The sequence below is a fragment of the Sulfitobacter sp. M13 genome (assembly GCF_053474885.1).
Genome location: NZ_CM130281.1, coordinates 1,572,948 through 1,686,114 on the forward strand (window position 1 = coordinate 1,572,948; position 113,167 = coordinate 1,686,114).

Here is a 113,167-nt window from a genome sequence, read left to right on the forward strand (position 1 = left end):
GGCAAGCGGGCTGCACACGGGGTTCTTGCATTATGGGTTGCTGGCAGTTTTGTCGCTGACCATCGTGGCGACGCTGACGGCGACGGGGCTGATCCTTGCGGTGGCGCTGTTGGTCACACCGGGGGCGATTGCATTTCTGGTGGTGCGCAGCTTTGGCCCGATGCTGATCGTGTCGGTGGTGGTCTGTATCGCGTCGATGTTTGCAGGTGTCTACGCCAGCTTTTTCCTTGATAGCGCACCGGCACCCACGATCGTGCTGATCCTGACGATGATCTTTGTTTTGGCGTTTATCAACCGCCTGCTGGTGACGCGCCGCACCTCGCGGCAAGCGGCGCGAGGGTAATCTTAAGGGTGGGGCGGGTCACACCCGCCCGACCTTGAACCCGCGCGATAAGTGGTTGCGCATGGCAAAAAGCAGCAACGCCCCCGGCAGCATCGAGGTCAGCGTGAACGCCATGACCATCCCGATATCCGTGTGAAACCCGAACATCGCGCTGAGCGCCATAGAGATTGGTTTGCCATTCGTGGTGGTCAGGATGCGGGCAAAAACGACCTCGACCCAAGAGAACATAAAGCAGAAGAACGCCGTGACCGCGATGCCCGGCGCGATCTGCGGTAGCAGAATTTTCCAGATGTAGCGGGGCCGCGAATAGCCGTCGAGGAACGCCGTCTCGTCCATCTCTCGCGGCACGGCGGCGATAAAGCCCTGCAAGATCCAGATCGACACCGGCAAGTTGAACAGACAATGCGCCAGCGCGATGCCAGTGACCGAATTGACGATACCAAGCACGGAAAACAGCTGGAAAATCGGCAGTGTCAGCACCACCGGCGGCGTGATACGAAAGGCGATGAAGCTGAAGAACAGGTGTTTGTCCCCCAGAAACGACAGCCGCGCAAAGGCATAGGCGGCGGGCAGGGCGACGGGGATGGTGATGGCAATATTGATCAGCACATAGGCGACAGAATTGCCAAAGGCCGCGCGCAGGCTCGGATCGGCCCAGATCGCGCGATAGTTGCGCAGCGTCGTCTCGCCCAATGTCAGCCCGTCCTGCGCCAGCGTCGCGGTAAAGCTAAGCACGGTCATTTGCACCAGCGGCAGGATGGTAAAGAGGATAAACGCCCCCAGCAGCGCAAGCTTGATCACTGGCCATGCCCGACGCGGTATCATCGCGGCACCTCGGGCTTTGGGTCATCAAGCTTGGCCTGAACCTTGGTGAACATCCACGCCACACAAAGCACGATCAGGAAATACAGAACAGATCGCGCGGCCGAGGGGCCGTAGTTGAAGGCCTTGATCTCCTCGCCCAGATCGACGGCCAGAAACAGGCTTGCGCCGGCAGGGCCGCCTGCGTTGATCGGGAAGGCCTCGGTGTAGATCATGAAACTGTCCATAAACCGCAACAGCACCGCCATGAGCAATACGTGCTGCAAACGCGGCAATTGGATATGGCGAAACACCTGCCAGGCGCGCGCGCCGTCGATGGCCGCGGCCTGATACAGCGGGTCGGGGATGGTGGTCAGCGCGGAATAGGCAAGGATGATCACAAGGCTGGTCCAATGCCATGTGTCCATCGCAAGGATCACCACCCACGTCAGCACGGCGCTGTCTTTCCACGCGGCAGGCCAGCCGTATCCCGCCAACCACTGCCCCAAAATCCCTGTATCGCCGTTCATCAGGCTCAGCCATAGGGCAGGGATCATGTTCCACGGTACGAGCAGGGGCAGCGATAGCATTGCCAATGCCGCCCCCGCCCAGAACCGCCCGCGCGGGATGCAAAGCGCCAGCAAGATCCCCAGCGGAATCTGAATGCACAGCACAAAGGTCGAAAACAACGCGCTTCGGCCAAAGCTGGCCCAAAAGCGCGGTGCGGTGATCAGATCGCGGAACCACTCGGTGCCGATCCAGAACCGCGATTGCAGGGTGAAAATCTCGAAGAAGGAATAGTTGATGACCGTGACCAGCGGGATCAGTCCGACAACGCCCAGAAGGATGCAGGCAGGGGCCACAAAGAACCAGCCGGTCTGGTCGAACTGTTTCATGGGCTGGTTCTCATCGCTAGGCCAAGGTCAGACCGTGACAACAGAGGTGCCCCAGCCGACACATTCGGCCGTTAAGGCTTCGGGCAGCCGGTGATCGGTAAAGAGCGTGTTAACATCACGCAACGAGCAGATGGTCAGCGGGGCCTTGCGCTGGAACTTCAGGTGATCGGCCACGACCATCACCGTGCGCGACCGCCCGATGGCAGAACGGCTGACAAGCACCTCTTGCCCATCGAAATCCAGCAAATCCCCGTCCGCATCAATGGCAGAGCAGCCCAGAACCGAGAAATCGAACTTGAACTGTTTGACCATCTCGGCGGTCAGCCCGCCCACCATGCCGCCGTCTGCACGGCGCAACACGCCCCCGGTCAGGATGATCTCGCAGCTTTGGTTGGCGGCGAGGATATTGGCGATGTTGAGGTTGTTGGTCACCACCAGCAGATTTTCGTGGTGCAGCATTTCTTGCGCGACCGCTTCGGTGCTGGTGCCGATGTTCATAAACACCGATGCCCCGTGCGGGATTGCCTGCGCACATTGTTCGGCGATGGCGCGTTTGCCTTCTTCGTTCAGGCGGCGGCGTTCGTCATAAACGATGTTCACCACCCCCGACGGGATCACCGCGCCGCCATGCACCCGTTCCAGCTTGCCGCTTTCGGCGAGCTCCGACAGATCGCGGCGGATGGTCTGGACGGTGACATTATACGCCTCTGCCAGCCCGTCGACGGTGACTTTTCCGTCTTTGCGTGCCAGCTCTAGAATCTCGCGCTGTCTGAAATTTGACATATATCCCCCCGGTCTTGGGCCGTGGATGCTGTTCTTTTCTGCACGCCCGTCCAAATCGTACAATCTACGTTAAGCGAAGCACGTCAAGGCCGCGAATCGTGGTATATCGTTCAAAGTGCGCGGAAATGCGCGTCTATGGGCAGATTAAGACGCCTGAAATCAAGGCTCTAGGCAAAAACGAAAAGAAACGAACGTTCGATCTTGAAAAACGAAGGGGCTTGGTGTCTTTTATCACGACGTCCCGCAAACCTGTCTGCGAGACGCGATAATGATGCGGGGAGGCTTCATTGAGCCAGCTTGATACAGAACACAGCGTCGATCTTTTCGTGATTGGCGGGGGCATCAATGGATGCGGCATTGCGCGCGATGCCGTGGGCCGTGGGTTTAGCGTTGAGCTGGCCGAGATGAACGATCTGGCTTCTGCGACATCCTCTGCTTCGACCAAGCTGTTTCACGGCGGGCTGCGCTATCTGGAATACTGGGAGGTCCGCCTTGTGCGTGAGGCGTTGATCGAACGCGAAACCCTGTTGAAAGCGATGCCGCATATCTCATGGCCGATGCGGTTCGTGCTGCCTTATCATAAAGATATGCGCTTCGAGGGCGACACGCCCACGTCCAAGCTGCTGAATGTCTTTATGCCGTGGATGAAGGGGCGTCGCCCTGCGTGGCTGATCCGCTTGGGTCTGTTCATGTATGACAATCTAGGCGGGCGGCAGATCCTCAAGGGGACGACCGCGGTTGATCTGACAAACACGCCCGAGGGCGCACCGCTGCACGACCAATTCGAAAAGGCCTATGAATATTCCGACTGCTGGATCGAAGACAGCCGTCTGGTGGTGTTGAATGCCCGTGATGCCCAAGCCCGCGGCGCACGGATCAATACCCGCACCAAGGTTGTCTCTGCCGAGCAGGTCGATGGCATGTGGCAGGTCACGCTGGAACCAAAGGACGGCGGCGCGCAACGTGTTGTGCGGGCCAAGATGCTGGTGAATGCTGGCGGTCCGTGGGTCGAAAACGTGATCCGCAACACGGTGCGCATCAATTCGTCGGAAGGGGTGCGTCTGGTGCGGGGCAGTCACATCGTGACACCCAAGCTTTATGACCACGACAAATGCTATTTCTTCCAAGGCGAAGATGGCCGCATTATCTTTACCATTCCCTACGAGACGGATTTCACCCTGATCGGGACCACGGATGCCGACCACGAGGATGTGTCCGAAAAGCCGGTCTGCACGCCTGAAGAGCAGGACTATCTTGTCCGGTTCGCGTCGAAGTATCTGAAAAAGCAGATCACCACGGATGACATCGTTTGGACCTATTCCGGCGTGCGCCCGCTTTATAACGACGGGGCGAGCTCTGCCACGGCGGCGACACGGGATTATGTGCTTAAGGTCGACGACTCTGCTGGTGCGCCGATCCTGAACGTCTTTGGCGGCAAGATCACCACCTACCGTCGCTTGGCTGAAAGCGCGATGGAAAAAATCCAGCCTTATTTCGCCAATGATGCAAAGCCATGGACGGCGGGTGTCGCCTTGCCCGGCGGCGATTTTCCGGTAGACGGCGTGGCGGCGTTGAAACAAGAGTTGCAGGACCGCTATGGCTTTCTAACGCCCCGATGGGCGGACCGTCTGGTCAAGGCATATGGCCGCGAGGCGTTCGATGTTTTAGGCGACGCGCAGAATGCAGCTGATCTGGGCCGCGACTTTGGCGCAACCCTGACCGAGCGTGAAGCCAAGTGGCTGATCGACAAGGAATTTGCCTGCACCGCAGATGACATCATCTGGCGCAGATCCAAGCTGGGGCTGCGGCTTGGCGGGGATGAATTGAACGAATTAGAGGCATGGATGGTGAAAAACACCGCCTTGCCCACAGGAAACACTACCGCCGCCACCGGCGCGTGAAGGGGAGAGGAACATGTCGCTAGTTTTGGAAGGCGTGTCCAAGGTCGTAAATGGCCAGACGCATATCCATCCGACAGATCTTGAGCTGCAGTCAGGCACAATGAACGTGCTGCTGGGGCCGACATCTGCGGGTAAGACATCCCTGATGCGGTTGATGGCGGGGCTGGATGTGCCCAACACCGGCAAAGTGATCTGGAACGGTCAGGATGTGACCGGCATGCGCGTGCAAGACCGCGGGGTTGCCATGGTGTATCAGCAGTTCATCAACTACCCATCGATGACCGTTTACAACAATATCGCTAGCCCGATGCGGTTGTTGGGCAAGTCCAAGAACGAGATCGACAGTGCCGTGCGCAAGGCTGCTGATCTGATGCAACTGACGCCCATGCTGGACCGCAAGCCGCTTGAGCTATCGGGCGGCCAGCAACAACGCTGTGCCTTGGCGCGGGCGTTGGTCAAGGACGCAGGGCTGGTGCTGCTGGACGAACCGCTGGCGAACCTCGACTATAAACTGCGCGAAGAGCTGCGTGCCGAGATCCCCAAGATCTTTGAAGAGGCAGGGTCGATCTTTGTCTATGCGACAACCGAACCCGAAGAGGCACTTTTGCTGGGCGGGAACACGGCAACCCTTTGGGAAGGGCGCATCACACAGTTTGGCTTGACCCCTGTGGTGTACCGCCAGCCCGTTGATGCCACCACGGCGCGTGTCTTCTCTGATCCGCCGATGAACTTTTTGAACATCACCAAAGCAGGCGACATCCTGACCTTTGGCGACGGCAAGAAAGTCGCGGTATTCGGCAGCTTCAAGACTGTGGGCGATGGCAGCTATGTCGCGGGCTTCCGGCCCAACCACCTAGAGCTGTCCAAGCAGTCCGCCGACGCGCTGGAATTTGCGGGCAAGCTGAACGTGACCGAGATCACGGGATCCGAGACGTTTATCCACCTTGATCACCACGGCGAAAACTGGGTCGGTCTGGTGCACGGGGTCAAAGACCTCAAGATCGGGGCACCGCTGAACGTCTATCTTGACCCGAAACATGTTTATATCTTTGCCGAAGACGGCACATCCGTGGCCCCCGCATCCTATGCGGCAGCGGCCTAAGGGAGGACCGGACCAATGGCAAAAATCACCCTTGATAACCTGGCGCATTCCTATTTGCCCAATCCCACCAGCGAAGATGATTTCGCGCTGAAAGAACTGAACCACGACTGGGTCGACGGCGAGGCCTATGCGCTTTTGGGCGCGTCGGGGTGCGGGAAATCCACGTTGCTGAACATCATCTCGGGCCTGCTGCACCCCAGTCAGGGGCGCATTCTGTTCAACGACCGTGATGTGACCAACGATCCCACGACCAAGCGCAACATCGCCCAGGTTTTCCAGTTTCCGGTGGTCTATGACACGATGACTGTGCGCGACAATCTGGCGTTCCCGCTGCGCAACCGTGGTGCGGATGCGGCCTATGTTGCCGAACGCGTGCAGCAGATCGCGGGCATGATCGGCATGGAAGACATGCTCAACCGCAAGGCGCGCGGGCTGACGGCGGATGCCAAACAGAAAATCTCGCTCGGGCGGGGGATGGTGCGCGAAGACGTGAACGCGCTGCTGTTTGACGAACCGCTGACCGTGATCGACCCCCATATGAAGTGGGAACTGCGCACACAGCTGAAATCATTGCACCATGAATTTGGTCACACGATGATTTACGTGACCCACGACCAGACAGAGGCGCTGACCTTTGCTGACAAAGTTGTCGTCATGTATGATGGCCGCGTGGTCCAGATGGGCACCCCGCAAGAGCTGTTCGAGACACCGCAGCATACCTTTGTGGGCTATTTCATCGGCTCGCCCGGTATGAACGTGTTGGACGCGACCGTGACCGGCGACAAGGCCGTTATCGGCGGCCACGAGATCGCCTTGGGTCACGGCTTTGCGCCGCTGGACGGCAAGGTCGAACTGGGCGTGCGTCCTGAATTCACCCGCCTTGCCACGGGCGAGGCGGGTCTACCTGTCACGATCAAACGGATCGAGGACGTAGGCCGCCACAAGATCGTGCGCGCTGACTTTAACGGCACCGAAATCAACGTGATCGCCGAAGAAGGTGCCGAGATTACGCCGGATATGAACCGCATTATTTTCGACCCTGCCGGGGTGAATGTCTATGCCAACAGCTGGCGCGTTGCGCCGCAGGGGGCATGATGACCGTATCCGCCGCTTTCCCGCTGACCCTCGCTGAAAGGACCGCGTCATGAACAAGACCGTCAATCAAAAGGCCTGGTTCCTTGTGCTGCCCGTGTTGCTGCTGGTGGCTTTCTCTGCGGTGATCCCGCTGATGACCGTGGTGAACTATTCCGTGCAGGATGCTTTCGCCGGAGATTTCTACCCGCTTGACGACAAACTCGAGTGGTTCAAACAAATGCTGGCGAGCGAACGGATGTGGAACGCCTTGGGCCGTCAGATTTCATTTTCGGTGATCATTCTGGCCATCGAAATCCCGCTGGGAATCTTCGTGGCGCTGAATATGCCGAAAAAAGGGTTCTGGGCGTCGCTGTGTCTGGTTCTGATGTCGCTGCCGCTGCTGATCCCGTGGAACGTGGTTGGCACGATCTGGCAGATTTTTGGTCGCGTCGATATCGGCCTGCTGGGTTATACTCTGTCTGCCTTGGGGATCGACTATAACTACACCCAAGACTTCTATGCCGCGTGGATCACTGTGATCGTGATGGATGTCTGGCACTGGACGTCGCTGGTGGCGCTGCTGGCCTATGCCGGTCTGCAATCCATCCCCGATGCGTATTACCAAGCTGCCAAGATTGATCAGGCGAGCCGCTGGAAAGTCTTCCGCTACATTGAGCTGCCCAAGATGATGGGCGTATTGATGATCGCAATCCTGCTGCGCTTTATGGACAGCTTTATGATCTATACCGAACCGTTCGTCGTGACGGGCGGGGGGCCTGGTAATTCTACCACCTTCCTGTCGATCGATCTGGTTAAAATGGCCCTCGGGCAGTTTGACCTTGGTCCTGCGGCGGCGTTCTCGATCATGTATTATCTGGTGATCCTGCTGATCTCCTATGTGTTTTACACCGTGATGACGAACCTTGATAAAAGGGATGGCCACTGATGTCTGATCTTGCACAAAAACGCGGGCGTTCCCTGCCCAAGATCAAGGGTAATGCGATTGTCATGGCGTTGTATCTGCTGTTCTTGCTGCTGCCGATCTACTGGCTGCTGAACATGAGCCTCAAGACCAACACCGAGATCCTCAACAGCTTTACCCTGTGGCCAGCCGATCTGACGTTCGACAACTATATGACGATCCTGACGGACGCGTCATGGTACACGGGCTATCTGAATTCGATGGCCTATGTGGTGATGAACATGGTGATCTCGCTCGCGGTGGCGCTGCCGGCGGCCTATGCCTTCAGCCGCTATTCCTTCATGGGCGACAAGCACCTGTTCTTCTGGTTGCTGACTAACCGGATGGCCCCACCTGCGGTTTTCGCGCTGCCGTTCTTCCAGCTTTATAGCTCGGTCGGGCTATTTGACACGCATATCGCGGTGGCACTGGCGCATTGTCTGTTCAACGTGCCGCTGGCGGTGTGGATCCTCGAAGGGTTCATGCGCGGCGTCCCGAAGGAGATCGACGAGACGGCCTATATCGACGGCTACAGCTTCCCGCGCTTTTTCATCCGTATCTTCACGCCGCTGGTGGCGTCGGGGATCGGGGTCACGGCCTTCTTCCTGTTCATGTTCAGCTGGGTTGAGCTGCTGCTGAGCCGGACGTTGACCAGCGTGGATGCCAAGCCGATTGCCGCCACCATGACCCGCACCGTCGGGGCCGCCGGCATCGACTGGGGTGTGCTGGCCGCGGCAGGCGTGCTGACCATCTTGCCAGGCGCATTGGTGATCTATTTCGTGCGCAACTACATCGCCAAAGGCTTTGCCTTGGGCCGCGTTTAATAAAAGAAAGACCGGAGGACACATTATGGACTGGATGGCTTGGACTTGGCCCACCGCCGCTTTCTTTGGGATCATCGCGGTGACGTTGATCACCTTTACGATCCTTGCAATCAAATTCCCCGAAGTGCCGCGCGCCGGTATACTGGGGATGGAAACGACGCGCGGTGACCGTTTGTTCATCACGCTTCTGGGCTCGGCCTTTATCAATCTGGCTTGGCTCGGGCTGCTCAGTGCACCCCAATGGGGGGCATTGGTTGTCTGCCTTTTCTATGCCATCGCGGTTTTCCGCTGGGTATAAAAGAGGAATATAAGGGGGGCCGGTCTGCAAGAATCGGACCTCTCAAATGTTCAATTCTAGGGAGGAACATCATGAACTTGCGCTTAAAGGGAACGACTGCGATCGGACTTGCTGCTTGCATGTTTGCCGCACCTGCGTTCGCCGACATGGAGGCCGCAAAGGCTTTCCTTGATAAGGAAATCGGCGATCTGTCCGCGCTGTCGCGGGAAGACCAAGAAGCCGAACTGCAGTTCTTTGTCGACGCTGCAAAACCGTTTGAAGGCATGGCGATCAACGTTGTGTCCGAAACAATCGGCACGCACACATATGAATCCACAGTTCTGGCCCCCGCATTCGAAGCGATCACCGGCATCAAGGTCACCCATGACCTGATCGGCGAAGGTGACGTTGTCGAAAAGCTGCAAACACAGATGCAGTCGGGCGAGAACATCTATGACGCCTATATCAACGACTCCGACCTGATCGGGACGCACTGGCGTTATCAACAAGCCCGCAATCTGTCCGACTGGATGGAAGGCGAAGGCAAGGCCGTGACCAACCCCGGTCTCGACCTCGAAGACTTCATCGGTCTGTCGTTCACAACCGGCCCCGATGGCAAGATCTACCAGCTGCCCGATCAACAGTTCGCGAACCTGTATTGGTTCCGCTACGATTGGTTCAACGACGAACAGAACAAGGCCGACTTCAAAGAGAAGTTTGGGTATGATCTGGGCGTTCCGGTCAACTGGTCCGCATACGAAGACATCGCCGAATTCTTCACCGGTCGCGACCTGTCACGTCTTGGCGTTGAAGGCGACGTCTTTGGCAACATGGACTACGGCAAAAAAGACCCGTCGCTTGGCTGGCGCTACACTGATGCGTGGCTGTCGATGGCTGGTGCCGGGGACGTAGGCGAACCAAACGGTCTGCCCGTCGATGAATGGGGTATCCGCGTCAACGAAAACTCGCAACCTGTGGGTTCTTGCGTTGCGCGTGGTGGTGCCACAAACGGTCCAGCAGCGGTCTATGCTGTGACCAAAGCGATCGAATGGCTGCAAAAGTATTCGCCTCCGGCAGCTGCAGGCATGACCTTCTCTGAAGCGGGCCCAATTCCGGCGCAGGGCAACGTCGCCCAGCAGATGTTCTGGTACACCGCCTTTACCGCAGCATCGGTAGAGCCTGATCTGCCCGTGATGAACGAAGATGGCACGCCGAAATGGCGCATGGCACCTTCGCCCCACGGTGCATATTGGACCGAAGGCACCAAGATCGGGTATCAGGATGCCGGATCGTGGACGCTGATGAAATCCACTCCGGTGGACCGTGCACAGGCCGCTTGGCTTTATGCGCAGTTCGTCACCTCCAAGACAGTGGACGTAAAGAAAAGCCACGTTGGCCTGACCTTCATTCGTGAATCGTCGATCCAGCACGAAAGCTTTACAGAGCGTGCACCGAAACTGGGTGGTCTGGTTGAATTCTACCGTTCGCCAGCGCGCGTTCAGTGGTCCCCAACTGGTACCAACGTGCCTGACTATCCAAAGCTGGCGCAGCTGTGGTGGCAGAACATCGGCGACGCAATGTCCGGTGCGAAGACACCTCAGGAAGCGCTGGATGCACTGTGCGCCGATCAGGAAAAAGTCCTGATCCGTCTGGAGCGCGCAGGCGTTCAAGGGGAATTTGGCCCCAAGATGAACGAAGAGCGTGACCCGGAGTACTGGCTGTCGCAGCCCGGTTCGCCCAAAGCGAAACTGGAAAGCGAAGACGAAGAGCCACAGACCATCGCTTATGATGAGCTGATTAAATCCTGGCAGTAAGCCAATCTTTCCGGGGCCGGTTCGCTGGCCCCGGAACCTTTAATTTTCTGAAAACACCTACATCCGTCATTGCCCTGACATCTGGTCGGGCCTGCCGACCCTTGCTAGGATGCGGCCATAGTTGACGGTTGCTAAACTTCCAAAGGGACGCGCATGACGTATATCCTTGCCATTGACCAAGGCACCACCTCCACACGGGCCATCGTTTACGATGACACGATGACGTCCATTGCCAGCGCCCAAGAAGAATTCCCCCAGCATTTCCCCCAGTCCGGCTGGGTTGAACATGATCCCGACGATCTGTGGCGCACCACGCAGGCGACCTGCCGCGAGGCCATCGACAAGGCGGGGATCAAGGCAGGCGATATCGCGGCCATCGGCATCACCAACCAGCGCGAAACGGTCGTTGTCTGGGACAAGGAAACCGGACGCCCGATTTATAACGCCATCGTCTGGCAGGACCGCCGCACGGCCAGCCAGTGCCGCACCCTGCGCGATGCGGGCCACGAGGAAATGTTCACCGACCGCACCGGTTTGCTGCTGGACCCGTATTTCTCGGGCACCAAGCTGGCGTGGATATTGGACAACGTCGAAGGTGCACGCGACCGTGCGGCCAAGGGCGAGCTGCTGTTTGGCACCGTCGATTGCTTTTTGATCTGGAAGCTCACCAGTGGGGCCTCTCACGCGACGGACGCCACCAACGCCGCGCGGACTATGCTGTATGACATCCGCAAAGGCCGGTGGAGCCGTTCGATCTGCGAATTGCTCGACATCCCGATGGAGATGTTGCCAGAGGTCAAGAATTGCGCCGACGATTTTGGCAGCACCGATCCCGATATTCTGGGGGCTGCCGTACCGATACACGGGGTCGCGGGCGACCAGCAGGCGGCGACCGTGGGGCAGGCGTGTTTCGAGCCGGGGATGCTGAAATCGACCTATGGCACGGGCTGTTTCGCACTGATGAACACGGGCGACACGCCGGTGCGGTCAGAAAACCGGCTGCTGACGACCATTGCCTATCAGTTCGATGGCAAGCCGACCTACGCGCTCGAAGGGTCAATCTTTGTCGCAGGTGCCGTGGTGCAATGGCTCCGCGACGGGTTGCAGATCATTCAGGATTCGGCCGAGACCCAAGGCCTGGCGGAGCAGGCGGACCCGCATCAGAACGTGGTGCTGGTGCCGGCCTTTGTCGGACTTGGCGCGCCGTATTGGAACCCCGATTGTCGCGGCGCTGTCTTTGGTCTGACCCGCGGTACGGGGCCTGCCGAAATGGCCAAGGCAGCGCTGGAAAGCGTCGGTTACCAGACACGCGACTTGCTCGAAGCGATGGCCGCCGACTGGAAAGCCGATGGCGTGCAGCCTACTTTGCGCGTGGATGGCGGCATGTCTGCCAGCGACTGGACCATGCAATTCCTGTCCGACATCATCAACGCCCCCGTCGACCGGCCCACGGTGCATGAAACCACGGCACTTGGGGTGGCGTGGCTTGCGGGGATGCACGCGGGTGTTTATCCTGATCAGGAACAGTTCGCGAAATCGTGGACGCAGGAAACCCAATTCACGCCGAAAATGGACGATGACCAGCGCGACGCGAAATATGCGCTCTGGAAAAAGGCCGTTGACGCGACCCTGAATTTTTAAGGAACTCTTCATGACAGCCCCCACGCTTCGCCGGTATCTGACGCAAAACAACTTTGACCCCGATCTGGTCTTTCTGCTTGAAGACATCGCATCTGCGTCGCGTTTGATCGCAGGTCTGGTACGCCGTGGCGCGTTCGAGGGCAACCTTGGTGCCGCCGGAGAGATCAACGTGCAGGGCGAGGCGCAAAAGACGCTCGATATTATGGCCAACGATGTGTTCGAGCGTGAGTGTGCCAACAGCCCGCGTCTGGCCGCGCTTGTGTCCGAAGAGGTCGAAGAGGTCACCTGGCTGAAAGAGCCGCAAAAGGGCGACTACCTGCTGTATTTCGATCCGCTGGACGGGTCGTCCAACCTTGATGTGAACCTGTCTGTGGGGTCGATCTTTTCGGTGATGCAGGTGCAGGCCGATGGCGACCGCAATGTGCTGCACAACGGGCGCAACCAGATTTGCGCGGGCTATGCGATCTATGGCCCCTCGACCATGTTTGTCCTCACCAAGGGCGACGAAGTGGCGGGCTTTAGCAGCGATCCTGATACGGGCGAATTCAGCCTGACGCATCCCCAGATGACCGTGCCGGCAGAGACCTCGGAATACGCGATCAACACGTCTCGCGCACGTTATTGGTACGCGCCTGTCAGCCGCTATGTGGATGAGGCCGTCGCCGGGAAGGAAGGCCCTCGTGGCCGGTCGTTCAACATGCGCTGGACCGCGTCGATGGTTGCAGACGTGCACCGCATCCTGACGCGTGGGGGCGTGTTCCTGTATCCCGCGGACAGCAACAATCAAAAGACCGGCGGCAAGCTGCGTCTGATGTACGAGGCGAACCCGATGGCGATGGTGATCGAGGCCGCGGGCGGTGCTGCCTCTACAGGCCAAGGCGCGATCATGGATGTCGCCCCCACGGCACCGCACCAGCGCGTGCCGGTGATCCTTGGTTCGCGCGACGAGGTTGCCGTGCTCGACGCCTATCACGCAGATGCCACAGACAGCTAAAGCGATGTTTTCGTTCTACTCTCCGCAAGCGCTGCATTTCGGGCGTGGACAAGCTGCGCAGACCGCAGCGCTGGCGGCTGGCTTTGGCGCGCGGGTGCTGATCGTGCACGGGTCGAATACTGCCCGCGCTGCGTGGCTGATCGAAGACTGCCACGCGGCTGGGTTGTCTGTTGTCAGAGAAAGCTGTGGGGCAGAGCCAAGTTTACCTGCGCTGGAGGCCGCACTTGGCCGTATAGGCGCAGATCAGCCCGATGTGGTCATCGCCCTTGGCGGTGGCTCCGTTATCGACTTTGCCAAGGCGCTTGCGGCGCTAATCCCCTGCGCGGGCAAGCCGCTGGACTACCTTGAAGGGGTAGGGGGCGGCAAACCGCTGGAGACGGCACCTTTGCCGATGATTGCCCTGCCGACCACGGCAGGCACGGGGGCTGAGGTCACCAAGAATGCGGTGATCGCTGTGCCGGAACATGGGGTCAAGGTCAGCCTGCGCGACGCGCGGATGATCCCTGACATCGCGATCGTGGATGCGGCCCTGATGCAGGGCGCACCACGCCGTGTGACCCTCGCGGCTGGGTTGGATGCGGTGACGCAGGTGATTGAACCTTACCTGTCAGTCAAAGCGACGCCGATGACGGATGCGCTGTGTCAGGCGGCCATCCCCAAAGGGCTGGCTGCGCTGCGCGCGATCGTAGAGCAGGACGCAGCAGATGCGTGGGACGACATGGCGTGGGTTAGCACCTGCGGTGGTTTGGCCCTCGCGAATGCAGGTCTGGGGGCCGTGCACGGTTTTGCCGGTGTCATCGGTGGCCAGACCGGTGCCCCGCACGGAGAGATTTGCGGTGCCTTACTGCCTGCTGTCCTTGCGTCTCACGTTGAAAAGGCAAAGGCGGGCACGCAGGTGCACACACGGTTGATGTGGGTCTTGGACCTGATCGATACCGCATTCGAGGTGGAGACAGCGGCAGGGCTGTCTGCCTTGCGCAACTGGTCCCGCGACATGGGGTTGCGCGATCTGGCTCAGATGGGACTGGACCCCGAGGATCACGCGCAGGTGGCCAAGCTTTCGGCCGGGGCGTCATCAATGAAAGGCACGCCTTTCGCCCTGACCGAAACCGAGCTTATCGCGATCCTGCGCGCCTGACGTGGCGTGCGGGGGGCATCAAACCCCTATGAATTCAAGCAGCTTGGCGACCGCAGCGATAACACCGTTCGTCATACCAATCTGATGAAAGGGGACGGCACCTTGAGAAACGGCGGCCCTTGTGTCGTAGGGGATCGCTGTTGCTATAGCGCCTCTTGGGCTTCGGCCAATGTTTGCATGGCGTCCAGCGCTTCGAGCAAGACCTGACGGTCGGCACCGGGTCGAGAGGCTTGCTCGGACAGTGTCCGTCGCCAGACCCGCGCGCCGGTGCGCCCCGCGAAAAGGCCCATCATATGCCGCGTGATCTGGTTCAGCCTGCCGCCCTGATCAAGATGCGCGTCGATATAGGGCAGCATTTGCGCCACAACATCTTCGGGGGTGGTGTCTTGCGCCGTGCCGTAAATCCGGCGATCTGCCTGGGCCAAGATATCGGTCGGATTGTGATAGGCGCTGCGCCCGATCATCACACCGTCCAGCCCTGCATCCAGAAACGCCTCTGCCTGATCAAGCGACGTGATGCCGCCGTTAACCGAGATATGCAGATTCGGGAACAGCCCCTTCATCCGGTGGACAATCTCGTAGTCCAACGGCGGGATGTCGCGGTTTTCCTTGGGGCTCAACCCTTGCAGCCACGCCTTGCGCGCGTGGATCGTCACCCGTTCGCAGCCCGCACCGACGATCTGAGCCAAAAATTCGGGCAGCACCTCTGCGGGGTTCTGGTCATCGACACCGATCCGACATTTGACCGTGACGTCCACATCAACCGCGCGGCGCATGGCCGCGACGGACTTGGCCACAAGGGCCGGCTGCTCCATCAACACCGCGCCAAAGAAGCCCGACTGCACCCGATCCGACGGGCAACCCACGTTCAGGTTGATCTCGTCATACCCCGCCTGCGCCCCGATCCGCGCCGCCTCTGCCAGCTCGTCCGGATCGGACCCGCCAAGCTGCAAGGCCACGGGATGCTCTGACACATCATGATCCAGCAAATGCACAGCACCGCCGCGCACCAAAGCTGGCGAGGTCACCATTTCCGTATAAAGCAACGTCTCTTGCGAAAACAGCCGGTGCATGTAGCGGCAATGACGGTCGGTCCAGTCCATCATGGGTGCAACGGAAAGCCGTGAAGCGCGGGTGATATTGGATTTATATCCCATGAGGGTCTGAGCCTTGTCGTTTATCGAACTGGAAATATGGGGGTTCGGAAGGGTCAATGCTATAGCCGCGCGCCGGAGGCAAGGGCCAGCGGTTCACATACCGCGCGCCAGCGGTCTGCCTAAATCAGAGGCATCAGTTTGTGCCCTTGGGCGGTCAGCGCATTTATTACCCTGATTTTGCCTAAATCCTGCCATATCTTCACACTTATATCACACTGTCGGAGCCAAACTACCGACAGGCGACCGAGAATCGAATCTATCGGCGCACAAATTGAACGACACGAGAGATGGCAGAGATGAAAATGACAAATACAGTGCAAGATCAGCAGACCAATATCCTCACGTTCGTGCCCGCTGTTGCGACATGGAAATGTATCACCGTGGCCCAGCATTTCGGGTCGACACCGGTGGTACCGGCAGCGAATGAAAACTACGCGCCGCAAGATCACGAAGGCGCGCAAACCCGCAGTGAAATGCTTGATTTCCTGTACCGCGTCGCCCGCTGATCCAGTCGAGTGACAGTTTAATCGTTGGCACCGCGTTTTAGCCGTGCGGCCCGACCGCCACGCCGTTTTGCCAATGTTCCCGCCCGCGATGGAAGGTCGGCCATGACGCTACGGCGTTCGTGGGGCGACATTCGCGACCAGGCACCGATTTCGTCGATGGAACGAAAGCAACCTGTGCACAAACGGGTCTCGGGATGCACCACGCAGAGCTTCACGCAGGGGCTTTCTACTTCGTCCCGTTTCCAGATATCGTCGCTCATGCCTGTTTCCTTACGCTTTCTCGCGATTGACGTCGTGGCCTTATGCCGATGTCCCTTGCGCCTTGATGACACGTAAGCGATCCAGCGCCCCTTGCAAGATATAGCCCGCAGCCACGTGGTCGATCACCTCGGCGCGGCGTCGTCGCGACGTGTCAGCCTCGAGCAGGGCGCGTTCTGCCGCGACCGTGCTGAGCCGTTCATCCCAGAACCCGATGGGGATATCCCCCAACCGATCAAAGTTGCGCGCAAAGGCCCGCGTGGACTGACAGCGCGCGCCTTCTGATCCGTCCATATTGCGGGGCAGTCCCAGCACCAGCCCGCCAATCCTGCGCGCGGCGATGATCTCTGACAGGCGGGCAGCGTCGACGCCAAACTTTTTCCGGCGCACGGTTTCCAGCGGCGTGGCGATCGACAGGAAGCTGTCTGTGACAGCAACGCCGATGGTTTTCTCGCCAAGGTCCAGGCCGATCAGCGCCTGCATCGGGGGCAGGGCGGCGGCGAATTCGGTGATGTCGTCATAGATCATTCGGTCACTCCGGCGCGTTCGCCCGCGCGTTGAATATCATCCATTGCGGCAGGGTCATCGGCAAACACCTCTACTGCGTTTTCATAGATCGACCGGGCGCGTGCCGTTTCGCCAAGCACCCCTAACGACGAAATCAGTCGCGCCCAATCTTCGACGGGTCCGCCTTGGGTCGCCAGCCGCGACGACAGGGTTTCAACCATGCCGCCAATCATTTCCATACGCTCGGCGGGGGTCATGTCCTGCGCTGCGTCCACATCTTCTGCCGAAGGGCCCCGCAGGGCACCGCTGCCAATCTCGGGGACGGTATAGTCCACGCCGGCCATTGTGGCGATAGGACCGATCTGTGCGAGAATAGGCGCGATCCAGGGGGCGTCTTCGGGGCCGCGACGCAGCAACCCGTCCCACATGCGGAACGCCAGATCGGGGCGCCCCGTCTGCACCAACATCAGGCCCCAATAATAGCGTGCGGTGCCGTTCTCGACCTCACGCGAAAGCACAGCACGCAGCACGGCTTCGGCCTCGGGCGAGACATAGCCGCCTGCGGCCATCACCATCAGTTCGGCATAGCCCGACACTTCCTCAACCGAGGCCTCAGTGCCTTTCAGACGCACGACCGTGCCCTGTGCAGCCGCCGCGGCGGCGTAGTTGCCCACGCGCGCCTCGTTCTGGGCCAGCAGCACATTGCCTTGGATATCATCGGGTCGCGCGGCAACTGTGTCGCGCAGACGCGTCAGCAAGGCTTGATACTCTGGGCTTAGTTCAAGTGGCAGGTCGGCGGCAGGCAGTTCTGCTTCGGCGGTGGCTTGATCAGGACGGTTCAGGCGCATGTCTTCGGCACGTGTGATGCGGTCCTGCAACGCGAGATCGCCATACCCTGGTGCACCCAACTGCCAGTAAAGGGCCAAGCTGCCGCCCAGCAAAACAATCGAGATGATCGAGGTAACGACAGGCGAGGGTTTGCCCCCCGCGGCAACAACGATTTGGCCTGCGGCATCAGCGGCCAGAATGCGGCGCGAGATTTCGGTGCGCACACGGGCGGCGTCGGCTTCGGGCAAAACACCGCGGGCCACATCGCGTTCGACCTCAGCCAATTGGTCACGGTAGACCTGAACGTCATGCGCAGCACCCGTTTGGGCAGGCATGCCCGCCCCGCGGGTCAGGGCGCGTGCCAGCAATACGGTCACAAGGGCGGCCCCGGCGGCGGCAATGATCCAGAAACTCATAAAAATGCGGTCCAGTAATTATAGCTGCTGCACACCTAACCGCTGCGGGGCTGTGACAAAAGGGGCCATATTGATGCACCTCGTCGCGGCCGGGGCATGGTTTTTGCCAGATTGCGGCGGATGTCGTAAAACTGTTATGGAGTGCCGCGACGGGTATCCTCTTTTTCGCCCGAGGACCCAGAAAGAAGCCAAGCCGAGTGCGGCTGCCCACGAATCCCTGCCGGAGACCGCTTTCATGAAGAAATACTCAGCTTTTGCCGTCGCCCGCGAAGCTCTGCGCCATCACACCGGTTGGCAGCGGGCTTGGCGCGATGCGCAGCCCAAGAAACGCTATGACGTGATCATTGTCGGGGCCGGCGGGCATGGTCTGGCGACAGCCTACTACTTGGGTAAAAACTTTGGCATCACCAATGTCGCGATCCTTGAAAAAGGCTGGTTGGGGGGTGGTAACACGGGCCGCAACACGACGATCATCCGCTCCAACTACCTGCAAGACCCCTCTGCTGCGATCTACGAAAAGTCGCGGTCGCTGTATGAAACCATGAGCCAGGACCTGAACTATAACGTCATGTTCAGCCCGCGCGGCGTGATCATGTTGGCGCAGACCCACCACGAGGTGCGCGGCTATCAACGTACCGCCCATGCCAACGCGCTTCAGGGGGTGCAAACCGATTTTATCGGGCCTGAAAAGGTCAAAGAACTGGTGCCGATCATCAACATCGACGGGCCGCGCTATCCGGTTCTGGGCGGGCTCTGGCAAAAGCGCGGCGGCACGGCGCGCCATGACGCTGTGGCGTGGGGCTATGCGCGCGCGTGCTCTGATATGGGCATGGACGTGATCCAGAAATGCGAAGTCACCGGCATCCGGCAGGAAAATGGCAAAGTCGCCGGCGTCTCTACCAACCGGGGCGACATTGATTGCGACAAGCTTGGTATGGTCGTCGCGGGGCACTCGGGGCATTTGGCGGATATGGCGGGCTTCCGTCTGCCAATCGAATCCGTCGCGCTTCAGGCGCTGGTGTCCGAACCGATCAAACCCTGCATGGATGTGGTGATCATGGCCAATACCGTGCACGGCTACATGAGCCAGTCTGACAAGGGCGAGATGGTGATTGGCGGCGGCACCGACGGGTACAACAACTACACCCAACGTGGGTCATTCCATCACATCGAAGAAACTGTGCGCGCCTTGGTGGAAACCTTCCCGATGGTATCGCGGCTCAAGATGCTGCGCCAATGGGGCGGGATCGTGGATGTCACGGGGGACCGGTCTCCGATCCTGTCGAAAACGCCGGTGGAGGGCGTATTTGTGAACTGCGGCTGGGGCACCGGCGGGTTCAAGGCGATCCCAGGATCAGGCTGGGCCATGGCAGAACTGATGGCCAAGGGGCGGTCACCATTGACCGACGCATTTGGTCTCAACCGGTTCCAGGAAGGGCGCTTTATCGACGAATCCGTGGCGGCAGGGGTGGCCCATTGATCGGCCTGCGTATCTCGGTTCATTTCGGCAAAGTATGGAACTTTTTAGGGCGCAGCGGCGTTTACACTTCATATCAAGTTTATGAAGGACCATTCACATGGCAGACCCTGACCACAACCAAGCGCCACACAACACTCAAGCGCCCCACACCACCGTCAACAAGACCAGCGGCGCAGGTTCCGGTATCATCATCGGTGTTCTCGTCGTTCTGGTCCTTGGCTTCGGCTTTTTCTTCTTTTCTGGCGGCACCACTGCGACCGACTCCAGTGATATCAACGTCAATGTCGAAGGGGCCACAGATGGCGCTGCCGATGCCGTTGAAGGCGCTGCAGAGGAAGCAACAGGCAACTAAGCCGCTTTCCACTCTATCTATGATGACCAAGGCTGGCCCCCGCGATGGGGCCGGCCTTTTTGCGTTTCACGCCAATCTCAAAGGGAGCGCCCCATGCTAATCCTGACTTGTCCCAACTGTGGCATTACCGCCGAGGAAACCGAATTTCACGCCGGCGGCGAGGCGCATCTGAAACGGTTCGGCCCGGGTTCCTCTGATACCGAATTCGAGCAATACCTGTTTATGCGTGACAACCCCAAGGGCGTGCATTTCGAACGCTGGCGCCATGTCTATGGGTGCGGCAAGTGGTTTCACGCCGCGCGCGATACCATGACGCTCGAGGTGTTCGGGACCTATACCGCCCAGACCAGCACCGTTCCGCAAGATACCATCAACAAGATTAAGGACCGTCGCCCCGACTGGCAGGCATCGACCGCCCCATGATCGCTGCGCTCCTTCATTTTGCCAAGAAAACTCCCGCCGGAGGCACCCGCGCTTTCGCAATACACCAAGGTTTGACTTCATGAGCACCAGAACTGCCACAGGCGGCCGCCTGCTGAACAAATCAAATGCAGTCAGTTTTTCGTTCAACGGAAAGCAGCTGCGCGGTTTCGAGGGCGATACGCTGGCCTCGGCTTTGCTGGCGAATGACCAGATGCTGGTGGGGCGTTCGTTCAAGTACCACCGTCCGCGCGGCATTGTCGCGGCAGGACCGGAAGAGCCCAACGCGCTGGTCAATCTGGGGCAGGGCGACCGGTTCGAGCCCAACCAACGCGCCACCACCACCGAGCTTTTCGACGGCCTGCAGTCCGAGAGCCAGAATCACTGGCCCAGCCTCGAATTCGATGTCGGCGCGATCAACAAACACCTCAGCCGGTTTTTGCCTGCGGGCTTTTACTACAAGATGTTCATCCACCCGCGTCCCTTCTGGAAACACGTCTACGAGCCCATCATTCGCCACTCTGCCGGTTTGGGCAAAGCGCCCAAGGATATGGACGGCGACACCTATGAACATTTTCACGCCTTTTGCGATGTGCTGGTCATCGGTGGCGGCGTTGCGGGTCTAGAGGCCGCGCGTACTGCGGCGTTGTCTGGTGCGAAAGTCATCGTGCTGGAACAAACCTCCCATTGGGGAGGACGTGCACCGGTGGATGGTGGCACCGTGGATGGCACGCCCGTTGGGGCCTTTGTTGATACTCTGGTAGAAGATCTCTCCGCGATGGAGAATGTCACCCTGCGCACCCGCGTCATGGGGGCAGGTGTGTATGACCACGGCTATGTGCTGGGGTATGAACGACTGACCGATCACGCGCCCAAGATGACAGGGCCGCGTCACCGGCTGTGGCGCATCCGTGCCGGTCATATCGTGACGGCAACAGGCGCGATCGAACGGCCTTTGTCCTTTGCGGGCAATGACATACCCGGCGTGATGCTGGCCGCGTCAGTGCGGGATTATCTGGTGAACTATGGTGTCTCGGCCGGGGATCGCACAGTTGTCGTCACCAATAACGATGATGCCTACCGCACGGCCATCGCCTTGGCAGAGGCAGGCCTGACCGTGCCCGCCATTCTGGATGCCCGCGTATTGCCACAGGACTCCGCGTTGATGGCACGGGCCAAAGATCTGGGCATTCGCGTGATGATGGGCCACGACGTGGCGCGGGTCACAGGTGGCAAGCGTGTGACCGGCGTAGAAGTGTGCAGTCAGGCAGGCGAGGGGGCCGTTCTGGAAACCTTCCCCTGCGACGCAGTGGCCATGTCGGGCGGATGGTCGCCCGTGGTGCATCTGTGGTCCCATTGCGGCGGCAAACTGACGTGGGACACGGCCGGTGCGATGTTCCGCCCTGATGTGAACAATCCGCCGTTGGGGGCCGACGGGCACGGGTTTGTGACCGCTGCCGGTGCCGCGGGTGGCTTCTTTGCGCTGGATGACATCCTGCACGACGCCCACGCCGCAGCCGATGGCGTGGTCACCACGCTGGGGTTCAAATTGCCGGCAGATGCCGTATCCCCGAACGCCGATCGTCAAGAGGAAGCGCCGCTTGCCCCTGTCTGGATGATGCCTCAGGGTGCCAACGTCAAACTACGCGAAAAGACGTTTCTGGATTATCAGAACGACGTCAAGGTGTCAGACGTGCGGCTTGCCGCGCAAGAGGGCTTTGTCAGTGTCGAACACGCCAAACGCTATACCACGCTGGGTATGGCCACGGATCAGGGCAAACTGAGCAATATCAACGGGCTGGCAACGCTTGCCGGCGCGATGGATGCCGATATTCCGGCTGTGGGTACCACCACCTTCCGCCCGCCGTACCACCCGATCTCTATGGGGTCGATCGCGGGCGAGGCGCGCGGCGACGTGTTCCAGCCGATCCGCCGCACGCCCCTGCATGACTGGCACGAGGCGAACGGTGCCGACTGGGAACCTGTCGGCCACTGGCGACGCCCCTACGCCTATTCCCGCAATGGCGAAAGCACCCATGATGCGGTCATGCGCGAGGTCACCAACACGCGCAGCAAACTGGGGATGCTGGATGCCTCGACCCTTGGCAAGATCATCGTCAAAGGGCCGGACGCGGGCAAGTTCCTCGATATGCTTTACACCAATATGATGTCATCGCTGAAACCGGGCAAATGCCGCTATGGTCTCATGTGTTCGGAAAACGGCTTTCTGATCGACGATGGTGTTGTCGCGCGGATCGATGACGAAACCTTCCTCTGCCACACGACCACGGGCGGCGCGGAAAGCATTCACCAGCATATGGAAGAATGGCTGCAAACCGAATGGTGGGATTTCAACGTCTACACGGCCAATGTCACCGAACAATATGCGCAGATCGCCGTGGTCGGTCCCAATGCCCGCACATGTCTTGAAAAGCTCGGCGGCATGGATCTAAGCAAAGAAGCGCTGGCATTCATGGAATGGGCGGACGGCACGCTTGGCGGGTTCAAATGCCGCGTCTACCGGATCTCTTTCTCGGGCGAACTGAGCTACGAGATCGCAGTTGACGCAGGGCAGGGACAGGCGTTTTGGGATGCGCTGATGGTCGCAGGTAATGATCTGGGCGTGATGCCCTATGGCACCGAATGTCTGCACATCCTGCGCGCCGAGAAGGGCTTTATCATGATCGGGGACGAAACCGACGGCACTGTGATCCCGCAGGATCTGGGGCTGAACTGGGCGATCTCTAAAAAGAAAGAAGATTACCTTGGCAAACGTGCGCAGCAGCGGTCGCATATGGTCGATCCAACGCGGTGGAAGCTGGTCGGTCTGGAAACCACTGACGGCAGCACCTTGCCTGACGGCGCCTATGCCGTGGGCGAGGGCGACAACGAGAACGGCCAGCGCAATATGATCGGGCGCGTCACCTCGACCTATCATTCGCCGACCTTGGGCAAGGGGATCGCCATGGGGCTGGTGCTGAACGGGCCGGACCGGATGGGCGAGGTGCTCGACTTCCCCGGTACTGACGGCAAGACCTATCAGGCGAAAATCGTCGATCCGGTATTCTACGACAAAGAAGGGGCCAAGCAAAATGTCTGAGGCGGTAAGCGCATTGAAAGCGGCAGCATTCACCGGTGGCATCGCCGAAGTGTCCTTGATGGATCCCATTGGCATGATCTCTGTGCGCGGGGATTTGACGGCGGGCTATATGAAGAAGACGCTGAAAAAGGCCGTCGGACTGGGCGTGCCCGACACTCGTAGCGTCCAGATGAATGGTGACAGCGGTATCGCGTGGATGTCACCGGACGAGCTGCTGTTGATCTGCCCCTATGATCAGGTCAGCGATATGATCGACACGCTGACCAAGGGCTTTGGCAGCAATCACACGCTGGCGGTCAATGTATCCGATGCGCGCGCGGTCTTTCGCATCAGCGGGGCGCACAGCCGCGACGTGCTGGCCAAGCTCGCCCCCGTGGACCTGTCGCCGGCCGCCTTTACCCCCGGCATGATCCGCCGCACGCGGCTTGCGCAAGTACCTGCGGCGTTCTGGATCGAAGAGGGCGACAGCTTCCGTCTTGTCTGCTTCCGGTCGGTCGCGCAGTACGTGTATGATCTGCTTAAAATCGCGGCGCAGCCCGGTTCGGCCCCTGCATTTTATAGCGCCAAGCCATAAGTCGCCGATCAAGGGTAGGGCGGTGCGCTGGCGGGAACATTCCTGCTGGCCAGCCGTTTTACCATTAAGCGGGTGACGATAGAAGCGCCCTGTCAGCCATGCCGGTTTCCCTTTCGCGGGGCGATCAGCACTTGACCTTATGATGCGACGCGCTTCATGTGACCCAGACGCAATTCAATAACGGAGGCTTCTTTCATGGCTTTTACTCTTCCTGATCTTCCCTATGCCCACGATGCGCTTGCATCCAAAGGTATGTCCAAGGAAACGCTGGAATATCACCACGATAAGCACCACAACGCCTATGTGACCAACGGCAACAAAGCCATCGAAGGCACCGAGTGGGAAGGCAAAACCCTCGAGGAAATCATCAAGGGCACCTACAACCCTGATGCGGTCGCGCAAAGCGGTATCTTCAACAACATCAGCCAGCTGTGGAACCACAACCAGTTCTGGGAAATGATGTCCCCCGAAGACAGCAACATGCCGTCCGAGCTGGAAAAAGCGATCACCGAGAGCTTTGGGTCGGTCGACAAGTTCAAGGACGAATTCAAGGCAGCAGGTGGCGGTCAGTTCGGTTCCGGTTGGGCGTGGCTGGTTAAGGACACCGACGGTGGCCTCAAGGTGACCAAGACCGAAAACGGCGTGAACCCCGTTTGCTTTGGTCAGACCGCACTGCTGGGTTGCGATGTTTGGGAACACTCCTACTACATCGATTTCCGCAATGCGCGCCCTGACTACCTGTCGAACTTCCTCGACAATCTGGTGAACTGGGACAACGTTGCATCGCGCATGTAATCGCAGTTTGATAGGTTAAGGCGCTACGCCAACTTATTGATATACCTATGTGAAAGGCCTCGCAGCATTCCGCTGCGGGGCCTTTTCTTATGGAACCAAGGGCCCGATCGCAGCGTTTTATCTTTGAACCCATAGGATGACGAGGGCGGCCACGGTGCCGAAATTATCACGGCAGACATTACCAAGGTCACCATCACCCGCGTCACCCCCCACACCAACCGCAACCATGGAGATAACGCATGACCAAGATTGAAAATGGCACCTGGGTATTGATCGCAGACGGTGAGAAAGCCCTGTTCATGGTGAATGAGACCGACGGAGAAGACCCTTACTTCCAAGTGTTTCGCGAAGAAGAGCAAGAGAATCCACCGAACCGCGATCAGGCCGCAAACCGACGGGGACGCTTTAACGATGGTCCATCGGTGCACCGTTCGGCTGTGGATGACACCGATTGGCACCAGCTGTCCAAGGACCGTTTCGCAGCAGAGCTGGCCGAAATCCTGTATAAACAGGCGCATAAGGGCAAGTTCGACAAGATCGTCCTTGTAGCCCCGCCGAACACGTTAGGCGAGCTGCGCCGCGAGATGCACCAAGAGGTCGCAAACAAGGTTGTAGGCGAAATCCCCAAGACATTGACCAATCACCCCATCGAAGAGATCGAGAATATCGTGAAATCGACACTGGAAGCAGCGTGATACTGTGGCGGCATAGACACACCATAGGTGTAGTTTTGCCGCCGGATTTGCAGCTGATTATCTGTGATATTTAGCGGAAAAGAAAAGGGCACCTGTTCGTGGGTGCCCTTTCACATTTAAAGTTGAGAAGGACCGAAGCGCGCAGTCAGAAGCTCCGTTGACTGCGCCGCTCCGTGAGATGTCTCCTCGGCGCTTTCCTTACGCGCACCTGATGCAGCGCGGCTACTTGCAGTCTTTTTTCTGCCGTACCTAACAACTACTTAAGCTGTCAGCCCGCGGCGCAAAACCTCGAGCGCGGCATCGACATCATCCACGGTGTCGATATAGCTCAGCAGGCTTTCTTCGGCAAAGCCACGCGCGACGACGTGATCCAATAGCGCGGTCAACGGGTCCCAGTAACCTTTTGTATTTAATAGAATTACCGGCTTCTGGTGCAGGCCGAGCTGGCGCCAGGTCAGGACCTCGAAAAGCTCGTCCAGTGATCCGGCACCACCCGGCAGAACCACCACTGCATCGCAGTTCATGAACATCACTTTTTTGCGTTCATGCATCGTCTCGGTCACGACATAGGTGGTTAGATCGGTCTTGCCGACTTCCCATTTCACAAGGTGGTCGGGGATCACACCAAAGGTCGTGCCCCCCGCTGCCTGTGCCGCCCGCGCGACGGTACCCATCAGCCCCACATCACCTGCGCCATAGACCAAACGCCAGTCGTTCTGCGCCAAAGCCCGTCCCAAAGCGTCGGCTTGTGTGGTATATTCAGGGTCATCACCGGGGCGCGAGCCGCAGTAAACACACACGGATTTCTGGATCATAAGCGGGGGTCCTTTTTGCGAATATGCACTTGGCATGCAGCTGTATTTTGACCGGTGATAGCCTGCTTGGTACAAGTCCTCAATGTGGGGAAGTTCAAAGGGATGAACGGAATGTCGGTGTTTCAAACGCGGGGTGCTCAGTTTGCAGGCGCGGCTTTGGTCGTGGCGGTTGCAGTGGCCGGATATTTCTGGTCGCAACACGCTGATCCTGTGCCGCCCGCGGCAACGCAAAACACCGCGCCTGATGCAGTCATGACGACGCAGACTGGCACCACGCAGACTGGCACCACGCATGCTACAACCACGCAGACCAGCGTCGTCCCCCAAGACACCGTCGCTACGCCCGATGTTGCACCCACACCGCAAACACCCGAACCGGCTGCATCGCCCGCCACACCCAGTTTCGACGAAGTCCGCCGCGAAAGTGACGGGATGACCGTGATCGCTGGCCGTGCTGCCCCCGGTGCCCGCGTCAGCGTCATCAGCAACGGGGCAGAGGTCGCCAGCGCGCAAGCCGACCGTTCTGGTAAATTCGCAACCCTTGCCATTTTGCCTGCCGATGGCGGCGGCAAAATCCTGAGCCTAACCGCGGATGCTGATGGCGGCCCCGTCGCCTCGATTGAGGAGGTCATTCTGGCCCCGATCACCGCACCTGCGGTGGCGCAAGTGGCGGTGGCTCAAGCGACTTCAGGCGGTGATCCAGTGCCGTCGGTTGGCGCCGCGATTGATCCCGACGCGCCTGCGCCTGGCGGTATGCCAAACGACACAGCGCCAGAATTGACAGAGATGGCCGCGGTTGAGCCGCAGCCCGAACCTGTTGCCCGCACAGCCCCATCGCCGCCTGCGACCGACACGACGGTTGCGCTGCTCAAATCTGACGCCGACGGGGTAGAGCTGCTGTCAGCTTCAGCACCCGAGGTCACCGACCGCATTGCGCTGGATACGATCACCTATTCCGAAGCGGGGCAGGTCCGGTTGGCGGGGCGGGCTCAGGCCACGGCATCCTCGGTGCGGGTCTATCTCGACAATCGCAATGTAGGCGCGCTTGAGGTCGATCCCGAAGGGCGCTGGCGCGGCGATATCGCCGATATCAAAACCGGCATCTATACCCTGCGCGTGGATGAACTGGATCAAGGCGGGGACGTGATCAGCCGCGTCGAAACCCCGTTCAAACGTGAATCCCCCGAAGTGCTGGCGCGCGCCACGGCAGGCATCGACGGCCCGATCAAGGCGGTCACTGTGCAGGAAGGGGCGACGCTTTGGGCGATTGCGCGGGAACGCTATGGGGATCCGACGCTCTATGTGCGTGTCTTTGCGGCGAACCGCGATTCCATCCGCGATCCCGATTTGATTTACCCAGGTCAGGTCTTTGACCTGCCGGATTGACTAACGGCTATGCATGCGGATTGGGCAGCCGCACTGGCATGATTTGAAAGAGGGCCCTATGTAAGGGGCAACTACACAGGATCGTTCATGTCAGCCGATAGCCCGCGCACCGCAAGCCAGCCCAAACCCGCCACCCAATATCCCATGACCGAAGAGGAAATTGCCCAAGCTGCAGAGCGGCAATCGAACCTGCTTGTCTTGCGCAAAGTGGCCCCTTATCTCTGGCCCGACGATATGCCGTGGGTCAAAAAGCGGGTCGTGTGGGCGCTGATCTTCCTTGTGGTGTCCAAGCTGATTTCGGTCGTCATTCCGGTGATTTACAAAGACGCTGTTGACGCACTTGCGAACGAGGGCGTGCCGTTTCTGGCGCTTGGCGCGGTAGGGCTGACGATTGCCTATGGTATGGCCCGCGCGATGAACGTGGGCTTTCAACAGCTGCGCGACGCGGTGTTTGCCCGTGTGGGGCAGCGTGCCCTGCGGATGCTTGCGCTTGAAACATTTGAACATATTCACAAGCTGTCGATGCGCTATCATATCACGCGCAAGACCGGCGGGCTGAGCCGGATCATCGAACGCGGTGTCAAAGGCGTGGAATTCCTGCTGCGCTTCTTGCTGTTCTCGATCGGGCCGTTGATCCTTGAGCTACTGCTGGTGGGCATCATCCTGACGGTGTTGTTCGATGCGTGGTATCTGCTGATTGTGACTGTCACTATCGGGCTTTATGTCTGGTTTACCTTTGCTGTGACCGAATGGCGCGTGAAGCTACGTCGCCAAATGAACGACCGCGACACAGACGCGAACCAAAAGGCCATCGACAGTCTGCTGAACTATGAAACCGTCAAGTATTTCGTCGCTGAACAACGCGAAGCACAGCGGTATGACGCGGCGATGGCGGGCTACGAAGAGGCGGCGATCAAGACGAATTACTCGCTCGCATTTCTGAACTTTGGCCAGTCGTTGTTGATCACCTGCGGGTTGGTCGGCGTGATGATCCTTGCCGCGATTGGTGTGCAGAACGGTGATCTGACTGTTGGTGATTTTGTCATGGTTAACGCCTATATGGTGCAGCTCACTGTGCCGCTGAACTTCCTCGGCACTGTCTACCGCGAAATCCGGCAGGCGCTGGTGGATATGGGGCAGATGTTTACATTGCTCGACCAACCGGCTGAAATCTCTGATAAACCCGACGCCCCTGCGCTGCAGGTTACGGGCGGGCGGGTCACGCTTGATAATGTGCGCTTTGGCTATGATGACGACCGGGAAATCCTCAAGGGCGTGTCGATCGAGGCAGCCCCGGGCGAAATGGTGGCGATTGTCGGCTCTACCGGATCGGGTAAATCTACCATCGGGCGGTTGTTGTTCCGGTTCTATGATGTGCAAGGCGGCGCTTTGCGCGTCGATGGGCAGGACGTGCGCGATGTGACCCAAGACAGCCTGCACCGCGCGATTGGCGTCGTGCCGCAGGATACCGTGCTGTTTAACGACACGATCGGATATAACATCGCCTATGGCCGCGATAATGCCACACAAGAAGACATCGAGGCCGCGGCGCGATCCGCGCAGATCCACGACTTTATCCAGCGCTTACCGCTTGGATATGACACCGCCGTGGGCGAACGCGGGCTGAAACTGTCGGGCGGGGAAAAGCAGCGCGTGGGCATCGCGCGGACCTTGCTGAAAGACCCGCCGATCCTGCTGCTGGACGAGGCGACAAGTGCGCTGGACAGCGAAACAGAGCACGAAATACAGGATGCGCTGCGTCAGGCGGGCAAGGGCCGCACGGTGCTGACCATCGCACACCGTTTGTCCACTGTGGCCGAAGCCGACCGGATTGTCGTGCTCGAACAGGGCGAGGTGGTTGAACAGGGCACCCATGACGATCTTTTGGCACGAAACGGGCGCTATGCGCAGCTGTGGCAACGCCAGCAATCCGAAAGCGAATAGCTGGCGTCACGCGCATCGTTTAGGGCAGGGGTTATTCCTCTGCGATCGCTTTGTCGGTCAGTTTGTCCAACGCGCCGGTCATTTTGGTCAGATATTCCGCGTCCGCGGGCAAGCCGTGGTCTGCCGCCAGCGTGGCGGGATCGTGATAGCTGACATGCACCATGCCGCTGTCATCCGCATAAGCCAGCACCCGCAGGGGCAGGTCCAGCCCAGCGGTTTGACCGTCCAACATCGCAGGCGTACCCAGTTGCGGGTTGCCAAAGATCAGCAGCATGGTGGGGCGAAGCTCCATCTCTACGTTGGCGGCACCTTCTGCGTGGTCGACGCGGGCAAAGACCGTGGCCCCTGCTTCGGTCACCGCGCTTTCAAGGCGATCGATCGTTTCTGGCACAGAGTGGGGGCTTGTCTTGGTCACGATTTCGGCAGCAGCGGGTAGGGCTGTGAGCGTCGTCAAAGCAAGCGTTGTCGCGGCAAGTGTCTTGCGGATCATCGGGGTGTCTCCTTTGATTTAATTGACCTATTGGTCATGGGTACCCCCATACCTAGTGCGGTCCGGCGTCCGAGCGACCGAAATTTAATCAGCCCGCAGTATTCTGCCGCTATATGTGCACAAACGACGGGGTGTATTCTTGCTCATGGAGGCGTATGTGCTAGCTCAGCGCTGGCCGAGCGCAAGCGAACGGCACTCTTTCAACTTCAAAGGACCGCCCATGCCCGCCGGAATGTTCCGTACCGCCCTTATTCTTGGCTCTATCTGTGTGACAGGACCCTTTGCCATCGACATGTATCTGCCCGCGCTGCCCGCGATCGAAGAGGCGCTGGATGTCTCTGTTTCGGCGGCGCAGATCACGCTGGTGGCCTATTTTCTGGCCTATGGGGTGTCGCAGCTGGTGTACGGGCCGCTGTCGGACCAGATCGGTCGCAAAAAGACCCTTGCCATCGGGATGAGCATCTTTTGCGTCGGTGCCGTGATCTGTGCGGTGGCCCCGAACATCGAAACTCTCGTGCTGGGGCGTCTGGTGCAGGGCATTGGCGGGGCGACGGTGATGGTGATCCCCCGCGCTATCGTGCGCGATATGTACACGGGCGCGCAGGCGACGCGGTTGATGTCGTCGATCATGCTGGTGATTTCTGTCTCGCCGATGCTGGCCCCCTTGGCGGGCAGCGCAGTTGTCGCCTTTGGCAGCTGGCGCGAGATTTTTCTAGCGCTGGCGATCCTTGCAGCGGCGACGCTGTTAATGGCGCAGATCGCACTGCCTGAAACGCTGACCGCTGAGAAACGTCGCAAGGTCAATCTGGGAGAGCTGTCGCGCAGTTGCGGTATTCTGTTCCGCGATCCCGTGTTCGTCGGTCTGACCTTTATTGCGGGCTTTGGCATGGCCAGTTTCTTTTTGTTCATCTCGAGCGCGTCATTTGTCTATACCGGCCAATACGGGCTGACCCCGACCGAGTTCTCGCTGGCCTTTGCGTTTAACGCGGTGGGGTTCTTTATCGCAACGCAAGCCGCCGGTCGTCTGGCCGAAATGTGGGGGCTTGCCACGCTGATCGGGCGCGGGGTTACCGGATTTGCGGTGTGTTCGGCGGTGCTGACGGGCGTCGTGCTGGCAGGGTTCGGATCGCTGCCCGTGCTGCTTGTCGGTCTGTTTCTGGCCTATTCGTTTCTGGGGGTCGTGGTGCCATCTGCGATGGTCGCGGCACTGGATGCACACGGGCGACGCGCGGGCATGGCGTCCTCGCTGAGCGGGAGCCTGACCATGCTGACCGGTGCCTTCTGTATCGCGGCCACGGCACCGTTCTTTGACGGGACTGCCGTGCCAATGGTGGTGAGCATTGCGCTGTGCGGCGTGGCGGGGTTGGGGCTGGTGATCTTTACCATGCCCAAGCTGCGCCAGCAGCAAGACGCCGTAGCGGCTCAGCAGATGCGCGCCGCTGCCTGAGGCTTATGTGGCCGGTGGGGTATGTGCCGACTGCCCCATCTCTTCCCACTGGATCACGGTCGTCTGAAGCCGACGCGCATCGCGTGCCAGTGCCCAGTCCTGCGCCGATTGGCTCGCCCGCCCCAGCGACATCTTGGCCAGCAGCCGCGCAATCCAGCGGGCATAGGTCGTGGCCCACACGCGGATCGCCAGCATCGACGGCGTGACCAGCAGGGTCAGCACCGTCGCGATGCCCAAGCCGAACACCACCGCCGTCGCCAGCTGTTTCCACCACAGCGCTGTGGGGCTGTCGATGGTGTAGCCGCCATTGGCAAAATCGAGGCTCAGCCCAAACATCATCGGCGCAAGCCCTGCCATTGTGGTGATGGTGGTCAGCAAAACAGGGCGGATGCGGGCTTGGGCCGTGCGGATGATCGCTTCGATGCGGGGCATGTACTGGCTGAATTCCTGATAGGTGTCGATCAGGATGATATTGTTGTTCACCACGATCCCCGCCAACGCCACAATGCCCGTACCCGTCATGATGATCGAGAACGTCTGATCCATCACCAGCATGCCAATGAGCACGCCGGTGGTCGACAGCACCACCGCCAGCAGCACCAGTACCGAGTTGTAGATGCTGTTGAACTGCGCCAGCAGAATGATGAACATCAACCCCAGTGCCGCCGTAAAGGCCGAGGACAGAAATGCCTGACTTTCGGCCTGATCCTCTTGGTCGCCGGTCCATTCATAGCTGACGCCATCGGGCAGAGGCTGCGTCTCGAGCCATTTTGTCAGCTCCGCAATCCGCTCGTTGGCGTTGATCGGGATCATGCGCAGGGTGCCCTTGTCGAGCTGCTGCTGTAGATCGACGCCTTGGGCGGCATTGGTCCGGTGGGTGATCTTGAAGGCTGCGCCGTCCGGCCCCGTGATATCGCCCGCCCCCCCCGCAGGGCGCATCGTGGCGAGGGTGAGCGTCGTTGCCCCATTTTCCGCGGCACTAGCGTCAGCCTCTGGCCCGCCGACTGTGCGCACCAGCTTGACCAGACCGGGGAAGACATCTGCCTTGAGGTCGAGATAGCGTTTCTGGTCGATGCGATTGATCTCTGCCAGTTTGGGCACCGGAGTGCGGGTGATGAAGTTTGACAGCGGCACCAGCCCGTCCGCCGTGCGCACCTTGAGGGTGTCCAGCGTGCTTAGCACACGGTCTTTTTGCGGTAGACGCACGCGGATCTCGATCTCTTCGTCCGAACTGTCGACCCGCATCGTGTCCAGCAGCAGCCCGCGTGTGACCAGCTGCACCATCGCCCCCACGGTGATCACATCAGCCCCGTATTGCCCTGCCTTGGCGACATCCACGTCGATCTGCCAATCGATGCCGGGCAGGGGGCGGGTATCTTCGATGAGGGTCAGCCCGGGCATTTTATCGAAGGTGTCGCGTGCCACGGCGGTGGCGCTGATCAGATCGGTGAAACTGTCGGATTTCAGGCGCAGATGTACCGGCTTGCCCGAGGCGGGGCCAAGGGCCTGTGCGAGGATCTCGATCTTGATGCCGGGGATCGCGCTCAGCGCCTCTGTCAGCTCTGCTATGACGATGTCACCATCCAGTTCGGGGCGCAGGGCGCGGTCCTCCCACGGGATGGTTTCCAGCTGCACCTGACCGATGCTGTCCTTGGGCGCTTGGACCCCGCCGGTGTTGCTGTCCAACCCGCCTTCACCCGCAAAAGCGAACGCGGTGGACACACCGGGATGCGCCAGCACGATGGCCTCGGCCTGCTGCATGATCGCGTCTTTTTCAGCCAGCGACAGGTTGCCCCGTGCCAGCACATAAACAATCGCCTGCTCGGGTTCGGATTCGACAAAGAATTCAACGCCTTTGCTGTTGTTGCCAAAGAAAATCATTGTGGTGCCAACGAAAACAAAAACGACCCCCGCAACCACCAATGGCATCACCGGATTGCCTGCGATAAAGGCGATGACCCGCCCGAAGCCCGAGCGGCGGTAGCCTGCCTTGATCACATCAGGCCGCTTGCGAAACAGCCGCGACGTGACCCACCTCCCGCCGCGCCCCAAGCGGGTGAACAGCGCGAAAAAGCTGGTCAGTCCCAAAAGCACCCCAGCAACCGCAACCGCCACAAGCGCGCAAAGCACGGCGATGCAAACGAAGACCACGGCAAAGACCGGAATGACCGATCCCGGAATATCCAGCCCGTCCATCCCCGCAAACTGCCCAGAGATCACGGCAAACAGCGGCGGCATCAGCGCAACCGGCAAGGCGATCATGGCAAACACGACGGGGAACAGCAGCAGATGCAGATAAAAGGGCAGCTTGGAAATAGCGGTCATATTCTGCGCCATCCAACGTTCCAGCCGTCCGGTGACGCCGCCCATGACAGGCAGATAGATCAGCGCCACCACCAGCGAGGCGGATAGCACAAAGATCAGCGTGACGGGCAGCATTCCCATGAATTCACCCGGTACGCCGGGCCAGAACAGCATGGGCAAAAAGGCACATAGCGTCGTCGCCGTAGAAGAGATGATCGGCCAGAACATGCGCTTGGCAGCCTCTACATAGGCGGCCATCGGGCCTTCGCCCTGTTGCTGGCGGGCGTCTGCGTATTCCACAACAACAATCGCGCCATCCACCAACATGCCCACGGCGAGGATCAGCCCGAACATGACGATGTTCGAGATGGAAATCCCCATGAGCGCCAGAAAGGCAAAGCACAGCAGGAACGACGTGGGGATCGCAAAGCCCACCAGCAGTGCCGCGCGGATGCCAAGGGCGGCCAGCACCACGATCATCACCAGCGCAATCGCGGTAAAGACCGACCCCAAAAGCTGCTGCACCATACTGTTGACGATCCGGCTTTGGTCGTTGGAGGTGCCAAGCGTGACGGCGGCTTTCAGCCCCTCGGGCCAGGCGGCACTTTGGGCGGCGACGATCTCTTTTACCTGCGTGGAGGTGTCGATCAGATTATAGCCTTTGCGTTTGACCACCTGCAGCGCCAGCGTCTTTTCCCCGTTAAACCGTGCCGTGCCTTGGCGGTCTTCGAACGTCAGGTTGATTGTCGCAAGATCGCCCAGTGTCACCACACGGTCGCCGTTGGTTTTAACCGGCAGGGCATAGACATCGCGCGGGTCGTTGAACGACGACGGGATCTTGACGGAAAAGCTGCCCTGATCCGATCGCACTTCGCCCGCAGCAATCAGCTGGTTATTATTCTGCACCACATTGATCAGCTCGCCCGCGGTGACGTCATAGGCCTCCAGCCGCAGGGGGTCGATCAGCACCTCGAGCATCTCGTCACGGTCGCCCGCCAACCCCGCCTCAAGCACGGCATCCACGCCTTCCAGCGCATCTTGAAGATCGCGCGCGACGCGGGCCATGGTGCGTTCGGGCACGGGGCCGGTCAGGTTGACAATGATGATGGGGAATTCGGAGAAGTTGATCTCTGTGATCGAATATTTCTCGTAGCCTTCGGGAAATTTTGCTTCTGCCGTGCTCATCGCGTCGCGCACGTCGGCCATGATCTTGGACTTGTCCCAGCCGAATTCAAACTCCAGCGCGACACCGGCATAGTTCTCTGCCGCTGTGCCGGTCATGGTCATCAGGCCGTCCAGATCGGACAGTTCTGTTTCCATCGGTTTGACCAGCAGGGTTTCGCTATCCGCCGCAGAGATGCCCGGAAACTGGACCGATACGAAAAGGGCAGGGATCTCGATGTCGGGCTCGCCCTCTTTGGGCAGGGTCGAATAGGCATAGCCGCCCACCACAAGGCTCAGCAGGATAAAGGCCATGACCATACGGGCACGGCCTGCGGCCCAATCGACGATACTGCTCATTGCGGGGCCTCGTCGCGGAAGCTGGGAGTGACCATGACGCCGCTGGTCACATATTCCTGCCCCATCACGATGACATTGGCCTGTGCGGGCAGACCCGTCACCCAGATGCCCTGCGGCGTGTCGCGCAAAAGGTCGACGGCGGCAAATTCAACGATGTTTTCGGTATTGATCATCCGCACGCCAAGGGTGCCGTCATCGTTCAGTGTCAACGCCGATTGCGGCAGCAGGTGCGCCTCTACCCCCGCCGCGGCGATGGCGATTTCTGCAGTCTGGCCGTCGCGGATGCTCAGGTCGGGGTTGGGTACGTCGATTTCCACCTGAAAGGTGCGGGTCGTGGGATCGGACGCGCGCGAAACAAAGGAGACCGTGCCAGCGATTCTCTGGTTGCCTGCGGCCAGTCGTGCCTGTGCCTGCGCGCCAAAAATGACGCGGTCGATTTCGGTTTCGGGGACAAAGCCCACCAGTTTGATCGGATCGAGCTGGATCACCTGTGCACAAAGCGATCCGGTTTGCAGCAGGCTCCCGAGTTCGGCAGTGTCGCTTTCCAATAGCCCTTCGAAGGGGGCTGTGAGGGTCAGGCGGTCAATCTCGGCTTGGGTGCTGGCAACGGCGGCATCTGCAGCATCGATGCCCGCACGGGCGGCGTTCAGCCCCGCCTTGGCCGAGCTGACAGAGGCGCGGGCGGCAGCAGCGGTCGCTTCGGCTGTGGCAAGTGTGGTCTGCGATGAAAACCCGCCTTGGCCCAGCTTTTGCGCGGCGTTGAGCTTGATCAGGGTTTCCTCCAGCCGTGCCTGCGCCTCGGCCACGCGGGCCTGCGCTTCGGGAACGCGCGACCGGGCCTCTTCGCGACGGGCCTGCGCCTCTTTGAGCTGGGCACCGCGGGGGCCGGGGTCCAGTTCGCACAGCACATCGCCTGCACGTACCGTGGCCCCTTTGCGCAGCGGCGTCGAGATCACAACCGCAGAGGTTTCCGCTTTGACCGCCACCTGCCGCGCGGCGGTGGTCTGGCCGCGCACAATGACCGCAGACGCCAGCGGGGCCGCGGCACTGCGTAGCACCATGACTTTGACGCGGTCAGGATCCGCTACATCCGACGGGCCGGCGGTATCAGGCGCGCCGGTTTCAGCTGCGGGCGTCAGCGTGGTCCCTTGCGTCAGCCCCATCAGGGCGTCGCGTTCGAAAATCGCCATATACATCACGGCGGAAACAGCGAGTGCCGCAAGAAGGGGGAAGATACGCATTCGGGCCTCGGTTCAGTAGAACGCGGGCTTTGCGGCACCGCAGTATGTCGTATGCTATAGGGCCAAGGGATTAAGTGAAAATAACTGTTCTGCATAGCTCACGGTCCAAAAAACTTCGGCAAAGCGGCCTTGTCGACAGAGGTGTGTATCAATGCTGTGCAGCCAAGCCCTTGGCAGCCCTGCACCCGCAGGTTAAGAGGGGCGTTAAATCAGGCGGGACGGGTACCACATGAGCGATACAGACAGTTTCATCGACGAAGTTAACGACGAGGTCCGCCGCGACCGGTTCTACTTTATGCTCAAGCGATATGGCTGGATCGCGATCCTTGCCGTGGTCCTGCTGGTCGGCGGGGCGGCGTGGAACGAATACAACAAGGCACAGACCCGCGCCGAGGCAGAAACCCTTGGCGATGCGATATTTGCCGCGCTGTCTGCCGAAAATACCGCGGCCCGCGCCGCCGCGTTCGAAAACATCGAAGCGACGCACCCGCGTGCCGGTGTCCTACTGGGGATGCTGCAAGCGGCAGAGCAGGCCGAAGCGGGCGAGACCGACGCAGCGGTTGCCACATTGAACGGCATCGGACTGGATGCGGATGTGCCCGCGATCTACCGCGAAATCGCCCAGTTCAAGGCGATTACCCTGCAAGGATCGGATATACCCGCCAATGAACGCCGTCTGGCGTTGGAAAATCTGGCGCAGCCGGGCAGCAGCCTGCGGTTGCTCGCGCAAGAGCAGCTCGCGATGATCGACATCGAAGAAAACGCGCCCGAGGCGGCCATTGAACGCTATCAGGGTATCCTGAACGACGCCGATGTGACCTCGGACTTGCAACAACGCGCCCTTCAGGTGATTGTCGCCTTGGGGGGGGAACCACAAATGGGTGCCGCAGCCCCCGCGCCGCAAACGGATACCGTGCCGGCGCTGGATGCAGACAGTAACTAATCCTGCCTGATCCCTTCAGGTGACACGGACTTTAAGAGCAAAGCGAGCAGGGCCATGACCATTCTCCACAGCATCTTCACGAAACCCACGTCGACGCGCCGTGCCTCTCTTGGGATGGGGGCGGTGGTGGCATCGCTGCTGTTGTCGGCCTGCGCCGAACCAGAGGTGATCTTGCCCGGCGTGCGTCAGGATGTGCGGTCTGTGCTTCAAGGCAACGACGGGTTCACCGCACCCGCGGATCTGCCGGTGCCTGCCAACACAACGCGTGCGATCTCTTTGCCTGCCGCAACGGCCAACGCGAGCTGGTCGCAAAGCTCTGGCACCCCCAGCACGCGCGCCAGCCACCCCGCACTTGGTGCGGCACCGCGGTTGGCGTGGTCGGCCGCCATCGGCAATGGTGACAGCCGCAAGCAACGCATCACCGCGACGCCTGTGGTGTCCGGCGGGCGCGTTTTTACCCTTGATTCCGGTGCGACAGTTACCGCGACTTCGGCGTCCGGCGCGACGCTCTGGACCCGCGATCTGACGCCGCAAAACGACGGCCAGGGCGATGCAACGGGCGGTGGCTTGGCTGTGGATGGTAATACGGTTTATGTATCGCTCGGCTTTGGATCGGTCACCGCGCTGGACGTGGACAGCGGCGGCACGCGCTGGACGCAAGACATCGATGGCACCGGATCGGGTGCACCCACGGTCTTTGGCGATATGGTTTACTTTACCTCCGGTGATGACACTGGCTGGGCGCTGAACAAATCCGATGGCCGCGTGCAATGGCAAACCGGGTCGACCGCCAGCATCAGCAACGTGCTTGGTGCACCGGCCCCGGCCATCGGATCGCAGATTGCGGTTCTGGCCTTCGGCTCGGGCGAGGTGCAAGGGCTGTTCCGTCAAGGCGGCCTTGACCGCTGGAGCACATCTGTCGTGGGCAAGCGCCCCGGTCGCGCGTTGGCCAATGTCTCTGACGTGACCAGCGCGCCGGTGATTTCCGGTGATACCGTTTACGTCGGCAACCAGTCGGGCCGTTTGGCCGCGCTGAGCCTTGGTGGTGGCGACCGTCAGTGGACCGCACGCGAAGGGGCGATCGGCCCTGTGTGGCCCGCAGGCGATAGCGTTTTCGTGGTGACGGACCTGAATGAACTGGTGCGTCTGGATGCCAGCACGGGCACGCGCATCTGGGGCACGCCGCTGCCGAATTTCGTCAAGGACAAGCCCAAGCGCCAGTCCGAGGTTTTCGGCAATTACGGTCCCATCATCGCCGGTGGCCGCGTGATCGTGGCGTCAAGCGATGGCAAGCTGCGTAGCTTTGATCCGACCAACGGGGCACTGGTCGCACAGGCCGATATACCCGGTGGCGCGACCACTGCACCGGTCGTTGCTGGGGGCGTTCTGTACGTCGTATCCGCGAAAGGGCAATTGCACGCTTTCCGTTAGGCTGCAAATAGGCTAAGCGGCAGGCTTGATCTAGTCTTCGGAGCCGTTCCATGTCCTTCACCCTCGCCATTGTGGGCCGTCCCAACGTTGGGAAATCCACGCTGTTCAACCGTCTTGTCGGTAAAAAACTGGCGTTGGTCGATGATCAGCCCGGTGTGACGCGCGATCTGCGCGAAGGTGCTGCGCGGCTTGCCGACCTGCGATTCACAATTGTAGACACCGCCGGACTTGAAGAAGTCACCGACGACAGCTTGCAGGGGCGCATGCGCCGTCTGACCGAACGCGCTGTCGATATGGCAGATGTCTGCCTGTTCATGATCGACGCCCGCGTTGGGGTCACGCCGTCCGATCTGGTCTTCGCCGACATCCTGCGTAAGAAATCTGCGCATGTCATTCTTGCTGCCAATAAGGCCGAGGGCAGAGCCGCCGACGCCGGTGTGATCGAGGCGTATAGCCTTGGGCTGGGCGAACCCATTCGAATGTCTGCCGAACACGGCGAAGGGTTGAACGATCTCTACACCCATCTGATGCCGATCGCTGACAGTTTTGCAGAGCGCGCACAGACCGATGCGCCCGAAACTGACGTGGATCTGACCGAAGAAGAAGCCGAGCTGGGTGACGAAGACGCGCCAATGCCCGTACCGACTGACACAAAACCCCTTCAGGTTGCCGTCGTCGGGCGCCCGAACGCCGGCAAATCGACTTTGATTAACCAGATCATGGGCGAAGATCGCTTGCTGACTGGCCCCGAAGCGGGGATTACCCGCGATGCGATATCTCTACGCACCGTCTGGGACGGCGTCCCGATGCGGATTTTTGATACTGCCGGTATGCGTAAAAAAGCGAAAATTCAGGAAAAGCTGGAAAAGCTGAGCGTGAGCGATGGTCTGCGTGCCGTCAAATTTGCCGAAGTGGTGGTTGTTCTGCTCGATGCCGATATTCCGTTTGAACAGCAAGATTTGCGTATTGCAGACCTTGCCGAACGCGAGGGCCGCGCTGTGGTGATAGCGGTCAACAAATGGGATCTCGAGACGGACAAGCAAGGCAAGTTGAAAGACCTGCGCGAAAGCTTTGAACGTCTTTTGCCGCAATTAAAAGGTGCACCGTTGGTGACTGTCTCGGCCAAAACCGGTCGGGGGTTGGACCGCTTGCAGCAAGCGATCATGCGCGCCTATGACGTCTGGAACCGCCGTATCACCACCGCGCAGCTGAACCGCTGGCTGGCGGGCATGATGGAGGCGCACCCGCCCCCCGCGCCCCAAGGCAAACGCATCAAGCTGCGCTATATGACCCAAGCCAAGACCCGTCCACCGGGGTTTGTGGTCATGTGTAGCCACCCCGATAAAGTGCCAGAAAGCTATAATCGCTATCTTGTCAACGGGTTACGGATCGACTTTGACATGCCGGGCACGCCCATCCGTCTGTGGATGCGCGGCCAGTCGGATGCCAATCCCTATAAAGGGCGCAAGAAGGCCAAGCCGTCGAAGCTGCGCAAACATACCGACGGACATCGCAAGGACCGGTAGGGTTTTCGAGAGATTAAAACAAAAGAACCGGCGCTTATCCCAAGCGCCGGTTCTTTGCGTTCTAGACGCTGCTTAACCGCGTCGCCATGACCGATAGGTCGGCAGAATCAGCGCAATCGCGCCCCCCGCTGCCAGTGCAGCGACTGATGGTGCTGTCGCCATATTCGCCACGACCACTGCGACCAGCGCCCAAATCACGGCGATGCCATAAGTCGGCGCACGCATCAGCGAGGATTGCACCCCCGCCGCGATCACAATTGCTAACCCGACAAACACCAGCCCCGCGGTCGGGCCGCTCATCCAGCCATAGCCTGCCGCAAGAAGTCCCAGCGACACGCAGGATGCCGCACTCAGCCAGCCGGCATATAGACCCACAGGCAGGGCTGCAAAACCGCGATCCTCGCGTGGGGATCGAAACAGCGCGTAAAGCGCGGAAACCAGCATCACCCAGATCAGCACCGACGCCCAGACGGGGCTTGCCACCGCGACCGCCAACCAGAAGCACCCCACAAACAGCGACAGAGCCAGCGGCAGGCGCATGTCGTGCCAGAGATAGTCATCGCGCCGCTTCCACAGGCCCCAGCCCATGCCGACGATCAGCCAGACATAGATTAGCCCCCAGATCGAAAACGCATAGCCCGCGGGCTGCACCGGCGGGTTGTCTTGGGGGATCGGGAATTGATCCGGCGAAAAACCGTTAAAGCCGGACACGAAAAAAGGCGATACGGCAAAGCCGATCGCCAGCAGAAAGGTGATCAGGGCAATGAAGGGACGGGACATCGGGCTACCTTGCGTGAAGTTACTTTCGCGTGAGATAGCCCGAGTATGCACGCATTCAATCAGCTAAGTGTGCCGTCGACGCCCAAAGTCGTTTTGCCGCCCAGATACGGGGCCAGCACGTCGGGCAGCTTGACCGAACCATCTGCTTGCTGGCCGTTTTCCAGCACGGCGATCAGGCAGCGCCCGACGGCCAGACCAGACCCGTTCAGCGTGTGCACGAACTGCGGTTTGCCACCATCTGCGGGCTTGAACCGTGCATTCATCCGGCGGGCCTGAAAATCCCCCGTGGTCGAGACAGAGCTGATCTCGCGGTAGGCGTTCTGACCGGGCAGCCATGCCTCGATGTCAAAGGTGCGCCGCGCGCCAAAGCCCATGTCACCGGTGCACAGGATAACGGTACGGTAGGGCACGCCCAGACGTTCCAGCATGTCTTCGGCACAGCGTAGCATACGCTTTTGTTCGTCGTCCGACTGATCGGGGTGGGTGACCGACACCATCTCGACCTTCTCGAACTGGTGCTGGCGCAGCATACCCGAGGTGTCGCGGCCCGCACTGCCGGCCTCAGAGCGGAAGCACAGGGTGTGGGCGGTCATCCGGCGGGGCAGGGCGGCTTGGTCGAGCACATCCCCCGCCACCGAATAGGTCAGCGTCACTTCGGAGGTGGGGATCAACCACCAGCCGTTCGTGGTCTGATAGCTATCGTCGCCGAATTTGGGCAGTTTGTCGGTGCCGTACATCGCCTCGTCACGTACCAGAACCGGCGTCATATATTCTGTCAGCCCGTTGTGATCGACATGGGTGTCGATCATGAACTGTGCCAGCGCGCGGTGTACACGTGCCAAGGCTCCTTTCAGCATGACGAACCGCGCGCCGGAAGTTTTGGCGGCAGTTTCGAAATCCATTGACGCCGCGACGCTGGCAATCTCGAAATGCTCTTTCGCGGTAAAATCGAACTGCGGCACGTCGCCCCAGCGGTTCACTTCGACATTGTCGGCCTCGTCCGCGCCGTCGGGTGCATCATCGGCGGGCAGGTTGGGGATGCGCGCCAGCATGTCGGTCAACTGCGCGTCGAGATCCTTGGCCTCTGCCTGCATGGCGGTGACTTCGGCTTTCTTGTCGCTTACCAATGTGCGCAGACGCTCAAATTCGGCCTCGTCGCCCTTGGCCTTGGCAGCGCCCACGAGCTTGGAGGCTTTGTTCTGGTCCGCTTGTGCGGTTTCAGCTGCTGAAATCTTGGCCCGCCGCGCCTCGTCCAGTGCCAATACCTGTGGACTCACAGGTGCGTCGCCGCGCCGTGCGAGGGCCGCGTCGAAGGCATCGGGGTTTTCGCGGATGGCTTTGATGTCGTGCATGGGCTGTTCCTTTGTCGTCCGAGTCGCATGATCTGCGTTGCGCGCGTTATGCCCGATTGTGGATCGCGGTGCCAGATGTGGTTGCGCCAAGAGGGGGCAAACGGGCCTTGGATGCTTGCGCAAACAGGTAATTGCGCAGTGCGACACCGGACTGCGTTATTTCCCCCGGAACCCGCCTTGCAATGCCCTGCGTCTGAACATAGGTTCCGCCAAACTTAGACGGCAGGCCGTTTGCGGCATGCGCCCAACACAAAGGACGACCTTCCATGGAAGCCATTCAACAATTCGTACCCCTGATCCTGATCTTCGCGATCATGTATTTTCTGCTCATCCGCCCGCAGCAGAAGAAGGTCAAAGAACATAAAGCCATGGTAGAAGGCCTGCGTCGCGGCGATCAAGTGGTCACCGCTGGCGGTCTGATCGGCAAAGTTGTCAAAGTCAAAGATGACGGCGAGCTTGAAGTCGAATTGGCGGAAAACGTCAAAGTACGTGTCGTGCAGTCGACCGTCGCCACCGTTGTCTCCAAGACCGAACCAGCCAAGTAAGCGCCCCTGAGGGCGTGTCCAGAAAAGGGCAGTACCATGCTTCAGATTGATCTGTGGAAACGGGTGTTGATCATCCTCACCTGTGCCGCTGGCCTGTGGCTGGCGCTGCCCAATGCGTTCTACGGTCCCGTTGAACAGCACAATGATGCGGTGAAGGCGATTAACGTCGCTGGATCCACCCCTGAGCTAGAAGCGCAAAAAGCGCTCTGGCCCGAATGGATGCCGGAACGACTGGTAAATCTGGGCCTCGATCTGCGCGGCGGTGCCCATCTGTTGGCCGAAGTGAACGTCGAAGACGTTTACGCCAACCGGATGGAGGCCGCCTGGCCCGAGGTCCGCGATGCGTTGCGGTCGATCACGCCGGTCCGCCGTGTAGAAGCCCCCACGGGCGAGTTGCGCGTGCGCATCAATGACGGCTCTGTCATGGCACAAGCGCTTGAAGCGACCCGCGCACTGGCGCGGCCGGTGCAGTCGCTGACCGGCACCGGACAGAATGACATCGTGGTAAACGGTACCAACGACATCATCACCATCACCCTGACCGACGCCGAAAAGCAGGCGACGGATGAACGTACCATGCAGCAATCGCTGGAAATCATTCGCCGCCGTATCGACGAAGTCGGCACCCGCGAACCAACGATCCAGCGTCAGGGGTCGGACCGTATTTTGATTCAGGTGCCGGGTATCGGTTCAGCCGCCGAGCTGAAGGCGATCATCGGCACCACCGCGCAGCTGACCTTTAACCCTGTGGTCAACCGCGGCGCGAATGAAAACGCTGCACCCGGTCTGGGCAATTCCCTGTTGCCTGATGCCGAAGCGCCCGGCACTTTCTATATTGTCGAAACCGCCCCCGTGGTGACCGGCGAACAGCTGGTCGATGCGCAGCCCAGCTTTGACCAGAACGGCCGCCCCGCTGTCAGCTTCCGCTTTGACACGACGGGTGCGCGCAAGTTTGGCACCTACACGGCCGAAAACATCGGCGCGCCTTTTGCCATCGTGCTGGATGACGAAGTCATCAGCGCGCCCACCATCCAGAGCGCGATCCCCGGCGGGTCGGGGATCATCACCGGCAACTTCTCGGTCGAGGAATCGACCAATCTGGCCGTCTTGCTGCGGGCAGGGGCCTTGCCTGCCGGTTTGACCTTCGTCGAAGAACGCACCATTGGGCCGGAACTGGGCCAAGACAGCATTGACGCGGGCAAGATCGCGACCAGCGTCGCCTTTGCCGCGGTGCTGTTCTTTATGTGGGCCAGCTACGGGCTGTTCGGTCTGTTCGCCAATATCGCGTTGATCGTCAACGTGGGTATGATCTTTGGCCTGCTGAGCCTGATCGGAGCGACGTTGACCTTGCCCGGTATTGCGGGGATCGTTTTGACCGTGGGTATGGCGGTGGATGCCAACGTGCTGATCTTTGAACGCATCCGCGAAGAGCTGAAGACCGCCAAAGGACCGGCCCGCGCAATTAGCCTTGGCTATGAACGCGCGCTCAGCGCCATTCTGGACGCCAACATTACGACCTTCATCATTGCGACAATCCTCTTTGTGCTTGGCTCTGGCCCTGTGCGCGGGTTCGCGGTGACGCTGGGGCTTGGCATCATCACGTCGGTCTTTACGGCATATTTCGTCACACGTCTGATCGTGGTGTTCTGGTTTGAACGTCGCCGTCCCAAGACAATCACGGTATAGGAACCTCACGTCATGCGTCTGAGACTGATCCCCGACGATACGAATATCGACTTTTTCAAACATGCCAAACTGACCTTTGGTGCGTCCTGTGTGGCGGTGCTGCTGGCCTTGGCCGTGTGGTTCACCATGGGCCTGAACTATGGCATCGACTTCCGTGGCGGTACGACCCTTCGCACGCAAAGTGACGCCGCCGTAGACATCGCTGCCTACCGCGAGGCGATTGCACCGCTCGAGCTTGGCGATGTGTCCATCTCGGAGGTATTCGACCCCGCGAGCGACAGCACCAAACACGTCGCCATGGTACGCATCCAGTCGCAAGAAGGCGAAGAGGCCGCATCCCCCGAGATGATCCAGAACGTCGAGCAAGCGCTGCAGACTGTTGCCCCCAATATCATCTTTACCTCGGTTGAATCCGTTGGCCCCAAAGTATCGGGCGAGCTGATCCAGACGGCGTTTCTGGCGGTTGCCGCGTCGCTTGGCGCGATCCTGATCTACATCTGGCTGAGGTTTGAATGGCAGTTTTCGGTCGGCGCTGTGGCGGCACTGTTCCACGATGTTGTGTTGACCATCGGCGTGTTCTCGATCTTGCAAATCCGCTTTGACCTGCCGGTGATTGCGGCGATCCTGACCATCATCGGGTATTCGATCAACGATACAGTCGTGATCTTTGACCGGCTGCGTGAAAACCTGCGCAAGTACAAGAAACGCGACCTGCGCGAGATCATGAACCTTAGCGTCAACGAAACCCTGAGCCGGACCTTGATGACATCGGGCACGACCTTGCTGGCGTTGATCGCGCTGCTTGTTCTGGGCGGTGATGTGATCCGTGGCTTTGTATTCGCGATCACATGGGGCGTTGTCGTGGGGACGTATTCTTCGGTCTACGTCGCCAAGAACGTCGTGTTGTTCTTGGGCGTCAAACGCGACTGGTCCAAGAAAGACGGCAACAACACTGGCCAATACGCCAACATCGACGCGTAAAGCGTTTTTCTGCCAGCGGGGGTGTTCCTCGCGCTGGCAGCGCAGCCCGCGCCACTATCCGGCGCGACGTCACGCCCTTGCGCGACCGCCCCGTTCCACCGCCAGTTAACCTGTATTCTGCGCGCTGGATCGGCTATGATGGCGCAGCCCCTGTCCAAAGGAGAACATCATGCGTTTGAACGAGGTCGTGTATTCTGATGCCAAACCCGTCGAAGGCTATGGCCCCGGCTTCTTTCGTATCGGTGGCGAGGTGTTTAACGGGCCGGTGATCGCAGGGGCCTCCGGCGTGTCGCCTTGGGCCGGCTTTGACGACCATGCACCGCTGTTGGCGTTGGCGGGCAAGATCGACATTCTCTTCATCGGTACGGGCCCCGAGATCACCCATATCCCCGCCGATCTGCGCAGCGTATTGGAAGACGCAGGTATCGGCGTTGACGTCATGTCGTCCCCCGCAGCGGCGCGCACCTATAACGTCTTGCTGAGCGAAGGCCGACGCATTGCCTTGGCCCTGATCCCTGTCTGACATGACCTTGCGTGTCTCCGAGCTTGCGGTTGCGCGCGGTGGCGTGCCTGTGCTGGACGGGGTCACTTTTACGGTTGCGCCGGGAACGGCCCTGATCCTGCGCGGGCCAAACGGCGCAGGCAAGACGACGCTTCTGCGCTGCATCGCGGGGCTGCAGCCACCCTTGTCCGGCCGCATCGACGGTGCCGAAGAAACCATCGCCTATGCGGGCCATGCCGACGGGCTGAAAGCCATGCTCAGCGTGCGCGAAAACCTTGAATTCTGGGCGCAGGTTTTTGGTCAACATGATATCGCGCCAGCCCTGATCGCCTATGACCTTGAAGCGCTGCAAAATCGTCTGGCGGGCACCCTTTCGGCGGGGCAAAAACGTCGTCTGGGTCTGGCACGTCTGATGGTAACGGGGCGGCCCGTCTGGGTGCTGGACGAACCGACCGTGTCGCTAGATGTCGCCGCCGTGGGGCTATTCGCCTCTGCCGTGACGGCGCATCTGGCAGGCGGGGGTATGGCGCTGATCGCGACCCATATTAATCTTGGTCTAGACGCGCAAACCTTTGACATCACGCCCTTTCGCGCCAAGCTGTCACAGCGCAGCGGTGCCAGCGACGAGGCTTTCCTATGATCGCCCTGCTGCGCCGTGACCTGATGCTCGCCTTTCGGGCGGGCGGGGGCTTTGGCCTGGGCTTGGCGTTTTTTCTGATCGTGACGGTTCTGGTGCCATTCTCGGTTGGGCCGCAATCTAACCTGCTGGCAACCATTGCGCCCGGTGTCCTGTGGTTGGGGGCGTTGCTGGCCTGTTTACTGTCGCTCGACCGCCTGCTTGCGTTGGATTTCGAGGACGGCACGCTGGATCTTCTGGCCACAGCCCCGCTCCCGCTTGAGGCCGCGCTGAGTATCAAGGCGCTGTCCCACTGGCTGACCACTGGGTTGCCGCTGGTGCTGGCCGCCCCGCTGCTGGGGGTGATGCTGAACCTCGCGCCGTCGGGATATCTGTGGCTGGTGGCATCTTTGGGTCTGGGCACGCCCGCGCTTTCCGTAATCGGGGCCTTCGGTGCGGCGCTGACCGTCGGGATCAAACGCGGGGGCCTGTTGATGTCGCTGTTGGTGCTGCCGCTTTATGTGCCGACGCTTATTTTCGGCGCAGAGGCCGCGCGCCGTGGCGCAATGGGGCTGGACGCCACAACCCCGCTGATGCTGCTGGCAGGTATTACCTTTGGCACCATCGCGCTGATGCCGTTTGCCTCTGCCGCGGTTTTGCGGATGACCTTAAGGTGAGTGCGCGCTTTTGACCATTGAGTGCCAATTAACGGAGCGATAGAACCCCGCCATGTCTTTATGGGAATACGCCAATCCGGTGAAATTTTTGGGCCTCTCGGCCCGTGTGCAACCCTTTGTCTGGGGGGGCGCTGCCTTATGTCTGGCGGTTGGCCTGCTTTGGGGGTTCTTCGCCACGCCCGATGACTACCGGCAGGGATCAACGGTCAAGATTATCTATCTGCATGTGCCCGCTGCGCTGATGGCGATCAATGCGTGGTTCATGATGCTGATCGCGTCGCTGATCTGGCTGATCCGCCGGCACCACGTCAGCGCGCTTGCGGCCAAAGCCGCAGCACCCGTAGGCATTATTATGACCGTGATCGCGCTGATCACCGGCGCGATCTGGGGCCAGCCGATGTGGGGCACGTGGTGGGCGTGGGATCCGCGGCTGACATCGTTTTTAATCCTGTTCCTGTTCTATCTTGGCTATATCGCCCTGTGGGAGGCCGTCGAAGACCCCGACACCGCGGCGGACCTGACGGCAGTGCTTTGTCTGGTGGGGTCGGTCTTTGCGGTGCTGTCGCGCTATGCGGTCAAGTTCTGGAATCAGGGTCTGCATCAAGGCACCTCTGTCCCGCTGGCGACCGGCGGGCGCACCGTGTCGGATGTTTTTTTCTACCCGTTGCTGATCAGCATGATCGGCTTTGGTCTGCTGTTTCTGGCACTGGTGCTGTACCGGACAGGAACCGAAATCCGCCTGCGCCGCGCCCGTGCGTTGCTGGCCCGCAGTGAAAGAGGGGCATGATGCCAGACCTTGGAAAATACGCCGCCGAAGTCCTTGCGGCCTATGGCGTGTCGCTGCTGCTGCTGGCAGGGCTCGTGGTGCTTAGCCTGCGCAAGGGACGCAAGGCCCGCGCCACACTGGCCGAAGTAGAGGCACGTAAACATGGGTAAAATCTCTCCGCTGATGATCGCGCCACCGCTGGTGTTTGCAGGCTTCGTGGCACTTGCCGCCTTTGGTATGTTCCGCGCCGATCCCGAGGGGTTGCCCTCTACGCTGGTCGGGCAAATGGCCCCCGCGCTGCCGGAAAAACCGCTCGAAGGGTTTCCTGCCGCCGCGCCGGACGTGCTGACCAATGGCGAGGTGACGTTGGTGAATTTTTGGGCCAGCTGGTGCCCGCCGTGCCGCGCAGAGCACCCGCAGTTGCTGGATATGCAAGCCCAGGGGCTGTCGATCATCGGGGTCAATTTCAAAGACCTCGTTGGTGCCGCGTCCAGTTACCTGACCGACGATGGCAACCCGTTCGAGGGCGTTGCGTTTGACCCGCAGGGCCGCACCGCGATCAACTGGGGCGTCACTGCCCCGCCAGAGACCTTTATCATCGCAGGTGATGGCACGGTCCTGTTCCGCTATGCGGGCCCTCTGGTGGGGAGCGATTATGAACAACGCTTCCTGCCCGCGCTGCAAGACGCGCTCGGGAACTGACGCCCGCTTCCAAATGGGGGTAAATCCTCGCCGAAGGCACGGTGAATGTCCGCGCAGCGGGTCTGGGCGCACCGCGCTTTGATCCTGCCCCGTGTCGCCCACTGACCAAACCTGATCCACCTATCTGACAGGGAGAGCCCATGCCCGTGATACTGCAAACCAGACTGCCGGAATCGCAAACCGGCACGCCGGGGCTGCCAGGCACGGGGCCCTGCGGGGCAGAGGATTGGCTGCTGATGGACGAAGCCTATGCCCCGCAGATGGCGTATCGCGAGGCGCTGCTGGCAGAGCGGCCCGAAGCGGTCTTCTACCAAAGCGAGGCGGCAAAGCCCGCCGCGTCCGAACTGCTGGAAAACGCGCTCGCGTTGCTGCCGCGCTTTGGCTTTGGGATCGACACAAAGGCCGTGGTTTGCCCCGATGGGCGCAAGGTCACGCTGGACCGTTCACAACCGCTCTGGACGCTGGCACATCTGGTGCAGGAAGACGTTTGCATTCTGCAAAAGCGTGGCGATGAACATGTGCTCACCGCAGCGGCGCTGTGCTTTCCGGCGAACTGGCGGTTGGCGGACAAGATAGAACAGCCGTTGACCGCTATTCACACCCCGGTCGCGGAATACGACGCCGATATTGCGCGGCGCGTACAACGTCTGTTTGACGGGGTGCGGGCAGGGCGACCTTTGTGGCGCTTTAACAAGCTGCGCTATGCCGATGCGGATCTTCACCAGCCCCGCCGCCGCGAGACAGGTAGTGACATGCCCTTTACCCGATCAGAGCGGCAGTGCATCCTGCGCCTCCCCGAAAGCGACGCGGTCGTCTTTACCATCCACACGTATGTGGTGCGTGACGGGGACACAGCTGCCTGAGAAGGGGCAAAGCAGGGATGCGGCCAGTGAGGGGACGTGGACGACATTTGCCGTGGGATGGAGCCGAAAGGGCGGGATGCCTTCGGCGAGGATTTTTGCCATTTGGAATTAAAACGCGCGCCTTAAGTAAAAGGCGCGCGCGTTGGTGTGTCGGTATAGGATCGGGCGGGATTAGCCGTCGATGCGGGCTGCCATGATGGCGATGGCCTTTTGATAGACGCCAGCCGCGTTCCATTGTTTGATTACGTTAAAGTTGGTCTGGCCTTCTTGGTAGCCCGCACCGGGTTGCCAGCCTTTTTGGCGCAGGAAGTTCGCCGTGGAGGCCAGCGCATCGGTCTGGTTGTAGAAGTCGACACGGCCATCACCGTTGCCATCCACGCCGTAGCGCAGGGCATTGCCGGGCAGGAATTGTGTGTGCCCGAGCTCTCCGTGTTTGGCCCCTTTAGTACTGCCACTGATCGCGCCCGTATCGACCAGTTTGAGGGCGCCGATGGCGTGGGGGGCGAAAAAATCTGAGCGACGGCAGTCGTATGTCAGCGTCGTAATCGCCGAGACAACCGAGGTATCGCCCATGAATCCGCCAAAGGCCGTTTCCATGCCGTGGATCGCGATGATCACCCCGGCAGGCACCCCATAGCGTGCTTCGAGAGACTGGTAGAAGCCTGCGTCACGGGATTTGCGTTTGCGACCTTGGGCGACGATTGTATCGGCACCGCGCACCTGCATGAATTTATCCAGCGAGTAGTTAAAGGATTTCTGGTTGCGGTCGGCGGCGATGGTGCTGCTGGCATAGCGCGCATTGGCCAGCGCATCGAGGCCACGTTGACCAACCCCTGCGGCCGCGGCCTCTTTGGCGAAGGCGGGCTTCCAGGCCTCAAAGCCCCCTGCATTGTTGCCACATTGGGCCGCAGCAACGGGGGCAGCGAAGCCCATGGACAGCATAAGAGCAGTGGCAAGTCGTTGGGTGGGGCGCATAAAAGTACCTCTGGCTAAATTTGACTTCGGCTGACTCTAGCTCAGGTGCGGCGAACTTCAAATAAGAAGCAGCTTTGAAAGCGAAAGGGCACCCCATTGGGACGCCCTTGGCTGGTATTTAGGTCCACCCTTGAGGGTGAGCGAGGGCTTTAGCAGCTGTAGTACATGCCAAATTCAACCGGATGAGGTGTTTGGTCGTACTTGAGAACTTCTTCCATCTTCAGGTCGATATAGCCCTGGATCTGGTCTTTGGTGAAGACGTCACCGGCCAGCAGGTAATCCATATCCGATTGCAGTTCGTCCAGCGCTTCGCGCAGGGAGCCGGATACGGTTGGGATATCGGCCAGTTCTTCGGCGGGCAGATCATAGAGGTTCTTGTCCATGGCTTCGCCCGGATCGATCTTGTTCTTGATTCCGTCAAGGCCGGCCATCAGCAGGGCTGCAAAGCACAGGTAGGGGTTGGCTGCCGGATCGGGGAAGCGGGCCTCTACGCGTTTTGCTTTGGGGGATTCTGTCCATGGGATACGAACACAGCCCGAACGGTTGCGTGCGGAATAGGCGCGCAGAACGGGGGCTTCGAAACCGGGGATCAAACGCTTGTAGCTGTTCGTCGTCGGGTTGGTGAAGGCGTTCAGCGATTTGGCGTGGGACAGTATTCCGCCGATGAAATACAGCGCTTCTTGGCTAAGGTCAGCGTATTTGTCGCCTGCGAACAGAGGCTTGCCATCTTTCCAGATCGACATGTTCACGTGCATCCCAGAGCCGTTGTCGCCATAGATCGGCTTGGGCATGAAGGTTGCGGATTTACCATAGGCGTGGGCGACGTTGTGCACCACGTATTTGTATTTCTGCATCTCGTCAGCTTGCGTGGTCAGCGTGCCAAAGATCAGGCCCAGTTCGTGCTGGCAGGACGCCACTTCGTGGTGGTGCTTGTCGACCTTCATGCCCAGACGTTTCATCGTCGACAGCATTTCGGCGCGCAGGTCCTGTGCTTCGTCAACGGGGTTGACGGGGAAGTAGCCGCCCTTGAGCCCAGGCCGGTGGCCCATGTTGCCCATCTCGTAGTCGGTGTCGGAGTTCCAGGACGCGTCGGATGCGTCAACTTCGTAGGATACCTTGTTGATCGTGTTCGAGAATTTGACATTGTCGAACAGGAAGAATTCAGCTTCCGGACCCATATATGCTACATCACCGATGCCGGAGGACTTCAGATAAGCCTCGGCTTTTTGCGCGGTACCACGGGGGTCGCGCTCGTATGGTTCATTGGTGTCAGGCTCGACAATCGAGCAGTGCACGCAGATGGTTTTTTCAGCATAGAACGGATCAACATAGGCCGTGTCTGTATCCAGCATCAGCTTCATGTCGGATGCTTCGATGCTTTTCCAGCCCGCGATCGAAGAGCCGTCAAACATAAAGCCTTCTTCGATAAAGTCTTCGTCGACCAAATCGGAAACGATTGTCACGTGCTGCAACGTACCGCGTGTGTCGGTAAAGCGGACATCAACATATTCGATGTCTTCGTCTTTGATCTTCTTCAGGAAGTCCTTGGTGCTCATTGGATGATATCCTTTTCTTGAATCTCAGAAATTCGATTAAAGCGCGTCTGATCCGGTTTCACCGGTACGGATGCGGATTGTTTGTTCGATGGGGCTGACGAAAATCTTGCCGTCGCCGATCTTTTCGGTTTTCGCCGCGTTGACGATGGCTTCGATAGCACCGTCGACCTGATCGTCGTCCAAAACGATTTCGATTTTCACTTTGGGCAGAAAATCGACGACATATTCAGCGCCACGATACAGTTCAGTATGGCCTTTCTGACGACCGAAGCCTTTGACTTCGATAACGCTAAGGCCCTGAACGCCAACCTCTTGGAGCGCCTCCTTGACTTCATCAAGCTTGAACGGCTTGATTACAGCTTCGATCTTTTTCATCTGAGGCCTCCCTGCCAGACGGGTGATTTTCGTTCTACATCGGTGTCATCTCACCGTGCGAGCCGACGGTCTACCAGACGCGCGGCGAAGTCCACCGAAAGAGGCGAAAATTTGTGCGTATCGCCTGATTTATGTGCGGTACGATTAAAAATAAGTCAGTTTGAAAATCGACCTGCGGTTGGGCTTGGATGCCGCGCGCGCAGATGGTCTATCTTGACGTTAACGACCGACCGGAAGGGGGCCCAATGCAGCCGATTGCCATCACCTCTGAGACGCTGAATTTTGACCTGCTGGCCAAGGGGCAGAGGCACAAGTTCGATCACGGGCATGCGGTTGTCATGACAGGCGGTGCCGGGCGCACCGGGGCCGCACGTCTTTCTGGTCGCGCGGCTTTGCGGATCGGGGCGGGGCTGGTCACCTTGGCTGTCCCTCCGGCTGCGCAGATGGAAGTGGCGATGCAAATCACCGCATTGATGCTGTCCCGTGTCGCCGGCCCCGAGGAGCTGGCAGAGCTGGCGTCGGATAAGCGCATCGGCGCGATCTGTATCGGGCCGGGGCTGGGATTGAAGCCGGCGCAGGCGGCACTGGTCAAAGCGGTGCTGGATAGCGGCAAGCCCTGCGTGCTGGACGCCGACGCGCTGACCCTGATCGCGCAGGACCCCGAGCTGTGGAAACGTTTGGGCCCGCACTGTGTGCTGACACCCCATGGCGGCGAATTTAAACGTCTGTTCAAAGGGCTAACGGATGACGATGCCACCAAGGTCCAAAAGTGTTTGACAGCTGCGCAAAAGGCGGGGGCCGTGGTGCTATACAAAGGGGCCATGACCGTCATCGCACATCCGGACGGACGTGTTGCCACCCATGACAGCACCGCAGATCGCGCTGCCCCGTGGTTGGCCACAGCCGGCGCGGGCGACGTGCTGTCAGGGATGATCACCGGGCTGCTCGCGCGCGGGTTTGCCCCGTTCGAGGCCGCGCAATATGCAACGTGGCTGCATGTAGAAGCCGCGCGCCGCTTTGGTCCGGGGCTGATCGCCGAAGATCTGATTGAAGAGATTCCGCATGTCTTTGCGGCGCTAAACCTCTAGCGTCTCACAGTCATCACTGTGCAGGACAAAAACCTTGCGCCGCGGGTGTTTTTCCCTCTCGCCACTGGCAGATATCTTTGATACTGAACGCGCAATGCGGGTGTGGCGGAATTGGTAGACGCACCAGATTTAGGTTCTGGCGCCTATGGCGTGGGGGTTCGAGTCCCTTCACCCGCACCACTCTTGAGATTATCCTTTAATATCAGGAAGTTATGGTGCGGCTCAACATCGTTCACTGGTGTTGCGAAGGCCGTCAAAAGGTAAGGAAATCAAGGTGTTGCTTCGATTTGCCTTAAAAAGCGCCTATCTAACAACGTCGTGGCATTACGAATAGATTACGAAAACTTCGCTCGGATTACGAAAACGATCTGCGCAGAAAGTTTTAAGAAAGTTAGTTCTAGCCAGAAGACCATATGCCACTCACAACATGTTAAAGTTCATGGGGCAGAACGAACGCATTCTCGGATTTACAATAATGATTTCGGCTAAGTTAAACCATGCTCACGCCGCTGGACCCGGCCACGATGATGCGGATTTTGGCTAGGCGGTCTACGAAGGTCATCCTGTGTGATGCGAAGATTGTGCCGCTGGCCACGCTGTAATGGTGGTGACACGCCTTGCATCTGAACTCGCGGCGCGTGTGATCTTGTACGTCTCACCAACGCCAGAGCTTCAGGCCCGCGCATTTTGCAAAACACATTGTGCGCTAAATCTTCGCCGGCCTTATAGATACCGCGAAGGCTATGGGTAGGCTGTGCTGCTGAAAAAGTGCGCGACAAAAGCTATCAAGGGTAAAGTTACGTGCGGCTTTTCTCCAATCATTAGATACTAATGAGGTTGAGAATCTTCAACTGCCTTGACTGGGTATCCATCACGCCGCAACTCGGAATGCCCACGATGCGCAGCTTCTTCCAAAATGTTTGAGAGTTCTTCGACACAAAAGTAGTTGGTAATGTGGTCAAATACGCGCGGAACGTCCTTAGCGTAACCGAAGGAAACGAATTCTTTCATCAAAAATCTTGCCCTTCCAGATCGATTAGCAATAAATTCCTGCAATCTCATCGCTTTTTTGCTGTCTTGTTCGGCACGTAGCTTTTCCCGTGCCTTCCAAGCCTCTTCTGGGTTCAAACCCACGTATGAAGGATCTTCATATACCCAGCGCCCGTGGTACGAGATGGACCTAGCCTCTTTACTTATCTCAAGGGCTTCGTAGGAAATAGAAGCGATGTAATCCCTTCGGCTCATACGTCGATTTCTAAGCTCAATAGTCCGTGCGAGGCTTGCGGATAAATCGAAGATAACAGACGTAACTGGCGGAACGAAAAGAATGAATACAGCCATCAGGGCCATTCCGGTCGCTATATCTGTTGATAGAAACTCACTCATCTGGCGCAACGCCAGCGGAGTTTGCTTTTCGAGCACTTTTTCCCAAAGCAAAGTGAAGCCTCGATCAGCTAACCAGCCGACTAGATATAAAGCAAGCGCGCCAGCCGCAAAGCGCCTAGACCCATTAAGTTTTTGATTCTGAGATTTAATCCATTCCCACATATTATAAGATATGAACAACAGCGTCTCGATTGTGGAGTCTTAATTATCGCTCACACCCCGCGCTTGCTTGATGCCCATTATACAGGTGGTAGGACAGATGGTCGGATCTGGGGGGCCTTGCCGAGCGACTGCTTGGGGATTAGTGCTGCAAAGTGGCTAGGTTCAATCAACTTTATTCCAATTTAGCTACGAATTCCCCTAAATTTCCGTTACTACTTATCTATTTAGGTGTTCCTTCAGTCGGGCCAATTTAAAATCATATGGTTGCGATGCATGTGCGAGACAGAGCTGCAAAGCAAATCGCGTGACAATTTATTTCTCTAACGATAATCATGGCTCATGAAGATTGACGTGTTTAAGGCTCAAATGGCCGAATTGAAATCAGCCAGTCACTAGTGGCGCAATCTAGCGAAGCTGCTTTGGTAGCACTTAGGGTGTCGAGACCGGAGCACACAACACGCTTGAAGTCTCGAAAGAGATGAAATCGCTTCGCATGAGCCTTGAACGGGGCAGCTCGCATTTTCTGGAAAATGCAGCGCAGCGACAGCCAGTAGGTTCGACGGACGGATCATAAAGGAATAACATGGATAGCTTCACTAGCGCGGTCGATGCAGCATTAGCGTCAAAAAATTGGTATGCAGCCTTAGCTCTGACGCTTGTTCTTCCTGACATTTGTGGCAGACTTGAAAACCCAGATCTGGGGTCGGGCGAAAGGTACGCTGGTTGGTTCCAAATTTGGGTTGAACCCGCGTACACTGCGCACGTTGGCGCGGCAAATAAGAAACATGTTTTTTTATCAGGTGCCGATTGCTATGCGCTCCGATGCTCGCTGCTTCATCAAGGTGAAGTGGATATCTCTCAACAACGCGCTCGAGAAGCCTTGGATAATTTCCATTTCTTAGCACCACGTGACGGGTCTTTTATTCATTGTAATCAAAGAGGAGGGCAGCTGATCCTACAAGTGGATCAATTCTGCCGTGATGTCTGCACGGGGGTCGAAAAATGGTCAGAAAGTGTGGCCCAAGTCGACGAAGTTCAAAATCGTTTGAAGCAATTGCTCACAATCGAAGTTCTTCCCCAAGACGGCCCACTTAACTTTCGAATATAGAACGCAGCGTCTGTCTCGAGGCAAGGTCACACGAGACTAGCCGCAATTGAGCTATTGATCATGCGGATTAGCTTAGATGGATAGTTAAGATCCTCGCAAATTCCTGCTGAAAATAAACGCCTTTGCCAAAATTTGTTTACGAATATATTACGAATGATGCTATATATTCTATACTTATCAAATAGTTAAGTGTCTCTTCACCCGCACCACTTTTCCCATATTTATACTGATGAAATATGTCGTCTTGGTGCCGCGTGGCGGCTTTGGCCTGATCTGTGTGTCGAAACCAATGCGTCGCGCCCAAAGATGTCGGGCGCGACGGGATTTGCGTGGGCTATGCCGCTGCTTTTAGCGGTTTGACGGCTTTATCGGCGACGGGCTCAGCGATAGATTTCGCCGATGCTGCCTCGGTTGGGGCGTTCGATTTCAGCAGTGCCGACAGGTAGGATTTATTAGCCTGTTGGGGCGAGCTGCTGACCGGTGCGATCTGGTCGATCAGGCTGCGTGCCTGTGCGGCTTCGATGCGGGCTTCGGCAGCGGCGCGGGCTTGCGCCTCGCTCATGCCGGTGTCTTTCGCATCTGGCGTGGCAGTGGCGGATGCCGGTGCCTCGGTAGTTTGCGCTTTCTGCGCAGGGGCCGCGGCCTGTGACGACTGCGCCGGAGCAGCTTCGGCAGAAGGCTGCGTTTCTTGCGCGGCCTCCTGATTGCTTTGTGTTTCGGCTTCGTTGGTTTCGGCCGTGTCTTTTTGCGTCTCGGCCGCTTTGGGCTGGGACTGCTGGCTAGAGCCAGAGAAAAGTGAACTTACTAACATAGATGTGCCTTTTCAGTTGGTTACCTACATGACTGAAGCAACTGCCTGATCGGTGTGGCGAAAAAATGGTGCAATTGAGGTATATACAATGCCTCAATACCCGTCGGGGTGGAATGGGGCGCGGGCAACGCTGCCGATTACGCCTCTGGCGGGCGTAGGGCGATGACCTGGATGCCGGCCCCACCTTTGAATTCCTCGTTCTTGCGCATGAACTTGATCTCGCCGCTGGTGGTGATCTGCGCCAGCAGACGGGCGTCAGGGCTTTCGGTGCGCCAATCTTCCAGCGTGAATTCCTCTGACAGGCGCGTGCTGCGGAACTGCCATCCTTCAGCCACCAATTGGCGAAGTTCGGCGTGGGTCGCATCAAGCCCAAGGGGCCGTCCACCAAGGGTGCGGGGCAGTTGGTGGCGGCTGCTTTCGGATTTTTCGCGCATCACCTGAAACACGTTCTCGCGGCCGAATTCCGGGGCAAGGTCGGTGGTGACCAAGGTGTTATAGGCGTCGTTTTCCGTTGCTGCAATCAGGGTCGCATAGCTCACAAGCTCGACCCGCTGCTCTGCCGCCTCTGACAGGATATCGCCTGAAAACGTATCGATCCCTGCTGCGCGGGCCTTGCGCAGGCGGATGAAGTTGGGGTCGGTCATCAGGACGGGAATTTCCACTTTCTTCAACACTTCGGCCAGTTGTGTGGTCCAGTCGGACCCGCCGATGATGACCACACCGGGCGTATCAGCTCCCGTAAGACCCAGCAGCCGCGCAAAGGGGGCGAGGGTGAAACCGTTCACGACCACCGTCACTGCGACAAGTGCAAAGGCCAACGGTGCGATCAGGGCGGCGTCCTCGAACCCGAGGCTCAGAAGGCGTTCGCCAAACAGACCCGCCACAGCCACCAGCACCACGCCGCGTGGACCGGTCAGGGCGACCAGCAGCTTTTCACGAAACGGAATGCCCGACCCGATAAGCGAGATGAAGACTGTCGCGGGCCGTGCCACCAGCACCACCACGGCCACAAAGACCGCGGCGCGCCAATCAAGGTTGCTTAGCGCTTCGACGTCCAGACCCGCAGCCAGCAGGATGAACACGCCCGATACCAGCAACACAGTCGCGTGCTCTTTAAAGCGGCGCATTTCTTCGTAGCTGGGCAGTTTGGAGTTCGCGATCACGATGCCCATAATGGTCACCGCCAGCAGCCCGCTTTCGTGCAGCACCGAATCAGATGCCGCAAAGACCCCCAAGAGCAGGGCAAACAGCACCGGCACTTTCATGTATTCCGGAACCCAGCCGCGTTTGAAGGCCCGCGACAGACCAATGCCAGCAGCGACACCGGCAGCAGTGGCCACGGCGGCACCGATCAGCAGCTCAAGCATCGCCTCAGAGGCGGTGGTGGCCGTGTTCAGCGCGATCACCACCTCGAACGCCAGCACAGCGGCAAGGGCACCGATGGGATCGTTCAGGATCGCTTCCCACTGCAGCAGGGTGGCAGGGCGGCGTGACAGCCGTGCGGTGCGCAACAGCGGTGCGATCACCGTCGGACCGGTCACGATCATGATCCCGCCAAACACGGCAGAGCTCGACCAGCTGAGGCCCGCCACATAGTGCAGCGACAGCGCCGACATCAGCCAGCCAAGCGGCGCGCCGATATAGACCAGCCGCCGGACACCGCCGACCGCATCTTGAAGCGTGTGGAAGTTCAGCGACAGCCCGCCCTCGAACAGGATAATCGCGACGGCGATAGAGATCATCGGCCCCATCAACGGTCCGATATCACGTGCGGGATCAAAGATGCCCAGAACCGGCCCGATCAGGATCCCCGCCACCAGCATCAGCACAATCGCAGGCATGCGCAGCCGCCATGCGATCCATTGTGACCCCACCCCGATCGCGCCCACCAATGCGATAGCTGTTACAGGATTAAGCGCGCCGAGTGTTTCTGTTGCCACAATGTGAACCCTTTATAATCAATGCGATGACTTAACGCGCGCCATTACGGTGACAATGGCCGGTATGAAATTCTAGGGGTATTTTCTACGCCAAGCCAGTAATCTGTCGTCCCACACGACAAAAGGCCCCCACATTGGGGGCCTTTTGCGCGGGTTTAGGGGTAGGGCACGCGTGCCCCAAGGGGGTCAGTCGTCGATGCGGCTTTCGGCCAAGGTGCTATAGGCGAGGTTCTTGAAGATCAGGCGCAGCGGCCCGCGATTGGCCGGCGACTGGATCATCAACAGGGCAATCATATCTTCGGCGGGGTCTGCGTGGTAGCCGGTGCCTGCGGCACCTCCCCAGTTGTATTCCCCAGCCGAGCCTGACGACGGCGCATTGCCGGTTTCAAGCCGCACACCGTATCCCAGACCAAAGCCGTACCCGGGGCCGGGCAGGTAATATTTTCCGGGTTTGATGCCTTCAAGGTGGTTCGAGGTCATCAGCTGCACGGTCTTGGGCGACAGCAAACGTGTGCCGTTCAACTCGCCGCCGTTCAGCATCATCTGCGCGAATTTGGCATAGTCATGCACGGTCGACATCAGCCCGCCGCCACCCGACTGGTTTGGTTTGCGCACGCGCGGATCAAATACATCGCGGCTGCCCAGTTTGGCTTGATCGGGGAAGGGTTCGGCGATGCGGGGGAAATCTGCCGCGTCGTCGATATAGAACGCGGTGTCGTCCATCCCCAACGGATCAAAAATACGCGCCTTCATGAACGCTTCGAGCGTTTGGCCCGACGCGACCTCTACCACGGCACCCAAAACATCCGTGGCGCGGGAATATTCCCATGTGGTGCCGGGGTCATGCTCTAGCGGCAGTGACGCCAGCAGATTGGCCTGTTCGATCGCAGTGTTTTCCTGCGATCCGACCTCTGCCGCGTTATACGCCTCGCGTGCGGGACCGGCCCCGAAGAAGCCATAGGTAAGCCCCGAAGTATGGCGCATCAGGTCTTGCACGGTCATCACGCCTTTGGCAGGGCGGGTCACAGGCTTGCCTTCGGCGTCTTTCTCGCCAGTGGCGACCGTCAGTGTTTTATAGGCGGGCAGGTAGGTGGAAACGGGGGCGTTCAGCAGCAGTTTGCCTTCTTCCACCAGCATCATTGCAGCGACGCTGGTGATGGGTTTGGTCATGGAATAGATGCGGAACAGCGTGTCTTCGGTCATCGGCTCCCCGTCGGGGGTGCGTTTGCCCATCGTCGATACATGCGCAATCTGACCGTCGCGGATCAACATCAGCACAGCCCCCGGCGTCATCCCCTTGTCGACAAGCGCGCCAAAAGTCGCGTCCATCCGCGCCAGCCGGTCAGGGTCGAAGCCCAAGGCGGTCGCGTCGCCGCGTGGCAGCTCTTGGGCCCATGCAGGTGTTAGGGTGGCAAAGGCGGTGCCAAGGGCCAGCGCCCCGGCGACCAAGCCTGATCTGAAATGGTTCATTATATCTCCTCCCGATTGTCGTGGCCCGGTGGGCTCACGACCCGAGGTTAGGAGGGGGCGGGACGCTGTGGCAACCTGACTGACAGGTGTCAGGACGTAGAGCGGCGTTCGTGACGTAGGGTAACATGTGCTGCAATGCAGCGTAAATGGGGGCAGGGCGTAGCGGTTGCCGCTTTAGGCGGCAAAAACCGTGGGCGCGTCGCCCTCTGCCCATTGCGGGTATTTGTCCATCACGGCGGCAAAACTGTCGGACGTCAGAAACCGCTCTAGCCAAGCCTGAAGCCGTGGCCAGGGCTGCGCGTCGAACCATTGTTTGTCGATGAAAGCGAACTGGCGCACGAAGGGGGCAATCGCCAAGTCGGCAATGCTGGGGGCGTCAAAAATATGGGTTCCGATTTGCCCGTCCAGTGCCGCCAAGTGGGTCGCCGCCTTAGCGCGCTCTGCCACAGGGTCGGCGTCAGGATAGCGGGTGGCGTATTTGGTGCGGTCTAGCGCCTGTTTAAACGGCCCATCGCAAAGGCTGATCCAGTCCCATCCCGCGTCAGGCATATCCAGCAGCCCTTCGGGATCGTTCTTGCGCAGCGCCCAGATCATGATGTCGAGGCTTTCATCGATCACATCGCCCGATCCAAGCGCAAGGCAGGGCACCGTTCCACTGGGCGAGGTTGCCAGAAAGGTAGCCGGTTTGTCGCGCAGAACAACTTCGCGCAGCTGCACCTGCTGGCTCCCCGACGCCCGCAGCGCTAACCGCGCGCGCATGGCATAAGGGCAGCGGCGGAAGGAATAGAGCACCGGCATCATGGCAGCACGCTCAGCCACAGCCATGCCGTCAGCACCGATCCCATTGTCGCCACCAACACCGAGCTTGCGGCCACACGGCGCGCACGGCCATACATATTGGCGAAGATATAGGCGTTGAACCCCGGTGCCATCGCCGCCGTCAACACGCCCGAGCGGAACAGGTCTTGGGGCAGGCCAAAGCTGCTGCCCATCATCCAGACAATCGCGGGGTGCACCATTAGGGACAGGATACAGACCATCGCGATGGTCTTGGTGTCGCCTTCGGGACGGTATTGGATCAGCACGCCGCCGAGTGCAAAAAGCGCCGCTGGCAGGGCGGCCCGAACGATCAACGACAGCGCGTCATCAATCACGCCGGGGATCGCCAGCCCGCTCAGGTTCACGGCAAAGCCCGCGATGATGCCCAAGACCAGCGGATTGTGGAACATCGCCCGCGCCACATTGCGTGCCAAAGCGGTGCCAGACTGGCCGCGGTTCCGCACAAACTCCATCACCGTGATGCCCAACCCGTAGCAAAACGGCGAATGGATTGCGATGATCGCGAAGTTCCCGATCAGGGCGTCGGGGCCATAGGCGCGTTCGGTGATCGGCAGGCCAAGCAGGACCGAGTTGGAAAAGAGGCTGCAAAAACCGATGGCGACGCAGTCTTCCCAGTCACGTTTAAACAAGAACCGCGCGCCAAGCAGCCCCAGCGTAAAGCAGACCGCTGCACCGGTGTAAAAGCTGAACAGCAGTCGTGGGTCGAAAGAGGCCGACAGATCGAGATGCGCGATGGATTGGAACAGCAGGCAGGGGATCGCAAAGCTTTGCGCGAACCGCATGACACCGTCGATGCCCGAGACTGGAAAATACCCCCGCCAGACAGAGACATAGCCAAAGCCGATGACAAGAAAGACGGGGAGGATGACTTCGAGAAGGGTTTGCACGTGAAATATGGCCTTGGGTGCGGGAGGCGCTGTCGCAGTGGGGGTTTCACACCCCCACGCCCCCCGTGGAGTTTAGTGGGCAAAATGAAGTCTAGGCAGGCAGGGCGCTGTTTAGACGGGAAAATTCAGGGTCATGCCATCAAAGGCAGGTTCAATATGGTCGGGGGTTTCCGCGGCCAGCGTGTCATAGTCGAGATCGTTGTGCATATTGGTCAGCACAGCTGTCTGCGGGGCCATCTGTGCGATCCAGTCGAGGGTCTGGGCAAGGTGGCTGTGGGTCGGATGCGGATCGCGGCGCAGCGCGTCGACGATCCAGCAGCGTAGATCCCGCAGGTGGGGCCAGATGTCGTCGGGGATCTGCGCCACATCGGGCAGGTAAGCCACATCGTTGACGCGGAAGCCAAGCGCATCCATTCCGCCATGGTTCACGAGGAAGGGCGTAAAGGTCAGCGGCCCGCCGGGGCCGTCAATCGTCACGTCGCCGTCGATGTGGTTCATTTCGAGAATAGGCGGGTAGGACGATCCGGGGGGCTGGATAAAGACATAGCCGAAGCGGTCCAACAGTGCGTCGCGCGTGGGTGTGTCGGCCCAGACCGGCAGGCGCTGGCGCATGTTGATCACGATCATCCGCAGATCGTCCAGCCCGTGTACGTGGTCGGCATGGGAATGGGTGTACAGCACCGCATCCAGCCGGCCGACGCCTGCATCCAGCAATTGGCTGCGCATATCGGGCGAGGTGTCGATCAGCACCGATGTCGTCCCTGCGTCCGTGATGCGTTCTACCAGAATGGAACAGCGCCGCCGTGCGTTTTTGGGATTGGCTGGATCGCAGGCCCCCCAATGTCCGCCAAGGCGCGGCACCCCGCCCGAAGAGCCGCAGCCCAGAATGGTGATCTTCATCTGCGCCATCAGGCGGCGTCCTGATACTGTGCCACCTTGGTGAACAGCCGGTCGAAATTCGCCTGTGTTTGCGCAGCAAAGCTGGCGTAGTCGATGCCAAAGGTTTCGGCCCCGCGCCGTGCCGTGTGCGCGGTAAAGGCTGGTTCATTCCGTCTACCGCGATGCGGGGGCGGGGCCAGATAAGGGCTGTCGGTTTCCACCAATATCCGGTCCAGCGGTGCCTCGGCAAAGATGTCGCGCAGGTCTTGGGATTTGGGGAATGCGGTAATGCCCGACATCGACAGGTAGAACCCCAGATCCAGCGCGGCCCGACCAAGCGCTTGCGTCGAAGAGAAGCAGTGCATCACGCAGGGGTAGACACCGTTGGCGTGCTCCTCTCTGAGGATGCGGGCCATATCGTCATCGGCGTCGCGGGCGTGGATGATCAGGGGCAGGCCGCTGTCACGGGACGCGGCGATATGGGTGCGCAGGCTGGTTTGCTGCGCTTCGGCGCTGTCTGCGGTGTAGTGGTAATCCAGCCCCGTTTCGCCAATGCCCACCATCTTGGGGTGTTTGGTCAGGGCCATCAGATCGTCATAGCTGGCCATGGGCTCGGTTGCGACGCTCATCGGGTGGGTGCCAGCGGCATAGAAGACCTGAGCGTGTGCCTCGGCGATGGCGCGCACGGCGGGTTCGTTCTTGAGCTTGGTGCAGATGGTGACCATGCGCGTGACGCCTGCGGCTTGGGCGCGGGCGATCACATCGGGCAGTTCGCCGTCGAAATCGGGAAAATCCAGGTGGCAATGACTGTCGGTGATCGGGTGAATGTCGAGAGTACTGTCTGTCATGCCTGGGGTCCTGCCTGTTCGTCTTGTGTGGGCTACCGGGGTGCGGCGTCGCCCATCTTGAACAGGGTATCTAGGACCAGTGCGGCAGGGTCAAGGTTGACCGCCATCCCGTGACGCGCACGGGTGCCGATGTCGTGGGCGGTCTCTGCCCAGACCCGTCCTTGTGCCGGTGTGGGCGACAGTCGGGTCAGGACAGCGGCCTCGTTCGGGGCGGCGGCGGTTTCAGGCGGGTGGCCAAGGGCACCGGTGCGCGCCAGTCGCAGCATCAGCAGATCAACAAGCGTGAACAGCAGCGACAGTTTTTCTTCGGCCCCGCGGGCGGCGGCGGCCTCGGCCAGCTTGAGCGCGCGGGCGCGATCCAGACGGGGCATCGTATCGAGCAGGGCGACCAGTTCGCCATACATCGCCAGCCCGCCCATCAGCGACAGCGACAGTGCGCCGCCGACCGACCCACCAGAGAGCGCCGCGAGCGCTGCGGGATCGCCCTGAATGTCCACCTCTGATTGGCCAAGGGCCAGTGCCATGTCGTCCGGCGTCAGCGTACCAAGCCGCAGCGTCCGGCAGCGCGAGCGGATGGTGGGCAGCAACCCTGAAGGGCGGTGGCTGATCAACAGGATGATCGCGCGGGCGGGGGGCTCTTCGAGCATCTTGAGCAGGGCGTTGGCGGCGTTGGGGTTCATCAGGTCGGCGTCATCAACAATGACCACACGGCGCCCCCCATCGGCGGCTGACATCTGGAAGAACCCGTTCAGCTTGCGAATGTCATCTACCACGATCTGCTTGCGCAGACGTTTGGTTTTCTCGTCCACCGACCGCGTTATCACCTTGAGAGCCCCTTCGCCCCCTGCGGCCACACGACGCGCTACGGGGTGATCGGGGTCTATTTCCAGGCTGGTGGGGGCGGGCGTGTCGAACATGCCGTCGTCCTCTGCGTCCGGCGTCGCCAGCAGAAATCGCGCAATGCGCCACGCCAGTGTGGCCTTGCCGACGCCGCGCGGGCCGGTCAGAAGCCAGCCGTGGTGCAATTTGCCCGAATTAAACGCATCAAGAAACGCCGCCTCTGCCGCCGTTTGGCCGAACAGCTGGGGCGTGTCGCGCGGGTGGCGCGCACCGTCGATACGGTCAGGCTGGGGGGCGTCATCACTCATGGTTTGTGGTCTAGCAGATTGCAGCGGCAGGAAAAGGGGTTAGCGCGGATCAAGACGCGGGCGCACCTGCGCAAAGATATCCGCAGCCACCTGATCAATCGATTGCGCGCCATTGATGGTCACGAAACGGTCGGGGAATTCAGTGGCCAATGACAGGAACCCTGCGCGCATGGCGACCTGCAGGCTTTCGCCAAAATCCTCGAACCGTTCCTCGACCGTATTGCGCGACAGGGCACGGCTGAGCCCTTCGCCCGGGTCCATGTCAATCAGCACAGTCACATCCGGTTCGACGCCGATCATCAGGCTGTGCAGCTGGTCCACCGCACCGCGCAGATCACCGCGGCTGAGGCCCTGATACATGCGGGTGGAATCGGCAAAGCGGTCGCAGATCACGATTTTGCCTGCTTTAAGCGCGGGTTGGATCGTGCGTTCAAGGTGATCACGGCGGGCTGCGGTGAACAGTAAAATCTCGGTCCGTGCAGACCAGCGGTCGGGGTCGCCTTGCAGCACCAGCGCACGGATTTCTTCGGCCCCCGGGGATCCACCGGGTTCCCGCGTGAGGATCACCTCGTGGCCCTCTGCCTCAAGCCGGTCTTTCAGCAGTTTGGTCTGGGTGGATTTGCCCGAGCCGTCGATGCCTTCGAAGCTGATAAACAGGCCCTTTGGGGTATCGCTCACGAGGCCGCCTCTGGCCCTTCGTTCAATCGGGTCAGCAGGTGGCGCGCGGCTGCTTCAAGCTTGACCATAAAGCCCCCCGCCGCGACGCTGTCTTTGGCCACCAGCGGGGCGCGCACTTCGGGCAGGTCGCCACGGGTCAGGACAAGCTCGCCGACGGTCTGGCCTTTGGTGATGGGCGCACGGAGGGGGCCGGTATAAACCACCTCGGCCGAGACATCACTGCCGCCCGAAACAGGCACCAGCACCGACAGATCGCTTTCCAGTTCAAGACCCACGGCACCTTGTGCGCCAAGGGCAACGGGGGCTTCGGCGATCATCGTGCCGGCCTTGCCCATCGAGCGCTGCGAAAACTGGCGAAAGGCCCAGTTTACAATCGATTCAGATTCCTGCGCGCGTGCTTCGGCGCTGTCGAGACCGGAGAGCACAAACACAATGCGGCGGTCCCCCTGTTTGGCAGAGCCGACAAGCCCATAGCCTGCTTCTGACGTGTGGCCGGTTTTCAGCCCGTCCGCGCCGATGCCAAGCCCCAGCAAGGGGTTGCGGTTGGTCTTGTTCTGGGGTGCGCGCCCGTCAAACAGGAATTCACGCTGCGAGAACATGGGGTAATACTGCGGGTAATCCTCGATCAGGCGGGTGGCCAACAGCCCCAGATCGCGCAGCGACATGCGGTGACCGGCGGCTGGCCAGCCGTTGGAATTCGCGAAGGTTGAATTCGTCATGCCCATCTGCTGCGCCCGCTGCGTCATCAGGCGGGCAAAACCGGCCTCTGACCCATCGGGGCTGAGCGCTTCGGCGATGACCGCACAGGCGTCGTTGCCCGACAGCACGATGATCCCGCGCAGCAGGTCTTCGACTTTGACGCGGTCGGTGGTGTCTAGAAACATGGTCGACCCGCCATAGGACATGGCGTGCTGCGACACGGGCAGCTCTTCGGTCAGATCCAGCCCGCCGTTGCTTTTACCGCGTTCAATCGCTTCGAACGCCATATAGAGCGTCATAAGCTTGGACATAGAGGCCGGCGGCAGCGGTTCATCCGCGTTTTTGGTCAGCAGCACAGTGCCGGTGGTCTGGTCGATCACATAGGCCGCGCGGGCCTGTGTTTCGAACGCCTGTACGGGCAGGGCCAACAGAAGGGTCGCAATCGTGGCTGCAAAAATACGGATCATGGCAGTTTCCTTTGGCGGTGGGTCAGCTCGACACGGCGTAGGCGTCAGAGAACCCTTCGGTCTTGATGGATTTCAGCAAAGTGTTCATCTCGGATTTCGAACCGGCCGGGCCGACGACGACACGCCAGAACGCCTTACCGTTGATCTCGCTGCGCTTGACGGTGGGCAACATGCCCGCGCTGCGCATCTGGTTGGCGGCGCGTTCGGCATTTGCCTCGACGCTAAAGATACCGATCTGGACAAAGGGTTTCGCCAGCGATGACGCAGGCTTGGCCGCAGCGGGTTTGGGGGCCACAGGAACGGCGGGCTTGGCCGCTGCCGGGGCGGCTTCGATCGCGGTGCCTGCGGTAACGGCGACGGGGGCCAGTGCGGTCTCGGTCACCTCGGAGGGGGTTTCAATCGTCCCCTCGGGGGCCGCGTCGGGGGCAGGGCTGTCGGCCTCTTGTCGGCGTAGGGCGGTCACGTTGAGCGGCGCCGGCGCACCAGCAAGGATACCAAGGGCGGCGGCAGCATCTGATGACATTTGCAGCTTGGGGCCGGGCAGGTCGCGTTCACGGCGGAACAGCGCCCCAATCACAAACTTTCCGTTGGTTTCGTTGCGGATGATCACACGTTCGGGGTCGGTCACGTCGGGATGCGCCACCCAGACGCCGCCTAGACTGGGGCGACCGTCCCAAAGTCCCTGATCGCTGACCGAAAAAACCTCGGGCGCTTCGACATCACGTTCCACCAGTTTGGTAGAGTTAGAGGATGCCGCAGCCGCGCCTTTCTGACCGCCGGACAGATTGCCGACCGCGTCACAGCCCGCCAAGGTTGTCATCATCAGCAAGACCCCCACCGTGCAGCGAAGCGGCCGGTTGCCTGAAAAGGGGTGAAGCCTGGGGCTGTTCATGTCCGTCGTCCTTGCCTGCTGGCGCGGGGTTATCCGCCGCCGCCTTATCGCGCCGTCAATACGGCATGTTTGATGCCCCATTGCCGGGGTCTTTGGGCTACACTAGCGCGGGTGCAGGGGCTTTGGAAAGGCTGACAGCCCCGCGTCGGCAAATTTCCCCACCCACACCGAAACCAGCCCCACATGCGCCTTCCTGCACAGTCTGCTGGCGCTAGCGGTTTAACGACATGTCCGTCAATTTCGAGGTTTGCAGAATCAATGGCATGCCTCTATGCGGTGCGTGCTGCGGAGGAGTGGCAGAGTGGTCGAATGCACTGGTCTTGAAAACCAGCGTGCGTGAGAGCGTACCGTGGGTTCGAATCCCACCTCCTCCGCCAATTTCCCCACAAATTCGGCGTCACCCATAACTTCCTCCGTTCGTATGACCGGTGCGTTGGCCCGTGTTGCGGCGTGGTGCCGCGGGGCGGGGGCATCGCCTGATATATCCATGGTATAAGATCAAGGTTGGTAGAATGGGCCGGCTGCGCTAGCTCAGTTTCAATAACGACTTGTCACGCGGGTTCGTGATGCCGGAATGGAGAGTGTTTTGAGCAATCTAAGATATATTGCGGGGCTATTGGGCGCGCTGTTGATTTTTACCACGCCGCTTTGGGCGCAAGACAAGGAAAACGCTTGCGATAGCGCACATTGGTATTGCGTAGAGACCCTGAATGTCGGCTTGGCCGCTGTGCCGTCCGAGATTGATCGCGAAACCCCGCGCGCCACCATGGAGAGCCTGGTGCGGGCGGTGCGGCGTGATGATTGGGTCGGGGCGGCGCATCTTCTTGACCTGTCGGATATACGTCAGGATCGCCAACAGCAGGTGGGCACCTCGCTGATCCGTCAGCTTGAAACCGTGATCAGCCGCAAAACCGTGATTGATTGGGACAAACTGCTGGACCGGCCCGATGCGCTGGACGCGACGGCGACGTCTGATCGGGCGATGGCGGGGACGCCGCGCAAGTCCTTGCTGTTGTGGACGCTGGATATGGAGGACTACCCTGCGTCGATCCGTCTGAACCGGATCAAGGCGGAGAACGGTGAACCGGTCTGGGTGTTCTCGCGTCATACCGTTCAAAATATCCCGCGTCTTTACGAGCGCTACGGGCCTGGCCGGCTCGAGACGATGCTGCCCGACGTGCTGACGCAAAACACGGTTGTCGACCTTGCCCTGTGGGAACTGATCGGTCTGCCGGTTCTGATCGTGCTGGCGATCTATGTTGCGCGTCTGGTCTGGCTGCTGACCAGCTGGGTCGCGCAACGCATACCGTCCCGACTGGCGCAGCAAATCCTAAAGTCGGTGCGCGGGCCTGCCTGTGTTGTCGTCTCGACGCTGTTTGTGATGGTGCTCGAGGCCAAGATCTTCTCGTTTTCGGCAGAGCTGACGACGATTTTGGTCCCGACGGCGTGGCTGGGTCTGATCGGTGCCGGGTTGTGGTTTGTGGTCAACTGCGTCGAAGTGATCCTGGATCATCTGACGAAGGTCGAAGAAACCGACCTGACGCTCAAGGAAGAAGTCCATAAACGCACCACCGCGACCCGTATTTCAGCCGCGCGTCGGGTGTTTGTCGTGGCGGTGGTACTGGTGGGCGGCGGTATATTCTTGTCGCAAACCAATGTGTTTCAGAACCTTGGATTGACATTGTTAGGCACCGCTGGGGCGGTCACCCTTGTCTTGGGCTTTGCCGCGCGCAGTATTCTGAGCAACATCATGTCATCGCTTCAAATCGCGTTGAACGGGTCCGCCAAGATCGGGGACCGGATCGTGTTCAACGACGCGCTGTGTCATGTTGAGCGTATCCATTTCACCTATGTCCAGCTGCGAGACTGGGACGGAACGCGGCTGGTCGTGCCTGTGACGGAGTTCGTTTCCACCCCATTCAAAAACTGGACCATGCAGGAGCCTGAGATGCTGCGGAGCGTCAAAATTAAGCTCTCTCACGCGGCAGATATCGCCGCGCTGCGCGACGCTTTTGACAAAGTGATCGACGAGATGGAAGAGAAATATATCGGTAAACGCGATGACGCCTGCGTGCGGGTCGGCGGGCAGGATGTCTTTGGCATGGAGGTCTGGTTCCTTGTCCCCTGCGCCGATCCCAATACCTCGTGGGAGGCAGCCTGCGATGCACGCGAAGGCATCATGGTCGAAATCCACAAACTCGCCGAAAAGCAGGGGGTGGAGTATTTTCCGCAAGTGTCGGCGGCAGAGGCAAGCTAGGCCCTGCTGCATCACAGGTTGTTCGGCACCTACAGACATAGAAAAAGCCCCGCTGATCCAGCGGGGCTTTTGCGTGTGAACGACGAGGGGTAGGGCCCGCCAACGTCAGCTTAGGCAGCGGCTTTGTTCACGCCGCCAGTTGCAATCTCGGTCATGCGACGGTCGCCGTCATAGGTGTGATCCAGACATTCTTGCAAGACCGCACCGTCTTCGTCTTTGCCCAGACGGTTGGCGAAGGCCACGAGGCAGCCATAGCCGGCCAGCGCATAGTGCACCATACGTTGGTACTGCGTGATGATCATCGCGTCGCGAACGTCGTCATCGCCGAACTCTTCGTCAAGCACATGGGCCTTGGCCTCAGCGACCAGACCTTCCATGCCTTTGCAGTGTTCGCCGCTTGGTTTGATATCATGGGCGTTGCAAATTTCGGCGAGCTTTTCCATACCTTCGCTGATGCCGTTGGACCCTGCGATCAGGGCTTCGGACAGGTCTTTGTCCTTGGCGGCGCGGCCAAGGGCGACGACCACATCAAGCGACTGTTTGTTGGCGCTGTACATGTCTTGCAATTGGTCATGGTACACGTCTTTTAGACTGTTCATCGGCATATCGATCTCCTTTGGGATGTGATTGCATTCGGTGTCAAACGCCGCGACGCGCGAATGTGTTCCATGGTGTGTTCAGCGATGATCCGCCTCGCGCGTGCCTTTATATGCAGGCTGAATTTATGCGGCCCGCAGCAGATTTTTATTGCTTTCGACGCTGTGGGTGCGGAACGAAATTCAGCTCTGGCCGTTTGTCCTTCGATGACAGGAACGTGACCAACTAAGGAGAATTTGAATGCATGGAGTTTTTTACCTCATCGGCCTGATCGTGGTCGTTCTCGCCGTTCTCAACCTAGTCGCCTAACCAAAAGGAGCGCACCATGACTGATCACACAAAAAGCAATCCTGCCGGCGCGCAGGACTTGAATGAAAAAGTAAAAGCAACCGCTGCATCCGCCACGCAAGAGGCGAAAACGCGGGCTAAAGATGTGGCCGATACCGTTGCTTCCGACGCCGCACGCTATGCAGACGACGCCAAGGGTGCCGCTGCAGATGAAGTCAAAGGCGTGGCCAGCGCATTGCGCACCGCAGCCGACGAATTGCGCAGCGGTTCGCCCCAAGAACGTACCTTTAGCCAGCTTGCAGACGGGCTTGCCGATGCGTCAGATTCGATGCGTGACAAGGATCTGGGAGAGATGGTTGGCGCGGTCACCGATTTTGCCAAGCGTAACCCGTTTGTTTTTTTGGGCGGTGCTGCACTGGTAGGCTTTGCCGCAACTCGTTTTGCCAAGGCCTCTGAGACGGGTGCCCGTGGTGAGCGCTATGCCTATGAGGGCCGCGAAATGGAGCGCCCGGTGCCAACCGAAAGTGCGCAAGGTCTGAACACCAATAATGTGGCCGCGCCGGCTGTGAACACCACACCGAAGGGGGGCACACAATGACCACCGATCCTAACAAATCCACAGGAAGCCTGCTGAGCGATGCATTGACCCACGTCAGCTCGCTTGTGCGCAGCGAGGTCGATCTGGCCCGCGCTGAAGTGAACGAAAACCTGAAATCGGCTGGTGCTGCCATCGGTCTGATCGTGGGGGCCGTTGTTGTTGCCCTGACGGCATTGAACGTACTTTCCGCGGCGCTGGTCGCGGCCCTGACCGAGGCGGGAATTTCTGCCGGCTGGTCTGCACTGATCGTTGGCGTTGCCTTTGCACTGATCGCCTATGTGATGGCGAACAAAGGGACCGGCGCGCTCAAGCTCAGCAGCTTGGCACCGAGCCGTGCCACTAAAAACGTAAAGCGCGACGCGCAAGCCGTGAAGGAGGTTTACAATGACAAATGATAACCGCACGCCCGAAGAAATCGAACGCGAGATCGAACGTGAACGCGCCGGATTGACCAGCACCTTGGATGATCTGCAAAATAAATTCTCGGTAGAGACCATTGCCCGCCAGTTCTCGGATCAGTTCCGCGAGCATGGTGGCGACATTGGCCGATCGGTTACTGACGCGGTCAAACGCAATCCGATCGCGCTGGCGCTGACAGGGGCAGGGCTGGCATGGCTGATGGCAGGCGACAGAGCCCCAAGCCGTGACCGCATGGGTACACGTGACAGCTATGACCACCGTGATCCGCGCAACCGCGCAAACTACTATGGCGATCGCGACGACCACAGTGGTCTGCCCGTCGCTGCACAGCAGCATGGCGTGATCCCCGCAGGACAGCGCCGTGATCTTGGGCCACAGCCTGGTGATCCGTCCAAGCCCTACTATTCGGGCGAGGTTGCACGGTCTGGTGATGTGCCATCTTGGGCACGTCATGACGACGACGACCATACCCCCGGTCTGGCACAACGCGCAGGCGACGCCGCATCGCGCGCAGGTGACCGCGTATCCGGTGCCGCGTCCAACCCAGGGTCGACCGTCGCGGGCAAGGCAAAAGGTGCCGCGGGCGCGGTGTCTGATGCCGGTCATTCGGTAGCCTCAGGCGCGCGTGATTTCGCATCTTCCACAGCGGATCGTGCCGCGCAGCTGCGCCGCCGTCTGTCCGAGGGTACCGAAGAGCTGTCCGACCACGCACGCGAACGTGTGATTGCGGCCCGTGAAAGCGCCGTGCGTGCACGTGCGTCGGCGGCGTCTTATGGTCGCGAAGGGCGTGATCGTGCAGTCGATATCTTTGAAGAACAGCCCTTGGTTGTTGGTGCGCTTGCACTGGCCGTCGGGGCCGCCATTGGCGCAGCATTGCCGCGTAGCCGGACCGAAGACCGTTATATGGGTCAGCACCGCGACCAGCTGATGGCCGATGCAGAGCGTATCTTTGCCGAAGAGAAGTCGAAGCTGGGTAAAGTAGCGCAGGCGGCATCTGATGAGGCCAAGAAAGTCTTGCGCGAAACCAAAGAGGATGCGGACGCCGCTGCACCTGGCGCCTCAGCTGCTGATGCGTTTGTTGAAAAGGCCAAGGCTTCCGGTCAGCGGGTCGTTGATGCGGCAGAGGCCGAAGCAGACAAACAGAAGGTCGGCGAGATCAAAAAGTCCTGAGTTCTCGGTTGAACAGATCGAAAAGCCCGCGCTATTAAGCGCGGGCTTTTCGCATGTCGGGCTAAAATTAACGGTCGCCCGCCCGTGCCTCGCTTACGGCAGGATCACCCGAACCCCGGGAATTTCCTGGATACGCGCGAGGTCTTCGTCATAGACCTCGGTCATATCCTCGACCAGTTCTTCGGTCCAGCCGGGCATATCCAGCTCTTCCTCAAGCGCGTCATCTATCGCGTATTTATCCAGAAATGCGGCAATCACCCGCTGGTGTTGGGCCGCGGTAATTTCGGGGTGGGCGGCCAGATAGGACGTAAAGCGTTTCATCCCCTCGGGGCGCATAATCGTTTCGAGCAGGTCAAACTCCCCCTTGAGCGGGGTCGTTGCAGGCAGGCCTGCCATGTCGCGCATGATATGTCCCCAGATCAGCGGCGCATCTTCGTTGCACCAGACCGTAATATTGATCTCGGGGGCGGAATCGCGCAGCAATCCCAGTGTGTCTGACCAGCGCACATCCAACGGATCCTTGTCGCCCCAGAACTGTGTCGGAGATTTGTCAGCCGCCACATCATACAGCACAGGCAACAGCGTTGCCGGATTGCGGATCCCCATGAAAATCTGCAGTTCGTCATCAGGAAACAACTGTGCCATGCGCATCATACGCACAGGGGCGGCGGGATAGAGCATCCCTTCGACAACAGCCGTGGCGGGGGTGCGAAAGAAATTCGCGTCGGAAAAAATCACCCGATCCGCGTCTGAATCCCCCATGACCGCGTCTAGCAGCACATCCCGCGCCCCTTCAGCGGCAGAGGATTTATACATCGCATTCAACGTATCCCGAAACAAACCGCGGTAGGTGCTGGGGCTTGGCGTATGGGTTCCTGCCTGGGTCAGTAAATCATGGTTAGATTGCAGGCTTTTCAGCAATCTGTCTTCTTCGGTGTAATGGCCACCTGTGTGCAAAATCAACTGCATGAACGCTTTCCCACCCCTACTGGTACCCGCATTCCAATAGCCTTTTCCGCGACTTGTGTAAAACTGCAAAAATTTGACATTTCCCCTCTTGCACGGCCCGCAGCAATCTCTTAAACGCACCCTCAGTGCCCCTATAGCTCAGCTGGTAGAGCAACTGATTTGTAATCAGTAGGTCCGCGGTTCGAGTCCGTGTGGGGGCACCATCAATTCTTCAAATTTCGCTACAAAACCAATGCGTTAGAAGTCTTTATGCTGCCTTCAAGGTGACACAAAGGGTAGCACATATGTCCGTTGTAGTCTTAGAATTCGGAGCCTTGATCATTATGGCCAAGTACATTTCCCAAAGGAGCGCTAGTGGTCCTTGGTATTTCCGACGACGAATTCCTGATGATTTGCGCAAGCATTACCCAGCTAAAAAAACTGGCCAACTCTACTTCTCTCTTCAGACCGAGGACGCCAGCAAGGCGGCGCAGATAGCTAACCGGCATTCACTGGAGCAAGACGCACTTTGGGCAAGTCTACGGGATGGCTCGGTGTCTGAGGGTCCAGATTTGGTAAAGGCAGCGAACGCACTCTTGGAGTCTTTCGGAATCAAGGCAAACCAATATGCTGAATATAAAAAAGCGGGGCTTGAGCCTGAAAGGTTCATGGAAGAGTTGCGGTATCAGGCTGATGCCAGAGAGCCGGAGAACAACACTGCAAACTGGGCTGACGATCTGCCTCCGTTGCACCGACTAGTTGCAGACCTCTACTACGGGAAGAGAGTACCCTTCTCCCTGTCACAAGCAATTACTGAGTTTCAGGAATTACAAGGCGAAGATCCTAATTCGAAAGGCGGAAAGCTTAGGCAAGGGGTCGTTCCTGCATTTATTGGCCAATTCGGCGATCTACCTATCGACTTATATACAAGAGAAAGTGCAAATGGTTTTGTTAAATTTCTGAGCAATAAGGGTAATAAGACGTCGACCATTAAAAGGCGTCTGAATTCTATAAGGCCTGTGTTTAGGCAGATGTCTCTTGAAAAAGAATTGGACGATAAGCAGATCTTTGAAGCCGTCAATATTCCAAATGAAGGCAAAGATAAAGTTAAACGACTACCATTCACGGAAACTGAAGTCAGCTTGATTCAGAAAGCTTGCTTAGAAAAAGATGACGATCTTAGGTGGATTGTTGGGTTGCTTTCCGATTCTGGACTACGATTGGCTGAGGCCGTTGGCTTAATGGAGCAGGACGTATTTCTTGACGTACCAAATCCTTACATTTCAATCCGACCCAATGACGCTCGACGTTTGAAAACCGACGGGTCTGAGCGCAACGTGCCGCTGGTAGGGGTTTCTCTCTGGGCAATCAAGAGAGCGAAGACCAAAGCATCCAAAGGGTTTATGTTCCCCAGATACATCGACTTTACTGGGGAACTTCTGGCCAATAAGAGTACCCACGCTTCGAACACATTAGCCAAGTGGCTCAGAACGTTTCCCATTGCTGACCCCAAGCAAAAGAGCTGCCATTCATTCCGACACAGTGTTCAAGATCGGCTTCGCGAGGTAGAGACCCCCCAAGAGTTGCGAAACGTCATCTGTGGGTGGACCAACAAGGGTATAGGGGAGGGCTACGGCAAGGGCTTCACAGTAGCCGTTCTAGCAGAGCATATGAAACAGATCGTAACTCCTGAAATAACTGAGGGTGATCTTAACTTCTCTCACCAGACCATTTGAGCCATTGGAATCCAGAGGGAACAAATATGAGAAACCCTGCACAATCTTCCCCAAGACGAGGTTAGGTTTAACCCCTTCAATGAAGATTTCGAATTGGGCAGTCGATTACGTGTAGCAGTAATATCCTAACTAGATAAGTAATGGGGTTATTTGTAATGTTTGGGTAGATAGAGTTCACTAACAATATCCTATGGGTCTCTGTTCTCTATCTGATAGCATCAACGCATACCCAAGTCCGATAAGCCTCCTTAGAGCTACCATAGGCATTGCTATGAAGCGTAAGGAATTCAAGCTTTTCAGCTGTATTGAAAGCCTGTCTTGCAATGCTCAGGGATCCCAATGCTACGCTCTACCTCGGACTAGTCCAAGAGAAAGATTATCTGGGTAGTTCGCTGCATGGCATGCCGATAAATTTGATTTGCAAAACAGTAGACGACGATTCACACAGAGGCTTTTCAGCGCCTAAGCTAATGACCCCGATGAAATTACAAGACGGGCTTCTATGGCCCCCTACAGACTCCATCAGAGGGCACGGCTAGCAACCCAACCCTTCGTTTGGTTGGAATTCTGAGCTGGAGATTTTGCCCAGCCCTTTGATGTCTGTAATATCAGCGAGCAGAAGTACTGAACGGTGGCCGTGTTAAGGTTGCGTTAACGTTGAGAGCGGAAAGGCTATTACCGTGAGTGGCGTTTTCGGTTGCACCCGAAGGTCAGAATGCCTCAGAGAGTGACACCTTCACTTCTCGACCAAACCCGACCGAAAACTTGCACTTTATGCATTGAATTTTCCAACTAGTGCTTTTTCCCGATATAGATGGGGCACTTTCTCTATAGGGCACGAATGTACCAAAGGTACTCCTATACCTGTAATGACGGCGGCTTGTGAAAATTTGGGCCAATGCCATAGGCTGTCCGAATAAACCCTATAATGTTCCTCCAGTCATTTGGTCTGCAAACTCTGGGTCTGCAATCAAGAAGAACCAACAAAGGACCAACAATTGCCTCTATATAGGTACTGACGACGGTTTGACGAACTTCAAGCTTTTTGGTTCGTATGATTTGTGAGGGATCATAGCCCTCAGTATGCACCATACTAGCTGCGTCAACTTTGCAGTAGACAGCTTGCTTTACGTTCGTCCCCCATGATTTCCAGCAGTAATTGTTGGCGACCTGAGCGATGTTTGGGAAAGAACTTGATCTACGCCAATAATATCTTTGGTCCGTAGGTGTGGCTTTCAAAAGGATTTGGTTCGAAAGCATCTGCCGAAGCCTTACGTCACCTTCCCTCGCTTTTTCAATAAGGGTCTTCATCAACCTCAGCCTTTGGTCTGGGGGAATTGAATAGAGTTCTTCAGAGTAGCACATCGCTCTATCAAAAAACTCAGCATTGGCACGTTTGACGGATTTGCTGTATTGTGAATTCGCAGGGTTCTTGGCTCGGTCTTTTGCTTGATAGTGCGCTTTCCGACAATTGTCAGAACAGTACTTTTGGTTTGATCTCCTAGCTGCAAATTGAACCTTGCATGCAGGGCATATCGCTGGGGCTTCGGTCATGAGGTCTCCTATGTTTGATTGGGGAATGGCTGTGGCTTCAATCGGCGGTGAGAAAGCTAATCAGCCCGTTGGAAATAGGTGACGCTTTGGCCACGGATCACGCACACTGAACAGCCATGAATGGGTTCTTGTACTATTGTGTGTCCGGTTGTTGTCCAACGGCCAAGGATAACTGGGACATAAGTGCAATCTGAATAATTATAAGCCGCTTGTGGGGCACAGCCACAGCCATGCAACCCAAGAGCACTCCTCCATTGGACCAGTCCAAGGCAACGGCAATTTATCCTGAGCAGTTGGGTCACTTATGACCAAGCCAATACAGTAAAACACCAAATCACGATTCATACAGGCCCCGTGGAGGGCATTGCCTGCCATACCCCTATGAAATCGCCTCAAGCCCATTTAAGGCCACCCACAGAGTCCCTCAGGGCATACAGCAGCCAACCCCAACCCTTCAAAGATAGCCATCAAGATAACGACAACAAGAAAAACACCAATTACCCCTGTTTTTGAAGTCGGTTTTGATGAACCCCCAGCGTTTTGCCTGTGGCTGTTTTGGTTTGAGGTTGCGCCCAGCGCTTTAAGGTCTGGACTTTCATCAAGGGGAAGGTCTGAATGTCGGCTGTGCAGGATTTTGCCGCCGTTCGTTTTGAGCGAACCAATGGCTGCTTTTGGAGATCAGGTATCCAACCAACAATAATTGATAAGGCGATTTTACTCGTTTCGCCCCATGTTATCGGGTGCGACGTTTACTCCTCCATCCGACCACGCATGTTGATGTAAACACCATCTGAAAGGTAAGTAGGCTCACCATCTTCGCCAACCGAGAATTCGCCATATATATCTCGCATCTCTTCGTCAGCCCATGGTGCTTTGACAGCGGGAAGACCAAGAATGCGGGCGATCTTATTGGCTGTATTGCGGATCTCAGTCGGGTGATCAATTTCTTTGCAGAGAAAATACGGGCGGCCCCAACTGTCGACGCAACGCTCGCCGCGACCCAGCACGCTCTCCGCCGCAGCAACCAATTTGTTTAGGTCAGGATAAGCAAGGTAAGAGCCGTCGTCCTCCTTCGCCGTTGCCGTCATTAAAGTGTAGCTGTTCGTTTCATGGATAATGCGAACCAAAACATATTGCTCGGAAACCATCTTGGTCTGGTCAAGTTCGCCAGTCGTTACGAGTTTTTCTGATTTGGTGATGATTGCCATGGATGGGCTCCCTCGTGTTGATCAAGTGAACTAGTTACTGTACGCGACAAATGCTATCTTCCCCAGTCATGTGTGCTACCCCCCGATGTTAGCCACACTCCGTCCGACAAATAAACTGGCTCTCCTGAACCACCGAGGGCGGAATAGAGATCGTCCTCTCCTGACCGCATTCGTGGAGGCGGTGATGGTAGGACTTTGTTGGTCTGCAAGGGAGCTATCATTTCTTCAAGGCGCTTAGCGTTGCGTAAGAATGCTTCCGCAAACGAAACGGTCCGTTCCAAGATGTTGTGAAGGCTGCCATGAAACGGCTGTCCAATAAATGGACCGTCCGTTCGACTGATCGATAATACAGAATTTGGCTTCATCCCCTCGGCAGGTAGACCTTCGATTAGTTGAACATCAATGCCATTTTTCCGCATTAAGATTAGAGCGGTTTGAGTTTGGTTCGCAGCGGAATAGGCCATTCGATACATCTTGCTGGCGGCTCTACGGGGCACCCAGCCCATCTTGAATAGGCTTACGGCCAGTTCGTATGGCCGTGCCAAACCCTTAATGCTTAGAGATTCCCCAGGTGGAAGGACGATACCATCAGCAGTAAACTGGGCTTCGCTAGCAAGGCATTCGATAGTATGCTGACAACCCCAGTTGAGGTAGTTGATATCATCAACATGCGCCCATTTTGGCGGTCGATTGTTCATATTTACGACGACATTATCGCCAACTGCGATATCGGTGCGGAGGCAATTAACTGGATAGGTCTTTCCTGACTTATCGAATGCCACGTGTGCAATTATGTAAGAGATATAAAGATTCCAAAGTTGTTCAGTTTATACGAATTCAAAACAAACGTTATTTGAAGATAGCTGTCTCTCAAAGCATAGCGGCCATTCGCGTCATTGCAATAGTTCGCTCACTCTGGGCTCACTGCCGACCTTGGCTATCCCAGCACTAAATTTCTCCCTTGGGCCAGTCCAAAGCAAATCCTTCAGCGTAACGAAGTCAACGGTTGCGGTTCAGATCTGCCCAGTAAATCGACAAATCACGATTCACCCAGAGCCGTTTGAGACACTAGCCTGCCAAGTCCCCACGAAAGCGGTAGAAGCCGCTGTAGGGGCTTCTGCCGGCCCCTTCTAAAAGCACACGGCATTCGACCCTAAGCGTTTCAATGTCAATCGAAGAAAATGGCAACAAGAACAACACCAATAACCCCTGTTTTTGAAAACGGTTTTGATGAACCCCCAGCCCTTCGTTTGGGTGGCTCTAAACTTTATGGATTTGCCAAGATATTTAAGGCCCAAGTTTGCAGCTCAAGAGGGCAATTAGCGACTATGGAGACGAAGTTATCATTCGGCTTGGCTGCAGACGCCGTCATTCGAATTCAAAAGGTTTTAGATTGAGTTGCTGCATGTTTGCTATCGCTTAGGTGGAGGCGAACCCATTGACTGCCGCGGGTTTGGTGATGGGAATGGTATGGGGAGCAACTTCGCTTCTTTGCAGAACTCGCTAGGCCTCATCACTAAAGTCCTAACATTAGCCTTTCGAAGCTTGGCTTCAACCTGCCTGAAGGGATTAATGAACTTAGCGTCAAGTGAAATGAAAACGTCTACATCGGCCATGTCTGCTTCAATATTGGCCTGAACGTCTTTTAGTTGCCCTTCACCCTTCAAATGTTGAACCATTGGGGCGTAATTCGCCACGTCGAGCAAACAGCCTTCAGGCGTTTCTGAACTAGTGAGGATGCGCGAAGAAACCCGCCTCATTTTGCTGCAAAGTATTGGATAGTGGGTAAACAAAACATCAAAATCAAGCCGCTCAAGCCCATGGTAATGCCCATGTATAGGGTGTTGTCGTTCCCGTGAGACAGTCGGAAGCTTGAGAATTTCCGCATCACCACGTCGGCCAAGTTCACAGAGAGCGTAGATATAGCCCTGCTCGTCAGCATCATCATCTCGCCCGCTGGGTTGCCTTCCCGAGATTGTCTTTCGAACCCCCTGACGAAGGCCTTTCCAAGGACCATCTGCCACCATTACTTCCTGCACATCGACTCGTTCGTTTGCACAATACTGAAAAACCATAGTGTCAAAAGAAATCCTAAGTTTGTGACGAAAACGCCCGCCTTGCAGCATCAAAGATTGGCTATTTTTATCCCCCCTAACACGGCGGATTTCAGGGTAATCTATTTCTTCTGAGTTTTCGTTCTGCACTGAACTCTCCTAAATAGTCGCACCACGGTGTTTTCTATCGTGAAAGGCAACGAATTTACCACTTAGAAAACATCTTCTGAGCCTACCTGCACAACCGAAGGCTTAGATCCGTATCTCCGCCAAATCACCCCTGCCAATAGACCATGCCCATGTGTCAGCCTGTTAGGGTGTCGCTTTGAACTGACAATGGAGTGGTATTTAGCTTTTGGCAGGTGGTCTGCCACCACTCCTTAAACCCTATTGTCAGGTAAGGAGAACATCACAATGATGATCGGATACGCACGTACATCAACCCTAGAACAGAACACATCCCTAAAGGCCCAAAGGGACTCACTGAAGGCAATCTCATGTGATCGGGTATATGAGGAGCAAATCAGTTCCGTGGCCCTCAGGGGGCAGCTAAGGGCTGCTATCGACTACACCCGTGAAGGGGATACGCTGGTCGTTACAAAGCTGGATCGATTGGCCAGATCAATCAAGCATCTGGGAGAGATTCTTGAGGAACTTGAGGGCAAAGGTGTGGGCCTTAGGATACTTGCGCTGGGCCTAGACACGTCCAATGCGACAGGGAAGCTGATGCTGAACGTCTTGGGGTCTGTGGCCCAGTTTGAACGGGAAATGATGCTGGAAAGGCAGCTTGAAGGCATCGCCAAGGCCAAGGCGCTAGGCAAGTACAAGGGAAGGAGGCCGACTGCGATGATGCAGAGGGAAGGTGTTCTGGAATTGTTGGGTCAGGGTCTAGGAAAACGGGAGGCTGCTGAGAAGCTTGGGATGTCAGAAAGGTCGGTGTATAGGGTAATCAAGAGTACCTTAGTAATTTAGGTGGAAACAGTGTAGCTAGGAAGCTGGCGCTCCGAGAGACGAAGAGCGTTTTAGCGTGACACCAAGTGATGGTTTCGCTTGGTGTCACCAACAGATCTATCGGTCCTCGGCCATTAGCTGCACTCAAGGGCGGTTTGCCGACATTCGCTGCACCTGCAAACTAAACGGGCGCGTCCTAAGAAAGCAGACGCTCAGGGTCACGACACATTTTTGTCTGGGTGCATCTGCAGCAAAGGTCGGCAGTGAGCCCTTCTTATCAATATTCTGCCACGCAGAGAATGGCTGCTATTTCAGTATAAGACAAAAAAACGGCGGATTGAGGGGATCCGTTGTTCGTTGCCAACTCAATCAATGAAGAAATAGGGGCGCATTCAACTGTTTCCGTTGCTGGATCGAGACATGTCGCGGTTCATTGCACAACCAAGCACTGGTGTTAGCGATAGGATGCGCTACCGATCTGCAAACATCGTCCTTTTCGTTTCCATGCGGGGCTGGCCTATCAAGCCAGCAACCCTGAATGTGCTAATTTATTACGACACTTGCACGCATTCCTGCTTCAAGATGGCCCGGAATTTCACATGTGATCTCAACTGGACCATCTGTCGTTTGCACTGGAACAATAAACCATTCAACGGTCATTCCCGGGCCAACTTCGACTTCGTTTATTGACCCTTTGACTTCTGTTATCAAATTGCCGTCGGGGTCGGATGCCTCGATCTTGCGGGTGAATATGCGTTCACCCATCTCGTTAAGAGCTAACTCATGCTTGATTTCGTCGACGTTTGTTAAGATCAGCCGATAGGCTTGACCGGTCACGAACTCGTAATTGTCAGGGCTAAAGAACATCCCCTCATCGTTGCTACCCATTTCGATGGTTACATCAATGACGTTTGCACGGCTCAGGTCGCCCTCGGCTGCGGCGGACGTAGCGAAGACCAAAGCGGAAATCCCAAAAATAGTGGCGATCATATTCATAACGTTTCCTTTCAAGGAAGTGCAGCATTTAGTTGAACTCTCCATCACCATAGGCCGCTTGTCTAATCAGAGCGTTGATCTGCATCAAGCATTCCGCTGGATGACGAGTGTGCGGACTTGCTGATGATTGCGCGCATGATCGCCTCAGGCTTTGCGACCGGATTCGACCATGTTGCATGGTATCTGAGTCATCAGGCTATGAAATTCTGCCGAGAGCGGCCATTGGTGGATCCGCAGCACACAGTAGCTTTGTCCGCAGTGCCGCCGCTCGCCTCCGGTTTGACGCTGATTTCGTTTGAAAGTGCAGCGAAGGTCGGCAGTATGCCAGTGCCGTCGACAATGCGGCCATGCCCAGTAGAGCGCCCCACACACTGGCAGATAGCTCGATATTGGGTGGTCCGTCGATGGGTACACGCGCCTCGATGACGGCCTTGGTGGATGGTGGCTATCTCCGAGCCTCCGACGAACCCATCGGTCTGATCAACGCTGCAATGATCGCCACATTACCGGTTTTTTGTTTGAGAGCGGCATCATGCCGGGGGGAAGGCGGCAGGCCGCTCGACGTCATGCCTGATGTTTCAAACTGGTTTACAAACGAATTCCTGTCGCAGTCAGACTGAAGGCGGATAGATGGCTTTGGCGTGCCATGTATCATGCCTTTTGACATCCCAGCTTTCTTTCCTCGGTCCTGTTCTTGGCTGCGCATGATACCAACTACTAATCTGTGGAATGCACATAGACTTTGTAGATTCCCTTTCCTGCGCATTCTCTACCGCCAGCGCTACCCAATCACATGTGCAAGTGCATCATAGGCGGGAACTTTGAGCTATCACATTGGTTAAGAAACACTGAGGCAGAATATCTGCTGAAGTCCTCACCCAACATCGGAGTCCGATTATGAAGACTACATCGTTGTTCCTGGCTGCTGCGCTTGCATCTGCGGGAAGTGTTTCATTTGCTGAAAATCATGCCATGCCAGCGATGGCTGAGATGGCTGAAGGCGACGTAAAGTCGTTTATGGTACCTATGGATAAGCTGATGGCGACAATGCCAATGACATCCACAGGAATGCCGGACGCTGACTTCTTGCTGATGATGATCCCTCACCATCAGTCAGCGGTTGAGATGGCTAAGGTTGAACTGGAAATCGGCAACGACGAAAAGACGAAGGAAATGGCGCAGTCGATGATCGATGCCCAAGAGGCAGAGATCGAGGAAATGCGCGCGATGCTTAAAGACATGGGCATCGACACTACATCCGAGTGAGAGATTAGAAGGATTGCAGCTTCATCCGGAAAGTCGCATGTCACTATAAAACGATATTCCTTCGGATAAGTTTCTTAGGAACGCACCGATGGGTGCGTTCCGGATCCTTGTTAACTTACCAAAAAAAGGAAATCGGAATACCGTTCTTGAATTAACCCAACAAAGCGCGGAAACATTTTGGTATCGTTTCGACGAGCCCATTTTTTAAGTTTGTGTTAGATCGCGGCATGCAGCCGGCTCGCGCCGGCAACCGCAATAGATGACCTTTAGTTCACGACATTCCGCCACCGAATTCGCGTTGCCCATCTAAGTCCCGAACAACGTGCGGGGAAAGGTTGTGGTTTGGCGGGCTGAGCGTTTTACCGCGATCATGCTCAATATAGCACAGCGCAAAAAGGCGGCTGATGAGAACTATAAAAACATCTAAGCCAAAGTACGAACGAATCTTAAAGTTAAATGAGACATGCCGGCCAACGGGTCGCACCGTCCCGCAGTAATGTCAGCGGGACGGTGCCTTACTCATCAAGCGTTAGAAAAACAGACGCGTACCGACCACGAGGGACAGGTTGTCACTTTGCCCCCCGCCAGCCTCGATCAGGTCAGCCGTGCCGCCAAAAGACTTCTCGTAATTCACCCCGACGTAAGGCGAAATGGCGCGACCTACGAGGTCATAACTTAGCCGTGCGCCGATTTCGATCGTCGCACCACCAGCCGCTTGGCCCGCTTCGATGTCGTCCTTAAACGGCATGTTGACTTCGAGGCTTGGCGTCAGGATCAACCGATTGGTTAGCAGAGCCTCGTATTCAGCCTCAAACCGGCCGAACGGGTACTCGGAGAGATAGAGATCCGCGTCGATTTCGAACCACTGCGGCGCGAGCCCTTTGACACCGACCACCAGATTGTACCGGTTCGGGCCCTCGGTCGGGGTGCTGGCATGCGCACCGACCACAGCATCAAAGAATGTTGAAATCGGCATTTGCAGACGCAGCTGGTTTTCGAGCGTTTCGAAGTCGTTTGACGATGTCTCCATCTCCGCTTCGCTTCTGAATACCAGCCGCAGTTCGTCGTTGCCGACCATGGCGTCGAAATCCCAAACCAGAACATCTTCGTCATTTTCGCCTAAACGATATTCAAGCTGCTCGACTTGGACGCCATAGATCAGCGGTGGCACACCAGGCTCTGCAAAGACAGCGCCGGCAGTAAAGGTTGCCAGAGCCACTGCTCCGGACGTGATAAGGTTTTTCATCTGAGTACCTTTTAGATTTGTATGGGAGCTCATGTCGGACCACCGACAACGACGACTTTGCGGAACATGCCCGCTTCGGCGTGGTAGGACAGGTGGCAGTGGAAGGCCCACTGACCCGAGGCATCAACTTCGGTTTCGGTATAGACCGTGGTGCCGGGATTGATGTTGACGGTATGCTTGATGGGGTTCCATTTTCCCTTGCCGGTATCAAGCAAAGACCACATGCCGTGCAGGTGCATCGGGTGGGCCATCATCGTCTCGTTCACGAACTTAAAGCGTACACGCTCGCCATAGTTCAGTACGATCGGGTCGGCATCCTGCATTTTAACGCCGTTGATCGACCAGATATAACGCTCCATATTGCCGGTCAGACGCAGTTCGATTGTACGCGTCGCCTTGCGATCCCGGAACAGTGGTTGGCTTGCTTTCAGGTCGTCATAAGACAGAAACTTGCCGCCGTTCGCTGCATGAGGCGTCAGCCCGCTCCCTTTCGCATAGAACTCGGTTTTGCCGTTCATGTCGTTCATGCCTGCCATGGATTTCTTGGACATTTTCTTACCGCCCATGTCCATGTTCTTCATGTTGTGCCCCGCGTGAGCATCAGCCTTCTTCTCGGGCATCTTCATACCGCCCATGTCCATGTTTGCCATGTCATGGCCTGCGTGTGGATCAGCGCCAGCTTTCGGCATCTCCATTCCGGCCATGTCGTTCATGCCGGTATCGGTAAGGTTCATTTTCATACCGCCCATGTCCATGCCGCCCATGCTCATGCCGTTCATATCCATGCCCATGCCGCCCATCATGCCGGACATATCAGCCATGGTAAGAAGCGGTTGCGGGCGCAAATGAGGGACACCGCCGACAAGTCCGGCCTGCGGTGACAGGGTACCGCGCACCAGTCCCGTACGGCCCATCGATTCAGCAATCACCGAGTAGGGCATGTTTTTGCGCGGCTCGACGATCACGTCGTAGGTCTCGGCGACAGCGATGCGCAACTCGTCAACCACAACTGGTTTGACGTTATTGCCGTCCGCTTGGACGACCGTCATCTTCAGGCCAGGGACACGCACATCGAAATAGGTCATTGCTGACGAGTTGATGAGCCGCAGGCGGACTTTTTCACCTGCTTTGAACAGGCCGGTCCAGTTTTGTTTGGTGCTCTGCCCGTTGATCAGGGCGGTGAAGCCTTGGATGTCCTCGACGTCGGTCGGGGTCATCCGCATCTTGCCCCACATCTTGCGATCTTTAAGGGTCGCTTTCAGCCCGTCTGCCTGAGCGTCGTTCAGCAGGTCATCAAGCGTGCGTTGCGAACGGTTATAGTAATCCGCCGAGCGTTTCACATTGCGGAAAATCTTGTTGCCACTGTGGGGGTGTTTATCGGTCAACTGCACGACATAATCGCGATCGGCATGGATGGGATCGTGGCCCTTAGGTTCGATCACAATCGCGCCGTAAGCTCCGTCAGGTTCTTGGAAGCCGGAGTGGCTGTGGAACCAATAGGTGCCCGCCTGTTTGATCGGGAAGTTATAGGTGAAAGTAGTGCCAGGCTTGATGCCGTTAAAGCTGATACCGGGCACGCCGTCCTGGCGGAACGGCAGGATCAGACCGTGCCAGTGGATCGACGTCGACTCGCGCAGGTTGTTTTTGACATTGAGGATGACGTTTTCACCCTCTTTGAAGCGCAGAACAGTAGGGATTTGGCTGTTGTTATAGCCGACGCCCTTTTTCTTGAAGTCACCGGTGTCGATACGGATGTTGTCGACGCTGATGTCATAGGTTTCAGCAGAGGCGCTTAGCCCGCCCAAAGTGGTTACCGCCAACCCCAAAAGGGCCGCGCGGAACATGGCAATGGAATTCATTTCCATTCCTTTCAAAATATACAGTTGAAAACGTCGCGTGGGAACGCGGCGCATTGTTTAACTATTTGGGAATTCGCGAGAGACTACGGCTACATGCAGACCGCGCGCACAGATCTAAAGACACTCCACCTCGGCGGGGAACGTGACTTAAGGCTCTGGCGTTATTGCAACGTACGTGGCGGCGGGATCTCGATCGTGGCGAAAATTCTGTAGGATTTTATGTGCAGCGCTGGGTGGCTGACATCAAAACGGATCGCCGAAGGTTGTGACAAAGTATAGGGATCGCAGGACGTAATCAGGCAGTGGCCTGCCATTGCGGCACATCCATCGCCACTCATCCCACTGGGAAGGCCACACATCGAAGCCGTGTGAACAGAAGCCATTTCACCGGATGTCAAACCAGCGGGTGCAGCACCAGCAGCATGCGTCATGAGCGATGACAATGTCATTGTCAGCGCCAGCAGAAAAACCAAAATTGTGTTTCTCGCCTGTGTCATGTCATCCCGTTTGGAAAAATCTACAATATCTTGAGCAGCTAACACAGTCAGTCAAATCTTGAAAGAGCGTTCAGTCTCGCAGCTTTACATGCGCAAAGCGTTATGGATCGCCGTCGCGGCCACCGCACCTTGCCCCATTGCATAAGCGATCTGGTCAAGCCCCTCGACGATATCGCCGATGGCATAAAGACCCGCAACCGAGGTTTCCTGCTGTGCATCAACGACGACACATCCAGTTGCATTGCACTTTGCGCCAATCGATACGGGAAGATCAGAACGCGGGCTGGTGCCGAGGGCCACATAGAGCGTATCGAACAGATGCTGCTGGCCCGTCTCCACCTCGACCATAACTTGAGTGTCTGTCAAAGACAGGCGGCGCATCGGCGACGCTAAAACTCCGATATCATCGGTGGCATGTGGCACGTACCCCTCGGGTGGGATGAGCGTCACATCGTCGGAATAACTGCGAATAAAGCGGGCCTCTGCCAGCCCGTGTTCGCCATGCCCCAACACACCGATCGTTTTGCCGCGAACTTCATAAGCGTCACATATCGGGCAATAGCGGATAAGGCCGCGCGACAGACCGAGGTCATGATCCTGCTTTGAAAGTGGCGGGCCATGGTTGACCACGCCGGAGGCCACAATAACGGTCCGTGCAGTGGTGGTGCCATTTCCGGTCGTCACACGGAATGCGCCATCTGTTTTGGAAACCTCCAGCACCTCATCATTGACGATCACTGCGCCATAAGTTTCGGCATGGGATTGCATCCGTCCAAGCAGGTCCTCGCCCGAAATGCCGTCACGAAAGGGAGCGAGATTGTGCGTCTTGGGGATTTTCAGCGCCCGTCCTTCGCGCGCATCGAAGACCACGACCTCGCGCAGAAAACGGGCAAGGTATAGTGCGGCGGTAAGACCCGCTGGCCCGCCACCGATGATGATGCAGTCTTTCATCTCGTTTATCCTATAAAATCTTGTTAAATTTGCCACATGATGCAGTTATCACGGCAATAGTTGGCTGAGTTGAAAGGCTGTGAACGCGCTTCCAGCCAACACGGCTCCGCCGATCACGAAAATGCCGCCGATCACCATTGCCAGACCACTTGAGCCATCAAGCACCGCGATATCTTCTGGCGGTTTGTTGAAATAGACACGGCCCATGACCCGCGCATAATAGAACAACGAAGCAACGGTGTTCGCGGCAGCCACTACGGCGAGCCAAGTATAGCCGCCGTCTATCGTGGTGATGAATAAGGCCAGTTTGCCCAGAAAACCGACCGTTGGCGGAATCCCGACCAGTGACAGGAAAGAGATCACCAAAACCGTCGCCACAATCGGGCGTCGCTTGGCCAGACCGTCGTAATCTGCAACTGCCGTCCGGCCCCGCAGGTGGGCAACGACCGCAAAGGCCGCAAGATTGCTTATAGCGTAGCTTGCGATGAAGGCCAGCAATGCGGTGAGGGCATCTGGACTGAGCTCCAGAACGGTCACTGCCATCAGCAAATAGCCTGCCTGCGCAACCGAGGACCATCCGATCAGCCGCCGAATATCGTCCTGCCAGAACGCTGCCAAATTGCCGAGCGTCATTGTCGCCGCTGCCAAGATCGCGATCAGGGGCCGCAAACCGAGAAATTCGGGAGGCACAAGCTGCACAAGGCGCGCCAATGCAATGGCCGCGCCGATCTTGGGAACCACTGTCAGGAATGCGGCTGACGGGACCGGTGCGCCTTCGGCAACATCAGGCAGCCAAGCGTGGGCAGGGACCGCGCCCAGCTTAAATGCGATGCCGGTAATGGTCAGCGCGAACCCGACGAACAGCAACGGCGAAAGTCCTGTGCCCAGCCTCAAGGATGCGGCAATGTCTGCGTATCCGGTGCTTCCCAACAGCCCCAGCATCAGCGTGACTCCGGTAATCAGCAAGGCATTCGCCAAGGCGCCCATCAGGAAATACTTCATGCCTGCTTCGACCGATAGCGCCCAGTCGCGGTGCCATGCGGCAAGTGTGTAGCCTGTGACCGAGGACAGCAGCACCGCAATGGTAAGCTGCAGCAAGTCTCCAGCCCCTGCCATCGCCATCGCACCCAGAGCGCCAAGCAGCATGATCGCATAGTATTCCCCATGCCGCGGATCAGTGCGAAACCAACCCGGTGACATCAAAATACAGAAAGCGGTGCCAAGCAGGATCATCAACCGCGCCCAGAGGCTCGCCCCGTCCAGCGCCCAAGTCCCCGAAAACGTGAAACGGGTTTCGCCCAGCTGCTCAAGAACAAGGAGTACCGCGACCGCGATACCTGCGAGGGCGATAAGCGCCGACCCTGCCTGCATCCGACGCGGTGCGAATGCTGCGAACAGCAGGGCGAGTACTGCTGCGATGATGATGGTTATTTCTGGAGATACGTCGCCAATCGGCACTGGGTTAGCCCCCTATGATGGCAGAAGACGCACTGCCAATCAGTTCAAGAAGCCAGCGCGGATAGATGCCGATCAGAATGACCAGCGCCAGTAGCGCGGCAAGTATACCGCCCTCGCGCAAGCTGACGTCGGCAAATCCCTCACGCGCTTTTGGCAGGTCACCGAAGAAAACCTGTTGCAACAGCCTCAGAAACAGGGCGGCGGTGATCAGGATGCCTATCAGGCCAATCGCAGCGATCACCGGAAAGACAGCGAAGGCACCGACGAAGATTTGCACCTCGGCGACAAAGCCCGCCAATCCGGGCAATCCGAGACTGGCAAAGCCCGCGATCACGGCTGCCACGGTCAGACGGGGGGCAACCTTGGCCAGCCCGCCATAGGCGTCGATGTCGTAGGTCCCGCTGCGCGCCCAGAAGCCGCCAGCGATCAGGAACAATGCGCCGGTGATCAAGCCGTGCGCTACCATCTCAACCACCGCGCCGGTCAGTGCCATTTCGCGAGCGCCTTCTGCGCCGTTCAGCAATGCCCCCGCTGCCGCGATCCCCAAAACGGTATAGCCCATGTGGTTCACCGAGGTGTAAGCGATGCGCCGTTTCAGGTTGGTCTGCCCCAAGGCGACGATGGCCCCCCACAGGATGGAAATCAGCGCCAAAATGGCCAGCGGCAGGGCATATTCAGCAAAGGTCTCTCTCATCATCTGAAACGGTATGCGCACCAGCCCGTAAGTCCCCATTTTCAGCAGTACCCCCGCGAGGATGGCCGAGACCGGGCCCGGTGCCATCACGTGCGCGGGCGGCAACCAAGTATGCACAGGAAACAGCGGCGCTTTGACGGCGAACCCCAGAACGAACCCCAACAAGATCAGACCGCCGCGTAGGTCCATTCCCGCCAATGGCTGGGCGGCGATCAGGGCACGCATGTCGAAGGTGATCGGGTCAACCGTCAGCACCAACCCGATGATTGCCAGCAAAATCGCGAGGGAGCCCGCGAGCGTGTATATAAAGAACTTCAGCGCGGCCCCTTGGGCATCGCCGTGGCCCCATCGCCCGATCAGAAAAAACATCCCGACGAGGCTAAGATCAAAGAAGACATAGAAGATCAGCAGATCAAGCACCATGAACAGACCGAGCGACGCCGCTTCCAAAAACAGGAACCACGCATAATAGGCGCGGGGCCTTTCGGGGTTTTCCATCGGCCATGCGATACAAGCGATAAAGAGGACGCCGCTCATCAACGACAGCGACAGTGACATGCCATCGACGCCGACGCGCCAGAACACTCCGAGTGACGGGATCCAAGGGGCCTCGGCATAGGACTGAAAGGCAGGCGCCCCTGCGCCGGTGTCAAACCGGTACCAAACGATGAGCAGCAGCAAGAACGATAAGGTTGAGGTGGCCACAGCAATGATGCGCGCCGTGGCATGGCCTACGCCGGGAAGAAGGGTCAGCGCCAAAGCGCCCAGCATCGGGATCAGGATGGCGAGTGTCAGCATGTTATGCTCCTGCGGCGAGAAGTGCGATTATGGCGATAACACCGCCGATGATGTATGCGTAATAATGGTGGGACAGGCCGGTTTGTAGTCGGCGCAGATCGCGGCCTAACATACCGGTCAGACGTGCGCTGCCTTCGGGGATCCCATCGGACATTGCCTCTCCGAAACGATCACTGACATAGGCAAGCCAGTCGCCAAACGCCGCAGTACTGCGGATACCCTGATCGACCACGCGATTGTCCAGCTCTGCGATTAGGGCTGCGCCTTTGCGGCCCAAGGTCGCGACCCCGCGAGGACCTGCGTCAATCAAGGTATCATCTGCCCATGCCGCCGCACGGGCGAGCGCATCGACCGGCCGCGCGACCCCGCGCGGACCTGCGTCAATGAGGGCATCATCCGCCCATGCCGCCGCGTGCGCCAACGTATCGACTGGCCGCACCACCGCGTAGGTGATCAGTGTCGGAAGCCCAAGCCAATCTGATGCCGCAGCAGTGGGTCCACTGGCGCCCAAGGCCGGATAGCGACGCACCAGAAATACGCCCCCTAATAGGCCTGCAGCGACAAAGGTCAGCGAAAGGCCCAGCATCAGCACACTGCCCTTCGGGAGCGTACTGACTAAAGCGGCGGCAACGGCCTCGGACAAAGGCGGATACCACAGCAGGCTTGTCGCCAAGGTAAGTGCCACAAGGGCAGCAAGACCAATGGTTTCTGCCCAGTCGGGTTTCTCCACAGATCGCTCATCATCGCAGCGCCATCCAAAGGCCAATAGCACAAAGCGAGTGGCATAGGCCGCACTGAGCGCGCCGCCAATCATCACCGCCAATGCAAGCCAGACCCCCGCGTGCTCACCGGCCTTGATAATCTCTTCTTTGCTCCAGCCCCCGCCGGCCGCTGGCAAACCGGCAAGCCCGATCGCTGCAATACCCGTTAGCACCGCGACCAAGGGCATCGACCGGCCCAACTTCATCCTATCCAACCGGTAGCCGCCCGCCGCTTCGCCAGCGAGGCCCGCTGACAAAAATAGCGGGGCCTTGAAGGTGGCGTGAACGATCAAGTGCAATACCGCGACAACCGGATACCCTGCGCCGACCGCCACAAACATGAAGCCAAGCTGCGCCGAAGTGGAGGCGGCAAGTAACCGTTTGGCGTGATTTTGCAATACGCCGGTAATGCCACCCGCGAGCGCCGTGATCAGCCCGATTGTGATCGCCGTGACGCTGAAGCCGGGGGTCAGCGCCAAGGCTGGCTCCAGCCGCGCAATGATATAGGCGCCCGCCGCCACCAGCGTTGCCGCGTGGAGCAAGGCTGAAACCGAACTGGGACCCGCCATCGCGCGGAAAAGCCATGGTGCAAAAGGCACCTGTCCGGCCTTGGACGCGGCAGACAACAGAATGCCATAGGCCACGATCCACTGGAGCGGCCCGTTGAGCGTCGCGATCCCGGCATAGTCAAACGATCCGGTCGCGGCGAACAGCGCCATGACAGCCGCAAACAATCCGAGATCTCCGAACCGCGTCATGACAAAGGCATAAAGGCCCGAACACGGGTTCTCGATGTCGCGCCACTTGTGTGAGATCAAGGCCCAAGAACATGCTCCGATCAGCTCCCACCCGATGAGCAACGTCAAAAGGTCGTTGGCGACCACAACCAACTCCATGCCGCCAGTGAACAGGATCATAATACCGGTCAACCGTCCTAACCCCTGTGCCTTTTCATGCTGTGTGGCGTGAAGAACGACAGCAAGTGCTACCGCCGGTACCATCAATGCGACCGCCGCCGAGATGGGCGTGAAGGCGGCCGAAAGCCGGATTCCATCAGTCCAGATCAGCGACGCGGTCCAGTCTTGGACAACGGCAAGCAGTGCTACTCCAAAGGTCGCGCCCAACACCGCAACGGCCCAAAATCCCAGCCAGCCGCGCGATCGGTCCCCCATCGCGGCGATGATCGCGCCTGCCACAATTGGCAGGAAGGGGAGCAGCCAAAGTGTCATTCTTTTAGCGTCCCGAGAGCTTCGACCACGTCGGCCTGACGTTTGCGATAGACGGCGACAACCAAGGCAAAGCCAATGGCAAGTTCGACTGCCATCACCGCCATTACAAGGATGGCGAGCAATTGTCCTTGAGGGGCGCCTTCGAGCGTGAAAGCCCAGAAGCCAACAGCCGCAAGCAGGGTGCCATTCAACATCAGCTCCAAACCCATCATCAGCATGACGAAAGATTTCTGTGACAGCGCGCCGAAGAGCCCGATGCCAAAAAGTGCCGAGGCGACGATCAATATGGCGGTTAATGTCATATCAATGCTCCTTCTTCGGCATGGTGCCGTGACCCTTGTGAGGGTCCGGAGCGTGGCTGTGCTTATGCTTCATGGGCGCGGCACCATCGTGACCCGCAGCGTGATCTCCGTGGGCCATGGGTACTGCTTCCGACATATCGTGCTGCATATCGCCCGTGTCCTCGTGAACGGGCATCTCGGTCATCTTCATACTGTGGCCAGAGTGCCCGCCATGCCCACCGTGACCGCCGCCTGTTTCAACCTTTCGCCCAGCTGGCTCCCCTCCCGGATGCAATCCCGGTGGGAGGGCTCCGTCATCCGAGTTTCCGAACCGGCCGCGGCGGCTTGATAAGATGACCGCGCCGAGCATGGTAGCCAAAAGGGTGACCCCTGCCGTCTCGAAGATCAGCATCGAACCGCCCAGCAATTCTATGCCGAGATCACGCATGGTATCGCGGCCAGCGGGCAGCGGGTTATGCGGCAGATCAGTCGCCAAAACTGCAACTGTGAGACCTACGAAAGCCACGATGCCGGCACTAATCGACAGGCGGTATTGATGCACCATTTGCATCGGGTTTAGCCCTGCGGGGTTCATCATGAACATCACCATGAACAGGCCCATGACCATCATTTCGACCGCCATCATAAAGACGGTTGCAATGCCGATATAGTCGGCAGACATCAAAAGCGCGATGCCTCCGACACAGATAAACGAGACCATTAACGCAAATGTCGCGCGGATCATCGAGTCGACCCGAAACACCCGCCAACCGCTCCAGATGGCCATGGCCGAAAGGATATAGAAAGCAATATCAGTCATGCGAGCGCGACCAGTCCGGCCAGCAGCAGATCAAGGAAAGCGACCGGTAGCAGAACCTTCCAGATCAGCCCGAGCATCCGCGCAACGGGCATGCGTGCCAGCAAATGCCCCAGCGCAATGATGACCGCCATTATGATCAAAGCTTTCAATGCCAACCAAACAATGCCCGGAAGAACAGGCCCAAGATAGCCACCCAGAAACGCCGAAGCCGCAACGGCTGAGAAACCGACCAGCATGGACAATCGCGCTACCTGCCAACCCGCCCGGTTCGCGCCTGAATCCTCTATCGACGTGCCGCCCGCAAGATCAGCACTATCCGCATAGTCCAGGGGACCGCGCAGCGTGAGTGAGAGACCCAACAAAAGGAAGAGCGGCAATCCGAGAGGCTGGCGGATGATGTTCCACAGGCCTTCCTGTGAGGCCACGATCGCGCGCAGATCAAGCGACTCTGCGGGCAGGGCGGCAGCGATCAGGACAAACATACTCAGCAGCATGATCGGAAGGCCGATAGCGACGTAGCGATAGGCTCCGATCAGCGCGAGCGGAGAATTCGGCGACCAGCCGTGCAAGAAGACGAGGACGACCACAAGGGACTCACACGCACCCCAAAGCACCACGCTGGTTTCAATGCCGATCACCGCAGACTGTGGCCCGAGCGGTACGACAGCGAGGCCAATGGCCCCAAGCGCCAGAAATCCAGAGATAGACAGGAACCAATTCAGCCGATCCGGTGCCTCGGTGGTCACGCGCTGCCGCGACAGATACGCGGCAGCGGCGTAGAGAGGCATCAGCATTGAGTGTCCGGCACGACCTGCGATCCAACGGTACAGAAATGCATCGAGTATCGCGGCAAGGACCACTCCGAAGATCATGAAGGTGAGCATTGCGACAAAGGTGAGTGCAAAGCTCATGACATGTGGCCTGCATGGGCGCCGTGATCCATGTCGCTCGCCATTCCCTTGGACTTTTCGGGATCAAAGGTATTGGCGCAAATGGCACGCAAGGTCGCGTTGTCAAAGCTGTTCAACACCAACATCGCTTCGTGCCATTCAAGGCCAATCAATAGATCATCAAGGCCGGTTCGATGTGCATGTACGTCTATGAAATGCTCCGAGGTGCCGGTAAGTACGTCAAACCGTGTGCGCACATCCGACCCGTCGTGAGTGCGACCCAGACCTTTTGGGATTGCGACCCGCGCGCCTGAAAAACGAATGAGCCGTTTTAAGGTCGCATCGCTTACGTTGCTTCCCTGCAGAAGCCTTTCAGCCAGCGCGGGCAAGCCCAGAAGATTTAGCAGGACGCAACCGCGCTTTTCTTGCGTTTCAAAGGGCGGATGCACGACCGTAAGGCTTTGTATCACATCACCTTGTAGCGTGAAGGTTAAGACAAGTCCGGGTGGAAACATGGGCAGAAACGGACCGAAATCGGCGGTATAAGCGTCCAACTCCAACCCGTCGCGCAGGTCGGGTGCAGTCATCGCCATCGGCCTTCCGTAAGGCGTGCCGCCCATCATCCCTTTGCCACCCTGACCATGCGGTCCGATTCCGCGCCATTCGTTTGGCGGGGCGTCGGGGAGGATATCTGGCTCTGTATCGAACTTTCCAGCAAGCAGACCTTTGTGGATGGTTCGCAAAGCGTCACCGATATCTTCGGCTTCCCCGACGGATGTGGCACCTGTCAGCTGATTGCGAGAATGCCAAAGCACAGTGGCACGCGGATGGGGCAATTGGTCATGCAAACGGTGCAGTTGCGCAAGACGATCGTCCGGGACCGTGCCCACTACCAGTAAAATCGCTGCGGCACGCGGAGTCTCCACACTGCGCACTGCGGGGTTTTTGCCGAGCACGCTCGCCGTATCGGCAGGGGCACCCTCACCAATTGCCACGAACACTGGCACTTCGGCCAGCCCGGCTATCTTTGCAAGCCAGTTCATTCCCACCGGAATATACCCTCCCGCCAACCGTAGACGATGCCGACCGATAGAATGACCAGGAACATGCCCATCTCAGCCAGCGCCTTGGGGCCTTCTTCTACGAAAACCACGGCCCAAGGATACATGAACATCATCTCCATCTCAAAGGCGACGAATAGGAGGGTCATTGTGTAATACCGTACATGAAAGCGCTGCCATGCGTGCGTTTCAGGATCACTCCCGCCCATTACCGGGCGCTGTTGCGGGGAGGTAATCGCGGCTGTAGTCAGCGCGCCTGTACCCGCACGCAATGCTGCGGTGAACAGGATTGAAAATGCAAAAATTAAAATGATGGCGATCAATGTCGTCATGGATGTTGCGACCCCTCATGCATGAGCATGGTTACGTATCAGCGCGGATGATGAAACCCTTCTTGCCACTGGAGCCTTGAGGGTTTTTTGCTTGGCATCTGCGTGCATCCACTTTGACAGCAGGTGGGGGGCGGATAAGAGGCCACGTCACAAATCCCCATGGAACAACCGTTTTTGCGCCCATGAAACCCAGTTTGGTGGAACGAGGAAATCCCGCATATCCGTTCCGGCGCTCTCCAATAGATGTACTGCAGCTTTTCGCAATTCGGGTGGCAGACCCTGACGGACCTGCCACCTCGAACACCGTTTCAAACTACGCTGAATTGACCCATCATTCCGCCGTCTTCGTGTTCAAGAATATGACAGTGGAACATGAACGGGCTGGAACTGGCTGCAGGTTGATCGAACTGCATTGCGATTTCCGCGCGTCCGTCCACAAGAACGGTGTCCTTCCAGCCGCGGTTTCGGTTTGAAACCGTGCCTCCATTCTCGCTCAGGACCTGAAACCTTACGCCATGAACATGGAAAGGATGGGCCATGGTTTGGCCGTCGATCGCCCAGATTTCGGTTGCGCCGCGTTGAACACTGAAGTTTAGCCTGTCCATATCAAACGATTGGCCATTGATTGAGTGCTGGTTGCGGCTGCGCCGGAACATACCGCCCATGCCGGACTCAAGCGTGAACTCGCGCCGCTTGGCGCTGCGCGTATCCAGATTGGGCATCAAGCCACCGATGGTATCGGGCAGACGATCAATCCGTGCTCGGCGCGAAGGATCCACCGAGATTGGAAGGATGTCAAAACTGTCGCGGCCCGCGCCGCCCATCATCCCGCCGCCCATCATGCCTCCGCTGGCAACCGAGTTGCCGACCAGCATGTCACTCGCGCCGTCCGAGAAATCTAACAATACTTCTGCACGTTCGCCCGGTGCTAACAGCAGGCTATCAAGAGCAATGGGCCGATCCAGATATCCTGCGTCGGTCGCCACGAGATGCATCGGCCGTCCATCTCGAGAGGTCAGGTCGTAAATGCGTGCATTTGACCCGTTCAACAGGCGCAGCCGTATGATGCCCTGTGGAACAACGGCTTGCTTTCCGTATTGACCGTTGACCAGTATGACGTCACCGGTAAAGCCCATCATCCCGTCGTGCATGCCGGGGTCATAGACTGCTCGTCCGCGGCGATCAAAGCGCCGGTCCTGTATCACGAGCGTCAGGTCATCCGTGCCGTAATCCGAGGGCAAACCGCGTTCATCGTCACGCCCGTCAGAGAGCTGCATAACACCTGCCAGGCCCTTCTGAACGTGATCGGCTGTGCGCAGATGGGTGTGGGAATGATACCAGACCGTCGCAGGCGGCTGATCAATGTTGAGATCCACAGACCATGTGTCGTCCGGTGCGATGGGCTGATGCGGTCCTCCGTCGGTCTGACCCGAAACCAGAAGACCGTGCCAATGTAATGAAAAGGGTTCGCTCAAAGCGTTGCGAACAGACGCCTTTGTCGGACTATCCGTGGCAAGGCGCAGAGTCGGGCCAAGGAACGCTTGACTATTGAACCCCCAGGTCTTCGAAGCACTTTGGCCGAGAAAGTTTGTCTCACCAGCCTGCGCGAGCAGATCGAAAGCTCCTGACGTGGTCGCATCAACCATCGGCGGCATTTGCAATATGCCACCGCCAGCTTGTGCTCCCACGAACCTAGGAAAGCCAGCAACAAGGCCAGCCGCGCCAGCGCACTTCATGAGATCACGTCGTGTCAGTGGCATTTATCAGCCCTTCTCTTTTTTGTTTGTGGAGTTTCTTTCAGGCTGCATCGACGGCGGCCCGCATCATATCGCGGACTTCGCCGGCCACATCGTGCAGTTGCTTATTATCTATCGCCTGCATAGATGCGACGGGGTCGATTGCACTGATTTCGGTGCCGCCGTCTACGGTGCGAAGGATGACGTTACAAGGCAACATTGCACCCACGCGCGGCTCGATCCCAATCGCTTTATAAGCCATCTTCGGATTGCAGGCACCAAGGATGCGGTACGGTTCCATATCAACATCTAACTTTTTCCTCATGGTTATCTTGACGTCGATCTCGGTCAGGATGCCAAAGCCGCTTTCCGTCAAAGCTGTGCGGATGCGGGCATCTGCCGCGTCGATATCAACGTCGGTCAGGGTGCGATTGTAGGTATAGGTCATATCGGTTTCCTCGCGTCTATTTTGAAAGGTATTTGATAAGTGCGAAGATCGCCAAGGCGACCAAAACGATGATCAGCAACATCCAGATGCCGCCCATTCCATAGCCCATCATGTTATTCTCCTCATTCTATCTGTTGTGGTTTCCGCGTCTCATGGCTCAACCCGCCGTCTTGCCATGTGTTCCCCAAAGAGGGGCGAGGCGGTGATCAGCCTCTTCGGCAATTCCTAACAGGCGTGCTCACAGCTATCGCCAATCGCCATAACCAGAAGGATATCGACCAGCTTCTGCCCTGGAACTTCAAAGGATGAGGCAACCCATACAATTCCCCTTCATCGGGCGCCGGTACGTTGAAGGTGAGCAGGATCCGTCCTTGACCGTAGATTACACAATCGGCTGTTTCGCGCTGTTAGCCGACTTTATAAAGTTTTTACCGGTCCTGGGGATTGGTGCCGGCGCCGACATCACGCCGACGCCGAAACGCTTAGTTGTCGGTTTTCATGGTGCCGTCACCCTCTTGCTGACCCTGCATCATTCCCATCTTTGCGCGCATTTTCTCCATGCGGTCCATCATTTCCGCTGGTGCGGTCATTTCTTCAGCCGTAACAGCACCGTCACCGTCCGCATCAAGGTGCTGGAACTTATCCACCATCATTTCGCGGATCATCGCGCTGTGGAGAGTTTCGAATTCCGCTATTGAGAGCGCGCTGTCACCGTCACTGTCAAATTCCGTCAACTTGGCCTGCAGTTGACTCCGCATTTCATCGGGCGTCACGGTGCCGTCGCCATCCGTGTCAAACTTTTGCATCATGTCGCCGCCCATAGGACCCATTCCGCCCATCATGCCACCGCCCATCATTTCGCCATGCATGCGTTTCATCATTCCCATCATGTCCATCATTCCAGGGCCGCCATTGTGCATCATCCCGGCCTGATCATTCGATCCGGTTTTACCTTTGTGCCCGTAATGGGATTCTGCGAAAGCGGCGCCGCCGATAACTGTGGCGGCAAGGGCAGTCGCTGCGAGAAGAGTTTTATGGTTCATATTAAGGTAATCCTCATGAAATGGTTGCGTTGGGTTACATATGACACTGCCCGGTGGGCAACGCATTGATGTGGATCAGTCATCGAGCATCAAATCACCTCCAAGTCACTTGGAGGCCGCAATCTCACATCGCCGAAGTATGCGTTACCGTGCCCCGTACGCATCGCTTACGGCACATCGTCCCATCAGAGTGCAGAATGGGGGCGTCTGGCCGTCCAATGCACCAGAATTAGATTCTGGCGCACTGGACGGCCGATTTGCTTGTGCGTAACTTTCGGTTTGGTACTGCCGGATACAGCGATCCACTGCCTCATGTGATAGTCTGGTGTCAGCGCAAACTCGCTGCACTCAACTTTCCATCGAGCGAACACGCCGTCAGTTGCTAATTTCTCAAAAGAAGACATTTAATTGGAAACTGGGAACGGCAGTAGAGTCAGCTGACCTACGTTTTGGCAGACACAATGCTGCGTGATGCATGGATGTCTCCTTCGACGGGCCGCACCGCAGCATCCGCCCTTGCTGTTGGACGTCGGCTTTGGGCCGTTCATTGCCTGCTGCTATTTAAGAGTGCATCCTTGACCGCACGAACACCTTACAACCAAGTATTGGAAATATAGATTTGGACCGCAATCAGCTCGATGAATTAGTGAGCACATGCTTGCAAGAACTCTACGATCAAGATGTTCAGATCTTAGCTCAAGACATCGGTGAGCGAACAATATGTGGGCGACTGGCTATGCTGATGGGCCCAAAATTTCCGCAATACAACGTGGATATTGAGTACAACCGCAAGGGGCCCGGCATAGAACCGAAGGACATCGACATGCCGGATGAGAACGGTGTTTTGACGACCAGTCGAGTGTTTCCGGACATCATAGTGCATGAGCGTGGGCACAATCTTCGCAACCTCTTGGTTGTTGAAGTGAAGAAGTCCACCAATGCCGTCGGTGATGATCATGATTTCGCTAAATTGCAGGCGCTATGTTGGCAGTTGCGATACCAAAACGGATTGTTCTTGCGTTTGTCGACAGGATCTGAAGCCGACCTACGACTGGTTCGACACCAATGGTTTGAAGGGCCTGTGATTGATGAGCTCTGAACGGCAGCTCTTCAGAATCTGCAGCGCAGTGAAAACGACTGCAACGAATGTCGGCTAAAGGGATATTGCGACACGGCATGCGCTAGGGCCTTGTATGTCGGCTTCGGGCCGAAGTAGCCTTCGCTCAGAGATTATCTCCAGAGCAACGTTACAATAGTTTTACGATCAGGAAGTTTGAAGGATGATACCGACAAGATGACCGAGTTGACCTTTGATCGAAATCAAGCCGAAGAGGCCATCGACCGTGTGAAAGCCGAAGGCCAAGCTTGGCTGTATGAAAATTATCCCAAGCCAAATGGGCAGATGAGAAAGTCCAGTACCGGTTTCTTAATGCATGAAGGTGTAGCTTATCCTGTGAAGCCGTTAGGTCGTCTTGCTAACGAGCTCGCCGGAAACCCTATGACTGATAACCCTATCACAAACGTGTTTCGAAGGCACTTCGAGAAACTTGGGTTTCAACTGATCGAGAATGCGAACAACGAGGCTGAGATCGCAGCAGAGCGGCAACGCAGATTAGCCGACGTCTGGCAGCGACCAGGGCAAGCCAAGTTTCGACATAAGGTATTCGAGATGTTTGGTGCGCGTTGTCTGATTTCTGGATGCGAGGCCTTGGCAGTATTGGAGGCTGCGCACATCATACCTGTATCTTGCGGTGGTGGGGATGAGGCTTGGAATGGCATCCCTCTCCGAGCAGACCTACATCGACTATTTGACGCTGGTAGTATTATTCTTGATGCTGAAAACTGGAGTATCAGCGTCGGAGAAACTGCGCGCAAGGATTACGGCATTTACAACGGAAATAGTTTGTCTGAGCATATCTCAAAGATTGCAGTGAAGTCAGAGGTTACAACGGCCCTAAAGAAGCGGATGAGCTTGATATCTGCTTAAAGTGAACGGCTGCTTTGCGTAAGCTGCATCGCAGCATTTTTGGCTATGGGCAAGGGCGGCTCTGGGCCGTAAGTCACCATATTCAAAAAGGGAAACCTTGGAGGCCCTCGAAGTTGTAAGGTAACACATGGGGTGACGCGCAAAAACGTGGCATCTTGATTTATCGAATTTTGTCAGTATGTTAGATGCTATCAAATCTTCACGCCTCGCCGTGTGGGGGCACCACTTAATCCTTAAAATTCAGTGATTTAGTCGCCGTGGCGCGCAAGCGTGGCGTCTTTGCGGCGCATCTTGTGACGGCCCTGGTTGGCCTTGTTCTTTTGGGGCTAATGTTTGCGTTGCACCATGGGCAAGACGTTGTTTTGGCGCCTCATTCGGGCAAACTCCTGATCTGCATCTTTTATGCAGGAGGGGCAGATCGAATAGCTTTTGGCAAAATTACCTGGGTCCGGCGGGGTGCGCAGATCGATCCATTTTTCGCCGATCTGAAAGGCGCAGCAGACGGAACATCGGGTGGTGTCATAATAGCCCTCGAACGCGCTGGTGGTGGCGGCGGGGCGGCTGGCAACGGAATGGACCAACATGCTGCCCAAGGTCAGGCTGTGATCTGGCGAGGGCCAGACCGTCAGTCGAAAAAGCCGGCGCATATCGGGCCCGTCGCAGCGATAGAGGATGCTGAACAGCTGCTGTTCCATCCGACAGGTCTGGAACACGCCGAACAGATAGGCGCGGGTGTTATCGCCTTCGATAAAATCCCATACCTCGCGTCCGATCACCCGGGAAGATGTCGCCCCCGGTGCATCATTTTCAAGCGCGAACTGATCCCATTCAGACCCAACTGAAATGATGCGGTTCTGGCCATCCACGACATAACTGTTCGCTTGGAGATCCAAAAAGAAATCCTTTGAGACAAATTTAATGTGGAAAAAAATAAATCGTTAATCTGGCTGTTATACCCGAAATCTGCCGTCGGACCAAATTTTTATCGTTAGAGTTTGATTTATCTGGGCCAGCTGATCATCAAGTGCGCTTTTGGACGGTGCTGGCGGTGTCCCGCGGCAGGGTCAGGCTAAAGGTACTGCCGACGCCAAGTTCGCTATCCATTGACAGCGATCCGCCGTGCAGCGTGGCCAATTGTTCAGAGATCGCCAATCCCAGACCTAATCCTCCGTTGTGCCGCGTCATCGACCCGTCGACCTGCTGGAACCGCTGAAAGACGCGACGCGCATCGGCCTTGGAAATGCCGTTTCCGGTGTCACTGACACTGAACACAATCTCGTCGGCTGAATGGAGCATCGACAAGTTGACCTTGCCCTCATTGGTGAATTTGATGGCGTTGGTGATCAGGTTATACAAAATCTGCTTAACCCGCACTTTATCCGCGATCGCCGTAACGGGGCCGTCGCCGACGTAGGTTAACGTCAGCCCTTTGGCCTCGGCGGCGGGTTGCAGTTCTTGGGTCACGGTGCGGGCGATTTCATCAAGCTGGATCGGGGCCATATCCAGTTCAAGCTGCCCCCGAGAGACTTTAGTCCAATCCAGCAGATCTTCGACCAGACGTATCATATGCTGCGCGGATTCGGCAATGCCAGCGCCTTGGTCGGTCATAAAACGCTGGTAGTCGCGTGCGGCGGCGGCGGCCACCGGGCAGCCCGTACCATCCGCCTCAAGTGCATCCATCAAACGCTGAGACTGGGGCATTTTATCGCTGTGGCGCATAAAGGAGGCGCGGCCAAAAATCACCGTTAGCGGGGTGCGCAACTCGTGAGACACATTGTTAAGGAATTCGGTTTTTTCGCGGTCGGCTGCTTCGGCGGCTTCCTGAGCGCGTTTTTCGACCGTTACATCCGTCCAGATGCCAACGGTATAGCCATGCGGCGTCTTGGCCTCTGTCACTTTGAGCCAGCCGTCATCACCGCTATCCTGCAAAAAAGCAGTGCCGGGATTGCGGAAACTCTGCAGACGCTCGCGGATCCAAGTATGTTTGCTGGCCGCGTCTTCAAAGTGATCGGACCGGTCGACCCAATGCACGACCAGGTCTTTCATCTTGGCACCGGGAACGATCAAATCAGCAATCTGAGGGTGGTAGTCGCGGTATTTCTGGTTCACCACCATTACCCGTTCCTTGGCATCAAAGGCGATGAACCCTTCATTGATTGCGCCCACGGCTTCGGACAACAGCGCATGGGCGTTGGATTGGTCCAGCGCCATGCGGCGGAAGGCGAGCAGGACACCCAGCAGAAATATGGCGGCAATGAGGGCAAAACCCACCAGATTTCGGCTTTGGGGTGAATAGGCGGGCCAGCCTCCGGCTGGGCGCACGGCGGCCTCCCAAGTGACACCTAGAACATTAAACGTGGTGACGACCGGCTTGTCTTTCTGCTTGGTCAGGCGGTGATTGGGCAGGGCCTCTACCAAGCCAGAGGCTTTCAGCGGATAGAGTTCAAAACTGTATTGGGCGGGGTCAGAGAAATCACGCTGCTGGGTTTGCAGCAGGCCTTTTTGATCCATCACAACAGAGATGACGCCCCAGAACTGTTCGGTCGACAGCTCGGCATTGGGCAGGAAAACCGGATAATGCATGATATAGCCCTTGCCCCCTTGGACAAGGTCGACGCGGTCATCAATTACTGGCGCGCGCGTGCGGTATGCTTGTGCCACGCTGGGCATCTGTGCGTGCAGTTGCGAGTAATTCATGCCGATTGTCACGCCGTTGTCCGTTTGGGGAAAACTGTGTGTAATCGATAGGTTAGGGGCCAAAGCTACGGCAATCACATCGGGGTTGTGGCGCTGTAGATCGCGCACGGTGCGGGCGATCTGACGTTCGTCGATTTCCCCGTCAATCGCAAGCGTATTCTCGATATTTTTGGCGACGAGAACCGCCTCGAAGAAGCGCAGCTGGATTTGATCGGTGACGGAGTTCAGCTCCTGCTCGACATCAAGACGCAGGGCCGCCAGATGATTGTCGCGGTCGAGCTTAACAATAGAATAGGCGATGCTGCCGACGCTGACGAGCAGGATAATCGTCAGGACGATAAAGACCTTAGAGGCAAGATACCCCGTAAATTTGTTAAGCAAATCACCACCCTCATTCGTCCAAGCTGCGCGGTGCCCGACTTTTTGTCGATGTCTTCGCGGCTTGGCTTGATCCTCGTTAACGTCCCGCATCATCGGTTCTGCTGCGGACAAAATGCAGGCACAATCGCGGCATTTTTTAGACTTTTGCGTACTGCGCTTTCTCAGCCTTGGTTCGGAAGGATGATAGGCGTGCGATGACAGTCCAAAGCGGCGTCAAGCGCTCCGGTCGGGGCGATATCGGTGATCAGGCAGCCCATCTCGTCAAGGGCAATGACCTGCGTCAGATGACGTTTGCCAAACTTACTGCCATCAATCAGGAAATGCCTGGTCCGGCTTTGCGCGAGCATGGTGCGTTTCACCTCGGCAAAGCCCGCAATCGCTTCGGTGACGCCGGTTTCATCCAAGGCCGACGCGCCCAGAAAGCAGGCATCGACATTATACCCGCGTAAAAAGTCGCATGTTGCGGTCCCTGTCAACGCGGCCTCGGCGTTAAGATAGTCGCCCGGCGTCATGATGACGCGCACCGCATCCGATGACCCAAGGATCATAGCGACCTGCAGGCTGTTTGTTAGCACGGTCACTGCTTTGCCCGACATGGCCAAGGCGCGGGCAAATTCCATCATCGTTGCACCGGCGTCGATCATCATGGTTTGCCCGTCGGTCACCCGCGTTAGGGCAAGCTGCGCCATCTGCCGACGTTCATCGACATGCTCGCGCTGACGTTGGTCCAGCACGCTTTGCGCCCCCGGTGCGCGAGGGGAGGCCCCGCCGTAGGATTTCTGCAAAAGCCCCTGTGCGCTCAGCTCTGCGATATCGCGGCGCACGGTTTCGGTTGTGACCTCAAAGCTTGCTGCAAGGTCCGACACCCGCACGTGGGGCGCAAGGCGCAGCTCCAGCAAAATCTGCGCGTGGCGTTCTGGCTTGCGCAGATTGCGGCGTTCGGTTCCGGTATCCATTCTGCGGTTCCCCTCCATCCGAATATGCCGTTTGAATTTGGCACTTCCCAAATATCTAGTCGGAAAATGTTGCGAATCGAAAGCTTCAATGCTCGTATCGATTAATTAATCGCGCAGTACCCTCTGCGCGGGTATTCTCGGGGAGGAGAAACACATGAAACGTAGCTTTATAACGGCTGGCCTTTTGGCGGCCTTTGCCATGAGCGGTACCGCCACGCTGGCCGAAGAATGCGCAGAGCGCGGTGCGCTGGATGCGATGTTCTGTGACGCCAATGGCGATCTGGTCGCCGATGCGCCCACAGACGAGAGCATGCTCAAGGATCCGTCGACGCTGGTCTTTGCCTATACGCCCGTCGAAGATCCCGCCATCTACGAAGACATCTGGACGCCCTTCATCGACCACCTGTCCGAAGTGACCGGCAAGAAAGTCCAGTTCTTCGCCGTGCAGTCCAACTCTGCCGAGGTCGAAGCCATGCGTTCGGGCCGTTTGCATATCGCGGGTTTCTCGACCGGGCCCACGCCATATGCTGTGAACCTTGCGGGCGTTGAACCCTTTGCGATCATGGGGTCCGAGGACGGGCAGTTCGGCTATAAACTGCAAGTCTACACGCAAGCCGACAGCGACATCAAAGAGATGGCCGACCTGGCAGGTAAACGCGTGGCGCATACATCGCCCACGTCGAATTCTGGCAATCAGGCACCGCGCGCGCTGTTTCCCGATCTGGGCGTCGTGCCGGATCAGGACTACGAAGTGACGTACTCTGGCAGCCATGACCAATCCATGTTGGGTGTGGTCGCGGGCGACTACGACGCGGCACCGGTTGCGTCCGAAGTGGTGGACCGCATGGCGGAACGCGGCCTTTATGACCCTGCCGAGGTGCGCATCGTCTGGGAAAGCGATCCGTTCCCCACGACATCCTACGGCGTTGCCCACGACCTGACGCCAGAGCTGAAGGACAAGATCAAGGAAGCGTTCTTTAGCTACGACTTCACCGGCACCGCATTGGGCGAAGAGTTTTCGGGCGTGAGCAAATTCGTTCCGATCACCTACAAAGACCAGTGGGCCGTCATTCGCCAGATCCAGTCTGCCAATGGTGTCGAGTACACGCCACAAGGCCTTGCTGCTGAATGATTTTTCCGTCGAGGCCGGTCCCAATGGGCCGGCCTTACGCATAAGGTATCTTACATGTTGAAAATTACTGACCTCGTCAAACGCTACGGCTCTGGCGATCCGGTCCTCAAGAATCTTGACCTCACCATTCAGGGTGAAAGCGTCGTGTCCATCATCGGGTCGTCGGGGGCGGGCAAAAGCACGCTGCTGCGCTGTATCAACCGGCTGGTTGAACCCACATCGGGCTCGGTCGAGCTGAACGGCACCGACCTGACCCGTCTGCGTGGCAAGAACCTGCGTGCCGCACGGCGCAAGATCGGGATGGTGTTTCAGGGGTTCAACCTCGTGGATCGTCTCACCGTGATGGAGAACGTGCAGTCGGGCCGTCTGGGCTATATTTCAACATGGTCCGCGATCACGCGGCGCTATCCCAAGCAAGACATCCGCCGCGCTTATGAACTGATGGAGCGGGTGGGCATCGCCCATTACGCCGACACCCGCGCCGACCAGCTGTCGGGCGGCGAACGTCAGCGCGTCGGGGTGGTCCGCGCCTTGATGCAGGAACCCGATATCCTGCTGGCCGATGAACCCACCGCATCGCTCGATCCGAAAACATCCGAGCAGATCATGGGGCTGCTGCGCGACCTGTCGCATGAACTTAAACTGCCGGTGCTCATCAACATTCACAACGTGAACGAAGCCAAGGAATACACCGACCGGATCGTCGGTATGCGCTATGGCCGGATCATCTTTGACGACAAACCCGACATGCTGGACCAGTCCGCGATGGAGGCGATCTATGCGGGCAGCCCCCATGCCGACCGCAGTGGCGGGCCGGACGAAAAGGCAGCCGCATCATGACCGCGCCGCGCGACACCTGGGCCAAGCCGCCCTTTATTGCCAATCCCGTGCTGCGGTGGGCCGTGTATCTTGGGGTCATCGCCTATTTTGGATGGGTCGGGCTAACCATGCCCATCGACTGGGGCCGCGTCGCCGAAGGTATCGGCCGTGCGGGCAAGATTTTCGGTGGGGCGTTTCCGCCCAGCTTTGAACGCAGCGGTCTGCTGATTGACGGCTTTCTAGAAAGCCTCAAGATCGCGGTGCTTGCGACGGCGCTTGGCGTGTTTTTGTCGATCCCCATCGCCTTTATGTCCGCAGGTAATGTCGCCCCCAAGCCCGTGTTCTATCTGGGTCGTGCGATCATCATCATTGCACGCAGCTTCCATCCGGTGATTGTGGCGATCCTCTTCGTCAAAGCGGTCGGGTTCGGACCCTTTGCGGGCGTGCTGACCCTGACCGTCTATTCCATTGGTTTCGTCGCCAAGATGCTGGCAGAGCGGATCGAGGAGATCGACTTTGGTCAAGTCGAAGCCCTGCGTGCCGCCGGTGCGCCGTACTTCTCGACGCTGTCGTATGCGATTTTTCCGCAAATCATGCCGCGCCAGATCGGTCTGACGATCTACCAGCTTGACTCCAACTTGCGGGCCTCTGCCGTGGTGGGGATCGTGGGGGCAGGGGGCATCGGTGCGACGCTCGCCAATGCCTTTGGGCGCTATGACTATGACTTTGCCCTTGCCATCACCATCGTCATCGTGGCCGTCATCCTCTTTTCCGAGGCCGTCAGCGGCGTTATCCGAAAGCGTATCCAATGACCTCACTTTCTACGCAATTCGGGCGCGACGACTGGTCCCGCTTTACCCTCAAGCAACGCATGACGCGCTATGCCATCTTTCTGGGCTGCGGGCTGGCGATCGCCTGGGCGCTGACCTCGATAGAGGTGATCTGGCCTTGGGTCTGGGGCGCACCTAAACAGATCGGGGATCTGTTTAGCCGGATGTATCCGCCGGACCCCACCAACCTTGAAACCATCCTCAAGGTGCTGTGGGATACGGTAAACATCGCGACATTCGCCACCACTTTTGCGGTGCTGCTGTCGCTGCCGGTCGCTTATATCTCGGCGCAGAATACCACGCCGAACCGCGCGACCTTGTGGCTGGGGCGGTTGATCCTTGTGACATCGCGGTCAGTGAATACGATCATCTGGGCGCTGCTGTTTGTGGCGATCTTCGGGCCCGGTGTTGTGGCCGGTATCGTGGCGATCATGTTCCGCTCTATCGGGTTTATCGGCAAACTGCTGGGCGAGGCGATCGAAGAGATCGACACACGCCCTGTCGAAGCTCTCGAGGCCACGGGCGCGTCACGGTTCAAGGTCATCGTCTACGCCATCGTGCCGCAGGTCATGCCGACCTTCTGGGCGGTCGCTATCCTACGGTGGGATATTAACCTGCGCGAATCCACCGTGCTGGGTCTGGTGGGCGCGGGCGGCATCGGGATCATCCTGCAAGGCGCGATCGACACCTTCAACTGGCCCGAGGTCGCGACCATCTTGCTGGCGATCATCGCACTGGTGATCGTGGGGGAGGTCATCTCTGCCTATCTACGGCGCCGTATCCTGTGATCCAAGACCACGGCGTTGACCCCCAGACCGCCTTTGCGCGGTACCTGCAGATTGCCGACCGCCTGCCGCGCACTGCGGCGTGCGGTCTGGCCGAAAGCGCAGAGTTCCTCGATATCGCGGCGCGGTTCGATCTGATCCTGTTTGACGCCTACGGTGTGTTGAACGTCGGCGAAACCGCGATCCCCGGTGCGACCGATACCATCGCGGCACTGCGCGCGGCGGGCAAGGCGGTTGGTGTGGTGTCAAACTCTGCCGCCTATCCCAAGGCGCATATGATGGCCCGCTATGCCCGTCTGGGGTTTGATTTCACCGCATCCGAGGTCACCACCAGTCGCGAAGCGCTGACCGCACATATCGCTGGGCTGCCGCCGTGCCGATGGGGCGTGATGATCAACCCCGCCGTTGATCTGGGGGAACTGGGAACGCACACTGTAACGGTTCTGGATGACAGTGCCGACACGTATGACGCGCAAGATGGTTTCTTGCTGGTCGGCGCAGACGGCTGGACCGACGGGCGGCAGGCATTGCTAGAGGCGTCGCTGAAACGCGCCCCGCGTCCGGTGCTGGTGGGCAACCCTGATCTGGTCGCGCCGCGTGAAACCGGTCTGTCGCGCGAACCGGGCTGGTTTGCACATCGTCTGGCCGATCGCACGGGCGTCACGCCGGTGTTTCTGGGCAAGCCGTTCGGGCAGGTCTTTGACATCGCGCTTGGCCGGTTCAATTGTGCGATCTCGCCCGCGCGTGTTTTGATGGTCGGTGATACACTGCACACTGATATTCTGGGCGGTGCACAGGCAGGTTTTGCCACGGCGCTGGTCACGGGCTATGGGTCGCTCACGGGGCTGGATGTCGCGGATGCGATTGCGCAGGCTGGCCTGTCGCCGGATTTCATCGTTCACAACATCTGACGCTGTCGTCCCAAAGAGCGCAGGGTCGGCGGATCAACACCCGCCGGTTGATATGACGGTTTATTTTGCGGCCTGCGCAGGCTACCACCGAACCCGAGGCTATCAGAACAAGGGCAAGAACAATGCGCAAAGCAGTGACCGCCGCAGTATCGGCATTGGTGATTGGCACCACAGTATCCGCAACCCCCGCAACCGCAGGATCGCTGGGCCGCTTTGAAGTCAGCGGCGTGGACGGGGATGACATGCTCAAGATGCGGGCAGGGCCGGGGACGGGGTTTATCGTCTTGTTGGGACTGCCCAACGGCACCGTTTTGCAGGTGCACGAATGCCAGCAGACCGGCGGCACACGTTGGTGCGAAGTCTCGCTTGATCAGGCGCGTCGTGTGCGCGGGCATGTGTCCTGGGCCTATCTGCGCAAACTGCGCTAAGCCGGGCTGCGTGCCTTGTGCACCGGTGGTTGAATGTTTCGTTAAGGTTAACGCAGCGCCTTTGCCCAAAGGCGTGTGACGCGTTTTACAAGGCGGCAACCTGTTGTTTATCATAAAGAAAAATCGCGGTTAATTCGCTGTCCAACACCAGTATAACGTAAACGCGCCTCAAATCTGCCGTTTTCCGAGGCGATCAGCGTACCTGAAGTTAGCAGTTAGAGTACGCCGATATGTTTAAAGTTGCCCACACGATCCACAATGACCACGACCTGAGCCTGGTTCTCTTGGCGCTGTTGTTGTGTGCCTTCGGGTCTTGGGTGGTTTCGCGCTTGTATCAGCATGCGTTGGGGCGTTCGCGCAGTCAGGCGGCGATCTGGTATGTGCTGACGGCGCTGACAGCGGGTGTCGCCATCTGGTGTACGCATTTCATCGCGATGTTGGCCTACCAGCCTTCGGCACCGGTGACGTTTGATCTGCAGCTGACCTTTATATCGCTGCTGATAGCGATTTTAGGGTGTTCCGTGGGCATTATGATCGCGGGCATGTTCCGGTCACTCGTGACCACCATCATCGGCGGCGCGGTCTTTGGTATGGCGGTTTCGGCCATGCACTATACAGGCATGGTGGCATACCGTATCGAAGGGGTCGTGGCTTGGGACCGCAGCTATCTCATCGGCTCTGTGGTGCTTGCGATCCTTTTTTCGACCGTCGCGCTGTATCTGGGCAGCCGTGTTTCGCGCCACAGTGGCCTGCAAATGGCTGGCGTGCTGACGCTGTCCATCGTCGGCTTGCATTTCACCGGTATGGCAGCGTTCAATGTGGATTGTATCGGCCTGAAACCCGGCTACACCAACCCCGAGGAATATAAACTGCTGGCGTTGCTTATTGCAGGGACCGCGACGATGATCACTCTAGGTGGGCTATTTACCTATTTCATCGAAATCCGCACCCGCATGGAAAGCATCGAACAACTGCGCGAGGCCCGTGATGCTGCCGAAGCGGCGAGCCGTGCCAAATCCGAATTCATGAGCGTCCTCAGCCACGAGCTGCGTACCCCGCTGACCATCGTGATTGGCTACGCGAGCTTTCTGACCAAGCTCAAATCCACCACTTCGGCCAAGCTATCCCCGTCCGAGCCGATTACCGAAAAACACTATAACATCATTGGCGATCAGGCAGAGCTTTACGGCCAACGCGTCAAGTTTGCGGGCAACCACCTGCTGACCATCATTAACGATATCCTCGACTATACCAGCATCGAGTTGAACGATATCAAACTGGCTAAAACCACCTTTTCGACACGGTCGCTGTTGGCGCAGGTCGAGGATCAGTTTCAGGGCTTGGCGCAGGGCAAGGACGTCACGCTCCATGTGCCCGACGGCAGTCTTGATGTGATGGCCGACCGTGGGCGCTGCTTGCAGATCCTGATCAATCTGGTGGGCAACGCGCTCAAGTTCTCCAAGGCCAAAGACATATTCCTGCGGGCCGAAGTCGACGGCGGTGGCTTCCGCTTCGAGGTAGAGGACAACGGTGTTGGGATGGCGCAAAAAGATCTGGAGTCCATCTTCCAGGCCTTTACCCAGATTGAAAACGCCGACAACCGGTCAGAAGGTGGCACGGGGCTGGGGCTTGCGATCTGTAAAAAGCTGGCGTTGACGCATGGTGGCGATATCTCTGTCTCAAGCACGGTGGGCAAGGGCACGAAGTTCTCGGTCTTTTTCCCGCATAGT

Annotated in this window: 106 protein-coding genes, 3 tRNA genes and 1 pseudogene (2 of these 110 only partly in view); 58 read left to right on the plus strand and 52 right to left on the minus strand. The window is 58.1% G+C overall.

The annotated features are described in order from the left end of the window. Nucleotides 1–343, plus strand: the 3' end of a protein-coding gene (locus ACVBAU_RS07470; protein ID WP_448328789.1) for a metal ABC transporter permease. It extends 500 nt beyond the left edge of the window; only the last 343 of its 843 coding nucleotides appear in the window; the start codon falls outside the window, past its left edge; it ends in the stop codon at nucleotides 341–343. An 18-nt stretch (nucleotides 344–361) separates the two neighbouring features. Here ACVBAU_RS07470 and ACVBAU_RS07475 read toward each other — a convergent pair whose 3' ends face one another. Genes ACVBAU_RS07475 through ACVBAU_RS07485 form a run of 3 tightly spaced genes read right to left on the minus strand, consistent with a single transcriptional unit; the run spans nucleotide 362 to nucleotide 2,823 of the window. Beyond that, nucleotides 362–1,168: a carbohydrate ABC transporter permease gene (locus ACVBAU_RS07475; protein ID WP_335745326.1), complete on the minus strand. Its 807-nt coding sequence runs from the start codon at nucleotides 1,166–1,168 to the stop codon at nucleotides 362–364. Then, entirely contained in the window at nucleotides 1,165–2,040 is an 876-nt protein-coding gene (locus ACVBAU_RS07480) for a carbohydrate ABC transporter permease (RefSeq protein ID WP_448328791.1), read from the minus strand. The genes ACVBAU_RS07475 and ACVBAU_RS07480 overlap by 4 nt, the downstream gene beginning before the upstream one ends. A gap of 27 nt (nucleotides 2,041–2,067) precedes the next feature. Then, a complete protein-coding gene (locus tag ACVBAU_RS07485) occupies nucleotides 2,068–2,823 on the minus strand; it encodes a DeoR/GlpR family DNA-binding transcription regulator (RefSeq protein ID WP_138923745.1) in 756 nt (251 codons plus the stop codon). Nucleotides 2,824–3,110: 287 nt separating this feature from the next. Between ACVBAU_RS07485 and glpD the strand changes: the two genes are divergently transcribed. From glpD to ACVBAU_RS07535, 10 genes are all read left to right on the plus strand, one after another. Continuing rightward, nucleotides 3,111–4,724: a glycerol-3-phosphate dehydrogenase gene (gene glpD, locus ACVBAU_RS07490; RefSeq protein WP_335745324.1), complete on the plus strand. Its 1,614-nt coding sequence runs from the start codon at nucleotides 3,111–3,113 to the stop codon at nucleotides 4,722–4,724. A 13-nt stretch (nucleotides 4,725–4,737) separates the two neighbouring features. Continuing rightward, on the plus strand, nucleotides 4,738–5,826 hold the full coding sequence (locus tag ACVBAU_RS07495; protein ID WP_138923743.1) for an ABC transporter ATP-binding protein: 1,089 nt from the start codon (nucleotides 4,738–4,740) through the stop codon (nucleotides 5,824–5,826). Between the two features lie 15 nt (nucleotides 5,827–5,841). Then, the gene (locus ACVBAU_RS07500; protein WP_448328794.1) at nucleotides 5,842–6,921 is read left to right on the plus strand and encodes an ABC transporter ATP-binding protein; all 1,080 of its coding nucleotides are present in this window, start codon (nucleotides 5,842–5,844) and stop codon (nucleotides 6,919–6,921) included. A 49-nt stretch (nucleotides 6,922–6,970) separates the two neighbouring features. After that, complete coding sequence (locus ACVBAU_RS07505; protein WP_138923741.1) at nucleotides 6,971–7,846, plus strand: carbohydrate ABC transporter permease; 876 nt, start codon at nucleotides 6,971–6,973, stop codon at nucleotides 7,844–7,846. Beyond that, complete coding sequence (locus ACVBAU_RS07510; protein ID WP_448328796.1) at nucleotides 7,846–8,685, plus strand: carbohydrate ABC transporter permease; 840 nt, start codon at nucleotides 7,846–7,848, stop codon at nucleotides 8,683–8,685. The genes ACVBAU_RS07505 and ACVBAU_RS07510 overlap by 1 nt, the downstream gene beginning before the upstream one ends. Before the next feature lie 25 nt (nucleotides 8,686–8,710). Beyond that, the gene (locus ACVBAU_RS07515) at nucleotides 8,711–8,983 is read left to right on the plus strand and encodes a DUF2160 domain-containing protein (RefSeq protein ID WP_005852584.1); all 273 of its coding nucleotides are present in this window, start codon (nucleotides 8,711–8,713) and stop codon (nucleotides 8,981–8,983) included. A 71-nt stretch (nucleotides 8,984–9,054) separates the two neighbouring features. Beyond that, entirely contained in the window at nucleotides 9,055–10,776 is a 1,722-nt protein-coding gene (locus tag ACVBAU_RS07520; RefSeq protein ID WP_138923738.1) for an ABC transporter substrate-binding protein, read from the plus strand. A gap of 153 nt (nucleotides 10,777–10,929) precedes the next feature. After that, nucleotides 10,930–12,417: a glycerol kinase GlpK gene (gene glpK, locus ACVBAU_RS07525; RefSeq protein ID WP_448328799.1), complete on the plus strand. Its 1,488-nt coding sequence runs from the start codon at nucleotides 10,930–10,932 to the stop codon at nucleotides 12,415–12,417. A gap of 10 nt (nucleotides 12,418–12,427) precedes the next feature. Further along, complete coding sequence (locus tag ACVBAU_RS07530) at nucleotides 12,428–13,411, plus strand: class 1 fructose-bisphosphatase (RefSeq protein ID WP_138923736.1); 984 nt, start codon at nucleotides 12,428–12,430, stop codon at nucleotides 13,409–13,411. Nucleotides 13,412–13,415: 4 nt separating this feature from the next. After that, on the plus strand, nucleotides 13,416–14,549 hold the full coding sequence (locus tag ACVBAU_RS07535; RefSeq protein ID WP_448328931.1) for an iron-containing alcohol dehydrogenase: 1,134 nt from the start codon (nucleotides 13,416–13,418) through the stop codon (nucleotides 14,547–14,549). A 143-nt stretch (nucleotides 14,550–14,692) separates the two neighbouring features. Here the strand turns inward: ACVBAU_RS07535 and dusA are convergent, their stop codons facing one another. After that, nucleotides 14,693–15,706 carry a tRNA dihydrouridine(20/20a) synthase DusA gene (dusA, locus tag ACVBAU_RS07540; RefSeq protein ID WP_138923735.1) on the minus strand — a complete coding sequence of 338 codons (1,014 nt, stop codon included), beginning with the start codon at nucleotides 15,704–15,706 and terminating at the stop codon, nucleotides 14,693–14,695. 296 nt (nucleotides 15,707–16,002) lie between these two features. On the opposite strand from dusA, the gene ACVBAU_RS07545 reads away from it, so the two are divergent. Continuing rightward, the gene (locus ACVBAU_RS07545; protein WP_448328801.1) at nucleotides 16,003–16,212 is read left to right on the plus strand and encodes a hypothetical protein; all 210 of its coding nucleotides are present in this window, start codon (nucleotides 16,003–16,005) and stop codon (nucleotides 16,210–16,212) included. 17 nt (nucleotides 16,213–16,229) lie between these two features. On the opposite strand, the gene ACVBAU_RS07550 is transcribed toward ACVBAU_RS07545, so the two are convergent. The 3 genes from ACVBAU_RS07550 to ccmI are packed head-to-tail and all read right to left on the minus strand — an operon-like array spanning nucleotide 16,230 to nucleotide 18,221. Beyond that, on the minus strand, nucleotides 16,230–16,472 hold the full coding sequence (locus tag ACVBAU_RS07550; RefSeq protein WP_138923733.1) for a DUF1289 domain-containing protein: 243 nt from the start codon (nucleotides 16,470–16,472) through the stop codon (nucleotides 16,230–16,232). A gap of 40 nt (nucleotides 16,473–16,512) precedes the next feature. Further along, nucleotides 16,513–16,998, minus strand: a complete 486-nt coding sequence (gene ruvX, locus ACVBAU_RS07555; protein WP_138923732.1) for a Holliday junction resolvase RuvX — start codon at nucleotides 16,996–16,998, stop codon at nucleotides 16,513–16,515. After that, a complete protein-coding gene (gene ccmI, locus ACVBAU_RS07560; RefSeq protein ID WP_448328804.1) occupies nucleotides 16,995–18,221 on the minus strand; it encodes a c-type cytochrome biogenesis protein CcmI in 1,227 nt (408 codons plus the stop codon). Before ccmI ends, ruvX begins: the two co-directional genes overlap by 4 nt. A gap of 235 nt (nucleotides 18,222–18,456) precedes the next feature. On the opposite strand from ccmI, the gene ACVBAU_RS07565 reads away from it, so the two are divergent. From ACVBAU_RS07565 to ACVBAU_RS07595, 7 genes are all read left to right on the plus strand, one after another. Beyond that, nucleotides 18,457–19,701, plus strand: coding sequence for a sarcosine oxidase subunit beta family protein (locus ACVBAU_RS07565; protein WP_138923730.1), 1,245 nt, complete (start codon nucleotides 18,457–18,459; stop codon nucleotides 19,699–19,701). 97 nt (nucleotides 19,702–19,798) lie between these two features. Next, on the plus strand, nucleotides 19,799–20,053 hold the full coding sequence (locus ACVBAU_RS07570) for a hypothetical protein (RefSeq protein ID WP_448328806.1): 255 nt from the start codon (nucleotides 19,799–19,801) through the stop codon (nucleotides 20,051–20,053). Between the two features lie 93 nt (nucleotides 20,054–20,146). Continuing rightward, nucleotides 20,147–20,476, plus strand: coding sequence for a sarcosine oxidase subunit delta (locus ACVBAU_RS07575; protein ID WP_138923728.1), 330 nt, complete (start codon nucleotides 20,147–20,149; stop codon nucleotides 20,474–20,476). Between the two features lie 79 nt (nucleotides 20,477–20,555). Next, a complete protein-coding gene (locus ACVBAU_RS07580) occupies nucleotides 20,556–23,573 on the plus strand; it encodes a sarcosine oxidase subunit alpha family protein (RefSeq protein ID WP_448328808.1) in 3,018 nt (1,005 codons plus the stop codon). Further along, on the plus strand, nucleotides 23,566–24,147 hold the full coding sequence (locus tag ACVBAU_RS07585; RefSeq protein ID WP_448328810.1) for a sarcosine oxidase subunit gamma: 582 nt from the start codon (nucleotides 23,566–23,568) through the stop codon (nucleotides 24,145–24,147). The genes ACVBAU_RS07580 and ACVBAU_RS07585 overlap by 8 nt, the downstream gene beginning before the upstream one ends. Before the next feature lie 195 nt (nucleotides 24,148–24,342). Then, on the plus strand, nucleotides 24,343–24,942 hold the full coding sequence (locus ACVBAU_RS07590) for a superoxide dismutase (protein WP_335745461.1): 600 nt from the start codon (nucleotides 24,343–24,345) through the stop codon (nucleotides 24,940–24,942). A 239-nt stretch (nucleotides 24,943–25,181) separates the two neighbouring features. Then, complete coding sequence (locus tag ACVBAU_RS07595) at nucleotides 25,182–25,637, plus strand: host attachment family protein (RefSeq protein WP_138923724.1); 456 nt, start codon at nucleotides 25,182–25,184, stop codon at nucleotides 25,635–25,637. 260 nt (nucleotides 25,638–25,897) lie between these two features. On the opposite strand, the gene ACVBAU_RS07600 is transcribed toward ACVBAU_RS07595, so the two are convergent. Beyond that, nucleotides 25,898–26,452: an LOG family protein gene (locus ACVBAU_RS07600; RefSeq protein WP_335745459.1), complete on the minus strand. Its 555-nt coding sequence runs from the start codon at nucleotides 26,450–26,452 to the stop codon at nucleotides 25,898–25,900. Nucleotides 26,453–26,563: 111 nt separating this feature from the next. Here ACVBAU_RS07600 and ACVBAU_RS07605 point away from each other — a divergent pair, with 111 nt between their 5' ends. After that, the gene (locus ACVBAU_RS07605; RefSeq protein WP_448328813.1) at nucleotides 26,564–27,838 is read left to right on the plus strand and encodes a LysM peptidoglycan-binding domain-containing protein; all 1,275 of its coding nucleotides are present in this window, start codon (nucleotides 26,564–26,566) and stop codon (nucleotides 27,836–27,838) included. Nucleotides 27,839–27,982: 144 nt separating this feature from the next. Then, the gene (locus tag ACVBAU_RS07610) at nucleotides 27,983–29,782 is read left to right on the plus strand and encodes an ABCB family ABC transporter ATP-binding protein/permease (protein WP_335745468.1); all 1,800 of its coding nucleotides are present in this window, start codon (nucleotides 27,983–27,985) and stop codon (nucleotides 29,780–29,782) included. A gap of 31 nt (nucleotides 29,783–29,813) precedes the next feature. Here ACVBAU_RS07610 and ACVBAU_RS07615 read toward each other — a convergent pair whose 3' ends face one another. Further along, nucleotides 29,814–30,272 (minus strand): DUF302 domain-containing protein, encoded by a 459-nt coding sequence (locus tag ACVBAU_RS07615; protein WP_448328814.1) that lies wholly within the window; start codon nucleotides 30,270–30,272, stop codon nucleotides 29,814–29,816. A 220-nt stretch (nucleotides 30,273–30,492) separates the two neighbouring features. Here ACVBAU_RS07615 and ACVBAU_RS07620 point away from each other — a divergent pair, with 220 nt between their 5' ends. Continuing rightward, on the plus strand, nucleotides 30,493–31,719 hold the full coding sequence (locus tag ACVBAU_RS07620; protein ID WP_138923720.1) for a multidrug effflux MFS transporter: 1,227 nt from the start codon (nucleotides 30,493–30,495) through the stop codon (nucleotides 31,717–31,719). 3 nt (nucleotides 31,720–31,722) lie between these two features. On the opposite strand, the gene ACVBAU_RS07625 is transcribed toward ACVBAU_RS07620, so the two are convergent. Both ACVBAU_RS07625 and ACVBAU_RS07630 read right to left on the minus strand, forming a co-directional pair. Further along, the gene (locus tag ACVBAU_RS07625; protein WP_448328817.1) at nucleotides 31,723–35,544 is read right to left on the minus strand and encodes an efflux RND transporter permease subunit; all 3,822 of its coding nucleotides are present in this window, start codon (nucleotides 35,542–35,544) and stop codon (nucleotides 31,723–31,725) included. After that, nucleotides 35,541–36,785 carry an efflux RND transporter periplasmic adaptor subunit gene (locus ACVBAU_RS07630; protein ID WP_448328819.1) on the minus strand — a complete coding sequence of 415 codons (1,245 nt, stop codon included), beginning with the start codon at nucleotides 36,783–36,785 and terminating at the stop codon, nucleotides 35,541–35,543. Before ACVBAU_RS07630 ends, ACVBAU_RS07625 begins: the two co-directional genes overlap by 4 nt. A 229-nt stretch (nucleotides 36,786–37,014) precedes the next feature. Here ACVBAU_RS07630 and ACVBAU_RS07635 point away from each other — a divergent pair, with 229 nt between their 5' ends. Genes ACVBAU_RS07635 through der form a run of 3 tightly spaced genes read left to right on the plus strand, consistent with a single transcriptional unit; the run spans nucleotide 37,015 to nucleotide 40,685 of the window. Next, nucleotides 37,015–37,728, plus strand: a complete 714-nt coding sequence (locus tag ACVBAU_RS07635) for a hypothetical protein (protein ID WP_448328820.1) — start codon at nucleotides 37,015–37,017, stop codon at nucleotides 37,726–37,728. A gap of 54 nt (nucleotides 37,729–37,782) precedes the next feature. Continuing rightward, nucleotides 37,783–39,159: an outer membrane protein assembly factor BamB family protein gene (locus ACVBAU_RS07640; RefSeq protein WP_448328822.1), complete on the plus strand. Its 1,377-nt coding sequence runs from the start codon at nucleotides 37,783–37,785 to the stop codon at nucleotides 39,157–39,159. A 50-nt stretch (nucleotides 39,160–39,209) separates the two neighbouring features. After that, the gene (gene der, locus ACVBAU_RS07645) at nucleotides 39,210–40,685 is read left to right on the plus strand and encodes a ribosome biogenesis GTPase Der (RefSeq protein ID WP_138923716.1); all 1,476 of its coding nucleotides are present in this window, start codon (nucleotides 39,210–39,212) and stop codon (nucleotides 40,683–40,685) included. 72 nt (nucleotides 40,686–40,757) lie between these two features. Here the strand turns inward: der and ACVBAU_RS07650 are convergent, their stop codons facing one another. Both ACVBAU_RS07650 and serS read right to left on the minus strand, forming a co-directional pair. Next, nucleotides 40,758–41,465 (minus strand): hypothetical protein, encoded by a 708-nt coding sequence (locus ACVBAU_RS07650; RefSeq protein WP_448328824.1) that lies wholly within the window; start codon nucleotides 41,463–41,465, stop codon nucleotides 40,758–40,760. Between the two features lie 59 nt (nucleotides 41,466–41,524). Then, nucleotides 41,525–42,817, minus strand: a complete 1,293-nt coding sequence (serS, locus tag ACVBAU_RS07655) for a serine--tRNA ligase (protein WP_138923714.1) — start codon at nucleotides 42,815–42,817, stop codon at nucleotides 41,525–41,527. Between the two features lie 266 nt (nucleotides 42,818–43,083). Here serS and yajC point away from each other — a divergent pair, with 266 nt between their 5' ends. The 10 genes from yajC (at nucleotide 43,084) to ACVBAU_RS07705 (ending at nucleotide 50,155) form a co-directional block, all read left to right on the plus strand. Continuing rightward, nucleotides 43,084–43,362 carry a preprotein translocase subunit YajC gene (gene yajC, locus ACVBAU_RS07660; RefSeq protein WP_093733735.1) on the plus strand — a complete coding sequence of 93 codons (279 nt, stop codon included), beginning with the start codon at nucleotides 43,084–43,086 and terminating at the stop codon, nucleotides 43,360–43,362. A 36-nt stretch (nucleotides 43,363–43,398) separates the two neighbouring features. Next, nucleotides 43,399–45,048 carry a protein translocase subunit SecD gene (gene secD, locus ACVBAU_RS07665; RefSeq protein WP_448328826.1) on the plus strand — a complete coding sequence of 550 codons (1,650 nt, stop codon included), beginning with the start codon at nucleotides 43,399–43,401 and terminating at the stop codon, nucleotides 45,046–45,048. Nucleotides 45,049–45,060: 12 nt separating this feature from the next. After that, complete coding sequence (gene secF / locus ACVBAU_RS07670; protein ID WP_448328827.1) at nucleotides 45,061–46,029, plus strand: protein translocase subunit SecF; 969 nt, start codon at nucleotides 45,061–45,063, stop codon at nucleotides 46,027–46,029. A gap of 169 nt (nucleotides 46,030–46,198) precedes the next feature. Then, nucleotides 46,199–46,552, plus strand: a complete 354-nt coding sequence (locus tag ACVBAU_RS07675) for an Mth938-like domain-containing protein (RefSeq protein WP_138923711.1) — start codon at nucleotides 46,199–46,201, stop codon at nucleotides 46,550–46,552. Between the two features lies 1 nt (nucleotide 46,553). Beyond that, the gene (gene ccmA, locus ACVBAU_RS07680; RefSeq protein ID WP_138923710.1) at nucleotides 46,554–47,171 is read left to right on the plus strand and encodes a heme ABC exporter ATP-binding protein CcmA; all 618 of its coding nucleotides are present in this window, start codon (nucleotides 46,554–46,556) and stop codon (nucleotides 47,169–47,171) included. Further along, nucleotides 47,168–47,824 (plus strand): heme exporter protein CcmB, encoded by a 657-nt coding sequence (ccmB, locus tag ACVBAU_RS07685; RefSeq protein WP_448328830.1) that lies wholly within the window; start codon nucleotides 47,168–47,170, stop codon nucleotides 47,822–47,824. The genes ccmA and ccmB overlap by 4 nt, the downstream gene beginning before the upstream one ends. 52 nt (nucleotides 47,825–47,876) lie before the next feature. Continuing rightward, nucleotides 47,877–48,611: a heme ABC transporter permease gene (locus ACVBAU_RS07690; protein WP_448328832.1), complete on the plus strand. Its 735-nt coding sequence runs from the start codon at nucleotides 47,877–47,879 to the stop codon at nucleotides 48,609–48,611. Beyond that, entirely contained in the window at nucleotides 48,611–48,760 is a 150-nt protein-coding gene (gene ccmD, locus ACVBAU_RS07695) for a heme exporter protein CcmD (RefSeq protein WP_138923707.1), read from the plus strand. Before ACVBAU_RS07690 ends, ccmD begins: the two co-directional genes overlap by 1 nt. Further along, nucleotides 48,753–49,292 carry a DsbE family thiol:disulfide interchange protein gene (locus ACVBAU_RS07700; RefSeq protein WP_138923706.1) on the plus strand — a complete coding sequence of 180 codons (540 nt, stop codon included), beginning with the start codon at nucleotides 48,753–48,755 and terminating at the stop codon, nucleotides 49,290–49,292. Before ccmD ends, ACVBAU_RS07700 begins: the two co-directional genes overlap by 8 nt. A 140-nt stretch (nucleotides 49,293–49,432) precedes the next feature. Next, nucleotides 49,433–50,155: a heme-dependent oxidative N-demethylase family protein gene (locus tag ACVBAU_RS07705; protein WP_448328834.1), complete on the plus strand. Its 723-nt coding sequence runs from the start codon at nucleotides 49,433–49,435 to the stop codon at nucleotides 50,153–50,155. A gap of 171 nt (nucleotides 50,156–50,326) precedes the next feature. On the opposite strand, the gene ACVBAU_RS07710 is transcribed toward ACVBAU_RS07705, so the two are convergent. From ACVBAU_RS07710 to ACVBAU_RS07720, 3 genes are all read right to left on the minus strand, one after another. Next, nucleotides 50,327–51,130 carry a lytic murein transglycosylase gene (locus ACVBAU_RS07710; RefSeq protein ID WP_448328836.1) on the minus strand — a complete coding sequence of 268 codons (804 nt, stop codon included), beginning with the start codon at nucleotides 51,128–51,130 and terminating at the stop codon, nucleotides 50,327–50,329. Between the two features lie 149 nt (nucleotides 51,131–51,279). Further along, a complete protein-coding gene (gene glnA / locus ACVBAU_RS07715) occupies nucleotides 51,280–52,686 on the minus strand; it encodes a type I glutamate--ammonia ligase (protein ID WP_335745443.1) in 1,407 nt (468 codons plus the stop codon). A 36-nt stretch (nucleotides 52,687–52,722) separates the two neighbouring features. Continuing rightward, the gene (locus tag ACVBAU_RS07720) at nucleotides 52,723–53,061 is read right to left on the minus strand and encodes a P-II family nitrogen regulator (RefSeq protein WP_093733747.1); all 339 of its coding nucleotides are present in this window, start codon (nucleotides 53,059–53,061) and stop codon (nucleotides 52,723–52,725) included. Nucleotides 53,062–53,306: 245 nt separating this feature from the next. Between ACVBAU_RS07720 and ACVBAU_RS07725 the strand changes: the two genes are divergently transcribed. Continuing rightward, entirely contained in the window at nucleotides 53,307–54,149 is an 843-nt protein-coding gene (locus tag ACVBAU_RS07725) for an NAD(P)H-hydrate dehydratase (RefSeq protein WP_448328839.1), read from the plus strand. A 96-nt stretch (nucleotides 54,150–54,245) separates the two neighbouring features. Beyond that, nucleotides 54,246–54,329: transfer RNA gene (locus tag ACVBAU_RS07730), tRNA-Leu, on the plus strand. 313 nt (nucleotides 54,330–54,642) lie between these two features. On the opposite strand, the pseudogene ACVBAU_RS07735 reads toward ACVBAU_RS07730, so the two are convergent. Both ACVBAU_RS07735 and ACVBAU_RS07740 read right to left on the minus strand, forming a co-directional pair. After that, nucleotides 54,643–54,928: pseudogene (locus ACVBAU_RS07735) on the minus strand (IS1595 family transposase); the annotation flags it as partial. Nucleotides 54,929–54,977: 49 nt separating this feature from the next. Then, the gene (locus tag ACVBAU_RS07740; RefSeq protein WP_448328841.1) at nucleotides 54,978–55,715 is read right to left on the minus strand and encodes a hypothetical protein; all 738 of its coding nucleotides are present in this window, start codon (nucleotides 55,713–55,715) and stop codon (nucleotides 54,978–54,980) included. A gap of 565 nt (nucleotides 55,716–56,280) precedes the next feature. On the opposite strand from ACVBAU_RS07740, the gene ACVBAU_RS07745 reads away from it, so the two are divergent. Further along, nucleotides 56,281–56,805, plus strand: coding sequence for a hypothetical protein (locus ACVBAU_RS07745; RefSeq protein WP_448328843.1), 525 nt, complete (start codon nucleotides 56,281–56,283; stop codon nucleotides 56,803–56,805). Nucleotides 56,806–57,139: 334 nt separating this feature from the next. Here ACVBAU_RS07745 and ACVBAU_RS07750 read toward each other — a convergent pair whose 3' ends face one another. From ACVBAU_RS07750 to ACVBAU_RS07800, 11 genes are all read right to left on the minus strand, one after another. Beyond that, nucleotides 57,140–57,616 carry a hypothetical protein gene (locus tag ACVBAU_RS07750; protein WP_138923664.1) on the minus strand — a complete coding sequence of 159 codons (477 nt, stop codon included), beginning with the start codon at nucleotides 57,614–57,616 and terminating at the stop codon, nucleotides 57,140–57,142. 137 nt (nucleotides 57,617–57,753) lie between these two features. After that, a complete protein-coding gene (locus tag ACVBAU_RS07755; protein WP_448328845.1) occupies nucleotides 57,754–59,556 on the minus strand; it encodes a cation:proton antiporter in 1,803 nt (600 codons plus the stop codon). Nucleotides 59,557–59,742: 186 nt separating this feature from the next. Continuing rightward, nucleotides 59,743–61,026 carry a serine hydrolase domain-containing protein gene (locus tag ACVBAU_RS07760; protein ID WP_448328847.1) on the minus strand — a complete coding sequence of 428 codons (1,284 nt, stop codon included), beginning with the start codon at nucleotides 61,024–61,026 and terminating at the stop codon, nucleotides 59,743–59,745. Between the two features lie 174 nt (nucleotides 61,027–61,200). After that, nucleotides 61,201–61,827 (minus strand): glutathione S-transferase, encoded by a 627-nt coding sequence (locus ACVBAU_RS07765; protein WP_448328934.1) that lies wholly within the window; start codon nucleotides 61,825–61,827, stop codon nucleotides 61,201–61,203. After that, nucleotides 61,824–62,753 (minus strand): AEC family transporter, encoded by a 930-nt coding sequence (locus ACVBAU_RS07770; RefSeq protein ID WP_138923662.1) that lies wholly within the window; start codon nucleotides 62,751–62,753, stop codon nucleotides 61,824–61,826. Before ACVBAU_RS07770 ends, ACVBAU_RS07765 begins: the two co-directional genes overlap by 4 nt. Nucleotides 62,754–62,864: 111 nt before the next feature. Further along, entirely contained in the window at nucleotides 62,865–63,662 is a 798-nt protein-coding gene (locus tag ACVBAU_RS07775) for an MBL fold metallo-hydrolase (protein ID WP_138923661.1), read from the minus strand. Further along, complete coding sequence (locus ACVBAU_RS07780) at nucleotides 63,662–64,480, minus strand: TatD family hydrolase (RefSeq protein ID WP_448328850.1); 819 nt, start codon at nucleotides 64,478–64,480, stop codon at nucleotides 63,662–63,664. Before ACVBAU_RS07780 ends, ACVBAU_RS07775 begins: the two co-directional genes overlap by 1 nt. 32 nt (nucleotides 64,481–64,512) lie before the next feature. Further along, nucleotides 64,513–65,628 (minus strand): DNA polymerase III subunit delta', encoded by a 1,116-nt coding sequence (locus ACVBAU_RS07785; RefSeq protein ID WP_448328852.1) that lies wholly within the window; start codon nucleotides 65,626–65,628, stop codon nucleotides 64,513–64,515. Nucleotides 65,629–65,667: 39 nt separating this feature from the next. Then, a complete protein-coding gene (gene tmk / locus ACVBAU_RS07790) occupies nucleotides 65,668–66,306 on the minus strand; it encodes a dTMP kinase (protein WP_138923658.1) in 639 nt (212 codons plus the stop codon). Further along, a complete protein-coding gene (locus tag ACVBAU_RS07795) occupies nucleotides 66,303–67,472 on the minus strand; it encodes a D-alanyl-D-alanine carboxypeptidase family protein (protein ID WP_138923657.1) in 1,170 nt (389 codons plus the stop codon). The genes tmk and ACVBAU_RS07795 overlap by 4 nt, the downstream gene beginning before the upstream one ends. A 22-nt stretch (nucleotides 67,473–67,494) precedes the next feature. Continuing rightward, on the minus strand, nucleotides 67,495–68,295 hold the full coding sequence (locus ACVBAU_RS07800) for an SPOR domain-containing protein (protein ID WP_448328854.1): 801 nt from the start codon (nucleotides 68,293–68,295) through the stop codon (nucleotides 67,495–67,497). A gap of 356 nt (nucleotides 68,296–68,651) precedes the next feature. Here ACVBAU_RS07800 and ACVBAU_RS07805 point away from each other — a divergent pair. Next, a tRNA-Ser gene (locus ACVBAU_RS07805) sits at nucleotides 68,652–68,741 on the plus strand. A 209-nt stretch (nucleotides 68,742–68,950) separates the two neighbouring features. Continuing rightward, nucleotides 68,951–70,621 carry a mechanosensitive ion channel family protein gene (locus tag ACVBAU_RS07810; protein WP_335745498.1) on the plus strand — a complete coding sequence of 557 codons (1,671 nt, stop codon included), beginning with the start codon at nucleotides 68,951–68,953 and terminating at the stop codon, nucleotides 70,619–70,621. Between the two features lie 110 nt (nucleotides 70,622–70,731). On the opposite strand, the gene ACVBAU_RS07815 is transcribed toward ACVBAU_RS07810, so the two are convergent. Continuing rightward, complete coding sequence (locus tag ACVBAU_RS07815) at nucleotides 70,732–71,226, minus strand: ferritin-like domain-containing protein (protein WP_138923635.1); 495 nt, start codon at nucleotides 71,224–71,226, stop codon at nucleotides 70,732–70,734. A 317-nt stretch (nucleotides 71,227–71,543) separates the two neighbouring features. Here ACVBAU_RS07815 and ACVBAU_RS07820 point away from each other — a divergent pair, with 317 nt between their 5' ends. From ACVBAU_RS07820 to ACVBAU_RS07830, 3 genes are read left to right on the plus strand one after another with little or no spacing between them, the layout of a single operon-like run. Then, a complete protein-coding gene (locus tag ACVBAU_RS07820; protein ID WP_448328856.1) occupies nucleotides 71,544–72,104 on the plus strand; it encodes a hypothetical protein in 561 nt (186 codons plus the stop codon). Beyond that, nucleotides 72,101–72,499, plus strand: coding sequence for a phage holin family protein (locus ACVBAU_RS07825; RefSeq protein WP_138923633.1), 399 nt, complete (start codon nucleotides 72,101–72,103; stop codon nucleotides 72,497–72,499). Before ACVBAU_RS07820 ends, ACVBAU_RS07825 begins: the two co-directional genes overlap by 4 nt. Beyond that, nucleotides 72,489–73,694, plus strand: coding sequence for a DUF3618 domain-containing protein (locus tag ACVBAU_RS07830; protein ID WP_448328858.1), 1,206 nt, complete (start codon nucleotides 72,489–72,491; stop codon nucleotides 73,692–73,694). The genes ACVBAU_RS07825 and ACVBAU_RS07830 overlap by 11 nt, the downstream gene beginning before the upstream one ends. Before the next feature lie 93 nt (nucleotides 73,695–73,787). Here the strand turns inward: ACVBAU_RS07830 and ACVBAU_RS07835 are convergent, their stop codons facing one another. Further along, entirely contained in the window at nucleotides 73,788–74,663 is an 876-nt protein-coding gene (locus tag ACVBAU_RS07835; protein WP_138923631.1) for a hypothetical protein, read from the minus strand. 127 nt (nucleotides 74,664–74,790) lie between these two features. Here ACVBAU_RS07835 and ACVBAU_RS07840 point away from each other — a divergent pair. Then, nucleotides 74,791–74,866: transfer RNA gene (locus ACVBAU_RS07840), tRNA-Thr, on the plus strand. Nucleotides 74,867–74,947: 81 nt separating this feature from the next. After that, a complete protein-coding gene (locus tag ACVBAU_RS07845) occupies nucleotides 74,948–76,378 on the plus strand; it encodes a DUF6538 domain-containing protein (protein WP_448325538.1) in 1,431 nt (476 codons plus the stop codon). 2,303 nt (nucleotides 76,379–78,681) lie between these two features. On the opposite strand, the gene ACVBAU_RS07850 is transcribed toward ACVBAU_RS07845, so the two are convergent. Continuing rightward, nucleotides 78,682–79,140, minus strand: a complete 459-nt coding sequence (locus ACVBAU_RS07850) for a hypothetical protein (protein ID WP_448325540.1) — start codon at nucleotides 79,138–79,140, stop codon at nucleotides 78,682–78,684. Between the two features lie 1,181 nt (nucleotides 79,141–80,321). On the opposite strand from ACVBAU_RS07850, the gene ACVBAU_RS07855 reads away from it, so the two are divergent. Continuing rightward, nucleotides 80,322–80,537: a hypothetical protein gene (locus ACVBAU_RS07855; protein ID WP_448325542.1), complete on the plus strand. Its 216-nt coding sequence runs from the start codon at nucleotides 80,322–80,324 to the stop codon at nucleotides 80,535–80,537. A gap of 15 nt (nucleotides 80,538–80,552) precedes the next feature. On the opposite strand, the gene ACVBAU_RS07860 is transcribed toward ACVBAU_RS07855, so the two are convergent. Further along, nucleotides 80,553–81,344 carry a hypothetical protein gene (locus ACVBAU_RS07860; protein ID WP_448325544.1) on the minus strand — a complete coding sequence of 264 codons (792 nt, stop codon included), beginning with the start codon at nucleotides 81,342–81,344 and terminating at the stop codon, nucleotides 80,553–80,555. 264 nt (nucleotides 81,345–81,608) lie between these two features. Here ACVBAU_RS07860 and ACVBAU_RS07865 point away from each other — a divergent pair, with 264 nt between their 5' ends. Continuing rightward, complete coding sequence (locus ACVBAU_RS07865; protein WP_448325546.1) at nucleotides 81,609–82,166, plus strand: recombinase family protein; 558 nt, start codon at nucleotides 81,609–81,611, stop codon at nucleotides 82,164–82,166. A 522-nt stretch (nucleotides 82,167–82,688) separates the two neighbouring features. Here ACVBAU_RS07865 and ACVBAU_RS07870 read toward each other — a convergent pair. Continuing rightward, nucleotides 82,689–83,141 (minus strand): cupredoxin domain-containing protein, encoded by a 453-nt coding sequence (locus ACVBAU_RS07870; protein ID WP_448325548.1) that lies wholly within the window; start codon nucleotides 83,139–83,141, stop codon nucleotides 82,689–82,691. Between the two features lie 404 nt (nucleotides 83,142–83,545). Between ACVBAU_RS07870 and ACVBAU_RS07875 the strand changes: the two genes are divergently transcribed. Continuing rightward, entirely contained in the window at nucleotides 83,546–83,761 is a 216-nt protein-coding gene (locus ACVBAU_RS07875; protein WP_448325550.1) for a hypothetical protein, read from the plus strand. Nucleotides 83,762–84,038: 277 nt separating this feature from the next. After that, the gene (locus ACVBAU_RS07880) at nucleotides 84,039–84,407 is read left to right on the plus strand and encodes a DUF305 domain-containing protein (RefSeq protein ID WP_448325552.1); all 369 of its coding nucleotides are present in this window, start codon (nucleotides 84,039–84,041) and stop codon (nucleotides 84,405–84,407) included. Nucleotides 84,408–84,936: 529 nt separating this feature from the next. Here the strand turns inward: ACVBAU_RS07880 and ACVBAU_RS07885 are convergent. The 15 genes from ACVBAU_RS07885 to ACVBAU_RS07955 all read right to left on the minus strand — a co-directional run bounded on the left by ACVBAU_RS07885 (nucleotide 84,937) and on the right by ACVBAU_RS07955 (nucleotide 100,511). Then, nucleotides 84,937–85,653 (minus strand): copper resistance protein B, encoded by a 717-nt coding sequence (locus ACVBAU_RS07885; protein ID WP_448325554.1) that lies wholly within the window; start codon nucleotides 85,651–85,653, stop codon nucleotides 84,937–84,939. Between the two features lie 29 nt (nucleotides 85,654–85,682). After that, the gene (locus ACVBAU_RS07890; RefSeq protein ID WP_448325555.1) at nucleotides 85,683–87,566 is read right to left on the minus strand and encodes a copper resistance system multicopper oxidase; all 1,884 of its coding nucleotides are present in this window, start codon (nucleotides 87,564–87,566) and stop codon (nucleotides 85,683–85,685) included. Between the two features lie 107 nt (nucleotides 87,567–87,673). Continuing rightward, nucleotides 87,674–88,009: a hypothetical protein gene (locus ACVBAU_RS07895; RefSeq protein WP_448325557.1), complete on the minus strand. Its 336-nt coding sequence runs from the start codon at nucleotides 88,007–88,009 to the stop codon at nucleotides 87,674–87,676. A gap of 84 nt (nucleotides 88,010–88,093) precedes the next feature. Continuing rightward, nucleotides 88,094–88,960, minus strand: a complete 867-nt coding sequence (locus ACVBAU_RS07900) for an NAD(P)/FAD-dependent oxidoreductase (RefSeq protein WP_273457607.1) — start codon at nucleotides 88,958–88,960, stop codon at nucleotides 88,094–88,096. Between the two features lie 48 nt (nucleotides 88,961–89,008). Beyond that, complete coding sequence (locus tag ACVBAU_RS07905; protein WP_448325559.1) at nucleotides 89,009–90,418, minus strand: NADH-quinone oxidoreductase subunit N; 1,410 nt, start codon at nucleotides 90,416–90,418, stop codon at nucleotides 89,009–89,011. Nucleotides 90,419–90,422: 4 nt separating this feature from the next. Continuing rightward, a complete protein-coding gene (locus ACVBAU_RS07910; protein ID WP_448325561.1) occupies nucleotides 90,423–91,910 on the minus strand; it encodes a complex I subunit 4 family protein in 1,488 nt (495 codons plus the stop codon). 1 nt (nucleotide 91,911) lies between these two features. Continuing rightward, complete coding sequence (locus ACVBAU_RS07915) at nucleotides 91,912–93,900, minus strand: NADH-quinone oxidoreductase subunit 5 family protein (protein WP_448325564.1); 1,989 nt, start codon at nucleotides 93,898–93,900, stop codon at nucleotides 91,912–91,914. Beyond that, nucleotides 93,897–94,202, minus strand: a complete 306-nt coding sequence (gene nuoK / locus ACVBAU_RS07920) for an NADH-quinone oxidoreductase subunit NuoK (protein ID WP_273457614.1) — start codon at nucleotides 94,200–94,202, stop codon at nucleotides 93,897–93,899. Before nuoK ends, ACVBAU_RS07915 begins: the two co-directional genes overlap by 4 nt. A 1-nt stretch (nucleotide 94,203) precedes the next feature. Further along, nucleotides 94,204–95,001, minus strand: coding sequence for an NADH-quinone oxidoreductase subunit J family protein (locus ACVBAU_RS07925; RefSeq protein WP_448325566.1), 798 nt, complete (start codon nucleotides 94,999–95,001; stop codon nucleotides 94,204–94,206). Further along, nucleotides 94,998–95,912, minus strand: a complete 915-nt coding sequence (locus ACVBAU_RS07930; RefSeq protein WP_273457618.1) for an NADH-quinone oxidoreductase subunit H — start codon at nucleotides 95,910–95,912, stop codon at nucleotides 94,998–95,000. The genes ACVBAU_RS07925 and ACVBAU_RS07930 overlap by 4 nt, the downstream gene beginning before the upstream one ends. Next, on the minus strand, nucleotides 95,909–96,934 hold the full coding sequence (locus ACVBAU_RS07935) for a hypothetical protein (protein ID WP_448325568.1): 1,026 nt from the start codon (nucleotides 96,932–96,934) through the stop codon (nucleotides 95,909–95,911). Before ACVBAU_RS07935 ends, ACVBAU_RS07930 begins: the two co-directional genes overlap by 4 nt. Beyond that, the gene (locus ACVBAU_RS07940; protein ID WP_448325570.1) at nucleotides 96,931–97,284 is read right to left on the minus strand and encodes an NADH-quinone oxidoreductase subunit A; all 354 of its coding nucleotides are present in this window, start codon (nucleotides 97,282–97,284) and stop codon (nucleotides 96,931–96,933) included. The genes ACVBAU_RS07935 and ACVBAU_RS07940 overlap by 4 nt, the downstream gene beginning before the upstream one ends. Nucleotides 97,285–97,592: 308 nt before the next feature. After that, nucleotides 97,593–99,044, minus strand: a complete 1,452-nt coding sequence (locus ACVBAU_RS07945) for a multicopper oxidase domain-containing protein (protein ID WP_448325572.1) — start codon at nucleotides 99,042–99,044, stop codon at nucleotides 97,593–97,595. A gap of 37 nt (nucleotides 99,045–99,081) precedes the next feature. After that, entirely contained in the window at nucleotides 99,082–99,468 is a 387-nt protein-coding gene (locus ACVBAU_RS07950; protein WP_448325574.1) for a DUF302 domain-containing protein, read from the minus strand. Nucleotides 99,469–99,950: 482 nt separating this feature from the next. After that, entirely contained in the window at nucleotides 99,951–100,511 is a 561-nt protein-coding gene (locus ACVBAU_RS07955) for an EF-hand domain-containing protein (RefSeq protein ID WP_448325576.1), read from the minus strand. 619 nt (nucleotides 100,512–101,130) lie between these two features. On the opposite strand from ACVBAU_RS07955, the gene ACVBAU_RS07960 reads away from it, so the two are divergent. Both ACVBAU_RS07960 and ACVBAU_RS07965 read left to right on the plus strand, forming a co-directional pair. After that, on the plus strand, nucleotides 101,131–101,610 hold the full coding sequence (locus tag ACVBAU_RS07960) for a hypothetical protein (protein ID WP_448325577.1): 480 nt from the start codon (nucleotides 101,131–101,133) through the stop codon (nucleotides 101,608–101,610). 195 nt (nucleotides 101,611–101,805) lie between these two features. Further along, nucleotides 101,806–102,498 (plus strand): HNH endonuclease, encoded by a 693-nt coding sequence (locus ACVBAU_RS07965; protein WP_448325579.1) that lies wholly within the window; start codon nucleotides 101,806–101,808, stop codon nucleotides 102,496–102,498. Between the two features lie 326 nt (nucleotides 102,499–102,824). Here ACVBAU_RS07965 and ACVBAU_RS07970 read toward each other — a convergent pair whose 3' ends face one another. From ACVBAU_RS07970 to ACVBAU_RS07980, 3 genes are all read right to left on the minus strand, one after another. After that, nucleotides 102,825–103,391 carry a hypothetical protein gene (locus ACVBAU_RS07970; protein ID WP_138923630.1) on the minus strand — a complete coding sequence of 189 codons (567 nt, stop codon included), beginning with the start codon at nucleotides 103,389–103,391 and terminating at the stop codon, nucleotides 102,825–102,827. Between the two features lie 127 nt (nucleotides 103,392–103,518). Beyond that, on the minus strand, nucleotides 103,519–105,576 hold the full coding sequence (locus tag ACVBAU_RS07975) for an ATP-binding protein (RefSeq protein ID WP_138923629.1): 2,058 nt from the start codon (nucleotides 105,574–105,576) through the stop codon (nucleotides 103,519–103,521). 161 nt (nucleotides 105,577–105,737) lie between these two features. Further along, nucleotides 105,738–106,532, minus strand: a complete 795-nt coding sequence (locus tag ACVBAU_RS07980) for a DeoR/GlpR family DNA-binding transcription regulator (RefSeq protein ID WP_448325582.1) — start codon at nucleotides 106,530–106,532, stop codon at nucleotides 105,738–105,740. 154 nt (nucleotides 106,533–106,686) lie between these two features. On the opposite strand from ACVBAU_RS07980, the gene phnD reads away from it, so the two are divergent. From phnD to ACVBAU_RS08015, 7 genes are all read left to right on the plus strand, one after another. Further along, complete coding sequence (phnD, locus tag ACVBAU_RS07985) at nucleotides 106,687–107,664, plus strand: phosphate/phosphite/phosphonate ABC transporter substrate-binding protein (RefSeq protein ID WP_448325584.1); 978 nt, start codon at nucleotides 106,687–106,689, stop codon at nucleotides 107,662–107,664. Between the two features lie 54 nt (nucleotides 107,665–107,718). Further along, nucleotides 107,719–108,504 carry a phosphonate ABC transporter ATP-binding protein gene (gene phnC / locus ACVBAU_RS07990; RefSeq protein WP_448325586.1) on the plus strand — a complete coding sequence of 262 codons (786 nt, stop codon included), beginning with the start codon at nucleotides 107,719–107,721 and terminating at the stop codon, nucleotides 108,502–108,504. Then, nucleotides 108,501–109,295, plus strand: a complete 795-nt coding sequence (phnE, locus tag ACVBAU_RS07995) for a phosphonate ABC transporter, permease protein PhnE (protein WP_335745492.1) — start codon at nucleotides 108,501–108,503, stop codon at nucleotides 109,293–109,295. Before phnC ends, phnE (ACVBAU_RS07995) begins: the two co-directional genes overlap by 4 nt. Continuing rightward, nucleotides 109,292–110,101, plus strand: coding sequence for a phosphonate ABC transporter, permease protein PhnE (gene phnE, locus ACVBAU_RS08000; protein WP_138923624.1), 810 nt, complete (start codon nucleotides 109,292–109,294; stop codon nucleotides 110,099–110,101). The genes phnE (ACVBAU_RS07995) and phnE (ACVBAU_RS08000) overlap by 4 nt, the downstream gene beginning before the upstream one ends. Next, nucleotides 110,098–111,009, plus strand: a complete 912-nt coding sequence (locus ACVBAU_RS08005) for an HAD-IIA family hydrolase (RefSeq protein ID WP_335745491.1) — start codon at nucleotides 110,098–110,100, stop codon at nucleotides 111,007–111,009. Before phnE (ACVBAU_RS08000) ends, ACVBAU_RS08005 begins: the two co-directional genes overlap by 4 nt. Nucleotides 111,010–111,131: 122 nt before the next feature. Then, nucleotides 111,132–111,437, plus strand: coding sequence for an SH3 domain-containing protein (locus tag ACVBAU_RS08010; RefSeq protein WP_335745490.1), 306 nt, complete (start codon nucleotides 111,132–111,134; stop codon nucleotides 111,435–111,437). A gap of 230 nt (nucleotides 111,438–111,667) precedes the next feature. Further along, nucleotides 111,668–113,167, plus strand: the 5' portion of a protein-coding gene (locus ACVBAU_RS08015; RefSeq protein WP_448325590.1) for an MHYT domain-containing protein. 42 nt of this gene lie beyond the right edge of the window; the window shows 1,500 of its 1,542 coding nt (coding positions 1–1,500); its start codon is at nucleotides 111,668–111,670; the stop codon falls past the right edge of the window.

What these genes read in the sequence shown, in the direction of transcription:
- ACVBAU_RS07475 (WP_335745326.1), bottom strand. Translation starts at nt 1,168, where the DNA reads ATGATACCGCGTCGGGCATGGCCAGTGATCAAGCTTGCGCTGCTGGGG.
- ACVBAU_RS07480 (WP_448328791.1), bottom strand. Translation starts at nt 2,040, where the DNA reads ATGAAACAGTTCGACCAGACCGGCTGGTTCTTTGTGGCCCCTGCCTGC.
- ACVBAU_RS07485 (WP_138923745.1), bottom strand. Translation starts at nt 2,823, where the DNA reads ATGTCAAATTTCAGACAGCGCGAGATTCTAGAGCTGGCACGCAAAGAC.
- ACVBAU_RS07495 (WP_138923743.1), top strand. Translation starts at nt 4,738, where the DNA reads ATGTCGCTAGTTTTGGAAGGCGTGTCCAAGGTCGTAAATGGCCAGACG.
- ACVBAU_RS07500 (WP_448328794.1), top strand. Translation starts at nt 5,842, where the DNA reads ATGGCAAAAATCACCCTTGATAACCTGGCGCATTCCTATTTGCCCAAT.
- ACVBAU_RS07505 (WP_138923741.1), top strand. Translation starts at nt 6,971, where the DNA reads ATGAACAAGACCGTCAATCAAAAGGCCTGGTTCCTTGTGCTGCCCGTG.
- ACVBAU_RS07510 (WP_448328796.1), top strand. Translation starts at nt 7,846, where the DNA reads ATGTCTGATCTTGCACAAAAACGCGGGCGTTCCCTGCCCAAGATCAAG.
- ACVBAU_RS07515 (WP_005852584.1), top strand. Translation starts at nt 8,711, where the DNA reads ATGGACTGGATGGCTTGGACTTGGCCCACCGCCGCTTTCTTTGGGATC.
- ACVBAU_RS07520 (WP_138923738.1), top strand. Translation starts at nt 9,055, where the DNA reads ATGAACTTGCGCTTAAAGGGAACGACTGCGATCGGACTTGCTGCTTGC.
- glpK (WP_448328799.1), top strand. Translation starts at nt 10,930, where the DNA reads ATGACGTATATCCTTGCCATTGACCAAGGCACCACCTCCACACGGGCC.
- ACVBAU_RS07530 (WP_138923736.1), top strand. Translation starts at nt 12,428, where the DNA reads ATGACAGCCCCCACGCTTCGCCGGTATCTGACGCAAAACAACTTTGAC.
- ACVBAU_RS07535 (WP_448328931.1), top strand. Translation starts at nt 13,416, where the DNA reads ATGTTTTCGTTCTACTCTCCGCAAGCGCTGCATTTCGGGCGTGGACAA.
- dusA (WP_138923735.1), bottom strand. Translation starts at nt 15,706, where the DNA reads ATGGGATATAAATCCAATATCACCCGCGCTTCACGGCTTTCCGTTGCA.
- ACVBAU_RS07545 (WP_448328801.1), top strand. Translation starts at nt 16,003, where the DNA reads ATGAAAATGACAAATACAGTGCAAGATCAGCAGACCAATATCCTCACG.
- ACVBAU_RS07550 (WP_138923733.1), bottom strand. Translation starts at nt 16,472, where the DNA reads ATGAGCGACGATATCTGGAAACGGGACGAAGTAGAAAGCCCCTGCGTG.
- ruvX (WP_138923732.1), bottom strand. Translation starts at nt 16,998, where the DNA reads ATGATCTATGACGACATCACCGAATTCGCCGCCGCCCTGCCCCCGATG.
- ccmI (WP_448328804.1), bottom strand. Translation starts at nt 18,221, where the DNA reads ATGAGTTTCTGGATCATTGCCGCCGCCGGGGCCGCCCTTGTGACCGTA.
- ACVBAU_RS07565 (WP_138923730.1), top strand. Translation starts at nt 18,457, where the DNA reads ATGAAGAAATACTCAGCTTTTGCCGTCGCCCGCGAAGCTCTGCGCCAT.
- ACVBAU_RS07570 (WP_448328806.1), top strand. Translation starts at nt 19,799, where the DNA reads ATGGCAGACCCTGACCACAACCAAGCGCCACACAACACTCAAGCGCCC.
- ACVBAU_RS07575 (WP_138923728.1), top strand. Translation starts at nt 20,147, where the DNA reads ATGCTAATCCTGACTTGTCCCAACTGTGGCATTACCGCCGAGGAAACC.
- ACVBAU_RS07580 (WP_448328808.1), top strand. Translation starts at nt 20,556, where the DNA reads ATGAGCACCAGAACTGCCACAGGCGGCCGCCTGCTGAACAAATCAAAT.
- ACVBAU_RS07585 (WP_448328810.1), top strand. Translation starts at nt 23,566, where the DNA reads ATGTCTGAGGCGGTAAGCGCATTGAAAGCGGCAGCATTCACCGGTGGC.
- ACVBAU_RS07590 (WP_335745461.1), top strand. Translation starts at nt 24,343, where the DNA reads ATGGCTTTTACTCTTCCTGATCTTCCCTATGCCCACGATGCGCTTGCA.
- ACVBAU_RS07595 (WP_138923724.1), top strand. Translation starts at nt 25,182, where the DNA reads ATGACCAAGATTGAAAATGGCACCTGGGTATTGATCGCAGACGGTGAG.
- ACVBAU_RS07600 (WP_335745459.1), bottom strand. Translation starts at nt 26,452, where the DNA reads ATGATCCAGAAATCCGTGTGTGTTTACTGCGGCTCGCGCCCCGGTGAT.
- ACVBAU_RS07605 (WP_448328813.1), top strand. Translation starts at nt 26,564, where the DNA reads ATGTCGGTGTTTCAAACGCGGGGTGCTCAGTTTGCAGGCGCGGCTTTG.
- ACVBAU_RS07610 (WP_335745468.1), top strand. Translation starts at nt 27,983, where the DNA reads ATGACCGAAGAGGAAATTGCCCAAGCTGCAGAGCGGCAATCGAACCTG.
- ACVBAU_RS07615 (WP_448328814.1), bottom strand. Translation starts at nt 30,272, where the DNA reads ATGATCCGCAAGACACTTGCCGCGACAACGCTTGCTTTGACGACGCTC.
- ACVBAU_RS07620 (WP_138923720.1), top strand. Translation starts at nt 30,493, where the DNA reads ATGCCCGCCGGAATGTTCCGTACCGCCCTTATTCTTGGCTCTATCTGT.
- ACVBAU_RS07625 (WP_448328817.1), bottom strand. Translation starts at nt 35,544, where the DNA reads ATGAGCAGTATCGTCGATTGGGCCGCAGGCCGTGCCCGTATGGTCATG.
- ACVBAU_RS07630 (WP_448328819.1), bottom strand. Translation starts at nt 36,785, where the DNA reads ATGCGTATCTTCCCCCTTCTTGCGGCACTCGCTGTTTCCGCCGTGATG.
- ACVBAU_RS07635 (WP_448328820.1), top strand. Translation starts at nt 37,015, where the DNA reads ATGAGCGATACAGACAGTTTCATCGACGAAGTTAACGACGAGGTCCGC.
- ACVBAU_RS07640 (WP_448328822.1), top strand. Translation starts at nt 37,783, where the DNA reads ATGACCATTCTCCACAGCATCTTCACGAAACCCACGTCGACGCGCCGT.
- der (WP_138923716.1), top strand. Translation starts at nt 39,210, where the DNA reads ATGTCCTTCACCCTCGCCATTGTGGGCCGTCCCAACGTTGGGAAATCC.
- ACVBAU_RS07650 (WP_448328824.1), bottom strand. Translation starts at nt 41,465, where the DNA reads ATGTCCCGTCCCTTCATTGCCCTGATCACCTTTCTGCTGGCGATCGGC.
- serS (WP_138923714.1), bottom strand. Translation starts at nt 42,817, where the DNA reads ATGCACGACATCAAAGCCATCCGCGAAAACCCCGATGCCTTCGACGCG.
- yajC (WP_093733735.1), top strand. Translation starts at nt 43,084, where the DNA reads ATGGAAGCCATTCAACAATTCGTACCCCTGATCCTGATCTTCGCGATC.
- secD (WP_448328826.1), top strand. Translation starts at nt 43,399, where the DNA reads ATGCTTCAGATTGATCTGTGGAAACGGGTGTTGATCATCCTCACCTGT.
- secF (WP_448328827.1), top strand. Translation starts at nt 45,061, where the DNA reads ATGCGTCTGAGACTGATCCCCGACGATACGAATATCGACTTTTTCAAA.
- ACVBAU_RS07675 (WP_138923711.1), top strand. Translation starts at nt 46,199, where the DNA reads ATGCGTTTGAACGAGGTCGTGTATTCTGATGCCAAACCCGTCGAAGGC.
- ccmA (WP_138923710.1), top strand. Translation starts at nt 46,554, where the DNA reads ATGACCTTGCGTGTCTCCGAGCTTGCGGTTGCGCGCGGTGGCGTGCCT.
- ccmB (WP_448328830.1), top strand. Translation starts at nt 47,168, where the DNA reads ATGATCGCCCTGCTGCGCCGTGACCTGATGCTCGCCTTTCGGGCGGGC.
- ACVBAU_RS07690 (WP_448328832.1), top strand. Translation starts at nt 47,877, where the DNA reads ATGTCTTTATGGGAATACGCCAATCCGGTGAAATTTTTGGGCCTCTCG.
- ccmD (WP_138923707.1), top strand. Translation starts at nt 48,611, where the DNA reads ATGCCAGACCTTGGAAAATACGCCGCCGAAGTCCTTGCGGCCTATGGC.
- ACVBAU_RS07700 (WP_138923706.1), top strand. Translation starts at nt 48,753, where the DNA reads ATGGGTAAAATCTCTCCGCTGATGATCGCGCCACCGCTGGTGTTTGCA.
- ACVBAU_RS07705 (WP_448328834.1), top strand. Translation starts at nt 49,433, where the DNA reads ATGCCCGTGATACTGCAAACCAGACTGCCGGAATCGCAAACCGGCACG.
- ACVBAU_RS07710 (WP_448328836.1), bottom strand. Translation starts at nt 51,130, where the DNA reads ATGCGCCCCACCCAACGACTTGCCACTGCTCTTATGCTGTCCATGGGC.
- glnA (WP_335745443.1), bottom strand. Translation starts at nt 52,686, where the DNA reads ATGAGCACCAAGGACTTCCTGAAGAAGATCAAAGACGAAGACATCGAA.
- ACVBAU_RS07720 (WP_093733747.1), bottom strand. Translation starts at nt 53,061, where the DNA reads ATGAAAAAGATCGAAGCTGTAATCAAGCCGTTCAAGCTTGATGAAGTC.
- ACVBAU_RS07725 (WP_448328839.1), top strand. Translation starts at nt 53,307, where the DNA reads ATGCAGCCGATTGCCATCACCTCTGAGACGCTGAATTTTGACCTGCTG.
- ACVBAU_RS07745 (WP_448328843.1), top strand. Translation starts at nt 56,281, where the DNA reads ATGGATAGCTTCACTAGCGCGGTCGATGCAGCATTAGCGTCAAAAAAT.
- ACVBAU_RS07750 (WP_138923664.1), bottom strand. Translation starts at nt 57,616, where the DNA reads ATGTTAGTAAGTTCACTTTTCTCTGGCTCTAGCCAGCAGTCCCAGCCC.
- ACVBAU_RS07760 (WP_448328847.1), bottom strand. Translation starts at nt 61,026, where the DNA reads ATGAACCATTTCAGATCAGGCTTGGTCGCCGGGGCGCTGGCCCTTGGC.
- ACVBAU_RS07765 (WP_448328934.1), bottom strand. Translation starts at nt 61,827, where the DNA reads ATGATGCCGGTGCTCTATTCCTTCCGCCGCTGCCCTTATGCCATGCGC.
- ACVBAU_RS07775 (WP_138923661.1), bottom strand. Translation starts at nt 63,662, where the DNA reads ATGGCGCAGATGAAGATCACCATTCTGGGCTGCGGCTCTTCGGGCGGG.
- ACVBAU_RS07780 (WP_448328850.1), bottom strand. Translation starts at nt 64,480, where the DNA reads ATGACAGACAGTACTCTCGACATTCACCCGATCACCGACAGTCATTGC.
- ACVBAU_RS07785 (WP_448328852.1), bottom strand. Translation starts at nt 65,628, where the DNA reads ATGAGTGATGACGCCCCCCAGCCTGACCGTATCGACGGTGCGCGCCAC.
- ACVBAU_RS07795 (WP_138923657.1), bottom strand. Translation starts at nt 67,472, where the DNA reads ATGATCCGTATTTTTGCAGCCACGATTGCGACCCTTCTGTTGGCCCTG.
- ACVBAU_RS07800 (WP_448328854.1), bottom strand. Translation starts at nt 68,295, where the DNA reads ATGATGACAACCTTGGCGGGCTGTGACGCGGTCGGCAATCTGTCCGGC.
- ACVBAU_RS07815 (WP_138923635.1), bottom strand. Translation starts at nt 71,226, where the DNA reads ATGCCGATGAACAGTCTAAAAGACGTGTACCATGACCAATTGCAAGAC.
- ACVBAU_RS07820 (WP_448328856.1), top strand. Translation starts at nt 71,544, where the DNA reads ATGACTGATCACACAAAAAGCAATCCTGCCGGCGCGCAGGACTTGAAT.
- ACVBAU_RS07825 (WP_138923633.1), top strand. Translation starts at nt 72,101, where the DNA reads ATGACCACCGATCCTAACAAATCCACAGGAAGCCTGCTGAGCGATGCA.
- ACVBAU_RS07830 (WP_448328858.1), top strand. Translation starts at nt 72,489, where the DNA reads ATGACAAATGATAACCGCACGCCCGAAGAAATCGAACGCGAGATCGAA.
- ACVBAU_RS07835 (WP_138923631.1), bottom strand. Translation starts at nt 74,663, where the DNA reads ATGCAGTTGATTTTGCACACAGGTGGCCATTACACCGAAGAAGACAGA.
- ACVBAU_RS07845 (WP_448325538.1), top strand. Translation starts at nt 74,948, where the DNA reads ATGTCCGTTGTAGTCTTAGAATTCGGAGCCTTGATCATTATGGCCAAG.
- ACVBAU_RS07850 (WP_448325540.1), bottom strand. Translation starts at nt 79,140, where the DNA reads ATGGCAATCATCACCAAATCAGAAAAACTCGTAACGACTGGCGAACTT.
- ACVBAU_RS07855 (WP_448325542.1), top strand. Translation starts at nt 80,322, where the DNA reads ATGGCAACAAGAACAACACCAATAACCCCTGTTTTTGAAAACGGTTTT.
- ACVBAU_RS07865 (WP_448325546.1), top strand. Translation starts at nt 81,609, where the DNA reads ATGATGATCGGATACGCACGTACATCAACCCTAGAACAGAACACATCC.
- ACVBAU_RS07870 (WP_448325548.1), bottom strand. Translation starts at nt 83,141, where the DNA reads ATGAATATGATCGCCACTATTTTTGGGATTTCCGCTTTGGTCTTCGCT.
- ACVBAU_RS07875 (WP_448325550.1), top strand. Translation starts at nt 83,546, where the DNA reads ATGGGTACACGCGCCTCGATGACGGCCTTGGTGGATGGTGGCTATCTC.
- ACVBAU_RS07880 (WP_448325552.1), top strand. Translation starts at nt 84,039, where the DNA reads ATGAAGACTACATCGTTGTTCCTGGCTGCTGCGCTTGCATCTGCGGGA.
- ACVBAU_RS07885 (WP_448325554.1), bottom strand. Translation starts at nt 85,653, where the DNA reads ATGAAAAACCTTATCACGTCCGGAGCAGTGGCTCTGGCAACCTTTACT.
- ACVBAU_RS07890 (WP_448325555.1), bottom strand. Translation starts at nt 87,566, where the DNA reads ATGCGCCGCGTTCCCACGCGACGTTTTCAACTGTATATTTTGAAAGGA.
- ACVBAU_RS07895 (WP_448325557.1), bottom strand. Translation starts at nt 88,009, where the DNA reads ATGACACAGGCGAGAAACACAATTTTGGTTTTTCTGCTGGCGCTGACA.
- ACVBAU_RS07900 (WP_273457607.1), bottom strand. Translation starts at nt 88,960, where the DNA reads ATGAAAGACTGCATCATCATCGGTGGCGGGCCAGCGGGTCTTACCGCC.
- ACVBAU_RS07910 (WP_448325561.1), bottom strand. Translation starts at nt 91,910, where the DNA reads ATGCTGACACTCGCCATCCTGATCCCGATGCTGGGCGCTTTGGCGCTG.
- ACVBAU_RS07915 (WP_448325564.1), bottom strand. Translation starts at nt 93,900, where the DNA reads ATGACACTTTGGCTGCTCCCCTTCCTGCCAATTGTGGCAGGCGCGATC.
- nuoK (WP_273457614.1), bottom strand. Translation starts at nt 94,202, where the DNA reads ATGACATTAACCGCCATATTGATCGTCGCCTCGGCACTTTTTGGCATC.
- ACVBAU_RS07925 (WP_448325566.1), bottom strand. Translation starts at nt 95,001, where the DNA reads ATGACTGATATTGCTTTCTATATCCTTTCGGCCATGGCCATCTGGAGC.
- ACVBAU_RS07930 (WP_273457618.1), bottom strand. Translation starts at nt 95,912, where the DNA reads ATGAGCTTTGCACTCACCTTTGTCGCAATGCTCACCTTCATGATCTTC.
- ACVBAU_RS07935 (WP_448325568.1), bottom strand. Translation starts at nt 96,934, where the DNA reads ATGAACTGGCTTGCAAAGATAGCCGGGCTGGCCGAAGTGCCAGTGTTC.
- ACVBAU_RS07940 (WP_448325570.1), bottom strand. Translation starts at nt 97,284, where the DNA reads ATGACGACATTGATCGCCATCATTTTAATTTTTGCATTTTCAATCCTG.
- ACVBAU_RS07945 (WP_448325572.1), bottom strand. Translation starts at nt 99,044, where the DNA reads ATGCCACTGACACGACGTGATCTCATGAAGTGCGCTGGCGCGGCTGGC.
- ACVBAU_RS07950 (WP_448325574.1), bottom strand. Translation starts at nt 99,468, where the DNA reads ATGACCTATACCTACAATCGCACCCTGACCGACGTTGATATCGACGCG.
- ACVBAU_RS07955 (WP_448325576.1), bottom strand. Translation starts at nt 100,511, where the DNA reads ATGAACCATAAAACTCTTCTCGCAGCGACTGCCCTTGCCGCCACAGTT.
- ACVBAU_RS07965 (WP_448325579.1), top strand. Translation starts at nt 101,806, where the DNA reads ATGACCGAGTTGACCTTTGATCGAAATCAAGCCGAAGAGGCCATCGAC.
- ACVBAU_RS07980 (WP_448325582.1), bottom strand. Translation starts at nt 106,532, where the DNA reads ATGGATACCGGAACCGAACGCCGCAATCTGCGCAAGCCAGAACGCCAC.
- phnD (WP_448325584.1), top strand. Translation starts at nt 106,687, where the DNA reads ATGAAACGTAGCTTTATAACGGCTGGCCTTTTGGCGGCCTTTGCCATG.
- phnC (WP_448325586.1), top strand. Translation starts at nt 107,719, where the DNA reads ATGTTGAAAATTACTGACCTCGTCAAACGCTACGGCTCTGGCGATCCG.
- phnE (WP_335745492.1), top strand. Translation starts at nt 108,501, where the DNA reads ATGACCGCGCCGCGCGACACCTGGGCCAAGCCGCCCTTTATTGCCAAT.
- phnE (WP_138923624.1), top strand. Translation starts at nt 109,292, where the DNA reads ATGACCTCACTTTCTACGCAATTCGGGCGCGACGACTGGTCCCGCTTT.
- ACVBAU_RS08010 (WP_335745490.1), top strand. Translation starts at nt 111,132, where the DNA reads ATGCGCAAAGCAGTGACCGCCGCAGTATCGGCATTGGTGATTGGCACC.